Origin of the sequence: Pseudomonas sp. FP2338 (genome assembly GCF_030687515.1) — a bacterium.
Taxonomy (GTDB): Bacteria; Pseudomonadota; Gammaproteobacteria; order Pseudomonadales; family Pseudomonadaceae; genus Aquipseudomonas; species Aquipseudomonas salomonii.
Genome location: NZ_CP117436.1, coordinates 989178 through 1100151, shown reverse-complemented (window position 1 = coordinate 1100151; position 110974 = coordinate 989178). Strand labels below are relative to the sequence as shown.

At 60.3% G+C, this 110974-nt stretch carries 112 protein-coding genes, 1 other RNA gene, 1 pseudogene and 1 riboswitch (2 of these 115 only partly in view); of the genes and pseudogenes, 41 read left to right on the top strand and 73 right to left on the bottom strand.

The window, feature by feature from the left end; translation table 11 throughout:
- The 11 genes from ftsW to rsmI form a co-directional block, all read right to left on the bottom strand.
- A protein-coding gene (gene ftsW, locus PSH96_RS04870) for a putative lipid II flippase FtsW (protein ID WP_056858979.1) crosses the window boundary here: on the bottom strand, positions 1 to 787 show its 5' portion. The gene continues 431 nt to the left of window position 1, outside the view; only the first 787 of its 1218 coding nucleotides appear in the window; its start codon is at positions 785 to 787; the stop codon falls past the left edge of the window.
- On the bottom strand, positions 784 to 2130 hold the full coding sequence (gene murD, locus PSH96_RS04865; protein ID WP_305457828.1) for a UDP-N-acetylmuramoyl-L-alanine--D-glutamate ligase: 1347 nt from the start codon (positions 2128 to 2130) through the stop codon (positions 784 to 786). The genes ftsW and murD overlap by 4 nt, the downstream gene beginning before the upstream one ends.
- A gap of 6 nt (positions 2131 to 2136) precedes the next feature.
- Positions 2137 to 3219: a phospho-N-acetylmuramoyl-pentapeptide-transferase gene (mraY, locus tag PSH96_RS04860; RefSeq protein WP_017138188.1), complete on the bottom strand. Its 1083-nt coding sequence runs from the start codon at positions 3217 to 3219 to the stop codon at positions 2137 to 2139.
- On the bottom strand, positions 3219 to 4589 hold the full coding sequence (murF, locus tag PSH96_RS04855; RefSeq protein ID WP_305457826.1) for a UDP-N-acetylmuramoyl-tripeptide--D-alanyl-D-alanine ligase: 1371 nt from the start codon (positions 4587 to 4589) through the stop codon (positions 3219 to 3221). The genes mraY and murF overlap by 1 nt, the downstream gene beginning before the upstream one ends.
- A complete protein-coding gene (locus PSH96_RS04850; RefSeq protein ID WP_305457824.1) occupies positions 4582 to 6045 on the bottom strand; it encodes a UDP-N-acetylmuramoyl-L-alanyl-D-glutamate--2,6-diaminopimelate ligase in 1464 nt (487 codons plus the stop codon). Before PSH96_RS04850 ends, murF begins: the two co-directional genes overlap by 8 nt.
- A complete protein-coding gene (locus PSH96_RS04845; protein WP_164488397.1) occupies positions 6045 to 7787 on the bottom strand; it encodes a penicillin-binding protein 2 in 1743 nt (580 codons plus the stop codon). The genes PSH96_RS04850 and PSH96_RS04845 overlap by 1 nt, the downstream gene beginning before the upstream one ends.
- Positions 7787 to 8080, bottom strand: a complete 294-nt coding sequence (ftsL, locus tag PSH96_RS04840; protein WP_056858984.1) for a cell division protein FtsL — start codon at positions 8078 to 8080, stop codon at positions 7787 to 7789. Before ftsL ends, PSH96_RS04845 begins: the two co-directional genes overlap by 1 nt.
- Positions 8077 to 9024: a 16S rRNA (cytosine(1402)-N(4))-methyltransferase RsmH gene (gene rsmH / locus PSH96_RS04835; protein ID WP_017138192.1), complete on the bottom strand. Its 948-nt coding sequence runs from the start codon at positions 9022 to 9024 to the stop codon at positions 8077 to 8079. Before rsmH ends, ftsL begins: the two co-directional genes overlap by 4 nt.
- On the bottom strand, positions 9021 to 9476 hold the full coding sequence (gene mraZ / locus PSH96_RS04830) for a division/cell wall cluster transcriptional repressor MraZ (RefSeq protein WP_003171868.1): 456 nt from the start codon (positions 9474 to 9476) through the stop codon (positions 9021 to 9023). Before mraZ ends, rsmH begins: the two co-directional genes overlap by 4 nt.
- Positions 9477 to 9831: 355 nt before the next feature.
- An RNA gene (gene rnpB / locus PSH96_RS04825) (RNase P RNA component class A) lies at positions 9832 to 10185 on the bottom strand.
- Between the two features lie 96 nt (positions 10186 to 10281).
- Positions 10282 to 11187 carry a 16S rRNA (cytidine(1402)-2'-O)-methyltransferase gene (gene rsmI / locus PSH96_RS04820; RefSeq protein WP_305457821.1) on the bottom strand — a complete coding sequence of 302 codons (906 nt, stop codon included), beginning with the start codon at positions 11185 to 11187 and terminating at the stop codon, positions 10282 to 10284.
- Between the two features lie 165 nt (positions 11188 to 11352).
- Between rsmI and PSH96_RS04815 the strand changes: the two genes are divergently transcribed.
- From PSH96_RS04815 to PSH96_RS04800, 4 genes are all read left to right on the top strand, one after another.
- A complete protein-coding gene (locus PSH96_RS04815; protein ID WP_056858986.1) occupies positions 11353 to 13164 on the top strand; it encodes a penicillin-binding protein activator in 1812 nt (603 codons plus the stop codon).
- Complete coding sequence (locus tag PSH96_RS04810; RefSeq protein WP_305459986.1) at positions 13164 to 13535, top strand: YraN family protein; 372 nt, start codon at positions 13164 to 13166, stop codon at positions 13533 to 13535. Before PSH96_RS04815 ends, PSH96_RS04810 begins: the two co-directional genes overlap by 1 nt.
- A 92-nt stretch (positions 13536 to 13627) precedes the next feature.
- Complete coding sequence (locus PSH96_RS04805; RefSeq protein WP_007904374.1) at positions 13628 to 14221, top strand: phosphoheptose isomerase; 594 nt, start codon at positions 13628 to 13630, stop codon at positions 14219 to 14221.
- The gene (locus PSH96_RS04800; protein WP_017138196.1) at positions 14218 to 14799 is read left to right on the top strand and encodes a BON domain-containing protein; all 582 of its coding nucleotides are present in this window, start codon (positions 14218 to 14220) and stop codon (positions 14797 to 14799) included. Before PSH96_RS04805 ends, PSH96_RS04800 begins: the two co-directional genes overlap by 4 nt.
- A 68-nt stretch (positions 14800 to 14867) precedes the next feature.
- Here the strand turns inward: PSH96_RS04800 and PSH96_RS04795 are convergent, their stop codons facing one another.
- Both PSH96_RS04795 and PSH96_RS04790 read right to left on the bottom strand, forming a co-directional pair.
- A complete protein-coding gene (locus tag PSH96_RS04795; RefSeq protein WP_056858988.1) occupies positions 14868 to 15647 on the bottom strand; it encodes an OmpA family protein in 780 nt (259 codons plus the stop codon).
- A 243-nt stretch (positions 15648 to 15890) separates the two neighbouring features.
- Positions 15891 to 16535, bottom strand: a complete 645-nt coding sequence (locus PSH96_RS04790; protein ID WP_056858989.1) for an MBL fold metallo-hydrolase — start codon at positions 16533 to 16535, stop codon at positions 15891 to 15893.
- 136 nt (positions 16536 to 16671) lie between these two features.
- On the opposite strand from PSH96_RS04790, the gene PSH96_RS04785 reads away from it, so the two are divergent.
- Genes PSH96_RS04785 through PSH96_RS04770 form a run of 4 tightly spaced genes read left to right on the top strand, consistent with a single transcriptional unit; the run spans position 16672 to position 20108 of the window.
- Positions 16672 to 17262, top strand: coding sequence for a paraquat-inducible protein A (locus tag PSH96_RS04785; RefSeq protein ID WP_169986918.1), 591 nt, complete (start codon positions 16672 to 16674; stop codon positions 17260 to 17262).
- A complete protein-coding gene (locus tag PSH96_RS04780; RefSeq protein WP_305457817.1) occupies positions 17259 to 17903 on the top strand; it encodes a paraquat-inducible protein A in 645 nt (214 codons plus the stop codon). The genes PSH96_RS04785 and PSH96_RS04780 overlap by 4 nt, the downstream gene beginning before the upstream one ends.
- Positions 17884 to 19533 (top strand): intermembrane transport protein PqiB, encoded by a 1650-nt coding sequence (locus PSH96_RS04775; RefSeq protein WP_305457815.1) that lies wholly within the window; start codon positions 17884 to 17886, stop codon positions 19531 to 19533. The genes PSH96_RS04780 and PSH96_RS04775 overlap by 20 nt, the downstream gene beginning before the upstream one ends.
- Positions 19534 to 19547: 14 nt before the next feature.
- The gene (locus tag PSH96_RS04770; RefSeq protein WP_305457813.1) at positions 19548 to 20108 is read left to right on the top strand and encodes a membrane integrity-associated transporter subunit PqiC; all 561 of its coding nucleotides are present in this window, start codon (positions 19548 to 19550) and stop codon (positions 20106 to 20108) included.
- A 180-nt stretch (positions 20109 to 20288) separates the two neighbouring features.
- Here PSH96_RS04770 and PSH96_RS04765 read toward each other — a convergent pair whose 3' ends face one another.
- The 5 genes from PSH96_RS04765 to PSH96_RS04745 form a co-directional block, all read right to left on the bottom strand.
- Entirely contained in the window at positions 20289 to 23018 is a 2730-nt protein-coding gene (locus PSH96_RS04765) for a LuxR C-terminal-related transcriptional regulator (protein ID WP_305457812.1), read from the bottom strand.
- Positions 23019 to 23205: 187 nt separating this feature from the next.
- The gene (locus PSH96_RS04760; RefSeq protein WP_305457810.1) at positions 23206 to 24570 is read right to left on the bottom strand and encodes a DUF1329 domain-containing protein; all 1365 of its coding nucleotides are present in this window, start codon (positions 24568 to 24570) and stop codon (positions 23206 to 23208) included.
- Between the two features lie 43 nt (positions 24571 to 24613).
- A complete protein-coding gene (locus PSH96_RS04755) occupies positions 24614 to 26473 on the bottom strand; it encodes a DUF1302 domain-containing protein (RefSeq protein WP_305457808.1) in 1860 nt (619 codons plus the stop codon).
- A gap of 333 nt (positions 26474 to 26806) precedes the next feature.
- The gene (locus PSH96_RS04750) at positions 26807 to 28489 is read right to left on the bottom strand and encodes a fatty acid--CoA ligase (RefSeq protein ID WP_305457806.1); all 1683 of its coding nucleotides are present in this window, start codon (positions 28487 to 28489) and stop codon (positions 26807 to 26809) included.
- 257 nt (positions 28490 to 28746) lie between these two features.
- Positions 28747 to 29379, bottom strand: a complete 633-nt coding sequence (locus PSH96_RS04745; protein WP_065930304.1) for a LysE family translocator — start codon at positions 29377 to 29379, stop codon at positions 28747 to 28749.
- Positions 29380 to 29466: 87 nt separating this feature from the next.
- On the opposite strand from PSH96_RS04745, the gene PSH96_RS04740 reads away from it, so the two are divergent.
- From PSH96_RS04740 to PSH96_RS04730, 3 genes are all read left to right on the top strand, one after another.
- Positions 29467 to 30429 carry a 2-hydroxyacid dehydrogenase gene (locus PSH96_RS04740; RefSeq protein ID WP_305457804.1) on the top strand — a complete coding sequence of 321 codons (963 nt, stop codon included), beginning with the start codon at positions 29467 to 29469 and terminating at the stop codon, positions 30427 to 30429.
- A gap of 30 nt (positions 30430 to 30459) precedes the next feature.
- Positions 30460 to 31458 (top strand): class I SAM-dependent methyltransferase, encoded by a 999-nt coding sequence (locus PSH96_RS04735; protein WP_305457802.1) that lies wholly within the window; start codon positions 30460 to 30462, stop codon positions 31456 to 31458.
- Positions 31459 to 31509: 51 nt separating this feature from the next.
- A riboswitch (yybP-ykoY riboswitch) is annotated at positions 31510 to 31629 on the top strand.
- A gap of 89 nt (positions 31630 to 31718) precedes the next feature.
- Complete coding sequence (locus tag PSH96_RS04730) at positions 31719 to 32303, top strand: TMEM165/GDT1 family protein (RefSeq protein WP_101266603.1); 585 nt, start codon at positions 31719 to 31721, stop codon at positions 32301 to 32303.
- A gap of 146 nt (positions 32304 to 32449) precedes the next feature.
- Here PSH96_RS04730 and PSH96_RS04725 read toward each other — a convergent pair whose 3' ends face one another.
- Positions 32450 to 33268 (bottom strand): M48 family metallopeptidase, encoded by an 819-nt coding sequence (locus tag PSH96_RS04725; RefSeq protein ID WP_056859003.1) that lies wholly within the window; start codon positions 33266 to 33268, stop codon positions 32450 to 32452.
- 227 nt (positions 33269 to 33495) lie between these two features.
- On the opposite strand from PSH96_RS04725, the pseudogene PSH96_RS29510 reads away from it, so the two are divergent.
- A pseudogene (locus tag PSH96_RS29510) lies at positions 33496 to 34728 on the top strand (methyl-accepting chemotaxis protein); the annotation flags it as partial.
- 63 nt (positions 34729 to 34791) lie between these two features.
- Entirely contained in the window at positions 34792 to 35634 is an 843-nt protein-coding gene (locus PSH96_RS29505; protein ID WP_370694352.1) for a methyl-accepting chemotaxis protein, read from the top strand.
- A 117-nt stretch (positions 35635 to 35751) separates the two neighbouring features.
- Here PSH96_RS29505 and PSH96_RS04715 read toward each other — a convergent pair whose 3' ends face one another.
- From PSH96_RS04715 to PSH96_RS04705, 3 genes are read right to left on the bottom strand one after another with little or no spacing between them, the layout of a single operon-like run.
- Positions 35752 to 36372, bottom strand: coding sequence for an SOS response-associated peptidase (locus tag PSH96_RS04715; RefSeq protein WP_056859005.1), 621 nt, complete (start codon positions 36370 to 36372; stop codon positions 35752 to 35754).
- A 37-nt stretch (positions 36373 to 36409) separates the two neighbouring features.
- Complete coding sequence (locus tag PSH96_RS04710; RefSeq protein WP_017138212.1) at positions 36410 to 36670, bottom strand: putative signal transducing protein; 261 nt, start codon at positions 36668 to 36670, stop codon at positions 36410 to 36412.
- Positions 36671 to 36682: 12 nt separating this feature from the next.
- Positions 36683 to 36862 carry a CPXCG motif-containing cysteine-rich protein gene (locus PSH96_RS04705; RefSeq protein WP_056859006.1) on the bottom strand — a complete coding sequence of 60 codons (180 nt, stop codon included), beginning with the start codon at positions 36860 to 36862 and terminating at the stop codon, positions 36683 to 36685.
- A 131-nt stretch (positions 36863 to 36993) separates the two neighbouring features.
- On the opposite strand from PSH96_RS04705, the gene PSH96_RS04700 reads away from it, so the two are divergent.
- Entirely contained in the window at positions 36994 to 38157 is a 1164-nt protein-coding gene (locus PSH96_RS04700) for a 1-acyl-sn-glycerol-3-phosphate acyltransferase (protein ID WP_305457798.1), read from the top strand.
- A 120-nt stretch (positions 38158 to 38277) separates the two neighbouring features.
- On the opposite strand, the gene PSH96_RS04695 is transcribed toward PSH96_RS04700, so the two are convergent.
- Positions 38278 to 38535, bottom strand: a complete 258-nt coding sequence (locus tag PSH96_RS04695; RefSeq protein WP_305457796.1) for a hypothetical protein — start codon at positions 38533 to 38535, stop codon at positions 38278 to 38280.
- A gap of 183 nt (positions 38536 to 38718) precedes the next feature.
- Between PSH96_RS04695 and PSH96_RS04690 the strand changes: the two genes are divergently transcribed.
- Entirely contained in the window at positions 38719 to 38928 is a 210-nt protein-coding gene (locus PSH96_RS04690; RefSeq protein ID WP_305457794.1) for a hypothetical protein, read from the top strand.
- Between the two features lie 73 nt (positions 38929 to 39001).
- On the opposite strand, the gene PSH96_RS04685 is transcribed toward PSH96_RS04690, so the two are convergent.
- Positions 39002 to 39586 carry a YajG family lipoprotein gene (locus PSH96_RS04685; protein ID WP_017138217.1) on the bottom strand — a complete coding sequence of 195 codons (585 nt, stop codon included), beginning with the start codon at positions 39584 to 39586 and terminating at the stop codon, positions 39002 to 39004.
- Between the two features lie 182 nt (positions 39587 to 39768).
- Here PSH96_RS04685 and PSH96_RS04680 point away from each other — a divergent pair, with 182 nt between their 5' ends.
- Together PSH96_RS04680 and mqo are read left to right on the top strand one after the other, a co-directional pair.
- Positions 39769 to 40002, top strand: a complete 234-nt coding sequence (locus tag PSH96_RS04680) for a hypothetical protein (RefSeq protein ID WP_081321407.1) — start codon at positions 39769 to 39771, stop codon at positions 40000 to 40002.
- A gap of 722 nt (positions 40003 to 40724) precedes the next feature.
- A complete protein-coding gene (gene mqo / locus PSH96_RS04675) occupies positions 40725 to 42233 on the top strand; it encodes a malate dehydrogenase (quinone) (protein WP_305457792.1) in 1509 nt (502 codons plus the stop codon).
- Positions 42234 to 42286: 53 nt separating this feature from the next.
- Here mqo and PSH96_RS04670 read toward each other — a convergent pair whose 3' ends face one another.
- The 4 genes from PSH96_RS04670 to PSH96_RS04655 form a co-directional block, all read right to left on the bottom strand.
- On the bottom strand, positions 42287 to 42574 hold the full coding sequence (locus tag PSH96_RS04670) for a PA4642 family protein (protein ID WP_305457790.1): 288 nt from the start codon (positions 42572 to 42574) through the stop codon (positions 42287 to 42289).
- Between the two features lie 189 nt (positions 42575 to 42763).
- Complete coding sequence (locus tag PSH96_RS04665) at positions 42764 to 43249, bottom strand: hypothetical protein (protein ID WP_305457789.1); 486 nt, start codon at positions 43247 to 43249, stop codon at positions 42764 to 42766.
- 35 nt (positions 43250 to 43284) lie between these two features.
- Complete coding sequence (locus PSH96_RS04660) at positions 43285 to 43752, bottom strand: WbuC family cupin fold metalloprotein (protein ID WP_305457787.1); 468 nt, start codon at positions 43750 to 43752, stop codon at positions 43285 to 43287.
- Between the two features lie 3 nt (positions 43753 to 43755).
- Positions 43756 to 44313: a hypoxanthine-guanine phosphoribosyltransferase gene (locus PSH96_RS04655; RefSeq protein ID WP_003216150.1), complete on the bottom strand. Its 558-nt coding sequence runs from the start codon at positions 44311 to 44313 to the stop codon at positions 43756 to 43758.
- Between the two features lie 164 nt (positions 44314 to 44477).
- On the opposite strand from PSH96_RS04655, the gene upp reads away from it, so the two are divergent.
- Positions 44478 to 45116, top strand: a complete 639-nt coding sequence (gene upp, locus PSH96_RS04650; RefSeq protein ID WP_017138223.1) for a uracil phosphoribosyltransferase — start codon at positions 44478 to 44480, stop codon at positions 45114 to 45116.
- Between the two features lie 2 nt (positions 45117 to 45118).
- Positions 45119 to 46393: a uracil-xanthine permease family protein gene (locus tag PSH96_RS04645; protein ID WP_017138224.1), complete on the top strand. Its 1275-nt coding sequence runs from the start codon at positions 45119 to 45121 to the stop codon at positions 46391 to 46393.
- A gap of 131 nt (positions 46394 to 46524) precedes the next feature.
- Here PSH96_RS04645 and hisC read toward each other — a convergent pair whose 3' ends face one another.
- The 10 genes from hisC to PSH96_RS04595 form a co-directional block, all read right to left on the bottom strand.
- Positions 46525 to 47577 carry a histidinol-phosphate transaminase gene (gene hisC / locus PSH96_RS04640; RefSeq protein WP_305457785.1) on the bottom strand — a complete coding sequence of 351 codons (1053 nt, stop codon included), beginning with the start codon at positions 47575 to 47577 and terminating at the stop codon, positions 46525 to 46527.
- Positions 47578 to 47580: 3 nt separating this feature from the next.
- Positions 47581 to 48900: a histidinol dehydrogenase gene (gene hisD, locus PSH96_RS04635; protein WP_056859015.1), complete on the bottom strand. Its 1320-nt coding sequence runs from the start codon at positions 48898 to 48900 to the stop codon at positions 47581 to 47583.
- Between the two features lie 127 nt (positions 48901 to 49027).
- Complete coding sequence (hisG, locus tag PSH96_RS04630) at positions 49028 to 49663, bottom strand: ATP phosphoribosyltransferase (RefSeq protein ID WP_003188599.1); 636 nt, start codon at positions 49661 to 49663, stop codon at positions 49028 to 49030.
- A 228-nt stretch (positions 49664 to 49891) separates the two neighbouring features.
- On the bottom strand, positions 49892 to 51157 hold the full coding sequence (murA, locus tag PSH96_RS04625) for a UDP-N-acetylglucosamine 1-carboxyvinyltransferase (protein ID WP_017138227.1): 1266 nt from the start codon (positions 51155 to 51157) through the stop codon (positions 49892 to 49894).
- A gap of 23 nt (positions 51158 to 51180) precedes the next feature.
- Positions 51181 to 51420 (bottom strand): BolA family protein, encoded by a 240-nt coding sequence (locus PSH96_RS04620; protein WP_065930287.1) that lies wholly within the window; start codon positions 51418 to 51420, stop codon positions 51181 to 51183.
- A 114-nt stretch (positions 51421 to 51534) separates the two neighbouring features.
- The gene (locus PSH96_RS04615) at positions 51535 to 51840 is read right to left on the bottom strand and encodes a lipid asymmetry maintenance protein MlaB (RefSeq protein WP_056859017.1); all 306 of its coding nucleotides are present in this window, start codon (positions 51838 to 51840) and stop codon (positions 51535 to 51537) included.
- A complete protein-coding gene (locus tag PSH96_RS04610) occupies positions 51837 to 52484 on the bottom strand; it encodes a phospholipid-binding protein MlaC (RefSeq protein WP_305457781.1) in 648 nt (215 codons plus the stop codon). The genes PSH96_RS04615 and PSH96_RS04610 overlap by 4 nt, the downstream gene beginning before the upstream one ends.
- An 11-nt stretch (positions 52485 to 52495) precedes the next feature.
- Positions 52496 to 52963, bottom strand: a complete 468-nt coding sequence (gene mlaD, locus PSH96_RS04605; protein WP_005784855.1) for an outer membrane lipid asymmetry maintenance protein MlaD — start codon at positions 52961 to 52963, stop codon at positions 52496 to 52498.
- Positions 52963 to 53760: a lipid asymmetry maintenance ABC transporter permease subunit MlaE gene (gene mlaE / locus PSH96_RS04600; protein WP_056859019.1), complete on the bottom strand. Its 798-nt coding sequence runs from the start codon at positions 53758 to 53760 to the stop codon at positions 52963 to 52965. The genes mlaD and mlaE overlap by 1 nt, the downstream gene beginning before the upstream one ends.
- Complete coding sequence (locus PSH96_RS04595; RefSeq protein WP_305457778.1) at positions 53760 to 54569, bottom strand: ATP-binding cassette domain-containing protein; 810 nt, start codon at positions 54567 to 54569, stop codon at positions 53760 to 53762. The genes mlaE and PSH96_RS04595 overlap by 1 nt, the downstream gene beginning before the upstream one ends.
- A gap of 287 nt (positions 54570 to 54856) precedes the next feature.
- Between PSH96_RS04595 and PSH96_RS04590 the strand changes: the two genes are divergently transcribed.
- The 10 genes from PSH96_RS04590 to PSH96_RS04545 all read left to right on the top strand — a co-directional run bounded on the left by PSH96_RS04590 (position 54857) and on the right by PSH96_RS04545 (position 61903).
- Entirely contained in the window at positions 54857 to 55831 is a 975-nt protein-coding gene (locus PSH96_RS04590; protein WP_065930285.1) for a KpsF/GutQ family sugar-phosphate isomerase, read from the top strand.
- A complete protein-coding gene (locus PSH96_RS04585; RefSeq protein WP_305457776.1) occupies positions 55832 to 56356 on the top strand; it encodes an HAD family hydrolase in 525 nt (174 codons plus the stop codon).
- An 8-nt stretch (positions 56357 to 56364) separates the two neighbouring features.
- Positions 56365 to 56937 (top strand): LPS export ABC transporter periplasmic protein LptC, encoded by a 573-nt coding sequence (gene lptC / locus PSH96_RS04580; protein WP_056859022.1) that lies wholly within the window; start codon positions 56365 to 56367, stop codon positions 56935 to 56937.
- Positions 56924 to 57496 carry a lipopolysaccharide transport periplasmic protein LptA gene (gene lptA / locus PSH96_RS04575; protein ID WP_065930282.1) on the top strand — a complete coding sequence of 191 codons (573 nt, stop codon included), beginning with the start codon at positions 56924 to 56926 and terminating at the stop codon, positions 57494 to 57496. The genes lptC and lptA overlap by 14 nt, the downstream gene beginning before the upstream one ends.
- A complete protein-coding gene (lptB, locus tag PSH96_RS04570) occupies positions 57496 to 58221 on the top strand; it encodes an LPS export ABC transporter ATP-binding protein (protein WP_016974288.1) in 726 nt (241 codons plus the stop codon). The genes lptA and lptB overlap by 1 nt, the downstream gene beginning before the upstream one ends.
- 184 nt (positions 58222 to 58405) lie before the next feature.
- Positions 58406 to 59899, top strand: coding sequence for an RNA polymerase factor sigma-54 (locus PSH96_RS04565; protein WP_305457774.1), 1494 nt, complete (start codon positions 58406 to 58408; stop codon positions 59897 to 59899).
- Between the two features lie 75 nt (positions 59900 to 59974).
- Entirely contained in the window at positions 59975 to 60280 is a 306-nt protein-coding gene (hpf, locus tag PSH96_RS04560; protein WP_003171804.1) for a ribosome hibernation-promoting factor, HPF/YfiA family, read from the top strand.
- Positions 60281 to 60289: 9 nt separating this feature from the next.
- Entirely contained in the window at positions 60290 to 60754 is a 465-nt protein-coding gene (gene ptsN / locus PSH96_RS04555; protein WP_236373536.1) for a PTS IIA-like nitrogen regulatory protein PtsN, read from the top strand.
- Between the two features lie 2 nt (positions 60755 to 60756).
- Complete coding sequence (rapZ, locus tag PSH96_RS04550; RefSeq protein WP_056859026.1) at positions 60757 to 61614, top strand: RNase adapter RapZ; 858 nt, start codon at positions 60757 to 60759, stop codon at positions 61612 to 61614.
- A 16-nt stretch (positions 61615 to 61630) separates the two neighbouring features.
- Positions 61631 to 61903, top strand: coding sequence for an HPr family phosphocarrier protein (locus PSH96_RS04545; protein WP_017138240.1), 273 nt, complete (start codon positions 61631 to 61633; stop codon positions 61901 to 61903).
- Between the two features lie 37 nt (positions 61904 to 61940).
- Here PSH96_RS04545 and PSH96_RS04540 read toward each other — a convergent pair whose 3' ends face one another.
- The 6 genes from PSH96_RS04540 to pmbA form a co-directional block, all read right to left on the bottom strand.
- Positions 61941 to 62834: a ZIP family metal transporter gene (locus tag PSH96_RS04540; protein ID WP_065930277.1), complete on the bottom strand. Its 894-nt coding sequence runs from the start codon at positions 62832 to 62834 to the stop codon at positions 61941 to 61943.
- A gap of 32 nt (positions 62835 to 62866) precedes the next feature.
- Positions 62867 to 63478: a superoxide dismutase gene (locus PSH96_RS04535; RefSeq protein WP_058419317.1), complete on the bottom strand. Its 612-nt coding sequence runs from the start codon at positions 63476 to 63478 to the stop codon at positions 62867 to 62869.
- Between the two features lies 1 nt (position 63479).
- The gene (locus tag PSH96_RS04530) at positions 63480 to 63908 is read right to left on the bottom strand and encodes a hypothetical protein (protein WP_065930275.1); all 429 of its coding nucleotides are present in this window, start codon (positions 63906 to 63908) and stop codon (positions 63480 to 63482) included.
- A gap of 27 nt (positions 63909 to 63935) precedes the next feature.
- Positions 63936 to 65312: an aspartate ammonia-lyase gene (locus PSH96_RS04525; RefSeq protein WP_065930274.1), complete on the bottom strand. Its 1377-nt coding sequence runs from the start codon at positions 65310 to 65312 to the stop codon at positions 63936 to 63938.
- On the bottom strand, positions 65305 to 65700 hold the full coding sequence (locus tag PSH96_RS04520; RefSeq protein ID WP_058419314.1) for a hypothetical protein: 396 nt from the start codon (positions 65698 to 65700) through the stop codon (positions 65305 to 65307). Before PSH96_RS04520 ends, PSH96_RS04525 begins: the two co-directional genes overlap by 8 nt.
- A gap of 133 nt (positions 65701 to 65833) precedes the next feature.
- On the bottom strand, positions 65834 to 67180 hold the full coding sequence (gene pmbA, locus PSH96_RS04515; RefSeq protein WP_065930272.1) for a metalloprotease PmbA: 1347 nt from the start codon (positions 67178 to 67180) through the stop codon (positions 65834 to 65836).
- Between the two features lie 108 nt (positions 67181 to 67288).
- Between pmbA and yjgA the strand changes: the two genes are divergently transcribed.
- Positions 67289 to 67810, top strand: coding sequence for a ribosome biogenesis factor YjgA (gene yjgA, locus PSH96_RS04510; protein ID WP_017138246.1), 522 nt, complete (start codon positions 67289 to 67291; stop codon positions 67808 to 67810).
- 45 nt (positions 67811 to 67855) lie between these two features.
- On the opposite strand, the gene tldD is transcribed toward yjgA, so the two are convergent.
- The 8 genes from tldD to mreB form a co-directional block, all read right to left on the bottom strand.
- Entirely contained in the window at positions 67856 to 69298 is a 1443-nt protein-coding gene (gene tldD / locus PSH96_RS04505) for a metalloprotease TldD (RefSeq protein ID WP_056859033.1), read from the bottom strand.
- 16 nt (positions 69299 to 69314) lie between these two features.
- On the bottom strand, positions 69315 to 70163 hold the full coding sequence (locus PSH96_RS04500) for a carbon-nitrogen hydrolase family protein (protein WP_138816838.1): 849 nt from the start codon (positions 70161 to 70163) through the stop codon (positions 69315 to 69317).
- A 48-nt stretch (positions 70164 to 70211) separates the two neighbouring features.
- Positions 70212 to 74027 (bottom strand): YhdP family protein, encoded by a 3816-nt coding sequence (locus tag PSH96_RS04495; RefSeq protein WP_305457766.1) that lies wholly within the window; start codon positions 74025 to 74027, stop codon positions 70212 to 70214.
- 76 nt (positions 74028 to 74103) lie between these two features.
- Positions 74104 to 75561: a ribonuclease G gene (rng, locus tag PSH96_RS04490; protein WP_010213134.1), complete on the bottom strand. Its 1458-nt coding sequence runs from the start codon at positions 75559 to 75561 to the stop codon at positions 74104 to 74106.
- Between the two features lie 71 nt (positions 75562 to 75632).
- A complete protein-coding gene (locus PSH96_RS04485) occupies positions 75633 to 76229 on the bottom strand; it encodes a nucleoside triphosphate pyrophosphatase (RefSeq protein WP_305457765.1) in 597 nt (198 codons plus the stop codon).
- A gap of 51 nt (positions 76230 to 76280) precedes the next feature.
- Positions 76281 to 76769 (bottom strand): rod shape-determining protein MreD, encoded by a 489-nt coding sequence (mreD, locus tag PSH96_RS04480; RefSeq protein WP_305457764.1) that lies wholly within the window; start codon positions 76767 to 76769, stop codon positions 76281 to 76283.
- Positions 76769 to 77833, bottom strand: coding sequence for a rod shape-determining protein MreC (mreC, locus tag PSH96_RS04475; protein WP_370694351.1), 1065 nt, complete (start codon positions 77831 to 77833; stop codon positions 76769 to 76771). The genes mreD and mreC overlap by 1 nt, the downstream gene beginning before the upstream one ends.
- A 186-nt stretch (positions 77834 to 78019) precedes the next feature.
- The gene (mreB, locus tag PSH96_RS04470) at positions 78020 to 79057 is read right to left on the bottom strand and encodes a rod shape-determining protein MreB (RefSeq protein WP_002555108.1); all 1038 of its coding nucleotides are present in this window, start codon (positions 79055 to 79057) and stop codon (positions 78020 to 78022) included.
- Positions 79058 to 79267: 210 nt separating this feature from the next.
- Here mreB and gatC point away from each other — a divergent pair, with 210 nt between their 5' ends.
- The 6 genes from gatC (at position 79268) to PSH96_RS04440 (ending at position 84487) form a co-directional block, all read left to right on the top strand.
- Positions 79268 to 79555 (top strand): Asp-tRNA(Asn)/Glu-tRNA(Gln) amidotransferase subunit GatC, encoded by a 288-nt coding sequence (gatC, locus tag PSH96_RS04465; protein ID WP_003188556.1) that lies wholly within the window; start codon positions 79268 to 79270, stop codon positions 79553 to 79555.
- Between the two features lie 16 nt (positions 79556 to 79571).
- Positions 79572 to 81023: an Asp-tRNA(Asn)/Glu-tRNA(Gln) amidotransferase subunit GatA gene (gatA, locus tag PSH96_RS04460; RefSeq protein WP_065911562.1), complete on the top strand. Its 1452-nt coding sequence runs from the start codon at positions 79572 to 79574 to the stop codon at positions 81021 to 81023.
- 10 nt (positions 81024 to 81033) lie between these two features.
- Positions 81034 to 82479 carry an Asp-tRNA(Asn)/Glu-tRNA(Gln) amidotransferase subunit GatB gene (gene gatB / locus PSH96_RS04455; protein ID WP_056859039.1) on the top strand — a complete coding sequence of 482 codons (1446 nt, stop codon included), beginning with the start codon at positions 81034 to 81036 and terminating at the stop codon, positions 82477 to 82479.
- 156 nt (positions 82480 to 82635) lie between these two features.
- Positions 82636 to 83007, top strand: coding sequence for a septal ring lytic transglycosylase RlpA family protein (locus PSH96_RS04450; protein ID WP_056859040.1), 372 nt, complete (start codon positions 82636 to 82638; stop codon positions 83005 to 83007).
- A gap of 56 nt (positions 83008 to 83063) precedes the next feature.
- On the top strand, positions 83064 to 84110 hold the full coding sequence (locus PSH96_RS04445) for a calcium/sodium antiporter (RefSeq protein ID WP_305459982.1): 1047 nt from the start codon (positions 83064 to 83066) through the stop codon (positions 84108 to 84110).
- The gene (locus PSH96_RS04440) at positions 84107 to 84487 is read left to right on the top strand and encodes a carboxymuconolactone decarboxylase family protein (protein WP_056859041.1); all 381 of its coding nucleotides are present in this window, start codon (positions 84107 to 84109) and stop codon (positions 84485 to 84487) included. The genes PSH96_RS04445 and PSH96_RS04440 overlap by 4 nt, the downstream gene beginning before the upstream one ends.
- Before the next feature lie 127 nt (positions 84488 to 84614).
- On the opposite strand, the gene PSH96_RS04435 is transcribed toward PSH96_RS04440, so the two are convergent.
- The 5 genes from PSH96_RS04435 to kdgD all read right to left on the bottom strand — a co-directional run bounded on the left by PSH96_RS04435 (position 84615) and on the right by kdgD (position 91196).
- Positions 84615 to 85556 carry an AEC family transporter gene (locus PSH96_RS04435; protein ID WP_017138257.1) on the bottom strand — a complete coding sequence of 314 codons (942 nt, stop codon included), beginning with the start codon at positions 85554 to 85556 and terminating at the stop codon, positions 84615 to 84617.
- 125 nt (positions 85557 to 85681) lie between these two features.
- Positions 85682 to 87235: a galactarate dehydratase gene (garD, locus tag PSH96_RS04430; protein ID WP_305457758.1), complete on the bottom strand. Its 1554-nt coding sequence runs from the start codon at positions 87233 to 87235 to the stop codon at positions 85682 to 85684.
- An 11-nt stretch (positions 87236 to 87246) separates the two neighbouring features.
- Positions 87247 to 88611, bottom strand: a complete 1365-nt coding sequence (locus tag PSH96_RS04425) for an MFS transporter (protein WP_099548377.1) — start codon at positions 88609 to 88611, stop codon at positions 87247 to 87249.
- A 173-nt stretch (positions 88612 to 88784) separates the two neighbouring features.
- Complete coding sequence (locus PSH96_RS04420) at positions 88785 to 90230, bottom strand: aldehyde dehydrogenase family protein (protein ID WP_017138260.1); 1446 nt, start codon at positions 90228 to 90230, stop codon at positions 88785 to 88787.
- A gap of 54 nt (positions 90231 to 90284) precedes the next feature.
- Complete coding sequence (gene kdgD, locus PSH96_RS04415) at positions 90285 to 91196, bottom strand: 5-dehydro-4-deoxyglucarate dehydratase (RefSeq protein WP_138816847.1); 912 nt, start codon at positions 91194 to 91196, stop codon at positions 90285 to 90287.
- A 236-nt stretch (positions 91197 to 91432) separates the two neighbouring features.
- Between kdgD and PSH96_RS04410 the strand changes: the two genes are divergently transcribed.
- Positions 91433 to 92590, top strand: coding sequence for a phospholipase (locus PSH96_RS04410; RefSeq protein ID WP_305457753.1), 1158 nt, complete (start codon positions 91433 to 91435; stop codon positions 92588 to 92590).
- Positions 92591 to 92731: 141 nt separating this feature from the next.
- Here the strand turns inward: PSH96_RS04410 and PSH96_RS04405 are convergent, their stop codons facing one another.
- The 8 genes from PSH96_RS04405 to rplM all read right to left on the bottom strand — a co-directional run bounded on the left by PSH96_RS04405 (position 92732) and on the right by rplM (position 98531).
- The gene (locus PSH96_RS04405; protein ID WP_106578653.1) at positions 92732 to 93481 is read right to left on the bottom strand and encodes a FadR/GntR family transcriptional regulator; all 750 of its coding nucleotides are present in this window, start codon (positions 93479 to 93481) and stop codon (positions 92732 to 92734) included.
- A gap of 158 nt (positions 93482 to 93639) precedes the next feature.
- A complete protein-coding gene (locus tag PSH96_RS04400; RefSeq protein ID WP_159954235.1) occupies positions 93640 to 94059 on the bottom strand; it encodes a ClpXP protease specificity-enhancing factor in 420 nt (139 codons plus the stop codon).
- Between the two features lie 17 nt (positions 94060 to 94076).
- On the bottom strand, positions 94077 to 94694 hold the full coding sequence (locus PSH96_RS04395) for a glutathione S-transferase N-terminal domain-containing protein (protein WP_017138266.1): 618 nt from the start codon (positions 94692 to 94694) through the stop codon (positions 94077 to 94079).
- A 149-nt stretch (positions 94695 to 94843) separates the two neighbouring features.
- The gene (locus PSH96_RS04390; protein ID WP_068932034.1) at positions 94844 to 95623 is read right to left on the bottom strand and encodes a cytochrome c1; all 780 of its coding nucleotides are present in this window, start codon (positions 95621 to 95623) and stop codon (positions 94844 to 94846) included.
- Positions 95623 to 96834, bottom strand: coding sequence for a cytochrome bc complex cytochrome b subunit (locus PSH96_RS04385; protein ID WP_017138268.1), 1212 nt, complete (start codon positions 96832 to 96834; stop codon positions 95623 to 95625). Before PSH96_RS04385 ends, PSH96_RS04390 begins: the two co-directional genes overlap by 1 nt.
- Positions 96834 to 97430: a ubiquinol-cytochrome c reductase iron-sulfur subunit gene (petA, locus tag PSH96_RS04380; protein ID WP_003216040.1), complete on the bottom strand. Its 597-nt coding sequence runs from the start codon at positions 97428 to 97430 to the stop codon at positions 96834 to 96836. Before petA ends, PSH96_RS04385 begins: the two co-directional genes overlap by 1 nt.
- 265 nt (positions 97431 to 97695) lie before the next feature.
- The gene (gene rpsI / locus PSH96_RS04375; RefSeq protein ID WP_003216038.1) at positions 97696 to 98088 is read right to left on the bottom strand and encodes a 30S ribosomal protein S9; all 393 of its coding nucleotides are present in this window, start codon (positions 98086 to 98088) and stop codon (positions 97696 to 97698) included.
- Between the two features lie 14 nt (positions 98089 to 98102).
- The gene (rplM, locus tag PSH96_RS04370; RefSeq protein ID WP_003171742.1) at positions 98103 to 98531 is read right to left on the bottom strand and encodes a 50S ribosomal protein L13; all 429 of its coding nucleotides are present in this window, start codon (positions 98529 to 98531) and stop codon (positions 98103 to 98105) included.
- Between the two features lie 249 nt (positions 98532 to 98780).
- On the opposite strand from rplM, the gene PSH96_RS04365 reads away from it, so the two are divergent.
- The gene (locus tag PSH96_RS04365; protein WP_305457746.1) at positions 98781 to 99821 is read left to right on the top strand and encodes an NADP(H)-dependent aldo-keto reductase; all 1041 of its coding nucleotides are present in this window, start codon (positions 98781 to 98783) and stop codon (positions 99819 to 99821) included.
- Positions 99822 to 99934: 113 nt separating this feature from the next.
- Here the strand turns inward: PSH96_RS04365 and PSH96_RS04360 are convergent, their stop codons facing one another.
- Positions 99935 to 101071 (bottom strand): acyl-CoA dehydrogenase family protein, encoded by a 1137-nt coding sequence (locus PSH96_RS04360; protein ID WP_305457745.1) that lies wholly within the window; start codon positions 101069 to 101071, stop codon positions 99935 to 99937.
- Between the two features lie 220 nt (positions 101072 to 101291).
- On the opposite strand from PSH96_RS04360, the gene PSH96_RS04355 reads away from it, so the two are divergent.
- Positions 101292 to 102212, top strand: a complete 921-nt coding sequence (locus PSH96_RS04355; RefSeq protein WP_177336516.1) for a GlxA family transcriptional regulator — start codon at positions 101292 to 101294, stop codon at positions 102210 to 102212.
- Positions 102213 to 102279: 67 nt separating this feature from the next.
- On the opposite strand, the gene PSH96_RS04350 is transcribed toward PSH96_RS04355, so the two are convergent.
- The 4 genes from PSH96_RS04350 to PSH96_RS04335 form a co-directional block, all read right to left on the bottom strand.
- Positions 102280 to 102717, bottom strand: coding sequence for a hypothetical protein (locus tag PSH96_RS04350; protein WP_305457744.1), 438 nt, complete (start codon positions 102715 to 102717; stop codon positions 102280 to 102282).
- A gap of 33 nt (positions 102718 to 102750) precedes the next feature.
- Complete coding sequence (zapE, locus tag PSH96_RS04345; protein ID WP_305457742.1) at positions 102751 to 103845, bottom strand: cell division protein ZapE; 1095 nt, start codon at positions 103843 to 103845, stop codon at positions 102751 to 102753.
- A 79-nt stretch (positions 103846 to 103924) separates the two neighbouring features.
- The gene (locus PSH96_RS04340; RefSeq protein WP_305457741.1) at positions 103925 to 105280 is read right to left on the bottom strand and encodes a tryptophan--tRNA ligase; all 1356 of its coding nucleotides are present in this window, start codon (positions 105278 to 105280) and stop codon (positions 103925 to 103927) included.
- Positions 105281 to 105304: 24 nt separating this feature from the next.
- Complete coding sequence (locus tag PSH96_RS04335; RefSeq protein ID WP_305457739.1) at positions 105305 to 105934, bottom strand: alpha/beta hydrolase; 630 nt, start codon at positions 105932 to 105934, stop codon at positions 105305 to 105307.
- Positions 105935 to 106081: 147 nt separating this feature from the next.
- On the opposite strand from PSH96_RS04335, the gene PSH96_RS04330 reads away from it, so the two are divergent.
- Positions 106082 to 106519 (top strand): YhcB family protein, encoded by a 438-nt coding sequence (locus PSH96_RS04330; RefSeq protein WP_017138275.1) that lies wholly within the window; start codon positions 106082 to 106084, stop codon positions 106517 to 106519.
- A 195-nt stretch (positions 106520 to 106714) separates the two neighbouring features.
- Here the strand turns inward: PSH96_RS04330 and PSH96_RS04325 are convergent, their stop codons facing one another.
- The 3 genes from PSH96_RS04325 to PSH96_RS04315 form a co-directional block, all read right to left on the bottom strand.
- Positions 106715 to 108439 (bottom strand): ABC transporter ATP-binding protein/permease, encoded by a 1725-nt coding sequence (locus PSH96_RS04325; protein ID WP_305457737.1) that lies wholly within the window; start codon positions 108437 to 108439, stop codon positions 106715 to 106717.
- A 99-nt stretch (positions 108440 to 108538) separates the two neighbouring features.
- Positions 108539 to 109099, bottom strand: a complete 561-nt coding sequence (locus PSH96_RS04320; protein ID WP_003171731.1) for a response regulator transcription factor — start codon at positions 109097 to 109099, stop codon at positions 108539 to 108541.
- Positions 109092 to 110354: an ATP-binding protein gene (locus PSH96_RS04315; RefSeq protein ID WP_219266811.1), complete on the bottom strand. Its 1263-nt coding sequence runs from the start codon at positions 110352 to 110354 to the stop codon at positions 109092 to 109094. Before PSH96_RS04315 ends, PSH96_RS04320 begins: the two co-directional genes overlap by 8 nt.
- 205 nt (positions 110355 to 110559) lie before the next feature.
- Between PSH96_RS04315 and PSH96_RS04310 the strand changes: the two genes are divergently transcribed.
- On the top strand, positions 110560 to 110974 hold the 5' portion of the coding sequence (locus PSH96_RS04310; RefSeq protein WP_305457734.1) for an SIMPL domain-containing protein. Its footprint extends 302 nt past the window's final position; only the first 415 of its 717 coding nucleotides appear in the window; the start codon lies at positions 110560 to 110562; its stop codon lies off the right edge, out of view.

Genomic DNA, 110974 nt, shown 5'->3' with positions numbered 1-110974 from the left:
TGCCCAGGCCCACACCCAGCCATCCGCCGCGACCAAAGGCGATCAGCGCCTGGGTCAACTGGTAGCCGGAGCCGAACTGATCGGACCAGGGGTCGGTAAAGGTAATCAGGCGCGCCATACGGTACGGTTGTGCTTCCACCAGCAGGTAAACCGCGACTACCGCCAGCACTACCATCATGGCGAACCGGAACAAGCCCACACCGCCGAGGAACAACATCGCTGCGGCCGCGCCCATCATTACGACGGTGGCACCGAAGTCCGGCTCCATCAGCAACAGGCCAGCCATGGGCAGCAGCACGATGAACGGCTTGAAGAAGCCCATCCAGCTTTCGCGCACTTCTTTCTGGCGACGGACCAGGTAACCGGCGAGGTAGATCACCACGAACACCTTGGCGATTTCCGACGGCTGCACGTTAAACGCACCGAAGCCGATCCAGCGCATCGAACCGTTCACCTCACGGCCGATGCCGGGCAGGATCACCATGATCAACAAACCAAACGCGCCGATCAGCATCAGCCAACCCAGGCGCTGCCAGGTGGCGATGGGGATCATCATGGTGACGATGCAGGCGCCGAGGCCAATCACCAGGTACACCAGGTGACGGATCATCATGTACAGGGTGTTGCCCGACTGCACCGCGGCCACTTCCGAAGACGCCGAAGTGATCATGACCAACCCCAGGCCCAGCAGCGCCAGGCAACCGGCGAGCATCGGGAAGTCGAGGTCGATACCACGACCGGTGATGATCGGCGATGGGTACGGCTTGATGATATTTCTGAAATTCATGCCAAGGCCTCCACGGCGCGAGCGAACAGCTGGCCGCGCTCTTCGTAGTTCTTGAACATGTCGAAACTGGCGCACGCCGGCGACAGCAGCACCGCATCTCCCGATTGGGCCAGGGCCTTGCAGTGGGCAATAGCATCGTCCAGCGAGGTGGCGCGCACCTGCGGTACAGCGTCGCCCAACGCGGCGGCGATCAAGTCCGAGTCACGGCCGATCAGCACCACGGCGCGGCAATGAGCAGCCACCGGGCCTTTAAGGTCTTTGAAGTCGGCCCCCTTGCCGTCGCCACCGGCGATCAGCACAAGCTTGCCGTCGATATCAGCGCCGAGCCCTTCGATGGCAGCCAGTGCGGCCCCCACGTTGGTGGCCTTGGAATCGTTGTAGTAGCTGACGCCATTGAGGTCGCGCACCCACTGGCAGCGATGCTCGAGGCCGCCGAAGGTGCGCAGGCTCGACAGCATCGCATCAAATGGCAGGCCGACGGCGTGCCCCAACGCCAAGGCCGCCAGGGCATTGGATTGGTTGTGCGCGCCACGGATTTTCAGCTCGCGCACCGGCATCAGGTTCTCGAATTCGAAGGCCAGGTATTTCTCGCCGTTCTCTTCGCGAATGCCGAAGGCTTTGAAATCAGGTTTGCCCAGGCCAAAGGTCCAGCAAGGCATGCCTTCGCCCATCAGCGGACGGCTCAGGGCATCCTGGCGGTTGACCACAAATTGCCTGGCACCACGGAAAATCCGGTGTTTGGCCAAGTGGTACGCCGGCAGGCCGCTGTAGCGGTCCATGTGGTCTTCACTCACGTTCAACACGGTGGCGACTTCTGCCCCCAGGTCGTGGGTGGTTTCGAGCTGGAAGCTCGACAGCTCCATCACGTACAACTCGATATCGTCACTGAGCAGGTCCAGCGCCGGCGTGCCGAGGTTGCCGCCCACGGCCACGCGCTTGCCGGCCGCAGCCGCCATCTCGCCGACCAGGGTGGTCACGGTGCTTTTCGCGTTGGAGCCACTGATGGCCACGATCGGTGCCTTCGCGTGACGCGCAAACAGGTCGATGTCGCCGGACAGCTTCACGCCACGGGCTGCAGCGGCTTGCAGGGCCGGTGTCGCCAAGGCCAGGCCGGGGCTCACGTAGAGCTCGTCGGCACGGCACAGAAACTCGACATCCAGCTCGCCACAACGCACTTCCACGTGCGGGTAGTCACGGCGCAGCGTGACCAGCTCCGGTGGATTTTCCCGCGTATCGGCCACGGCAAACGACGTGCCCCGGTTCGCCAGGAAGCGAACCAGGGACATGCCGCTCTTGCCGAGGCCGACAACGATGCGGAAGTGGTCTGAAGCGATCAGGGACACTCGTTTCTACCTCAGTTTCAGGGTGGCAAGGCCGACCAGTACCAGAATCACGGTGATGATCCAGAAGCGGACAATCACACGTGGCTCGGGCCAGCCCTTGAGTTCAAAGTGGTGGTGAATCGGCGCCATGCGGAACACACGGCGCCCGGTCAATTTGAAGGAAGCCACCTGGATGACCACCGACAGGGTTTCCATCACGAACACACCGCCCATGATGAACAGCACGATTTCCTGGCGGACGATCACCGCGATGGTGCCCAAGGCTGCGCCCAGCGCCAGCGCGCCGACGTCGCCCATGAAGACTTGTGCGGGGTAGGTGTTGAACCACAGGAAGCCAAGGCCCGCGCCGATCAGCGCGCCGCAGAACACAATCAACTCACCCGCGCCCGGTACATACGGGATCAGCAGGTATTCAGCGAATTTCACGTTACCCGACAGGTAGCAGAAGATACCCAGCGCACCACCGACCATCACGGTCGGCATGATTGCCAGACCGTCGAGACCATCGGTCAGGTTCACCGCGTTGCTGGAGCCGACGATCACGAAGTAGGTCAGCACCACAAAACCAACGCCCAGTGGAATGCTGGCGTCTTTGAGCATCGGAATGATCAAGGTGGTTTCGACAGCGCTTGGCGCGGTCATGTAGAGGAAGATCGCGGCGCCAAGGCCAAACACCGACTGCCAGAAGTACTTCCAGCGGCTGGGCAACCCCTTGGAATTTTTCTCGATCACTTTGCGGTAGTCATCGACCCAGCCGATCGCACCGAACAACAGGGTAACCAGCAGCACTGTCCACACGTAGCGGTTATGCAGGTCGGCCCACAGCAAGGTGCTGATGCCGATGGAAGACAGGATCAGCGCACCGCCCATGGTCGGGGTGCCGGATTTGGACAGGTGCGACTGCGGGCCGTCATTACGAACCGATTGACCAATTTGCAGGTTCTGCAGGGTGCGGATCATCCACGGCCCCAGGAACAGCGACAAAGACAGCGCAGTCAGCACACCCAGAATCCCGCGCAGGGTCAGGTACTGAAAGACCGCGAAGCCTTTGTGGAACTGTTGCAGATACTCAGCCAGCAGCAGCAGCATTAATGTTTCTCCGTACTTGAGCCACACAAGGCCGCGACGACGTTTTCCATCACCGCGCTGCGCGATCCCTTGATCAAAATGGTTGTTTGTTTGTCGTGTTCAGCCGCCACCAGCGCCTGGATCAGCTCGGCCTGGGTAGCGAAATGCCGCGCACCGAGGCCAAAGGCGTCAACGGCGTGGGCCATGTTCGGGCCAACGGCGTACAGCGCGTCGACTTTGCCGCTCGCGTAGGCACCGACTTCGCGGTGGGACTGCTCGGCCCAGTCGCCCAGTTCAGCGATATCGCCCAGCACCAGCACCTTGCGCCCGGCGAAGCTTTTAAGCAGGTCGATAGCGGCGCAGATGGAGGACTGGTTGGCGTTGTAGGTGTCATCAATCACACGCATGCCGTTGGTCGCCAGTTGCGCCACGGTGCGGCCCTTGACCGGCTGCACCGCGCCCAGGCCGGTGGCGATACCGAACAGCGATACGCCCAGGGCGCAGGCGGCAGCGGCGGCGGCCAAGGCATTGGCGACGTTATGATTGCCCAGCAGGTTCAGTTGCACGTGCTCGCTGCCTTGCGGTGTGTGCAAGGTGAAGGACGGGCAACCACGGGCGTCGACGGTGATATCGGCTGCGTGGAAATCAGCGGCCGCGTTGAGCACGGCAAACGTCAGCACCTTGCGACCGGCGGCGCGTACACGCCAGGTCTCGAAGGCCTTGTCGTCGAGGTTCAATACAGCCGTGCCCGAGGCATCCAGGCCTTCGAGAATCTCGCCCTTGGCTTCGACGATTTTCTCCGGGCCACCGAACTCACCCACGTGGGCGGTACCGGCATTGTTGATAATCGCCACGTGAGGTTTGGTCAGCGCCACGGTGTAAGCGATTTCGCCGACGCGCGAAGCGCCCAGCTCGATTACCGCCGCCGTGTGTTCCGGGGCCAGTTCGAGCAAGGTCAGCGGTGCGCCGAAATCATTGTTCAGGTTGCCACGGGTGGCGAGTACCGGCCCGCGCGTGCGCAACACGCCGGCGAGCAGTTCCTTGACCGTGGTTTTGCCGCTGGAGCCAGTGATGGCGGCAACCGGCTTATCAAACGCGGCACGGTTCAGCGCGCCCAACTGCCCGAGGGCCAGACGGGTATCGGCAACCAGCAATTGCGGCAGCGTCGAGTCCGTCACTTCACGCTGCACCAAGGCCCCCACCGCGCCTTTGGCGGCGACTTCGTTCAGGTAGTCGTGCCCATCGAAACGCGGACCGGCCAGTGCAACAAACAGTTGCCCCGGCTTGATGTTACGACTGTCGATACTGACGCCGTCGAAGCTGCAATCGCTCGACACTACACGGGCCGACAAGGCCTGGGTCAGTTCGCTGAACTTCATCGCCTTAAGCATGGGCGACCTCCCAGGCAGTCAGGGCGTGATCAGCCTCGACCAAATCAGAGAAGGCATGGCGTTCGCCGTTGATTTCCTGATAGTCCTCGTGACCTTTACCGGCCAGCACCACCACGTCGTCAGCACTGGCACTGGCGATCAATTGGGCAATGGCGGCGCCGCGACCGGCAACGAAGGTGGCCTTGGTGGCGTCTTTAAAGCCGACACGGATGTCGTCGAAAATCTGGCTCGGGTCTTCGCTGCGCGGGTTGTCGTCGGTGACGAGCACGCCATCGGCCAGGCGCTCGACGATTTCAGCCATCAGCGGGCGCTTGCCGCGATCACGGTCACCGCCGCAGCCGAACAGGCAAAGCAATTTGCCCTTGGCGTGTGGACGCAGGGCTTCGAGGACTTTTTCCAGCGCGTCCGGGGTGTGGGCGTAATCGACCACCACCAGCGGCTGTGAGCCGCCACCCAAACGCTGCATGCGACCGGCAGGGCCTTCGAGCTTGGGCAGTACGCGCAGGATTTCGTCCAGGGCGTAGTCCAGGCCAAGCAATGCGCCAACAGCCGCCAGCACGTTGCTCAGGTTAAAACGCCCAAGCAACGTGCTGCGCAAGTGGTGTTCGCCCTGGGGCGTGACCAGCGTGGCGAGCACGCCTTCGTCATTAAATTGGGCTTCGCGGCAATACAGATACGCGCTGGAGTCTTCCAGGCTGTAAGTGATCAGGCGCGCTTCGCTGTCTTCGGCAGCCAGTTGGCGGCCGAAGGCGTCATCCAGGTTGACCACCCGGCACTTCAAGTCATTCCAGGCGAACAGCTTGGCCTTGGCGGCGGCGTACGCCTCCATGGTGCCGTGGTAGTCGAGGTGGTCGCGAGACAGGTTGGTCATCACCGCCACGTCAAACGCCAAGGCAGTCACGCGGCCCTGGTCCAGGCCGTGGGAGGAGACTTCCATGGCCACCGCCTTGGCACCGGCCTTTTTCAGGTCGGCCAGGGTCGCTTGCACGGCGATCGGGTTCGGCGTGGTGTGCAGGCCGCTTTGCAGCGATCCGTAAAAGCCAGTGCCCAGGGTGCCGACAATGCCGCAATGCTGGCCCAGCAGGTCGAGTGCCTGCGCAACCAATTGGGTCACGCTGGTCTTGCCGTTGGTGCCGGTCACACCGACCAGGTTCAACTGACGGCTCGGGTCACCATAAAAACGCCCGGCGATGTCCGACAGTTGCGCGGCCAGGCCCTTGACCGGAATCAATGGCACATCGGTGATCGGCAGCACAGTGGCGCCATCGACTTCATAAGCCACGGCGGCCGCGCCACGTTGCAGGGCATCGGCGATATGCGCACGGCCATCGAGCTTGCCACCGGGCACCGCCAGGAACAGGTCACCGGCGCGTACATTACGGCTGTCCAGGCTCAGTTCACGAATCAGCAGATCGCGTCCGGCGTGGGCAAAAATCTTGTTCAGGCTAAGAGACATCAGCCGCGCCCTCCATTGGCTTTGACAGCTGCGGCCGGTGGTCCGGCGTTCGCTTGTTGAGTCGGCGGCAGGTTGTCCGGCGTGATGTTCATCAGGCGCAGGGTGCCGGACATCACTTTGCTGAACACCGGCGCCGACACCAGGCCGCCGAAGTAGCCGGCCTTGCTGGGCTCATCAATCACTACGACGATGGCGAAGCGCGGATCGCTCATCGGGCCGAAGCCGGCGAACAGCGAGCGGTAAGAGTTTTCGGCGTAGCCCTTGGTGCCGACCGAGGTTTTACGTGCAGTACCGGACTTGCCGGCCACGTGATAAGCCGGCACCTGCGCCCGGAACACACCGCGCGGGGCTTCGATCACTTGCTGCAGCATGCCTTGCATGGTCTTGGCGACGTTTTCCGGGATCACCTGGGTGGCTTTCGGCGCTTCGTCGACGTGGATCAAGCTCAGTGGAACCATTCGGCCATTATTGGCCAATACAGAGAAAGCGTGGGCCAGCTGGATCGCGGTGACCGACAGGCCGTAACCGTAGGAGAGCGTGGCAGTCTCGGCTTTTTTCCAGTCGCGGTAGTTCGGCAGGTTGCCCACGCGTTCGCCTGGGAAATCCAGGCCGGTGGGTTGGCCCAGGCCGATTTTTTGCGCCAGGTGATAGATGGTCTCGCCGCCGATATCGAAGGCGACCTTACTCATGCCGACGTTACTGGAGTTGATCAGGATACCTGTCAGATCCAGCACCGGACCTTCGCTGCGGGACACGTCACGAATGGTGTATTTGCCCAGCTGCAAGGTGCCTGGGTAAACCTCGACCTTGTCGCTCGGCTTCCAGCGCCCGGTTTCCAGGGCGGCACTCATGGAAATGGCTTTCATGGTCGAACCCGGCTCAAACACGTCGATCATGGCGCGGTTACGCATCATCGCCGGTTGCAGGTTGCGACGGTTGTTCGGGTTGTAGGTCGGCTGGTTGACCATGGCGAGAATCTCGCCGGTCTTGACGTCCATGATCACCAGGCTACCAGCCTTGGCGCCGTTCTCGATGATCGCGTTGCGCAGTTCGCGGTTGGCCAGGTACTGCAGACGCAGGTCAATCGACAACGCCAAGGGCTTGCCGGCCTTGGCGTTTTTGGTCACCTGGACATCTTTGATCAGTCTGCCGCGTCGATCCTTGATGACCTGCCGTTTGCCGGGCACGCCGGCCAGCCATTCGTCGTAGGCCAGCTCCACACCTTCACGGCCATGGTCATCAATGTCGGTGAAGCCAACCATATGCGCGGTGGTTTCACCGGCCGGGTAGAAACGACGAAACTCCTCGATGCCATAGACACCGGGGACTTTAAGGTCGAGCACTTGCTGGCCCTGCTCAGGCGTCAGCCCACGCACCAGGTAGATGAATTCTTTGTTGGCCTGGGCTTCCAGACGCTCGCTCAAGGCTTTAGGGTCCTGGCCCAGCGCGGCAGCCAACTCAGGCCATTTGTCCTTGGCGGTTTGCAGTTCCTTGGCATTGGCCCACAGGGTGGTCACCGGCGTACTCACGGCCAGAGGCTCGCCGTTACGGTCGGTGATCAGGCCGCGGTGCGCAGGAATCGGGATATGCCGCAGGCTACGGGCGTTACCCTCGCCGATCAGGAAGTCGCGGTCGATCACTTGCAGGTCGATAATCCGCCAGGCAATCGCGCCGGCCATCAGGGCCAGGATGCCGAGCATCAGGCGGAAGCGCCACGGATAGAGTGCGCCTTCGAGTTTCATCATGGCGCCACCATCCGCACTTCAGCTGCGCCCGGAATGTGCATTTTCAACTGCTCGGTGGCGAGCGTTTCGATGCGGCTATGGGCCGTCCAGGTGCTTTGCTCAAGAATCAACCGGCCCCATTCCGCCTGCGCTTTATCACGCACGCTCAATTCCCCGTACAGGGTGTTGAGCAGTTGACGGTTGTAGTGGGCGCTGTAAGACACCGCAATCGCGGACACCAGCACGCCGACAAACAGCAGCAACATAAAGAAGCTGCCGCCCGGGAGGGGCTTGGCGAAAAGCTTGCTCACCGCAGCTTCTCCGCGACGCGCATAACGGCGCTACGGGAACGTGGGTTGGCCTTGAGTTCGGCTTCGGAGGCGAACTGCGCTTTGCCATGGATTTTGATTTTCGGCACAAAGGCTTCGAAACGCACCGGCAGGTTGCGCGGCAGGTTATCGGACTCGCCCTTGACCAGACGACGCATGAACAGTTTGACGATGCGGTCTTCCAGGGAGTGGAAGCTGATCACCACCAGGCGACCGCCCACTTCCAGGGCGTCCAGTGCGGCTTCGAGGCCGGCTTCCAGATCGCCCAATTCGTTATTGACGTGAATGCGCAGGCCCTGGAACGCACGGGTCGCCGGATTCTTGCCCTTTTCCCACGCAGGGTTCGCGACCTTGAGCACTTCAGCCAGGTCGGCGGTGCGCTCGAACGGCTGGATTTCACGGCGCTCGACCACGGCACGGGCCATGCGGCCAGCGAAGCGTTCTTCACCGTATTCCTTGAACACGCGGGTGATTTCTTCATGGGGCGCAGTGGCGATGAACTGCGCTGCGCTGATGCCACGGGTCGGGTCCATGCGCATGTCGAGCGGGCCGTCGTTCATGAAACTGAAGCCGCGCTCGGGGTCGTCAAGCTGTGGCGAAGATACGCCCAAGTCGAGCAAAACCCCGGCCACCTTGCCTGCCATGCCGCGCTCGGCGACTTCGGCACCCAGCTCGGCAAAGCTGCGCTGCACAACGACAAAGCGGCCGTCTTCGGCCGCTAGCGCTTGCCCGGTGGCAATCGCTTGAGGGTCTTTGTCAAACCCGAGGAGTTTACCGTCGGACCCGAGCTGGCTGAGTATCAACCGACTGTGCCCGCCCCTGCCGAAGGTGCCATCCACATAGCAGCCATCCGCGCGTACGGCGAGAGCCTCAACGGCTTCGTCAAGCAGTACGGTGATGTGGTTAAAGCCGCTATCAATAGTCACAGGATCAAATCACGCAGTTCATCAGGCATGGCGCCCGGTTGTTGAATAGCAGCCAGGTCTGCTGCAGAAACAGCATCCCAGGCATCTTCGTCCCACAATTGGAACTTGTTCAGTTGGCCCACCAGCATTGCGCGCTTATCCAGCTTGGCGTACTCGCGCAAGCGCGGAGGCACCAGGAAACGACCACTGCCATCGAGTTCAAGGTCGACGGCATTGCCTATCAGCAAACGCTGGAGGCGGCGGTTTTCTTCACGCAATGAAGGCAGAGCGCGCAACTTGGTTTCGATCAACTCCCACTCATCGAGGGGGTAAACACACAAACAAGGGTCAACGGCGTCAATCGTGATGATTAACTGGCCTGAACTTCGCGAAATGAGCTCGTCACGATACCGGCTCGGCATGGCGAGACGGCCTTTTGCATCGAGACTGATAGCGTTAGCTCCGCGAAACACAGATGCGTTTCTCCAAATTTTAGCGTTTTACGTTCAAAAAACCCACTTTGTGCCACTTTCCGCCACTTGCGCACACTATAGGAATGCGCCCACCACACCGTCAAGGCACGGATTCAAGGAAAAGCCTTACAGAACGGAGATTTAGGAACGTAAAAGGAGGAGAAACGCGAGTTCAGCGATGTTTTTGACTCAACAACCGCAAATAGCTCATGGAGCTATGGCTTAAAGTTAAAGTGATTTATTAAGAGTAAGATTTTTTTGGTATTACGAAGATGCATCTGCCAATGATTTGGCAGGGAGGGATTCTTGCGTTACTACCGGTTTTCTGCCCGAGACTCGGACAGAAGGAAAAAAGGTGGAGAGTCGATCTGTAAGCCGGGTTCTGTCTTGAACAGTCATTCGTCTACGATGGCCATCACTGGACATCTTTAGCAACCTACCCGGTCCCAGCGCGGGCCACGCCTTGGGACCCTATTTGGTCTTGCTCCAAGTGGGGTTTACCTAGCCACGAACTGTTGCCAGACGTGCGGTGCGCTCTTACCGCACCTTTTCACCCTTACCGGCACCGAAGTGCTTAGGCGGTTATTTTCTGTGGCACTTTCCGTAGGCTCACGCCTCCCAGGCATTACCTGGCACTTCGCCCTATGGAGCCCGGACTTTCCTCCCCCCCCTAATTTTCATAGAGGGCAGCGACTGTCCAATCGACTCTCCGCCGCGCAGGTTAACGGCACGACGGCTTCAGGACAAGTATTAAAAGTGCAGCAATGCCATCACGTTCCGACGCAATACCGGTTTAACCCCGGAACTATTCGGCCTTCTGCTTATCGAGCGCGACTTGATACAGCACATTCTTACGCAAGCCGGTAATTTCAGCCGCCAGGGCTGCCGCACGCTTAAGGGGCATCTCTTTAAGCAATAAATCGAGAACACGCATGGCCTCGCTGCCCACCGCGTCTTCATTTTCCGGTGCGGTCCAGCCGGCCACCAGCACCACACACTCACCGCGCTGCTGGTTGCTGTCGCCCTCGACGAACGCCCTGAGTTCTTCCAGTGGCAAGCCCTTGAGGGTTTCAAAGGTCTTGGTCAACTCCCGGGCCAACAACGCCAGGCGTTCGCCGCCGAACACCAACTCCATATCCTGCAAGCACTCGAGAATGCGATGCGGCGCCTCGTAAAAGATCAACGTACGCGGTTCTTCCTTTAACGCTTGCAGGCGCGCACGGCGCCCAACCGCCTTGGCGGGCAGAAAACCTTCGAAGATAAAACGGTCCGACGGCAACCCGGCAGCCGATAATGCCGCAATCAGCGCGCACGCTCCCGGAACTGGCACTACATTGATACCAGCGGCACGCGCCTGACGGACCAGGTGGTAGCCAGGGTCGGAAATCAACGGAGTGCCGGCATCCGAGATCAACGCCACATCGTCGCCCGCCAGCAAGCGCGTGATAAAACGGCTGCCTTCTTCGCGCTCGTTATGCTCATGGCACGCAGCTAATGGCGTGCTGATACCAAAATGCTGCATCAAACGCTGGGAGTGCCGCGTGTCTTCAGCCGCGATCAATTTTACGTCGCGCAACACTTTCAGCGCCCGAGCACTGATGTCGTCCAGGTTGCCAATGGGCGTCGCCACGACAAAAAGCGAGCCTGCAGTGGAATTCAAAGGACCTGGAGCAGTCAAAACGCACACCTCGATGGTAAGGAAAAGTCGCATTGTAGCGCGTAGGCGCCTCGATAATATGCCCTCGAGGTCGGCCATCGATGCCGGCTCGCAACATTTACACGACCTAAATCGATGGTTTCACGCCAGTAACATCGCGCCTGGGCCAGTGCTTGGGTACAATTCCACGCTAATTTGATCGGTATCAGGAACACTTACATGATCGCTTGCCTGCGGCTGCTCTCCGCCCTCTGCCTCGCTGCCTTACTGGCCGCGTGCGCCAGCTCGCCCTCGTCCAGCCTTGGCGACCTCCCCCGGACCCCGGATGCCAGTATCGAGCAACTGCTCGAACAGGCCACCAAAGCCAGTACGCCAGAAAAGGCCGCGATGTTGCGCCTGAGTGCGGCAGACCTGGCCTACCACCAGAACAACCCTGGCCGTTCGTCGCAGATTCTTGCGCAGGTGCCCCTGGATGTCCTGAAGCCGGCCGCCCAAGTGTTTGCCAGCACCCTGGCTGCGGAACTGGCCATGGCACGCAATCAGCCCAAAGCGGCTCTGGCCGCCCTGAACCACCCCAGCCTGCAAAGCCTGAAAGAGCTGCCGGCTGACCAGCAGGTGCGGACCGGCACCGTGCATGCCCGCGCCTATGAAGCCGATGGCCAGACCCTGGCTGCCGCGCGTGAGCGGGTCGCCATGGCGCCCTTGCTGACGGGTGATGCCGCCAAGGACAACCATGAAGCCATCTGGGCGCTGGTCGCCGCGCTGCCTGCAGAGCAACTGCAAGCCAGCGGCAACCCGACCCTCGACGGCTGGATCACCCTGGCCCAGGCAATCAAGGGCGCCGGCACCCTGGAGCAACAGCAAGCCGCCATTGATACCTGGCGCGCGCAAAACCCTGGCCACCCGGCGGCAGTCAACCTGCCGACCCCGCTGACCAAACTCAAGGAGCTGGCCAGCCAGCCGCTGACCAAAATCGCCCTGCTGCTGCCGCAGGAAGGCCCATTGGCGGCGGTCGGCAAGGCGCTGCGCGAAGGCTTCATGGCCGCACACTTCCAGGCTGAACAAGCCGGACAGAAGCCGCCGGTCATCGAGTTCTATGACAGCTCGCGCCTGACCTCCCTCGACGACTTCTATGCCAAGGCCCAGGCCGCCGGTGTGCAACTGGTAGTAGGCCCGCTGGAGAAACCACTGGTCAAGCAGCTCGCCTCCCGTGGGCAATTGCCGATCACTACCCTGGGCCTCAACTACAGCGAACTTAACGAAAACCCGCCGCAACTGTTCCAGTTCGGCCTGGCCGCTGAAGACGAAGCCCGCGAAGTCTCGCGTCGCGCCCGTGCCGACGGCCTGCACCGCGCCGCCGCCATGGTGCCCCGTGGCGAATGGGGTGAGCGTGTCTATAAAGCCTTCCGTCAGGACTGGGAAGCCAACGGCGGCACCGTGGTGGGTGTCGAGTACGTCGATCAGCCGGTGGCCCTCGCCCAGCAGATTGCCGACCTGTTCCAGCTGCGTAAAAGCGAAGGCCGCGCCAAGAGCCTGCAAAGCACCGTCGGTACCGACGTCGCCGCGCAACCTTCGCGCCGCCAGGACATCGAGTTCATTTTCCTGGCTGTGACCCCGCAACTGGCCCAGCAGATCAAACCGACCCTGAACTTCCAGTACGCCGGTGATGTGCCTGTGTATGCGACGTCCCACGTGTTCAGCGCCAGCGGCGACAAAAACCAGTACCTGGACATGACCAATGTGATGTTCTGCGAAACCCCGTGGCTGCTCAACACCACCGACCCGCTGCGCAACCAGGTTGCCGCGCAATGGCCGCAAGCCAATGGCAGCCTTGGCCGCCTGTATGCAATGGGCGTGGACGCCTACCGCCTGGCACCGCGCCTTGGCCAACTCAAGGCACTGCCGGACACCCGCATTGACGGCCTGTCGGGCAACCTGGGCATCGGCGCCTACCAGCGCGTTGACCGCCAGATGCCATGGGCGAAATTCGTCGGTGGCGAGATTCAACGCTTGCCGGACACCCCGCGCTGATGCCCGAGCGGTCCAGCGCACAAAGCGGCAAGGATGCCGAACTGCAAGCTCTGAACTATCTGCAACAACAGGGTCTGCGCCTTCTGGCGCAGAACTGGTTATGCAAACGCGGTGAGCTTGATCTGGTCATGCTTGACGGCGATACAGTAGTATTCGTCGAAGTCCGCTACAGAAAACACGCACAATGGGGTGGCGCGCTCGCCAGTATCGACGGGCGCAAGCGTCAGAAGCTGATACTCGCCGCGCAGTTTTTCCTGCAAAAAGAGCATCGCTGGGCTGACAGCCCTTGCCGTTTCGATGTGGTTGCCATGGAAAGCACACCGGCAGGCCCAGCTGATTTGAACTGGCTCAAGAATGCCTTCGACAGCTGATTGCCCGGATATCTTCACCACACACTTTTGCTCTTTGCTTTGCGGGCTGCACATTACTGTGCCAAACAGCCGCGCTACTTAAGGTCACACAGATGGACATGCAATCCCGAATTCGCCAGCTTTTCCAGGCCAGCATCGACACCAAGCAACAGGCGATGGACGTACTTGCACCGCACATCGAGCAAGCCAGTCAGGTCATGGTTAATGCCTTGCTCAACGAGGGCAAAATGCTTTCGTGCGGCAACGGCGGTTCGGCCGGTGATGCCCAGCACTTCTCCTCCGAGCTGCTCAACCGCTTCGAGCGCGAGCGCCCGAGCCTGCCGGCCATTGCCCTGACCACCGACTCGTCGACGATCACCTCGATCGCCAACGACTACAGCTACAACGAAATCTTCTCCAAGCAGATCCGCGCCCTGGGCCAACCCGGCGATGTGCTGCTGGCTATTTCCACCAGCGGCAACTCGGCGAACATTATTCAAGCGATCCAGGCCGCACATGACCGCGAAATGATTGTCGTAGCCTTGACCGGCCGCGACGGCGGCGGCATGGCCTCGCTGTTGTTGCCTGAGGACGTGGAGATCCGTGTCCCGGCCAACGTCACTGCACGCATTCAAGAAGTCCACCTGCTGGCGATCCACTGCCTGTGCGATCTGATCGACAGCCAACTGTTCGGGAGTGAAGAATGACCGTTAACCGCCTCAGCCTTTTGGCCATTACGCTGTGCCTCGCCATCAGCGGCTGCAGCACGGCAATCACTGCGACACGTGACACACCCATTCAGGATGACCGGGGCACACGCACATTCGGCAGCACCATCGATGATTCGCTGATCGAAACCAAGGTCAAGGTCAACGTCGCCAAGGCCGCTACCGACCTGGGCAACGGCGCCTCGCGCATTGTGGTCACCAGCTTCAACGGCGTGGTACTGCTGGCCGGGCAGACGCCGCGTGCCGACCTCAAGGCCCAGGCCGAACAAGCCGCTTCGACTGTTCAGCGGGTCAAGAAGGTCCACAACGAGCTGCAGGTCATGGACCCGATCACCCTGCTGGCCATCAGCAACGATGCGTTGCTGACCACCAAGATCAAGGCGCAAATGCTCACCGACAGCGGTGTACCCGGCTCGCGCATCAAGATCGTCACCGATAATGGCATCGTCTACATGATGGGCCTGCTGACCCAGGCGGAAGCCACCCGTGCGGCCAACCTGGTTCAGGGCGTGTCCGGCGTGCAGAAGATCGTGAAGGTGTTCGAATACATCGACTGATGTAATCGCCAACCACAAAAAAGGGCGCCGTGCATTGACTGCACGGCGCCCTTTTTAATGCCCAGGGTTTACTGGTATTGCTGGTACGGGTTGCCCTGGAACTGGTTGTTCTGCTGCGGCGCCTGTTGTTGTTGCTGCTGACCAGGCTGGCCGTATTGTTGGCCAGGGATCGGGCCGAGGTTAACTTCTACGCGACGGTTCTGGGCACGGCCATTGACGTCAGCGTTGCTGGCAATCGGGTTATCCGGGCCAGCACCGCGGGCGCTCAGGTTGGTCGGGCTGACGCCTTGGGAGGTCAGGTAGTTGGCCACGCTCTGGGCACGACGCTGGGACAGGTCCATGTTCAACTGGCGGCTGCCCGTGCTGTCGGTGTAGCCGACAATCTGGATGGTGTTCTGGTTGAACTGCTTCAGCGAGCCAGCCAGGTTATTGAGCGGCGTGTAGAAGCTACTGGCGATGGCATCGGAGTTGGTCGCGAAGGTGATATTACCCGGCATGATCAACTTGATCTGGTCACCCTGGCGCTGCACCTCAACACCGGTGTTGGCCATGCTTTCACGCAGTTTCTTTTCCTGCTGGTCGGCGTAGTAGCCATAACCGGCGGCGCCCAGGCCTGCAATAGCACCACCGATCAGTGCGCCCTTGCCACGGTTGTTATGGTCGATGGCAGCACCTGCCAGCGCGCCCGCCAGGGCACCCAGGCCGCCGTATTTGGCGGTTTTGCTGATGCCCCCTTCGGAACCGTTGCTGGCCTGTCCCTGGCTGCCGTCATAAGGATTAGGTGAAGCGCAGCCGGACAACAGGGCTACGGCGGTAGCGACAACAAGCAGACGACGCGGAGTAAACATGAAGGGAGCTCCTACTTTTGCATTCTGTGGTGCAGAGGACATTGGCAATCGACCTGTGCGGAGTTTGGAACGCGACAAGCGGTAAAAATTCCGTGGCCGCGTCCCGCGCCAGAACAAACTACTGGCCGCTATCACCGCCAGGGAAACCGTAGCAGACGCAGGCTGAACGCGACCTGCGTTTTTTGCTACTGCGGTGCTTGAGAGAGAACAGCGCCGGTAAACGAATTATTTCCAGGCGTACCCTCAAGCTCGCACAAACGGGTTCTCGCGCATCTCATCGCCCAAACGGGTGTCCGGCCCATGCCCTGTCACCACGGTCGCGCCCTCATCCAGGGTGTACAAACGCTGCTTGATCGAGCGCACTATTGTCGCCTGGTCGCCACCCCACAGGTCGGTACGCCCTACGCCGCGCTTGAACAAGGTGTCGCCGGCGATCAGCAACTTGGCATCGGCAAACCAGAAGCTCATCGAACCCGGTGTGTGCCCCGGCGTATGCAGCGCCACCCCACAACCACACGCCAACTCCTCGTCGTCCTCCAGCCAGCGGTCCGGCGACGGCACCGGCGTGTAGGGCACACGAAACATCTGGCATTGCATTTCCAGATTATCCCAAAGAAATTGGTCTTCTTTGTGCAAATGCAGCGTGGCACCGGTCTTCTCTTTCAACTGGCCGGACGCCAGGAAGTGATCAAGGTGAGCGTGAGTGTGGATAATGCTCACCACCTTGAGGCCCAGCGCATCGAGGCGCGCCAGGATCAGTTCGTGATTGCCGCCCGGGTCGACCACAATGGCTTTTTTGCTGATCGGGTCGCCGATGATGGTGCAGTTGCACTGCAACGGGCCGACGGGGAAGGTTTCGCGGATCAGCACGGGTTTTTCGATATTCATGGGCGTTCCTGCAAGCTCTATGGCACATTCCAGGCGCAGTATGGTGGAGCTTGCTCCGGATTCGAAGAGCCTCAACTGCTAAGCTACTCAAGCACCATGGAACCCGCACCGCAGCGTCGCATTTGGAGCAAGACGTATGGCCAATTCTCGGATCATCTGCGAACACTGCGATTGCGTGTACGAAAAGGTCACGCTCGCCAAACATCAAAAAGCCCTGTGCACCCGTTGCGCAGGCGTGCTGCAGCGTTACAACGGGCTGTCGGTGCAACAACGCCTGGCGCTGACCGTTACCGCAGCGGTGCTGTGGACCTTTGCAAATTTCTATCCGGTGATGAGCATCAGCCTCAAAGGCTTGAAAAACAGCGCGACCCTGTGGGACTCGGTGGTCGCGCTGAGCCTGGGGCCGATCACTTTTATTGCGCTGGTGGCCGCGATCTCGATCATCATCGCGCCGGTGTTTCAGTTGCTATTGCTGATGTGGGTGCTGAGTTTCGCCCTGGCCGGCAAGCGCTCGCCAGCGTTCAAACTGTGCATGCGCTGGCTGGAAGCGCTGAGGCCGTGGAGCATGCTCGAAGTCTGCCTGCTGGGCGCCATGGTTGCGGTGTTCAAGCTGGCCGGCATGCTCGACGTGATCCCCGGCACCGGCCTTTTCGCCCTCGCCGCCCTCGCCTTGCTGCTGATTCGCATCGCCGGGCGTGACGTACGCGACTTGTGGGACGCCGTATGAACTCGCCACCGACCGCCCGCGAACTCAACCTGTGCCTGTGCCACACCTGCGGCCAGCCGTGCGACATGCGCGACGAGCCCAGCGAGTGCGAGCGCTGCGGTGCGCCGCTGCATCGGCGCAAACTCCACTCGCTGACCCGCACCTGGGCCTACATGCTCACGGCACTGGCGTTTTATATCCCGGCGAATTTATTGCCGGTGATGAACACTACTATGCTCGGTTCCGGCGCCGACAGCACCATCATGAGCGGCGTGCTGGAGTTCTGGCAGCATGGCGCCTGGGACATTGCCCTGATCATTTTCATTGCCAGCATTGCGGTGCCGGGTATCAAGTTTTTCTCGCTGACCCTGCTGCTGGTCACCGTGCAACGCAACAGCCAGTGGGCGCGCAAAGAGCGCTCGAAGCTGTTTCGGTTCGTCGAATTGATCGGCTACTGGTCTATGCTCGATGTCATTGTGGTCGCGCTGGTGGCCGCGCTGGTGAGGTTCCAGGCGCTGGGCACCATCGAGCCGCGCCTGGGCATTTTGTTTTTTGGTCTGGTGGTGGTGTTCACCATGCTCGCGGCCATGAGTTTCGACCCGCGCCTGATCTGGGAAAACCCACACAACGAGGAGATCTCGGATGAGTTCACACAACACTGACACGCCTGCCGGCTCACCGGCGATCAAGACGCGGCGCTTCAGCGTTTCGCTGGTGTGGATCGTGCCGATCGTGGCAGTGCTGGTGGGCATCTCGCTGGTGGTGCACAGCGTGCTGCAACAGGGGCCGGTCATCGTCCTCAACTTCAAGACCGGCAACGGCCTGGTCGCCAATAAAACCGAGGTCAAATACCGCAACGTGGTGATCGGCCAAGTCTCGGATGTGGCCTTGAGCGATGACCAGAAAAGCGTCAACGCCACCATCAAGCTGGCCAAACAGGCGGAAAGCTTCACCCGTGAAGACTCCAAGTTCTGGGTGGTACGCCCACGCATCGGCGCCGGTGGCGTGTCCGGCATCGATACCTTGCTGTCCGGTGACTATATCGGCGCCGATATCGGCCAGTCCGATACGCGCGCCAAACAGTTCAAAGGCCTGGAAAACCCGCCGCCCATCACCTATGGCGAGCCGGGCAAGCGCTTCACGTTGCATACCCAGGGCCTGGGCTCGCTGGATATCGGCTCGCCGGTGTACTACCGCAAGATCCCGGTGGGCCAGGTAGTGGCCTACGAGCTGGATGACGATGGCAAGGGCGTGAAGATCGAGGTTTTCGTGCATGCGCCCAATGATGTGTACGTCACCGAAAACACGCGGTTCTGGAATGCCAGCGGCATTGACCTGAGCGTGGGCGCCAATGGTTTCGCGCTGAAAACCGAGTCCTTGTCATCGATGTTGGCCGGCGGCATCGCGTTCCAGGCGCCGCCCTACAGCCCCAACGACAAACCGGCCAACGAAGATCACACCTATGAACTGTTCGACGACCAGCAAAGCGCCCTCGCCCCGCCCAGCGGTCAAGGACAATACATGGCACTGCGTTTTGATCAGGCACTGCGTGGGCTCAAAGTTGGCGCACCGGTGGAATTTCTTGGGGTCGAATTCGGCAAGGTGGTGTCGATCAACCTGGACTTCGATGCCAAAAAACGCAGCTTCCCGATCAACGTCGGCATCGTGATTTACCCGCAGTTGCTCGGCGAAGCCAACACCAAGCTGCTCAAGGCCACCAACCATGACCCCAACGATGAAGCGGGCGGCGTGCGCCTGATTGGCACCTTCATCGAAAACGGCCTGCGCGCCCAGGCCCGCAGCGGCAGCCTGCTGACCGGCCAGTTATACATCGCCCTGGATTTTTTCCCGAAAGCCGACAAAGTCGCGTTTGACCCGAACCTGCGCCCGGTCAACATTCCGACCATCCCCGGCAATCTGGAACAGTTGCAGGAGAAGCTCGAAGGCATCGTCAACAAGGTCAACCAACTGCCGATCGAACGCATCGCCGGCAACCTCGACGGCAGCCTGGTGGAGTTGCGCAAAAGCCTTGCCCAGTTCAACGCCAAGACCCTGCCTGGCGTGCAGAGCACCCTGGGTGACGTGAGCAAGACCTTGCAGTCGGCCAACTCAACCCTGGCCGAAGACTCGCCGCAGCGTGAACAACTGACCCAGACCCTGGATGAACTGGCGCGCATGTCGCGCTCCTTGCGCGAACTGTCCGACTACCTGGGCCGCCATCCGGAATCGCTGATCCGCGGTCGCCCTGACAACGCCGCGCCAACAGACCTGCAAGGGCCACCGCGCAAATGACCATTGGAGCCGCCATGACCTTTCCCTTGAAACTCACCCTGGTCGCCGCGCTGGTGCTGCTCGCGGCCTGTCGCAGTGAGCCGATTGCCTTCCACACCCTGACCCCGGTGCACTGGAATAACAGCACTCAGGCACAGGCCAGCGATATCCGCATTGAAAGCATCAGCGTGCCGCCTCAGGTGGACCGCGCACAAATCGTGATTCGCCAGGGCGACAGTGGCGTGGCGATCCTTGAAACCCAATGGTGGGCCGCAACCCTGGCCGATGAGCTGAAAAGCGCGCTGGTGGACCAACTGGCCAACAGTCACTCCCGGCAGCCGCTGTCGTTGCGCCTTGAAGTGCAGCGATTCGACTCGGTGCCGGGTCAATATGCACTGCTCGACGTGCGCTGGCGCCTGCGGTCCGGCAACGGCGCAGATACCGCACCGCTGACCTGCCGCACCACCTTGCAGACACCCGCAGGCCCGAGCATTGATGACTTGGTGGCGGCGCATCAGAACAACCTCAAGCGTTTTGCCGCGCTGGTCAGCAAAACCGCCGACACGTCGCTGAAAGCGTGCCCGACTGCGACGTAGCGAGACCACTAAGGGTGTACTCGGTCAAATGTGGGAGCCGGGCTTGTGTGGGAGCTGGCTTGCCTGCGATAGCATCGCCTCCGTATGACTGAAAGACCGAGTTGTCTGCATCGCAGGCAAGCCAGCTCCCACATAAGCCAGCGTCCACACACCAGCTTCCACAGGAAAGCTCGCCCATTGTCAGGCCAGTAGCCCCATCGACTTGGCCCGCGCCACCGCCTGGGTACGGCGCTCCACCCCCAGTTTGCTGTTGATATGGCTGGCGTGGGTTTTCACGGTGTGCAGGGAGATAAACAGCTGATTGCTGATCTCCTGGTTCGAGCAGCCTTGGGCAATCAACTGCAGCACCGCCAGTTCACGTGCGCTCAAGGTTTCATGATTAGGCAAGGCCTCAACCACCGCAGCCACCGGCAACAGCGCCAACAGGCTCTGGTTCAGCACGCCATGAGCCTTGCGGCCAAGCTGTTCACGCAGCCAATCCGGGTAACTTTCCAGCAGCCGCTGAAAGGGTTGCAATGCCCCACCGGCACCCGCCTCAAGGGCGCGGGCCAATGCCAGTCGGGCCTGGTCTTGCTGCCCGCACTCCAGCAACAACTGCACTTGCTGGGTCAGGGCCATCAAGGCAATCATTTGCCGCCCACTGTTATGCGCCTGCTGCGCCAGTTCTTCGAGGCGTTGCAACGCGGCGGCCGGCTGATGACGGGTGGCGTCTAACGCAGCCTGTTGCAGCCCGATATGTTGCGGCAAATGCGGGTGAAATTCCGGCGCCGCTGCTGCGTGTTCGCCGTTGTAGGTTTGCCCCAGCCGGGCCAACCAGGCCTCTGCCAGGTCAGTGCGGCCTTGAGCCAGCCACAGCTCGCATTTGATCAGGGTGATCATCGCCAAGTAGTAGATCGGCGGCACATCCCAGATGTGCATCAAGCGCTCAGCTTCGGCAAGCTCGGCAAACGCCGTGGGGAAATCCCCCCGGCGCCCTTCAAAGTTGGCAATCACACAATGCCCGATCAGCACGCTGATATCCCGGCAGGCGCGGGCTTCGTTCAGACCCGCGCGTAAACGGACAAGGCCGGCCTCGGGCTGATAGCGCACCAGCAGCAGATAGCCCTCGTACAGCGACAACCGCGCGCGCACCGCGTACAGCCGCTGCGGCGCCAGGCCATGCAGGCGTTGCAGCCCCTGGCGCACCTCGTCCAGGGAACGCAGGATTTCGCCGCGCGCCTGCAACACCCGCGCGCGATCGTAATGGGCCAACGCTTCGAACAGCGGGTTACCGACGCGCTGCGCCAGCTCCAGGGATTCGCGATTCAGACCACGGGCACGCCACAAATCGGCATCGACGATGGCCAGGTTGGACAAGGTCGACAGGCACATCAGGCGCTGGCCATAACGTTTTTGCGGCAAGCTTTCCAACGCCTCGCTGCAATAACGCAGGGTCGACTCACGATCGCCTCGGCCCCGAGCGATAATTCCGCTCAGCGCCAACCATTGGGCCAGCATCGACTTTTGCGCAGTGGCCGACGGCGCCGGCAGGAAGCGGCTGAGGTAGCCGGACAGTTCTTCGGCCGCATCCAGTTGGCAGGCCAGCCCCAATGCCCAGCTGTAGAGCACGATCAAGCGCGGCGTGCTGATCAGCAGGCTGTCGGGCAAGTCCATCTTCCAGCGCAGCAGCATGCCGACATTCTGCTCAGCCAGCAGTTGCTCCTCCGACAGGTTCTGCACCAGGTTTGCCGCCACATCCAGGTGGCCGGCGCGCAACGCCTGTTCCACCGCTTCATCGATCAAGCCCTGGGTGTTGAACCAGCGACAGGCACGCAGGTGCAGGCTGGCAATCGGTACGGTGGCACTGCTCGCACGGCGGGTACGCAGCAGGTCGGAAAACAGATGGTGGTAGCGATACCAGTGGCCCTGCTCATCCAGCGGCACCAGAAACACTTGGTGGGCCTGCAAGTAACCGAGGATATGCGCGCTGTCGTGGGCTTCGCGCACGGCGTCGCACAGCTCGCTGCAAAAACGATCCTGTGGGGCGGTGTCATACAGAAAGGCTTGAACTTCTGCCGGCAGGCAATCGATGACTTCTTCGAGCAGATAGTCGCGGATCAGCCCTTCGCCACCGTGCAAATGTTGTGGCAACGCAGCCTCATTGCCGGCTTCGGAAAGGGCCAGCAACCAGAAGCGCAGGCCAGCCACCCAGCCCTCGCTGCGACGAATCAGGTTGTCCAGGGCTTCGCCGCGCAACGAGCTGCTGTGCCTGTCGAGTACCGCCAGCGATTCGTCGTGGGTCAAGCGCAGGTCTTGTTCATGCAGCTCCAGCAGGTGGCGCGAGAGCCGCAGCCGCGCCAGGTGCCAGTCCGGGCGCTGGCGGCTGGTGACCATCACCAGCAGCCCATCGGGTAAATGATTGAGGAAAAATTGCAGGCAGCGATCCAGCACCGGGCCCTGGGCCAGATGGTAGTCATCCAGCACCAGCAGCAATGGCGCTTGGGTGGACAGGTGCAGCGTCAGCTCGTCGAGCAAGCCGTCGAGCCATTCTTCAAAGGCAAAGGGTTGGTGACGCTGACGCATTTTCAGCAGGCCCAGGGATTGGCCACCCAGTTGCGGGAAGTATTGCTGCAAGCCGTCGAGCAGGCGCTCAAGGAAGCGGCCGGGGTCGTTATCCCGTGGGTTCAGGCCCAGCCACAGGCTTTGCCAATGCGCCGGCAGACTCTGGCAGAACTCGACTGCCAGCGAACTCTTGCCGAACCCGGCCGGGGCGCTCACCAGCAACAGTCGTCCCGCAAGGCCAGCACTCAGGCGTTCGCACAGGCGCGGGCGCAGCACATAGCCGTCAGGCAGCGGTGGCCTGTAGAAACGCGATTCCAGGGTCGGAATCACCGCGCTCGCAGGCCCTTGGATTCGGGACAGATCAGTCATCGCCGGGCTCTTGTAGAAGGCTGTTGTCGGCACTGCAGATGTCCGCAGACTAGCGGTAAAAGCGGCGGGTTTGTAGATCTTTGCAACATTTGCCTGAAAAAGAACTGCGACAAAAAATATCCCCACACAAAAAAGCCCCGAACCAGTCGGGGCTTCACGCTGAGGATGCGGCCTCAGTTAAAACAGCTTAGCGAACCCCATCCTGGCGCAAGGCTGCCGGGGAGAAGTCTGCGGTGGAGGCGGTAAAACCGAAGTCATAGGCCTGCTTCTCTTCGTTCTTCATGCCCAGGGCCAGGTAGCGGCCGGACTGCAGGTCGTAGAGGGTTTCGATGGCGTACCACGGCACTTGCTTGTCGTAGTAGTTCTCGGCATGGGCTTCGGCGACGCGCCACAGTTGGCCGCGACCGTCGTAGTGGTCGATAACCGCTGCTTGCCAGGTGTCTTCGTCGATGAAGAAGTCACGCTTGGCATAGATGTGGCGTTGGCCTTCCTTCAGGGTCGCGACCACGTGCCAGACGCGGCGCAGCTCGTAGCGTGCCAGGTCCTGGTTGATGTGGCCGGCCTTGATGATGTCGGCGTACTTGAGCTTCGGATCGTCGATCTTGTAGCTGTTGGAGGCGATGTAGATTTCTTTCTTGCCTTCAAGCTTCCAGTCGTAGCGGTCCGGTGCGCCGTTGTACATGTCGAGGTTGTCGGAGGTACGCAGGCCATCGGCGGCGGTACCCGGCCCGTCATAGGACACTTGCGGCGCCCGGCGCACACGGCGCTGGCCGGCGTTGTAGACCCACGCCGAACGCGGCTCTTTAACCTGGTCCAGGGTTTCGTGCACCAACAGTACACCACCGGCCAGACGCGCCGGCGCGGTGACTTGCTGCTTGAAGTAGAACAGCACGTTGCCCGGGTTTTTCGGGTCGTAGTCCTTCATCTTGTCGCGGAACACGAACTGATCGCGGAAGTACACCAGGCTGAACGAACCATTGGTTTGCGGCGTGGCCTGGGTCACCAGGCGAGTCACGCTGCCACCGCGATAGCGGGTTATGTGGTTCCAGATAACTTCCACGCCGCTTTTTGGGATCGGGAACGGAACCGCGGTTTCGAAGTTTTCCAGGCCGTTACCGCCGGACACCAGGTTGGTGTTGGTGGCGTTCTTCTTGATCGAGGCAAACACCTCGGCCGGCACGGTAGCGCCGCGATGGGTCGGGTAGACCGGCATCTTGAAGGTGTCCGGGTAGCGCTTGAACATCGCGTACTGCCCCGGCGCCAGCTTGTCCTTGTACTGCTCGACGTTCTGCGCGGTGATGGTGAACTGCGGCTGTTCGCTGGCATACGGGTTGGCCAGGAAGCCACGGGCATCCACGGCGCCGGCATTGGTAGGCAGCGGTGACCATTTAGGGATGGTGCCGGCCGCGTTACCGGCCATTTCGGCGCCCATCGGCGTCAGGGTCGTGCCCAACTTGGCGGCTTCATCCGCCGAGACTGCCGCCATGACGTTGCTCGCCAGGATCGACAGCCCAAGCACACCCACGTGCAACAGACTTTTAGTTATTTTCATGTTCTGGTTCTTCCTGAAAACAGACTGCTTAAAGAGGTTGTGCTTAGAAGTTCACGCCGGCGCTCAGCGCGATGAAGTCACGGTCATCCACGGTGGTGAACTTGCCACCAAAGAAGTTGGTGTAGTTGAGGCTGACGGTGTAGGTGTTCTGGTACTCGGCATCCACACCCAGGCTGACGGCCTTGCGACCTTCTTCAAAGTTGCCGCCAGGGCCTGGCGAGTAACCTTTGACGTCATGGGACCAGGCCACGTTGGGCTTGAGGTTCACACCGGCAAACACATCCGGGTATTCCCAGATGGCCCGGGCGCGATAACCCCAGGACGTGGCGGTGGTGTAGCCGTCGTTGTTGCAGTTGGTGTTCAGGCCGGACGCATTCGGCAGGCCTGCACCTTGACCCGTCGAGTTGTTAAGCGCATTGCAGAAGCCGCCGGGCAGCGTGCCAGGGCCGAAGACCGGATCGCGGCCATAACGTGCCTGGTTTTTGCTCTCCAGGCCGCCCACGTGGGTCACGCCGATTTCGCCCACGGTGGTCAGGCGAGTAGCGCCCATCACCTGATCGAAAAAGTGTGTGAAGGTGGTCTGGAACTGGGTCACTTCCTTACGGTTGTAGCCGTGCAGGTCCTGGCCCGGTTTGCCCTTGAGCACTGACGCATTGCCATAACCCGGAATCGGCGTGACGCCCGCGTACAGGATATCGGTGGTGCTCAGTTGTACCGGCGCGTTTGGCCGGTAGCTCAGCTCACCACTCCAGGCGGTGCCGGTAGGCAGCGTGGTGGAGAAGCTCAAGCCGTAGAGGCGGATATCTTCCGGGTACTCGACGAAGTACTGGGAGCTGCCTGCCACGATCAATGGCCGCAACGCCGCCAGCGGCCCCAGCGGGCGGGTGTAGGCCGAGTTTGGCGCACCGGTGGCGCTGAAGATCGGCGCACGGCTGTGGTAGTTCATGAAGTACGCGCCGAATTCCGTGTCCAGCGGCTCGAAGTTGTAGTGCATGGCCACGCCGAACTGGCCGCTGTCGCGTGCATCACGGTCACCGCCGCGACGTACCAGCACACCTTCGTTGTTCACATCCACGCCCAGGGCGTTAAGGGTGGGCAAGGCCGCGCCAGGGATGGTGGAGCGCTTGTTCAGCACCCGCAGGTTATTGCTGCAACCATCCGAGATGACGTCCGGCTGGGAGAAGAATGTGCCGCAGTTATCGGTGACGGTCTGGTCCCATTCCAGCTGGTAGAACGCTTCGGCCGAGAGGTTATCGGTCAGGGTCTGCGACACGTAGAACATGTTGACCGGAATCAAGCCTTCCTTGATCTCGGCGCCCGGACGACGGAACGCGGACACATCGATAGGGTTGATGGAGTTGATACCGCCACCGATGAAGGTGCTTTCACCCCAGCTCACCACCTGCTTACCAAACCGCACGTTACCCGGCTGATCGGCGATGGTGTAGTTGTGATAGATGAAGGCATCGAGGATCTGCCCGCCGGAGGACTTGGCGCCCTCTTTGCGGTTGTTGTTGCTGACGTTCTTGAAGTCCAGGTCTTCGTTTTGCAGCGCGAAGTCATACCAGTACTTGCCACGCACAAAGATGCCGGTGTCGCCGTATTTCAACTCAAGGTCATGGATACCCTTGAAGATCTTCGAGAAGGAATCACCCTTGTCAAAGTTCAAGTGGCCGTCATCGGAGGTCTGCGATAACCCCCTGCCACCGTTGTTGGCACCGATCAGGTCTTTATTGCGACCGGCAGTCGACCAGCTCGCCCCCACCGACAGGGATGAGTCGAAGCTACCTTCGATTTCACCGATGTTGAAACTGACGCCGAATGCGGGCCCGGCGAGCGTAGAAGCGAGACTGACGGCCAGGGGCAGTCTTGCCCGGCGCCAGAACTGGTTTACTGAGGTCATCGACGCTACTCCATGTGCATTATTGTTATGGCAGTGAGCTCTTTCGTCTGGATGCATGTAACGGCCGGAATACAACGACTCCAATGCCGAACGGCAACCGGGCCCCCATGGCCCGCAGCGCAACATCCTTGAAAAACTCTGAGTGGGACTATAGCCAGCAGGGGGTACCGCTTGATCCCTCTAAAGTGTGATTTGCATCACCAACCCGTCTGCCACAGTCCTTTCGCCACGCCGACGAAGGCCGGCGAGGCAAGGATGGCTGAAAATCCCAAAATCACAAGTGGAGCCGCGAGTTAGAGCATTGCTGCGCCCGAACGGGCGCGGCGAAGGGGGTCAGAGCGTGGACAGGAACGTGCTGTTGTTGGCCTGCCATTCGATGATGTCAACGCGGATACGTTTTTTGTCGAGTTTGCCGACACTGGTCTTGGGAATTTCGGTAACAACGGCGATCTGGCTTGGAATCGCCCACTTGCTCAAGTGGCCCAGTTCGACAAACGGCTTGAGATGCTCTTTGAGCTCGCGGGCACCTATCACATGGCCATCACGCACCACCAGCAACGCAAACGGACGCTCGCCCCACTGTGGGTCGGCGATGCCCACCACCGCTACTTCGCGTACCGCCGGGTGACGGCTGACCAAATCTTCGAGGGCCAATGACGAAATCCACTCGCCGCCGGTCTTGATCACGTCCTTGATGCGATCGCGAATATCGATCACCCCAAACGCGTCCAGCGTGGCCACGTCGCCGGTGTGCATCCAGCCGCCTTCCCACAGCTCGGCGCCCTTTTGCGGCTCGTTGAAATACCCTTCGCTGAGCCACGGCGCACGCAACACCAGCTCGCCCTGGGATTCGCCGTCGGCGGGCAAAAAGTTGCCGTTGCCGTCGATAATTGCCGCTTCCACCAACGGCCCGGGCACGCCGGCCTTGATGCGGTAGGTGGTGCGCTCGTCCTCGGTGCCCGCCATCAACTCTTCGTTGAGGTGAGCGCAGGACACCAGCGGCCCGGTCTCGGACATGCCATACGCGGCAGTCAGTTGAATGCCCCGCGCCTTGGACGCTTCATACAACGTGCGGTTGAGCGCGCTGCCGCCGATGACGATTTTCCAGCCACCAAAATCCACGCCCTGGGCGGCCTTGGCGTTGAGCACCATTTGCAGGATGGTCGGCACGCAGTGGGAGAAGGTGACCTTCTCCTTGCGCCACAGCTCCACCAGGTATTCCGGGTCGTAGCGGCCGGGGTAGACCTGTTTCAAGCCAAGCATGGTTGCCACATACGGCAGGCCCCAGGCGTGCACGTGGAACATCGGCGTGATCGGCATGTACACGTCGTTGGTGCCCAGCAGGCGCACGCTGTCGACGCTGCCCATGATGGTCGCCACACCGATGGTGTGCAGCACCAGTTGGCGGTGGGTGAAGTACACGCCTTTGGGGTTGCCGGTGGTGCCGGTGGTGTAGAAGGTGGTGGCGACGGAATTTTCGTCGAAGTCCTGGAAGTCGTACTTGGGGCTGGCGGCCGCCAGCAGGGTTTCGTACTCGCCGACCAGGTTCGGCAACTCGGCAGTCTTGGCCTCACCGTCAGTGAGCAGCAGGGTTTTGTCGACCGTGGTCAGTTGCCCGGCAATCGCCTGGTAGAGCCCCACGAACTCGCTGTTGACCAGCACAAAGCGGTCTTCGGCGTGGTTCATGGTGTAGAGAATCTGTTCCGGCGACAGACGCACGTTGATGGTGTGGATCACCGCGCCGATCATCGGGATGGCGAACATGCACTCCAGGTAACGGTGGCTGTCCCAGTCCATCACGGCAACCGTGTCACCGGCCTTGACCCCGGCTTCAGTCAGCACATTGGCCAGGCGCGCTACCCGCTCGATCAGGGTTGGGTAGGTGTAGCGCAGCTTGTCGCGGTAGATGATCTCCCGGGTCTTCTCGTAACGCGCCCCGGACATCAGCAGGCGTTTGATCAACAGCGGGTATTGGTAAGCGCCTTCGGCGGGCGGGATAACACGGGTCTGCAACATACGAATCCCTTATCTGACTGCACGGTCTTGGCTAAGACCTGCACTGTAGAGCGCTAATGTTTCAGCCAAATCAGCCAAAGGAATGATTTGCAGCGGCCAATGAATGCTAGCTTTGCGCCAGCATTGGAGCCTTACAGTGATTCCCTGTGGGAGCTGGCTTGCCTGCGATAGCGTCGCCTCGGTGCAACTGATACACCGAGGCGCCTGCATCGCGGGCAAGCCCGACTCCCACAGGTGCAGTGTGTTACTCGTGTGGTTTATTTCATGCTGGTAAACGCCAACTTCACACCAATGGCAATCAGCACCGCGCCCATGGTCCGATCAAACCAATGCCCCATCCGCGCAAACCCGGCGCGTACGCGCTGCTGGCTGAACAGCATGGCCACCAGGCAAAACCACAACGCCGTCGCCACCGCCAGGTACACACCGTAACCGGCCTGGATCGCCAGCGGCGTGTGCGGGTTGATCACCACCGTGAACAGCGACAGAAAAAACAGTGTGGCCTTGGGGTTCAGGCCATTGGTCACAAACCCTGCGGTAAACGCCCCGCGTGGGGTGCGCTCGCCGACTTCAGGGTGCAGCTCGCCTTCGGCGGGCGGCTTGGCCGGCTGCGCGCGCAGGGCCTTGAAACCGATGTACAGCAGGTACGCAGCGGCGGCCCACTTCAGCGCGTTGAACAGCACAATGGACTGCGACACGATCAAGCCGATGCCCAGCAGCGAGTACCCCACGTGCAGGAAAATCGCCGAACCCACGCCCAGCGCGGTCCAGGTGCCGGCGCGACGGCCATGGGTAACACTTTCACGCACCACCACGGCGAAATCCGGGCCGGGGCTGGCCACCGCCAACAAGTGAATCAAGGCTACGGTCAAAAACTCGGCGACGTACATGCTCACTCCATTAAGTAACTGATTATTTCATCTGATAGGCTCGGCAGATTACGCCTTCGAACCTCGCCGCAAAAGGTACAGTTGAGAATGAACAATCGCCGCGCCGTCTTCCTTGATCACCCGTCCCTGGACCTGGGCGACCTCGACCTCAGCGAGCTGCGCAACAGCTTCAGTGACTTGCAGTTGTTCACCGACACCACGCCGCAGAATGTGCTTGAACGCGTGCAAGGCGCCCAGGTGGTGATCAGTAACAAGATCCCCCTCAACGCGCAAACCCTGGCGGCCTGCCCTGAGCTCAAGCTGATCCTGGTGTCGGCCACCGGCACCAACAACGTCGACCTCGACGCCGCCCGCGCCCACGGCATTACCGTGAGTAATTGCCACGGCTACGGCACGCCGTCGGTGGCGCAGCACACGATCATGCTGCTGCTCAACCTGGCGACGCGTCTGAAGGACTATCAACAGGATGTGGCGGCAGGCAAATGGCAACAGGCCAAACAGTTCTGCCTGCTGGACTATCCGATTGTCGAGCTGGAAGGCAAAACCCTCGGCCTGCTCGGCCATGGTGAACTGGGTGGCGCGGTGGCACGCCTGGCCGAAGCCTTCGGCATGCGCGTGGTGCTCGGCGCCATTCCCGGGCGCCCTGCCCGCGCCGACCGCGTGCCGCTGGATGAACTGCTCGCACAGGTCGACGCACTGACCTTGCACTGCCCGCTCAACGAGCACACGCGCGACTTTATCGGCGCCCGCGAACTGGCGCTGCTCAAACCGGGCGCGTTGATCGTCAACACCGCGCGCGGCGGTTTGATCAACGAACAGGCGCTGGCAGATGCCTTGCGCAGCGGCCATTTGGGCGGCGCGGCCACCGATGTGCTGAGCGTGGAGCCGCCCGTGAATGGTAACCCGCTGCTGGCCGGCGACATTCCTCGCTTGATCGTTACTCCCCACAATGCCTGGGGCAGTCGCGAAGCGCGCCAGCGTATCGTCGGCCAACTGGCTGAAAACGCCCGAGGCTTTTTCAGCGGTGCCCCGCTGCGCGTCGTCAGTTGATAAACTGCGCCCCTTTTCAAGGAGCAGACTATGGATCCGCGCAGTGAAGTACTGCTTCGTCAGGCCGAACTTTTTCAAGGCAACCTGCTACTGGTAGGTTTGCCTGCCGACGACTTGCTCGGCCGCCTGCCCAATGCCCACGGTTGGAGCTGGCATGCCGGCGACCAGGCGGCACTGGATGCGCGCTTTCCCGAGCGCAGCCAGTTCGGCGTGAACGTGCCCGAACGCGGGTTTGATGCGGCGGTGATTTTCCTTCCAAAATCCAAAGACCTCACCGACTACCTGCTTAACGCCGTGGCCGCACGCTTGCCCGGCGCCGAGCTGTTTCTGGTCGGGGAGAAAAAGGGCGGCATCGAAAGCGCCGCCAAGCAGATGATCCCGTTCGGCAAGCCGCGCAAGCTCGACAATGCGCGGCACTGCCAACTGTGGCAAGTCACCGTGGCCAACGCTGCGCAGGCGGTCGAGCTGCAAAGCCTGGCGCAAGTCTTCGAGGTGCCGCTGGCCGAAGGGCCGCTCAAGGTAGTGAGCCTGCCCGGCGTGTTCAGCCATGGCCGCCTGGATCGCGGCACCGAGCTGCTGCTGGAGCATCTGGATAAGCTGCCGAGCGGGCATCTGCTCGACTTTGGTTGCGGCGCCGGCGTGCTTGGGGCGGCGGTCAAACGCCGCTACCCGCATAACAGCGTGACGATGCTCGACGTGGACGCCTTCGCCGCCGCCAGCAGTCGCCTGACCCTGGCAGCCAATGGTCTGGAAGCCGAGGTGTTGACCGGTGATGGCATCGACGCCGCGCCGATGGGGTTGAACGCGATTTTGAGCAACCCGCCGTTCCATGTCGGCGTGCACACGGATTATTTCGCCACGGAGAACTTGCTGCGAAAAGCGGCGAAACACCTAGCAAAAGGCGGCGAACTTCGCCTGGTTGCCAACAGTTTCCTCAAGTATCAACCGCTGATCGAAGAGCACTTGGGCGTGTGTGCAGTGAAGGCCGAAGGCAATGGTTTTCGCATTTATCGTGCCAAACGCGGCTGATGGCGATTTGAAAAAGAACGCTTGCCGAATGGGTTTTGCCTAGGCAGAATCCGCTCCGTCCTAGGGGAGTAGTCTCCCACGAGCGCCATGCTCGTCCGGCATACGTCAACATACTTGGTCAACAGACCATGGCGTATGCGACCCAGGAGTCCGCACAGACGGACCGGGGTTTGACAAGACCTATGACACGCACACCTTACCCGGGGCGGGAAGGCTGTACGTGTCATAGCCGTGTCGACCCGCCCCTGGAAACCTACCTGATGCTGGATTCATTACTCGTTCCTACCGCAATCGTTGCCTTGGCCGAAATCGGCGACAAGACGCAGCTGCTCGCGCTCATCCTTGCCGCACGCTTTCGCAAACCCTGGCCGATCATCGCCGGCATCGTCGCCGCGACCCTGGCCAACCATGCGGCCGCCGGCGCCGTGGGGGCCTGGTTCGGCAGCTTCTTCTCGGATGCGGTGTTGCACTGGATCCTCGCAGCGAGCTTCTGTGCCACTGCGCTGTGGACTTTGGTGCCGGACAAACTCGACGATGACGAAGCCAGTACCACGCGCAAGTTCGGGCCGTTCCTGACCACGCTGATTGCGTTCTTCCTCGCCGAAATTGGTGACAAGACCCAGATCGCCACGGTGATGCTGGCGGCGCAGTACCCGGAGTTGTGGCTGGTGATTATCGGCACCACGCTGGGCATGCTGATTGCCAACGTGCCGGTGGTATTGGCGGGTAATTTTGCGGCGGAAAAACTGCCGCTGACCTTGATTCGTCGACTGGCGGCTACGGCGTTTTTCATCCTGGCGGTGGTGGCGGTGTACAAGGCCATGCAGAGCAGCGGCTGGATCTAAGGCTGTAAATCCAAACCAATGTGGGAGCGGGCTTGCTGTGGCGAGCAAGCCTGCTTGCGTTGGGGGGCGAAGCGCCCTCAAAAAGCCGACGACCGCTACGCAGTCGAGCGGGAGCAAGCCCGGCTCCCACACTGGATTGCGTTAATTCAGGATTTTTTGGCCTGCTGGTAAAGCGGCATCACCTTCGGAATCGCCGCCTGCAACGAGGCGATTCGGCTGTCGGAAGCCGGGTGGGTGCTCATGAACTCCGGTGGCGCGCCTTCCGACGCCTTGGCCATCTTGTTCCACAAGGTGATCGCGGCATTCGGGTTGTAACCCGCGCGGGCCGATAGCTCGAGGCCGATCAGGTCGGCTTCGTTTTCATTGGCACGGCTGTTAGGCAAGGTCATACCGTAGTTGGCCACGGTATCGGCCAACGCCAGGCTGTCCTGGCCCAGGCCGAACAACGCACCGGCGCCCTGCTTGGCCATCTGGATGCCATACGCCTTGGACATGGCCTCACGCCCGTGTTCACGCAAGGCGTGGGCGATTTCATGACCCATCACGGCGGCCAGCTCGTCGTCGGTGAGCTTGAGCTTGTCGATCAACCCGCTGTACACGAAGATCTTGCCGCCAGGCCCGCAGTTGGCGTTCATCTCATCGCTTTTGATCAGGTTCACTTCCCACTTCCACTGCGCCGCATCCGGGCGGAAAGTCGGCGCCTGGGCGATCAGACGGTTGGCGATGGCCTGCACGCGCTTGGCGTTGGCACTGGTCTTGTCGAGCATGCCCTTGCCGCTCGCCTCGCCCAGCGTCTGCTGGTAGGACTGGGCATACATCTGGTCGACTTCCTGGCTCGACAGCATGCTGAACATGTACTGCTTGCGCTCCACGCCAACGGCACCGCCGCTGGTGGTGTTAACCGACTGGCAACCTGCCAGCAGCATCGCTGCGCTGAGTACGCTTACTGCCAATGACTTTTTCATGACGCTCTCCCTGAAACCTGGTGCGTATCCTAGGCGGTCATTTGTATCAACGCCAGATACACGCGACGTTTAACCACTAACTTTCAGATACATCCCACACACCCACAGCGGCGGCGAACAGCTCGTTTGCGACATCTCGCACTATTTTGCCGGCCAAGCCTTAAGCCTCCAGAGCCCATGGCCGATACATAAAAGGCAGCCCACTTGCCCCTGCGCCTGGAGCCTCCATGAAATTCAAGTCGATTCAGTTTTCTGTCGCCGCATTGACCGGGGCCATCGTACTGAGTGTGGTCGCGGTGCTGGTGCTCTATGCGGTGTTTGCCGGTGCACGCACCCAGGAGCTGGTGCAGGAGCGCACCCAGGCGCAATTTGAGCAGATCATCGAGCAGCGTCTCACCGCCCTGGCGCAAACCCAGGCCACGCTGGTCCAGCGCGAACTGGAAGCACCGCTGGTGACCGCCAAAGGCCTGGCCACCGCCAACGCCCTGCTGGCGATGAAAGACGCCAAGGGCGAACCCGCGCTGCAGGTGGGCCGTGAGCAATTGATCAACCTGCTGCATGAAACCGTGGCGCGCAACCCGAAAATCCTCGGCGCCTACATCGGCTGGGAACCCAATGCCATCGACCATAACGACGCCGCCTACGTAAACACCCCAATTGTCGGCATGGCCGCCGACGGCCGTTTCCTGCCGTGGTGGTACCGCAACGCCGATGGCAGCCTGGGCCTGGATAAGCTCGCCGACGTCAACGACCAGAAAATCCTGTCCACCGGCGTGCGCGCCAGTGAGTACTACCTGTGCTCCAAAGAGAGCAAGAAACCCTGCGCCATCGACCCGGCGCCTTACAAGGTCGGGAATGCGATGGTGATGCTGGCCTCGTTTATCGAACCGATCATGGTCGACGGCACGTTCCAGGGCATCGTCGGCGCCGACCTGTCGGTGAACTTTATCCAGGACATGCTCACCCGCGCCGACCAGAACCTCTATAACGGCGCCGGCGAACTGGCGCTGATCTCCAGCAACGGTCGCCTGGTGGCCTACACCAAGGACGCCAGCAAGCTTGGCGAAAAAGCCAGCGACCTGCTCGACAGCAACGAGCTGGCCAACCTCGGCCAGTTGAAAGTCGGCGAAGTGCGCTACGACATCGACAAGGAACACGGGCATATCGAACTGTTCCTGCCCTTCAACATCGGCCAGACCGAAGCGCGCTGGACCTTGATGCTGCAACTGCCGCTGAGCGCTGTGATGGCCGACTCGCAGAAGCTGCAAAGCGATCTGCAAGCCCAGCGCAAGACCGACACCTTCGGCATGGCCATGGTCGGCCTGTTGATCGCCGGTATCGGCTTGCTGGTGATCTGGCTGGTGGGCCATGGCATCGCCCGCCCGCTCAAACAGATGGTGGCGATGCTTAACGATATCGCCCAGGGCGAAGGCGACCTCACCCGCCGCCTCACCAGTGATCGCGCCGATGAGCTGGGCGCGATCGCCAACGGCTTCAATACCTTCCTGATCAAGTTGCAGGGCATGATCACTCAGGTGGTGAGTTCGGTGCAGAAGGTCAGCGACTCATCGGAACACACCGCCGACATCGCGATTCGCACCAATCAGGGCGTGCATAAACAAATGGTCGAGATCGACCAGGTGGCCACCGCTGTGCACGAAATGACCGCCACTGCGCAAGACGTGGCACGCAACGCCACCCAGGCCGCGCAAGCTGCCAGCCACGCCGACCAGGCCGCGAGCCAGGGCATGCGCATTGTGCGCGAGACGTCCACGTCCATCGGCGCGCTGGCTGAAGAAATCGGCAAGGCCGTGGGCGTGGTGCAAACCCTGGCCAAGGACAGCGAAAACATCAACGCGATCCTCACGGCGATTCGCGGAATTGCCGAGCAGACCAACCTGCTGGCGCTCAACGCCGCCATTGAGGCGGCCCGTGCTGGCGAGCAAGGCCGTGGTTTTGCAGTAGTGGCCGATGAGGTGCGCAACCTGGCGCAGAAAACTCAGAAGGCCACCGAAGAAATCCAGACCATGATCCAGCAGCTGCAACAAGGCACGCGGGACGTGGTGCGGGTGATGGAAGACAGCCAGAACCGTACCGACGAAAGCGTGCAGCACGCGGCGAAGGCGGCCCAAGCGCTGGAGACGATTACCCAGGCGGTGTCGGTGATCAACGACATGAACACGCAGATCGCCAGCGCAGCCGAAGAGCAGAGTGCGGTGGCCGAGGACATCAATCGCAATGTGATCAATATTGGCCAGGTGGCCAATGAAGTGGCGGGCGGTGCGGATGAGTCCAGTGCGGCGAGTGCGGATCTGACCAAGTTGGCGGAGCAGCAGCGGCGGTTGATCAATCAGTTCAAGGTTTAGCGATCTGCGGTGGCTTTGAGGCCGCCTTCGCGAGCAAGCCCGCTCCCACATTTTGATTTGTGAACACCTTCAAATGTGGGAGCGGGCTTGCTCGCGAAGAGGCCAGCAAATTCAACCTCAACCTGGCGTCAGGCACTCCGGCCCATTGAGCTTGGGATCATTGACCATATTGGCCAACACCCGCTCGCGCAACGCGGCAGGCTCGCTGGCCAACAAGCCCTGCAACACGTGCAGCGGCGTCTCAGGATTCAGCCACGCCTCTTGCCCCGCCGCATCCAGAATCAACGGCCGCCGCTGGCTCTGGGCGGCCTGGGTCACCACCGCTGTACTCAGCCACACCTGCTCCTGCACCGGATAAGCCTCCCAGATCGCCGCAAAAAACAGCGTCGAGCCTTCGCCCGGCGTCAGCCAATACGGGCGTTTACGCTGGGTGCCGCGCCATTCGTAGAAACCGTTGGCCGGCAGCAGGCAGCGGCGCTGGCGCAAGGCTTCGCGAAACATCGGTTGTTCGGCCAGGGTTTCGGCGCGCGCGTGGGCTGGCGTGCGCGAAAGGTCGGTGAGCCACGGTGGCGTGAGGCCCCAGCGCGCACGGGCCAGGGTGCGCTGGCCTTCGCTCAGGCGCTGGATCAGCACCGAATCATTCGGGGAGATGTTCCACTGGGCCTGCTGATCGGCCGGGAAGCCCGGCAAGGCAGCAAAAGAAGGGTTCCAGCGAAACAGGGCATAACGTCCACACATGGGGCAACACGACTCTTGGGGTAAACCGACCGACAGCCTAACAGACCAACACGTCGGGGAAGCTGTCGGGTTCATCGCCGGGCATGGGTTGCGCGCCGTTGTAGGCCGTAATCAATTCACGGGCGTAGGCGGCCTGGTCGTTGTCCACTTCCAGGCCCAACAGGCCGAAGATCGGCAATTCGCCGGTGCCACCGAGCAAATGGCGCCCTACCAGGTGCGCCTCGATGCCTTCACTGGCAAGCATCTGTTGCAGCAGCTCGCCTTCCATCAGGTTTTCCGGTTCGTAGATTCGCTGCATGGGGTGTACCTGTTACTCGTTTTCGCTGCGCACGCTCAGCATCCATTCGTCCTCGTGCACCTGTAGTTCGAACGTAATGGGCCGGCAGCACACCGGGCAATCCTCTATATATTGCTGATCACCTCCCGACAGGTCCAGCAACGCCGTGACCACCTCTCCACAATAAGGACATTCGTACGACTCCTCTTCCATCGCGGTCTCCCAGGTGACTTGTGCGTATAATCGCCGGTCTATTTACAGGGCTATTCACGGCAGAGCCAATATTGCGGCCGCACCCTGATATTTCCTTTACTTACCCTAGCCGTTTCTAACAAGAGAGCATGATGGGCGAATTCGATACCATCCGACCTTACAACGACAGCGAAGTCCCGGCCGTGCTGGCGCGTCTGTTCAGTGACAAGGCCTTTCTGGACATCCTGACTCACTTTCGCTTCCCGCGCTTTGCCGGCGCCCTGGGCTGGCTGCTCAAGCCGATGATCGCTCGCAAGCTGCGCCGTGAGTTTGCCGGCGTCACTACCGTGGCCACGCTGCAGGACAAAGTCGAGTATTACGTCGACCACACCATTGATCGCGCGACCGACGGCGTGACCTATACCGGCGTCGAGCAGCTCAAGTCCGGTACCGCCTATCTGTTTCTGGCCAACCACCGCGATATCGTGATGGACCCGGCCTTCGTCAACTATGCCGTGTACCACGCCGGCCTGCCGACGCCACGTATCGCCATCGGCGACAACCTGCTGCAAAAGCCGTTTGTCAGCGACCTGATGCGCCTGAACAAGAGCTTCATCGTGCACCGCTCGATCACAGGGCGAAAGGAGAAGATGGCGGCGTATAACCTGCTGTCGGCCTATATCAACCATTCGATCCGCAACGACTGCCAGTCGATCTGGATCGCCCAGGCCGAAGGCCGCGCCAAGGATGGCGACGACCGCACCGAGTCGGCAATCCTCAAGATGTTCCACGTCAGCCGCAAGGACGAGCCGTTTGCCGAGGTGATCCAGTCGCTGAACCTGACGCCGGTGTCGATCAGCTATGAATACGACCCGTGCGACAGCGCCAAGGCCCGCGAGCTGTACATCCGCGCCACCACCGGCACCTACAGCAAGGCGCCAGGCGAAGACGATGTGAGCATTGCGCTGGGCATTACCGGCTACAAGGGCCGCGTGCACGTGAACTTTGCCCCGCCGATTACCGAGCGTTTTGAAGACACCAAGCTGCTGGCCGTGGAAATGGACCGGCAGATTCTCGGCGGTTATCGCCTGTTCCCGGTGCATTACCTGGCGTACGCGCAATGGAGCGACGCCGACCCGCAATTGCAGGTGCCGGCGGCAGCCGAGGTGTTCCCGGCCGATGAGCTGGCCAAGGCCAAGGCGGAGTGGGAGCGGCGGTTGAATGAGTGCCCGGCGGAACACCGGCCGTACTTGGTGACGCAGTATGCGACGCCGGTGAGGAATCAATACCGGGTCAAGGCCGGGATTCCCCTCTAAACACCAAACCAAAATGTGGGAGCGGACTTGCCCGCGATGGCGGCGTGTCAGAACCGAATTTGTCGACTGACACACTGCTATCGCGGGCAAGCCCGCCCCCACATTGGTTTTTCGGTGGTTTTAGAGGTGGGTGCTGAACCAGGACACGGCCAGCGCCAGGGCGAGGCAGGCAAACCCGACGCGGTATGCCAGGCGATGCGACCGTTCGGTACGCACATCCAGAAACAACATCGGTTGGTCGATCGCGCGGTCTTCGCTTTGGGCGGTCAGGTCGGCCAGCGCTCGCTGCTCGCGCAGGCGGGTAATGAACAGCAGCGCTGCACCCGGGCAGGCCACCAATAAAGCCACAGCATTGATCAGCAGTGCGGACAGCGCCATCGCAAACCTCGGTAGACGAGTGTCTTGGTATCAATTCAGATACAAACCCGAATGATATTGGCCTCCTGCCGCTGAAACGTTCCGTCCCCCATGTACGGTTAATGTATCCAGTAATTTACAGCGTCACCTGAACGTCACCTTAACAAGCCACTCTGTTGCCCTTCGAACGCTTGGGAGCTTGTCATGCTGCACGCACAAAACCAGGATCGGCTGTACCTGATGGCCCAGAACGATGAGCAGGAAGCGCTGGTCGGCAGCCTTGCATTCAACGTCCAGGACCGCCACTGGCTGGTGTATTGCGCCCTCGGCGGGCACCAGCATGCCGACCTGCCGGAGCTGGACTTGCTCACAGGCGTGAGTGTGCTGGACTTTTATGTCGAAACGGCTGCATGAAGGCTACAGGCATAAAAAAACCGGACTCATTGATGAGCCCGGTGATCGGGGGCGTTGCGCGCCCGCCTGACGGTTACTGCGCGTTGAGAAGCGAACCGATGCTCGGGTCTTTGAACAAGCGCGTCAGGGCGTCGCTCAACACGTCGCTGACCAGCTTGGTGTTGGTTTCCTGGTTCGGCGACATACCGAAACGCTGGTTCAGGGACGCGCCGTAGCGGCCACTGTAGCGGCGTGTACCGGCGCTGACGTCGGACTTGAAGGTCGCGCCGATGGACGCTTCCGTCACATACAGGCCTTCTTTGGGCGACTGGTACTTGAGCTCAGCCAGGGTGATGGTCAACTGCGGCGCGCCCGGCGAGTTGGCCGGGGTAAAGCCCAGCAGGCGCACGGCGGCTTCAGCCTGGGCTTGCAGCTTGGGCAGCACGTCCTGACCTTGGACCGAAATCAGCGCAGTCTCAGGGTACAGGCCACCACGGGAGCCCAGGGTGGGCGAAGGACGACCATCTACCACGCGCACCGACACCGGTTGGCCATGGCCGACAGGCGCCAGTTGCGCCGTGACTTTAGGTTGCGGGCTGAGTTGTTGCGGGCTGTTGGCGCAGCCAACCAGGGTCAAACTGGTCACAGTGATCAAACCGAACAACAGGCGTTGCAACATACTCATTTCTCCAGGACTGGGTGCAAACAGGCCGCCAGTATAACGGCGCATGTGGGCCACTCACCAGCCATCCTGAACGTCAGCTGAAGGCGGGCTGAAATTACAATTTCGCATAATTTCGTCACTCCATTGTCATGGCACACTGGCAACCTTCGAGCATGTAACGTAACAGGTACAAAGCCATGCGCCTTCTTAAATCATTGTTCATGTCACACCCCCGCCATCGCCACTACGCACGGCTCGATGCCAACGGCCATTGCGTGGCGTTCAAGCAGTGCAGCCTGCCACCCGTGGGCGATGGCTGGGTGGAAGTCTCGGAGACTCACCTGGGCTGGATGCACCGTCCACTGCCGATGAGTGCCCGAATCAGCCCGCAGGTTGCTCACAGGCATTCGCGGCACGCACTGGCTTCCTGAACAGCCCTAATAAAAGTCACAAAACACGCCCATTTCCCCGACGTTCTTCGCTACAATCTCCCCCCGATTATAAGGACGTCTCCTGATCGGGCCTCGCAGCACCGTTAATGCCTCGGTATTAACCCCCCAATCGCCCACAGAGAGCCGCCCACACAGATCGAGTGAAGCTGGCGCGCTTGCTGATTTCTTTGCAAACCACCCCTCTTTGCCGAATCTGCCAGAGCTGCCATTGCGCTCGGCCACTTGAGTTGTTTGCCCGTCTTGCCGCGTGTCGGCAGGGGTTTACGGGCCAGGTGCCAGGCTGGGGCAGCCCTTTTTTGAGGTTCACGTCTTCAAAAGAGCGTGAAAAAACGGGTTTTCACAACTTCACAAGAGTGTGGCGAGCAAATGAATAGTTTGGCGTTTGTACAAGCACCATCAGCGTCTGGAACAGCCCAACCACACAGGACCGAGTACTCCTCAAACACCGGAGCTTGAGCCTGTCCGCTACGGATTGGTTGCACGAATCGCACGCTTTGACCATAAGTCGAATTGCCACAGGCGCCCATGAATGCGTTCATAGGCAGATTAGCCGGCAGGAAGCGTGTGCTGAAGTTGCAAAGAATTGCGAAACGGACATGGCGATCCTGGCCATGGGTAACTTGGGGCAACACGTGAACCGCCCCGTCACTCCTGGCAGCCATGCCGTCAATTTGGTGCTGCAGATTTTGGAGACGCGTTAAATGGCGCATAACGAAGCAGTCGACGTAGTACTGGTAGGGGCCGGCATCATGAGTGCCACCCTGGCCGTATTGCTCAAAGAGCTCGACCCCGGCCTCAAGCTGGAAGTCGTTGAGCTGATGGATTCGGGTGCCGCGGAGAGTTCCAACCCGTGGAACAACGCCGGCACCGGCCACGCCGGGCTGTGTGAGCTGAACTACACGCCGCAGGCCGGCGACGGCTCCATCGACATCAAGAAAGCTGTGCACATCAACACCCAGTTCGAGGTGTCGAAGCAGTTCTGGGCGTACCTGACCAAAAAGGGCACCTTTGGCTCGTCCAAGTCCTTTATCAGCCCGGTGCCGCACCTGAGCTTCGTGCAAGGCGACAAAGGCGTGTCGTTCCTCAAGAAGCGCTTTGAAACCCTCAGCCAGCACCATGCGTTCTCGGACATGCATTACACCGAAGACCGCAATGAGATGGCCGAGTGGATGCCACTGATGATGCCGGGCCGCCCGCTCGACGAAAAAATCGCGGCCACCCGCGTGATGAACGGCACCGACGTCAATTTCGGCGCCCTGACCAACCAACTGCTGTCGCACCTGACCAGCGCACCCGATGCCCAGGTCAAGTACAGCAAACGCGTCACCGGCCTCAAGCGCAATGGCGCGGGCTGGACCGTTAGCATCAAGGACGTCAACAGCGGCAACAGCCGCGAAGTCGACGCCAAGTTCGTCTTCCTCGGCGCCGGTGGCGCGGCCCTGCCGCTGCTGCAAGCTTCGGGCATCGAAGAGAGCAAAGGCTTCGGTGGCTTCCCGGTCAGTGGCCAGTGGCTGCGTTGCGACAACCCGGAAGTGGTCAAGCACCACCAGGCCAAGGTTTACAGCCAGGCCGCCGTGGGCTCGCCGCCGATGTCGGTGCCGCACCTTGACACCCGCGTGGTCGACGGCAAGAAATCCCTGCTGTTCGGGCCATACGCCGGCTTTACCACCAAGTTCCTCAAGCACGGCTCGTTCCTCGACCTGCCGCTGTCGGTTCGCGCCGGCAACATCGGCCCGATGCTGGCAGTCGCTCGCGACAACATGGACCTGACCAAGTACCTGGTCAGCGAAGTGATGCAATCCATGGAGCAGCGCCTGGAATCCCTGCGCCGCTTCTACCCGCAAGCCAAAGCCGAAGACTGGCGCCTGGAAGTGGCCGGCCAACGGGTGCAGATCATCAAGAAAGACCCGAAAAAAGGCGGCGTGCTGCAATTCGGCACCGAGCTGGTCGCGGCCAAAGACGGCTCGCTGGCAGCCCTGCTGGGCGCGTCCCCAGGTGCTTCGGTGACGGTTTCGATCATGCTGGAACTGATCGAGCGCTGCTTCCCGGCCAAGGCTGCCGGAGAGTGGGCGGCCAAGCTGCACGAGATCTTCCCGGCGCGGGAAAAAGTGCTGGAGACGGATGCTGAGCTGTATCGCAAGATCAATGCGCAGAACAACATCAGCCTGGAGCTGGTTGAGCAAAGCAACGAGGCTGAGAGCTACGCTTAAGACCTGGCTGCAAAAAAAACGCCCTTCGGGGCGTTTTTTTGTGGCCGGGATAATCAGCCGCGAGCTTTTACGATCAGCTCGATGTACTCGGGTGCGTTGCGCTGGTCCTTGATAATCTCGACGAAGGTCTGGCCATGCTCGTCCTTGCCGTCCAGGTCCAGGCCTGCTTCCTTGAAAAAACCCAGGAAGCGCTCGAAATCGTCGATACGCAGGCCACGGTAGGCCTTGATCAGCTTGTGCAGGGACGGTGAAGTCGAGTCGACTGGCTCAAAATTCAGGAACAACTTGATCTGGTCGTCGCCGATCTCGTCACCAATCACCTGTTTCTTATCTTTACGCATTACCGACTCCAGCCTGCAGACATTACACGGGAGAGGAAGTCTACCTGCCAGACACCACCTTCGAAAACAACCAAACACTCATGTGGGAGCTGGCTTGCCTGCGATGGCGGTGCATCAGTGACAGTCGGGCCAGCTGACCCGCCGCCATCGCAGGCAAGCCAGCTCCCACATTGACTGCATTCGGCTTAATTACTTTGCGCGAACCGCGCCGGTGTGCAGGTCCGCCCAGATATGCCCGTTGGCATAACTGAGGAACTGTACATACACCGTGTCATTACGCAGCAGGTCGACAATCACTCGATATTGCGCCATCGGGTAAGAAAGGGTCAGGGTTTTGCTGGCGCCATCAAACAGCGGCTTCTTCAGGCTTTTGCTTTCGGCGTCGAAATTGAGCACCACCTGGGCGATGGTCGCGCCTTTGTTCAAGGATTTGCCCTTGAGGCGGATCATCAACGGCGAGGTCACCGGAATCGGCTGTTGCGTTGATTGCCGCTGGTTACCCACCACCACCGCATATTCGGTAACTTGCAGCAGTTGCTGCTGGTCGGGCGTTTGCGCGCGCAGGGTGAGGTCATCCGGCGGCAGGAACTGGCTGTGCATCGGCGCGGGCGCGGCAGCCAGTGGCAAACTGAGAGTCAACGCCAGGGCGGCGCAGGTGCGTGTCGACAGGCTCATGGGCCGCTCCGTAGAAGATGGCCGAGCACTGTAGCTCAATCGAACTGGGCGAGCATCCAGCGTTGGTACTCGGCCACACCGGCATCGCCTTCGCGGGGCGCCCAGTCGGGTGACTCGCCCTCGCCTATCGGTCGATACGGCCCGGCCTTGCATTCAAACATCACGCTGTCGGGTTCCAGCACCACCAGGCCATGAAACACGCCTGGCGGCAAGTCGACGCCTGCGCACTCGCCGCCCGCCTGCAAAATGCGCTTGGCAATCACCTCGCCGGTGTCGCTGAACACCAGTATGCCGAGGCTGCCCTTGAGCACCAGCAAGGTTTCCGCCTTGTCGGCACTCAGGTGCCGATGCGGCGGCACATAGGTGTCGGGTTGCAGGCCAACGGCCAGGCGATGGCAGGGTTCTTCCATCTGATGCAAGTTGTGATGGTGCCGGCCGCGAGGGCTGGCGGCCGCTTTCTCGGCCAACTCAGCGAACAGCGTCTGGTCAAGAAAGCGCGCCATGGTTTACATCCCTTTAACCGCGTAGATGCCATTGGCGTTACGCCAGTAGCCTTTGTAGTCCATACCGTAGCCGAAAATGTAACGGTCGATGCACGGCAGACCGACGTAATCGGCTTTGAGGTCCGGGCGGGCCTTGCGGTCGTGGTCTTTGTCGATCAATACGGCGGTGTGCACTTTGCGCGCACCGGCGTGTTTGCAGAAGTCGATGATCGCGCCCAGGGTGTGACCTTCGTCGAGGATGTCGTCGATGATCAGCACGTCGCGGTCGATGAACGAGACTTCCGGCTTGGCTTTCCAGAACAGGTCGCCGCCGCTGGTCTCGTTGCGATAACGGGTGGCATGCAGGTACGAGGCTTCCAGCGGGAATTGCAGATGGGTCAGCAATTTGCCGGCGAAAATCAGGCCGCCGTTCATCACGCAGAAGACCACCGGGTTGGTGTCGGCCATTTCGCGGCTGATGTGTGCGCCGACCTTGGCGATCGCTTCTTCGACTTGCGCTTCGGTGTACAGGCAGTCAGCCTCGCGCATGATTTGACGGATATGCTCGAGATCAGCGGACATGGCGCTCTCCAAGGGGGTGCTGTGGCAAGAAAAGCGGGCAAAGGTACGCATGTGAGGCGCAACGATCAAGCCTTAATGGACTAACGTACTAGATGTCTATAGGACAACACCCTCGGATAGATTAATCTAGGCCGGTTTTTTTGCCCGCCGCCGGAGCCTTTCCCATGCCCACTCGCGAGATCCGCCACCCGCTGATCCGACACAAACTCGGCCTTATGCGCCGTGCCGACATTAGCACGAAGAACTTCCGTGAGCTTGCTCAGGAAGTCGGAGCGCTGCTGACCTATGAAGCGACCAAGGATTTGCCGCTTGAAACCTACGAGATCCCCGGTTGGGCCGGTCCCGTACAAGTAGAGAAAATCGCCGGTAAGAAAATCACCGTAGTGCCTATCCTGCGCGCCGGTATCGGCATGCTCGAAGGCGTGCTCAGCCTGATCCCGGGCGCCAAAGTCAGCGCTGTGGGCGTGGCCCGCAATGAAGAAACCTTGCAGGCGCACACCTACCTGGAAAAACTCGTCCCGGAAATCAACGAACGCCTGGCAATGATCATCGACCCGATGCTCGCCACCGGCAGTTCCATGGTTGCCACCATCGACCTGCTGAAAAAGGCCGGCTGCAAGGACATCCGCGCCATGGTGCTGGTAGCTGCCCCCGAAGGCATCGCCGCTGTCGAAAAGGCCCACCCGGATGTGCAGATCTACACCGCCTCCATCGACGAGCGCTTGAACGAACACGGCTACATCATCCCAGGCCTGGGCGATGCCGGTGACAAGATCTTCGGCACCAAGCAGAAGGACGCGTGAGCATGCAGGATGAATTCAACGACCCGCTTTGGCGCCAGATCCTGTCTGGCGCACAAATGCTGTTTGTAGCATTTGGCGCGCTGGTGTTGATGCCACTGATCACAGGTCTTGATCCAAACGTCGCACTGTTTACCGCAGGCCTGGGCACGTTGCTGTTCCAGGTGGTGACAGGGCGGCAGGTGCCGGTATTCCTGGCATCGAGCTTTGCGTTTATCACGCCGATCATTCTCGCCAAGGGCCAGTTCGGCCTCGCGGCGACCATGGGCGGCGTGATGGCGGCCGGTTTCGTTTACACCTTCCTGGGCCTGGCCGTGAAGGTCAAAGGCACCGGGTTCATCGACCGCCTGCTGCCGCCGGTGGTGATTGGCCCGGTGATCATCTCGATTGGCCTGGCCATGGCGCCGATTGCCGCCAACATGGCGATGGGCAAAGCCGGTGATGGCAGCGAGCTGATCCATTACCAGACGGCGATGCTGATTTCGATGCCGGCACTGCTGACCACCCTGATCGTTGCGGTATTCGGCAAAGGCATTTTCCGCCTGGTGCCGATTATCTCCGGCGTGCTGGTCGGCTTTGCCATGTCGTTCTACTTTGGTGTGGTCGACACGGCGAAGATCGCCGCCGCGCCGTGGTTCGCCCTGCCCCACTTCACCGCGCCGGAGTTCAACTGGCAGGCGATTCTGTTTATCGTCCCGGTGGCCCTGGCCCCGGCGATCGAACATATCGGCGGTGTGATTGCGGTGGGCAGCGTGACCGGTCGCGATTACCTGAAAAAGCCCGGCCTGCACCGCACCTTGCTGGGTGACGGGATTGCCACCACCGCTGCCGGCCTGTTCGGCGGCCCGCCAAACACTACCTACGCCGAAGTGACTGGCGCAGTGATGCTGACCAAGAACTACAACCCGAAAATCATGACCTGGGCGGCAGTGTTTGCCATCAGCCTGGCGTTTATCGGCAAGTTCGGCGCGTTGCTGCAAAGCATCCCGGTACCGGTGATGGGCGGGATTCTGTGCCTGCTGTTCGGCTCGATTGCGGCGGTGGGTATGAACACGCTGATTCGCCACAAGATCGACCTGGGCGAAGCGCGCAATCTGGTGATTGTGTCGGTGACACTGGTGTTCGGGATTGGCGGTGTGCTGGTCGGCACCGGCACTGGCCCGGATGACTTCGGCCTCAAGGGCATCGCCCTGTGTGCGGTGGTAGCGATTGGTTTGAACCTGCTGCTGCCGGGCAATGATGGCTGGAAGAACAAGAAGCCGGATGAGCCGTTGATCTAACTGGCTCAACGCAAAACAAGTGTGGGAGCTGGCTTGCCTGCGATAGCGGTGTATCAAACGACGGATATGTAGACTGTTACACCGCTATCGCAGGCAAGCCCGCTCCCACATTTTTTTATTTTCAGTGTGGCTTAGAGCTCACCGAGGCCATCGATCAGCGCCTGGTTCTGCTCCGGCGTACCGATGCTGATCCGCAGGAACTGGGCAATCCTCTCCTGCTTGAAGTGCCGCACAATCACCCCTTGCTCACGCAGCTTTGCGGCCAAACCCGCCGCGTCGTGCCGTGGGTGACGGGCAAAGATGAAGTTGGCCGCAGAAGGCAACACTTCAAAACCTTTGCCCTCCAATTGCGCGACCACCGTGTTGCGGCTGTCGATCACCTGCTTGCAGGTCTTCTCGAAATACTCACGGTCCTCAAACGCCGCCGCCGCCCCGACAATCGCCAGGCGATCCAACGGGTAGGAGTTGAAGCTGTTCTTGACCCGCTCCAGCGCTTCGATCAGGTCTGGGTGGCCCACGGCCAGGCCTACACGCAAACCGGCCAGTGAGCGCGATTTGGACAGGGTCTGCGTCACCAGCAGGTTCGGGTAGCGATCCACCAGGCTGATGGCGGTTTCGCCGCCGAAGTCGATATAGGCCTCATCCACCACCACCACCGAATCCGGGCTGGCCTTGAGAATCTGCTCCACCGCGTCCAGCGCCAGTACGCAGCCAGTCGGCGCGTTCGGGTTGGGGAAGATGATCCCGCCGTTGGGCTTGGCGTAGTCGGCCACGCGGATTTGGAATTGCTCGTCCAGCGGCACCGGAGCGGACTTGATGCCGTAAAGGCCGCAGTACACCGGGTAGAAGCTGTAGCTGATGTCCGGGAACAGCAGCGGCAAGTCGTGCTGGAACAAACCGTGAAAGATGTGCGCCAGCACTTCGTCGGAGCCGTTGCCGAGGAACACGTTGCCGGCGTCAACGCCGTAATACTTGGCCACGGCCTGCTTGAGCAGGTCGCTGTTGGGGTCGGGGTACAAACGCAGGTTGTCGTTCAACTCGGCCTGCATCGCCGCCAGTGCCTTGGGCGATGGGCCGTAGGGGTTTTCATTGGTGTTGAGCTTGACCAGTTTGGTCAGCTTCGGTTGTTCGCCGGGTACGTAAGGCACGAGGTCCTTGACGAAGGGGCTCCAGAATTTGCTCATGCCTCATTTCCCCTCTTCAAGGATGCGATATTCGGCGCTACGCGCGTGGGCGCTCAGCGATTCACCACGGGCCAGCACCGAGGCAGTTTTGCCCAGTTCGGAGGCGCCTTGTGGCGAGCAGAAGATAATCGACGAACGCTTCTGGAAGTCATACACCCCCAGCGGCGATGAGAACCGCGCGGTACCGGACGTCGGCAGCACGTGGTTGGGGCCGGCGCAGTAGTCGCCCAGAGCTTCGCTGGTGTGGCGGCCCATGAAGATCGCACCGGCGTGGCGGATCGACGGCAGCCAGGCCTGCGGGTCGGCTACAGATAATTCCAAGTGCTCCGGCGCAATGCGGTTGGCCACTTCGATGGCCTGTTCCATGTCACGCACCAGAATCAGCGCACCACGGCCATTGATCGACTTCTCGATGATCTCGGCGCGGTCCATGGTCGGCAGCAGCGTGTTGATGCTGGCGGCGACCTTGTCGAGGAACTCGGCGTCCGGGCTGACCAGAATCGCCTGGGCGTCTTCGTCGTGCTCGGCCTGGGAAAACAGGTCCATGGCGATCCAGTCCGGGTCGGTCTGGCCGTCGCACACCACGAGGATTTCCGAAGGGCCGGCGATCATGTCGATACCGACCTGGCCAAACACGTGGCGCTTGGCGGTGGCGACATAGATGTTGCCTGGGCCAACCACCTTGTCGACCTTCGGCACGCTTTCGGTGCCGTAGGCCAGGGCCGCAACGGCTTGCGCACCACCAATGGTGAACACGCGATCGACGCCGGCGATGCAGGCAGCGGCCAGCACCAGCTCGTTGATTTCACCACGCGGGGTCGGCACCACCATGACCACTTCGGTTACGCCCGCCACTTTGGCCGGGATCGCGTTCATCAGCACCGATGACGGGTACGAGGCCTTGCCGCCGGGCACGTACAGACCGGCGCGGTCCAGCGGCGTGACTTTTTGGCCCAGCACAGTGCCGTCGGCTTCGGTGTAGCTCCAGGAATCCTGTTTCTGTTTTTCGTGGTAGCTGCGCACCCGCGCCGCCGCCACTTCCAGGGCTTGACGCTGGGGTGCTGTGATGCGTGTCAGCGCCAGCTCCAGGCGTTCACGGGGCAGGATCAGGTCAGCCATGGACTTCACGTCCAGGCCGTCGAACTGACGGGTGAAATCCACCAGCGCCGCATCACCGCGCTCACGCACAGCCTTGATAATGTCGAGCACTCGCTGGTTGACCGAGTCGTCAGACACGCTTTCCCAGCTCAGCAGATGATCCAGATGATGGGCGAAATCCGGGTCGGCAGCGTTGAGTCGGGCAATTGCAGTGGACGTGGTCATAGCGAGGGCCTCATAGGAATGGCAAAAATACTCAAGCGCCGAAAGTTAGCAGTCGATCCGCTTGGGCACCTGAGAATTCTGGCTATGAGGCGGATAGACGGGCGCGGCCTAAGGCCGCGCGGGTGAGTCAACCGCGGTGTCGAGACTCCACTGCCTTGCGCAGGGTGTCGATCAACGCCTGGATACGGGCGTGCTGCATTTTCATGGAAGCTTTGTTGACGATCAGGCGGGAGCTGATGTCAGCAATGAAATCCTGGGGTTCGAGGCCGTTTGCACGCAGGGTGTTGCCGGTGTCGACCACGTCGATGATCTTGTCGGCCAGGCCGATCAGCGGCGCCAGCTCCATCGAGCCGTAAAGCTTGATGATGTCGACCTGACGGCCTTGCTCGGCGTAGTAGCGTTTGGCGACGTTGACGAACTTGGTGGCCACGCGCAGGCGGCCTTTGGGCTCAACATCACCGACACGGCCGGCGGTCATCAGCTTGCACAGCGCAATACGCAGGTCCAACGGCTCGTACAGGCCCTGACCACCGTATTCCATCAACACGTCTTTACCGGCCACACCGAGGTCGGCGGCGCCATGTTCAACGTAGGTCGGCACGTCGGTAGCCCGTACGATCAGCAGGCGTACATCGTCCTGGGTCGTGGGGATGATCAGCTTGCGGCTCTTGTCCGGATTCTCGGTCGGCACGATGCCCGCTTCAGCCAGAAGCGGCAAAGTGTCGTCAAGGATGCGGCCCTTGGACAGTGCGATGGTCAACATGGGAAACGTCAGTCCTTCATCAGGCTATTGCTGTCCGGTCGCAAACGGCGCCAGACACAGATCGAGGCCATTACAGCCTCGATTTGAAACAAATTCAGCAGGATCAACAGCAAACACAGCCCTGTGGCGAGGGAGCTTGCTCCCGCTGGACTGCGCAGCAGTCCAGCTCTTGGGGGCCGCTTCGCGACCCAGCGGGAGCAAGCTCCCTCGCCACAGGTGACGGTGTTACTAGCCCGGTACGCGGCGGATTTTAGCGCCGAGCATCTGCAGTTTTTCTTCGATGCACTCGTAACCACGGTCGATGTGGTAAATGCGGTCGATCAGGGTGTCGCCGTCCGCGCACAGCGCCGAAATCACCAGGCTGGCCGAGGCACGCAGGTCGGTCGCCATCACTGGCGCGCCCTTGAGCTTGTCGATACCGGTAACGATGGCGGTGTTGCCTTCGACCTGAATCTTGGCGCCCATGCGGTGTAGTTCATACACGTGCATGAAGCGGTTTTCGAAGATGGTCTCGATTACGGCGCCTGTGCCTTCGGCAATCGCGTTCAAGGAAATGAACTGCGCCTGCATGTCGGTCGGGAACGCCGGATAAGGAGCCGTACGCACGTTTACGGCTTTTGGCCGCTTGCCGTGCATGTTCAGCTCGATCCAGTCCTCACCGGTAGTGATTTCAGCACCGGCTTCCTTGAGTTTTTCCAGCACGGCTTCCAGGATGGTCGGATCGGTGTCCTTGACCTTGACGCGGCCACCGGTAACGGCGGCGGCAACCAGGTAGGTGCCGGTCTCGATACGGTCCGGCATCACTTTGTAGGTGGCCGAGTGCAGACGCTTCACACCGTCGATAGTGATGGTGTCGGTGCCGGCGCCGGTGATGTTGGCACCCATGGCGATGAGGAAGTTGGCCAGGTCGACCACTTCAGGCTCGCGCGCAGCGTTTTGCAGCACGCTGCGACCGTTCGCCAGGGCGGCGGCCATCATGATGTTCTCGGTACCGGTGACGCTGACGGTATCAAAGAAGAAGTTGGCACCGCGCAAACCCCCTTCCGGCGCCTTGGCCTTGATATAGCCACCTTCTACGTCGATGACCGCGCCCATGGCTTCAAGGCCACGGATGTGCAGGTCGACAGGGCGCGAGCCAATCGCGCAACCGCCAGGCAGTGCGACTTCAGCTTCGCCGAAACGGGCAACCATCGGGCCCAGTACCAGGATCGAGGCACGCATGGTTTTCACCAGTTCGTACGGAGCAATCAGGGTCTTGATGGTGCGCGGGTCGATTTCGACAGACAGCTTCTCGTCGATCACCGGCTCAATACCCATGCGACCGAACAGCTCGATCATGGTGGTGATGTCGTGCAGGTGCGGCAGGTTGGCCACGGTTACCGGGCCATCGCACAGCAGGGTCGCTGCCAGGATCGGCAAGGCGGAGTTTTTTGCACCGGAAATGCGGATCTCGCCATCAAGGCGGGCACCACCGGTAATAATCAATTTATCCATAAGAATCTCGACGCCTTGGGGGCTCAGGTGCGCTCGGCCCAGGCCGCGCGGCTGAAAAATTTCATAGTGACCGCATGGATGCTGCCATTGGTGATCCACGGGTTCAAATGGGCATAGATCTGCTGTTGACGCTTGACCGGGCTCAATGCCGCCAGTTCATCGCTAATCACGTTCAGCTGGAAATTGCAGCCTTCGCCTTCAACTTCGACGTTCGTTTCGGGCAGCTTTCCTTCAAGGAAGCTTTTAACTTCTAGGGCCTGCATGCTCAACCTCTATCGGCGCCCAGTGCGCACGGGTCGCACATCATACAAAAAAGCCCCGCGCCTGCGAACCCCGCATAGCAGGACTCTGACGGGGGGCTTCTTTAATAATGCGTATTAAGGATGCGCCAACAGCTCGGTAATACCGGAAACTTCAGCGATTTCACGCATGTCTTCGGGCATTGAGCGGATGCTGACCGGTTTCTTGGCCGCTTGCGCATCACGCATAAAGCACAGCAACAACGACAAGCCGACGCTGCTGGACTTGGTCACCGCCGAGCAATCAAGCACCAGCGCTGGTGCATTACTGCTGTTGATCAGCGCCTGGCCCTGCTTGCGCAGGTCAGGCCCGGTGCGGTAATCCAGCACGCCACTGAGGAACAACTCGCCAGCGTCACCAAGACGAACAGCCGACTCGGTCATTGCGCAGGCTTCCCGGCTTGCTTGTCGGTTTCTTCCTTGGCCTTGGCGACTTCACCGGCCCAACCATTGATGGTTTTGTCCAGGTTATTGCCATTACGCTGCATCGCATCAGCGAACTGATCGCGGAACAGCTTGCCGATGTTGATGCCGTTGATGATCACGTTGCGCAGTTTCCACTCGCCGTTGACCTTCTCCAGCGTGTACTGAACCGGGTAAATCGCGCCGTTGTTGCCTTTGACGGTCATGTTGACGCTGGTGCGGTCACCCGACTCATCCCCGGCTGGAGCGACGGTAATACCTTGGTTGTTGTACTCAAGCAGGGCATTGCCATAGAACTGGAACAGGCCCTTCTTGAAGTTTTCCTGGAAGGTTTGCATCTGCGCAGGCGTGGCCTTGCGCGAATACTTGACCGTCATGATGCTGCGGGAAATGCCCTCGGCATCGACCACAGGACCCACAATGGTGTTGAGCGCTTCGTAGAACTTGGTGGGGTCTTGCTTGTACTGCTCTTTGTTGGCAGTCAGGTCAGCCAGCATCTTGTTGGTCGTGTCCTGCACCAGATCGTGCGCAGAACCCGCCGCGTTGGCCATCAACGGCAGCGCTGCCAGCAGCACCAGCAGGCCACGTCGCAAGGTAGAGATCATGAACAGGTTCCTCATTTGGCGTCTTTATTGACCGTATTGAGCAGGAATTTACCGATCAAGTCTTCAAGCACCAACGACGACTGTGTGTCGTGGATTGTCGAACCATCCTTGAGCAGGGCTGTTTCCCCACCCACGCTGACGCCGATGTACTTCTCGCCCAGCAGCCCAGCAGTGAGGATAGATGCAGTGGAGTCAGTCGGCAGATTATCTACCTTCTTGTCGACTTGCATGGTCACCCGGCCAGTGAAGCTGTCGCGATCCAGATCGATTGCCGTGACCTTGCCGATGGTTACACCAGCCATGGTCACTTTAGCTCTGACCGTCAAACCGGCGATATTGTCGAAGTACGCGTAAAGTTTATAAGTATCGGCGGTAGGGCTGGCCGAAAGGCCGCTGACTCGCAGGGCGAGCAACAGTAAAGCCAGGATGCCAGCCAGCAAGAAAAGGCCGACACCGATTTCCACAGTGCGGTTTTGCATCAGAAATCTCCAAACATCAAGGCGGTCAAAATGAAGTCAAGGCCCAGTACCGCCAGCGAGGCGTACACAACGGTCTTGGTGGTGGCGCGACTGATCCCTTCTGAAGTGGGCTCACAGTCATAGCCTTGGAATACGGCGATCCAGGTCACTACAAAGGCGAAAACGATGCTTTTGATGATGCCATTGAGCACGTCGCCGCTGAAGGTCACGCTGTTTTGCATGTTGCCCCAGTACGAGCCGTCATAAACGCCCAACCAGTCAACCGCCACCCACGAACCACCCCAGATGCCCACCACGCTGAAAATCATCGCCAGCAGCGGCAGGGATATGAAGCCGGCCCACAGGCGCGGGGCAACAATATATTTGAGCGGGTCCACGCCGATCATTTCCAGGCTGGACAACTGTTCGGTGGACTTCATGTTGCCGATTTCGGCGGTCAATGCAGACCCCGCACGCCCGGCAAACAGCAAGGCGGTGACCACCGGCCCCAGCTCACGCAGCAGCGTCAGGGCAACCATCTGCCCGACTGCCTGCTCCGAACCGTAGCTGGAGAGGATATTGAACCCCTGCAACGCCAGCACCATGCCGATGAATATCCCGGACACCACGATGATGACCAGGGACATCACCCCCACCGAATGCAGCTGCTTGATCAGCAGGCCGAAACCGCCGCCAATGCCGCCACGCCCGAGCAGCGCGTGAAACAGGAAAATCGTCGAACGCCCCAGAACCTCGATCAAGTCGATGCCGGAGCGGCCGAAAAGGCGAACCTTCTCGATTAAAGATGTCTTGCGCATCAGCGCTTCCCCAGAAGATCTGAGCGGTAGTCCGCTGCCGGAAAATGAAAAGGCACCGGGCCATCGGGATCGCCGGTCATGAATTGGCGAATGCGCGGGTTGTCAGCGTTCATCAGCTCTTCGGGCGTGCCCTGCCCCAGCACCTGGCCATCGCCGACGACATAAAGGTAGTCAGCAATGCTCGCGGTTTCGGCCAGGTCGTGGGAAACCACGATACTGGTGATCCCCAACGCATCGTTGAGCAGACGGATCAGGCGCACCAGCACGCCCATGGCGATCGGGTCCTGGCCTACGAACGGCTCGTCATACATGAGAATCTGCGGATCGAGGGCAATTGCTCGCGCCAGCGCAACACGGCGCTTCATGCCACCGGACAACTCGTCGGGCATCAGGTCGATAGCACCGCGCAGGCCCACGGCCTGCAATTTGAGCAGCACAATGTCACGAATCATTTCATCGGACAGCTGGGTATGCACCCGCAGCGGAAACGCTACGTTTTCGAAAACGTCGAGGTCGGTAAACAGGGCACCGCTCTGGAACAGCACGCCCATATGCTTGCGCGCATCGAACAGATCGCTGCGCGACAGGGTCGGCAGGTTCTGGCCGTTGACCCACACTTCGCCGTCGCTGGGCCGCAATTGCATGCCCATCAGGCGCAACAGAGTGGTCTTGCCGCAACCGGAAGGCCCCATGATGCCCGTGACTTTGCCGCGGGGAATGCGAATATCGACGTTATTGAAGATGCTGCGCGAACCGCGCTTGAAGGTAAGGCCCTTCAGCTCGACCGCGTAGGCGTTATCGGCACTCATCTAATCTCCTTGGGATGCAGCCTTTCACTCAGACACCATGCTTGCGACTTTCGTTTGCAACAGATGCACAAAAGTTAGCGGCATGGCTTGGGCCGACCGAACTGGCGGCGAACTATATCACTGCTGGTACAGAGCCCCCAAGGCCGGAACAGCGCTTGTTCAGATTCGGGACAGGGAAAACACCTGACCGTGCATCAATAGCAGGCACCTGCTGAATAACTAGCGTGAGGGATTTGATCATTACCGCTATAATCGCCGACTTTTCGTCAGGCTATACGATTTCAGACATGAGCCAATCCAGCGACCTTATTCAATCCGCACAACGCACCATCCGCCTCGAGCTTGAAGCCGTAGAAGGTTTACTGGCCCATATCGACGCAGATTTCGTACGCGCCTGCGAGATGATTCTGGCCAGCAAGGGCCGCGTGGTGGTGGTCGGCATGGGCAAATCCGGCCACGTCGGCAACAAGATCGCCGCCACCCTGGCCAGCACCGGGACCACGGCGTTTTTCGTGCACCCGGCTGAAGCCAGCCACGGTGACATGGGCATGATCACCAAGGATGACATTATCCTGGCGCTGTCGAACTCCGGCACCACCAACGAAATCGTGACCTTGCTGCCCTTGATCAAGCGCCTGGGCATCAAGATGATCAGCCTCACCGGCAACCCGGAATCCACGCTGGCCAAGGCTGCCGAAGTCAATTTGAACGTGCATGTGGCCCACGAAGCCTGCCCGCTTAACCTGGCACCGACCTCCTCCACCACCGCCGCCCTGGTGATGGGCGACGCCCTGGCCGTGGCGTTGCTGGAAGCCCGTGGTTTTACCGCTGAAGACTTCGCGTTTTCGCACCCCGGCGGCGCGCTGGGTCGTCGCCTGCTGCTCAAAGTGGAAAATGTCATGCATTCGGGCGATGAACTGCCCCACGTACAACGCGGCACCCTGCTCAAAGACGCACTGATGGAAATGACCCGCAAGGGCCTGGGCATGACCGTGATCCTGGAAGCCGACGGGCGCCTGGCCGGGGTCTTCACCGACGGCGACCTGCGCCGCACCCTGGACCGCACCATCGATATCCACACCGCGACTATCGATGCGGTGATGACGCCCCACGGCAAGACCGCCCGCCCCGAGATGCTTGCAGCCGAAGCGCTGAAGATCATGGAAGACCATAAGATTGGCGCGCTGGTGGTGGTCAATAGTGACGACCGCCCGATCGGCGCCCTGAACATGCACGACTTGCTGCGTGCGGGAGTGATGTAAATGACCAGCGACCTGCTGCAACGCGGCAAAAACATCAAACTGGCGATTTTCGACGTGGACGGCGTGCTGACCGATGGCCGCCTGTACTTCCTCGAAGATGGCAGCGAATTCAAGACCTTTAACACCCTCGACGGCCAGGGCATCAAAATGTTGATGGCCGCCGGTGTGCAAACGGCGATTATCAGTGGTCGAAAGACACCGGTTGTGGAACGCCGCGCACAAAACCTGGGGATTCCTCACCTGTATCAAGGCCGTGAGGATAAACTGGTGGTTCTGGACGCGCTTCTTGGCCAACTCAACCTAAGCTATGAGCAGGTTGCGTACCTGGGTGATGATCTGCCTGACCTGCCGGTCATTCGCCGAGTGGGCCTGGGTATGGCCGTCGCCAATGCGGCGGCATTTGTGCGTGAACACGCCCATGGCATTACTGTCGCACGTGGCGGCGAAGGCGCGGCCCGCGAGTTCTGCGAATTGATCCTGCGTGCCCAGGGCAGTCTTGAAGCGGCCCACGCCGCCTACTTATAGAGCGTTTTATGCTGAGCAAAAAGATTCGCAACTTCCTGTTATTCGGAGTCATCGCCGCGCTGTTCCTGGCGGTGGGCTACTGGAATATCAGCCCGGAGCGCTTTCTCGACAAGCCTGTAGCACAGGTTGACGAGGGGCTGATCGACAATTTCGCCACCAATGCCTATACGGTGCAGTTCATGCCCGACGGCAAGGTCCAATACGAGATGACCTCCGATAAGGTGGAGCACGTCAAAGCCTCCGACGTCAGCCTGCTGACCAACCCGGACCTGAACCTGTTCCGCGGCACCGACTTTCCGTGGCACGTCACCAGCAAACGGGGCGAGGTCAATGCGGACGGCACCCAGGTTGAGTTGATCGACTCGGTGCGCGTCGCGCGCACCGATGAACAGAAGCGTGACACCATCATCACCAGCAGTCGCATGACCGTTTTCCCACAACAGCAATATGCGCAGACCGAGCAAGACGTTAGAATTGACGGCGCTGGCGGTGTATCGACTGGCAAGGGAATGAAAGCGTATTTGAAAGAAAGCAGGATACACCTGCTATCGAACGTAAGAGGACAGTATGAGGCTCGTTAAAACCCTCCCTATTTTGCTCGGTCTGGGCGCAGCACTGGGAAGCGTGAGCGCCTGGGCTCTGCCGAACGATAGCCAGCAACCGATCCGCATTCAGGCTGACGATGCGCAGCTGGATGACAAGCAAGGTGTCGCCACCTATTCCGGTGGCGTGGTCATTATCCAGGGCTCGATGAAGATTACCGGCAACACGGTAACGCTGACTCGTACCCCGGCTGGTGACATCGACGTGGTGACTTCGGTAGGCAACCTGGCTTACTTCGAACAGATGCAGTCGGTTACCGACAAGAAGCCGATGCAGGGCTACGGTAAGACCATCCAGTATCACGCCCAGCAGAACCGCATTGTCCTGATCGACCAGGCACGGGTTGTCAGCACTGACGGCAACACCACCGAAGGTGAAAAAATCACCTACGACACCGTCAAACAGATCGCCACCGCCGGTCGCGCCAATGGCAGCAAGGTCACGCAACCCCGTCCTCGCATCGACATGGTGATCCAGCCGAAACAGAAAGACGCTGCCGCCCCTGCGCCTAAACCCGCTGCGAAGAAGACGAACTAATGGCAACCCTGAAAGCCCAGCATCTGGCCAAAGCTTATAAAAGCCGTCAGGTCGTACGCGACGTCAGCCTGTCGATCGACAGCGGCCAGATCGTCGGCTTGCTCGGCCCTAACGGCGCCGGCAAGACCACCTGCTTCTATATGATTGTTGGCCTGGTCCAGGCGGATCAGGGCCGTGTATTGATTGACGATCTGGACGTAAGCCACCAGCCGATGCACGGTCGTGCGCGCGCGGGAATCGGCTATCTTCCCCAGGAGGCGTCGATCTTCCGCAAACTGTCGGTGTCCGACAACATCATGGCGATCCTCGAGACCCGCAAGGAGCTCGACCGTGACGGCCGTCGCAAAGAGCTGGAAAGCCTGCTGCAGGAGTTCCACATCAACCACATCCGCGACAACCTCGGCATGAGCTTGTCCGGTGGTGAGCGTCGCCGAGTGGAAATCGCCCGTGCACTGGCTACCGCGCCGAAGTTCATCCTGCTGGACGAACCTTTTGCCGGTGTCGACCCGATCTCGGTTGGCGATATCAAGCAGATCATCCATCACCTCAAGGCCAAGGGCATCGGTGTATTAATCACCGACCACAACGTGCGTGAGACGCTCGATATCTGCGAAACCGCCTATATCGTCAACGATGGGCAACTGATTGCAGAAGGTGATTCCGCCACTATCCTGGCCAATGAACTGGTGAAGGAAGTGTACCTGGGTCACGAGTTCCGCCTGTAAACACGGTGGTATCAGGCCAGTGCCAGGGGCGCGTGCAAGTCAATAAAAACCTCAGTTTTTTTATTGTTACCGCGCTCTAGGCAAAGCCCCTGATATCAGGCATATAATTTGCTTATGTTTGGCGCTCACGCGCCCTGTCGTGGATGGCGCATTGCGCCGGCGAATAAGGTGTTAAGCCCCTGCCATGAAACCATCGCTAGTCCTGAGAATGGGCCAGCAGCTGACGATGACACCGCAGCTGCAACAGGCCATCCGCCTGCTCCAATTGTCGACACTGGACCTGCAACAGGAAATCCAGGAGGCCCTGGAGTCCAATCCGATGCTCGAACGCCAGGAAGAAGGCGACGACTTCGATAATGCAGACCCGCTGGCCGACAACATCGAGCAAAAACCCAACCCCGATGTGCAGGAACCGTCCTATCAGGAAACCGCCCCTACAGTGGATAACCTTGAGGAAGGCGAATGGAACGAACGCATTCCCAACGAGCTTCCCGTCGACACCGCCTGGGAAGACGTCTACCAGACCAGCGCCAGCAGCCTGCCCAGCAATGACGACGACGAGTGGGACTTCACTACCCGCACGTCCGCCGGTGAGAGCCTGCAAAGCCATTTGCTGTGGCAACTGAACCTGGCGCCGATGTCCGACACCGATCGCCTGATCGCCGTAACCCTGATCGACTGCATCAACAATCAGGGCTACCTGGACGAGACGCTCGACGAGATTCTGGAAGCCTTCGACCCGGAACTGGACATCGAGCTGGACGAAATCGAAGCCGTCCTGCATCGCATCCAACAGTTCGAGCCTGCCGGCATTGGCGCTCGCACCTTGAGCGAATGCCTGTTGCTGCAACTGCGCCAACTGCCGGCCAAGACCCCTTGGCTCGTCGAGGCCCAGCGCCTGGTCACCGACTACATCGACCTGCTGGGCAGCCGCGACTACAGCCAGTTGATGCGCCGCATGAAGCTCAAGGAAGATGACCTGCGCCAGGTCATCGAACTGGTGCAGAGCCTCAACCCGCGCCCCGGCTCGCAGATCGAGTCCAGCGAAGCCGAATATGTCGTGCCTGACGTGATCGTGCGCAAAGACAACGAACGCTGGCTGGTGGAGCTGAACCAGGAGTCGGTGCCACGCCTGCGGGTCAACCCGCAGTACGCAGGCTTTGTGCGCCGCGCCGACACCAGCGCCGACAACACCTTCATGCGCAACCAATTGCAGGAAGCGCGCTGGTTCATCAAGAGCCTGCAAAGCCGCAACGAAACCCTGATGAAAGTGGCCACCCAGATCGTCGAGCACCAGCGCGGCTTCCTGGAATATGGCGACGAGGCGATGAAGCCGCTGGTCCTGCATGACATTGCCGAGGCTGTGGGCATGCATGAATCGACGATTTCCCGCGTGACCACACAGAAATTCATGCATACCCCACGGGGTATTTATGAGCTGAAATACTTTTTCTCCAGCCACGTCAGCACCTCCGAAGGCGGTGAATGCTCGTCCACAGCGATCCGCGCGATCATCAAAAAACTGGTTGCGGCGGAAAATCAGAAAAAGCCATTGAGTGACAGTAAGATCGCTGGTTTACTGGAGGCACAAGGCATTCAGGTCGCCCGTCGAACCGTCGCCAAGTACCGCGAGTCCCTCGGGATCGCGCCTTCCAGCGAGCGTAAGCGTTTGATGTGACGGGCGGGCCATAGCGTTCCAGTGGTGGGTATTCCTACCCACCGCTTTATGCACTGGCAACGAAGGAGAAGCTGTATGCAAGTCAACATCAGTGGACACCAACTGGAAGTCACCAAGCCCCTGCGTGAGTACACCGAAAGTAAGCTGAACAAGCTTGCGGGGCATTTTGACAAGATCACCAACGTGCAGGTCATCATGGAGGTCGATAAGCTCAAGCAGAAAATCGAGGCCACCCTGCATGTACCGAATGCGAAGCTCGTCGCCAATGCCGAGCATGAAGACATGTATGCGGCGATTGACTCGCTCTACGACAAGCTGGACCGCCAACTCATAAAGCATAAGGAAAAGAATCTGCACCTGATGCAAGGTACAGGTCGTTAACTCTCCCCCATGATCCAACTTGAAACCATCCTGACCCCCGGCCGTTCCCTCGTGAACGCGCCGGGCGGCAGTAAGAAAAAAGCCCTCGAACACATCGCCAACCTGATCAGCCGTGAAGTGCCTGAGCTGGATGAGCAAGTCGTGTTCAAGGCCCTGATCGACCGTGAAAAACTGGGCTCCACCGGTTTTGGCAACGGCATCGCCATTCCTCACTGCCGCCTTGAAGGCTGCACGTCTCCCGTCAGTGCGCTATTGCACCTGCAGGAGAAAATCGATTTCGACGCCATCGACGGCGCCCCGGTTGACCTGCTGTTCGTTCTGCTGGTCCCGCAAGCCGCCACCGATGCGCACCTGGAACTGCTTCGGCAGATAGCCAGCATGCTCGACCGCAAGGAAGTACGCGACAGACTGCGCAGTGCCAGCAGCAACGAGGCGCTATATCAGGTTGTACTCGATGAGCAAAACAGGCAGTAATCATGCGTTTGATCATCGTCAGCGGCCGTTCCGGCTCGGGTAAAAGCACCGCCCTCAACGTCCTTGAGGACAATGGTTTCTATTGCATCGACAACCTGCCGGCGGGCCTGCTGCCGGAGTTGGCCGAACGCGCCCTGATCCACACTGAACTGGCGCAGCCACTGGTGGCCGTCTCGATTGACGCCCGCAACCTGCCCAGCCACCTTGAGCGCTTCCCGCAACTGCTCGAGGAAGTACGCGCCAAGCATATTCATTGCGATGTGCTGTACCTGGATGCCGACGAGGAGACGCTGCTCAAGCGTTTCTCCGAAACCCGTCGACGTCACCCCCTCAGCAGCCCGCATCGCTCCCTGGCCGAAGCCATCGAGGACGAAACCTCGCTGTTAGGGCCGATCATTGACCTCGCTGATCTCAAGATCAACACCACGGACCTCAACCTGTATCAGTTGCGCGATGCGATCAAGCTGCGCCTGCTGAACCAGCCGGAGCCAGGCACGGCCTTTCTGGTTGAGTCGTTCGGGTTCAAGCGCGGGATGCCGGTGGATGCCGATCTGGTGTTCGACGTGCGCTGCCTGCCCAACCCTTACTGGAAGCCGGAGCTGCGTGACCAGTCCGGTTTGGACCAGCCGGTGGCCGAGTACCTGGCGGCGCAACCGGATGTCGAGGAGATGTTCCAGGATATCTCCAGCTACCTGCTCAAATGGTTACCGCGCTTTGCCGCAAGTAATCGGGCTTATGTCACCATTGCCATCGGCTGCACCGGCGGCCACCATCGCTCCGTCTACCTGACCGAACGCCTGGGCCAGGTGCTGCAACAAACCCTCAAGAACGTCCAGGTTCGCCACCGCGACCTTAGCTGAAAGGAACACCCCCGCGATGCCCGCTCTGGAAATTGAAATCATCAACAAGCTGGGCCTGCACGCCCGCGCCTCGGCTAAATTCGTCGGCGTTGCCGGGCAGTTCCCTTGCCAGATCCGCGCCGGGCGCACGCCAGAGTCGATGGTCGATGGCAAAAGCATCATGGCCATGATGATGCTGGCCGCGGGCAAGGGCACCAAGATTCACTTGAAGACCGAAGGCGAACAAGAGCAGGAAGCGATGGACGCCCTGGTTAAGCTGATCAATAACTACTTTGACGAAGGTGAATAAACCCACCCTTTGAGACAGGTGTGAGGCTGCAATGGCCTCACCCTAATGCGGTGTCCATCACCATCATCAGACAAAACCCGATGCACAACCCCAGGCTGGCAAGCTTTTCGTGACCGTTGCGGCGCGATTCCGGGATCACTTCGTGAGTCACCACCAGCAACATAGCCCCCGCCGCCAGCGCAAGCCCCAATGGCAACAGAACCTCTGCCAGACTCACCAGCCATGCACACAGCACGGCAAACACTGGCTCGACCAATCCTGACGCAGCGCCGATCAGGAACGCTTTGACCCGCGACATGCCCGCCCCTGCCAGCACCAGTGCGATCACCAACCCTTCCGGCACATCCTGCAGGGCAATGCCCATGGCCAGGCTGTCGGCATCCGGCATGCCGCCACCGGCAGAAACCCCCACCGCCATGCCTTCCGGAATGTTATGGGCAATGATGGCGAACACAAACAGCCAGATGCGCGGCGGAATAACCGGTTTATCCGGCGTGCCCACCAGCATTTCCGGGCTCGCGCCGGAGACCTTGCGGTCCACCAGATACAACCCGAACGCGCCGAGCATAATGCCGAAGCTGATCAACCCACTGGCGCCCCAAGGTGAGAGCCCTAGGCCTTCAGCGGCTGCAATACCGGGCACGATCAGCGAAAACGCAGTTGCCGCCAACATTACCCCGGCACCAAAGCCCAGCAAGGTATCGCTCAGCGCTACCGGCATGCGGCGTATTACCAGCACGGGCACCGCGCCCAGCGCAGTGCCGAGCGCGCAGATCGCCCCACCCTGCAAAGCGCGCAGGATACGGGGTTCAAGGTTCAGCCAGGCCAGCCCGTGGGCCACCAGCAATGCAGTCCCTGCCAACAGCAACAGCGAGCCAAACGCATAACGAAACATTCGCCCGCTGCTGATCGCCAGTGTTTCAGTGCCCATAGTCGGCCTTAGATCTTGTTATAGAGTGAAAATCAGGCCAAAGCGGCCTGGTAGCGTGCGGCGACTTCCGGCCAGTTGATGACGCTGTAGAAGGCGTTGATGTATTCCGGGCGACGGTTCTGATACAGCAGGTAATAGGCGTGCTCCCACACGTCCAGACCGAGGATCGGCGTGTTGCCGCTCATCAACGGGCTGTCCTGATTGCCACTGCTTTCCACCACCAGCGTCTTCTGCGGGGTGACGCTCAGCCAGGCCCAGCCGCTGCCGAAACGGGTCAAGGCGGCCTTGGTGAAGGCCTCTTTGAAACTGTCGAAGCCGCCCAATTGCTCGTCGATGGCTTTGCCCAGTGCACCTTCGGGTTTGCCGCCGCCCTTTGGCGACATCACCGCCCAGAACAACGAGTGGTTCGCATGACCACCGCCTTGGTTGATCACGGCAGCACGCAGTTTTTCCGGCAGTTGCTGCACGCTGGACACCAACTTCTCTACCGGCCAGCCCGCAAACTCCGTACCTTCGACCGCAGCATTCAGGTTGTTGATGTAGGTCTGGTGATGCTTGGTGTAGTGGATCTCCATGGTTTGCGCATCGATATGCGGTTCCAGGGCATCGTAGGCGTAAGGCAGGGCAGGCAAGGTGTAGGTCATATCAATGTGCTCCGTAGTGTGGAGTGATCGGTTGCGCCGCAGCACCACCCAGCAGGCGATGGGTACGCGGGTATTCGCCGTGATCGCTGATGAAATTCAACAGTTCGACATAGGTCTTGCTGCTCTGGCGCAGCGCCGCCTCGCGCAGTTGCGGGCTCAGACGCGGGTCCTGCATGGTCTGCAACAGCCGCTGGTGAATGGCGCAGAGGTATTCCGCACTTTCCTCCGGCTGGTTGAGGCGCAGGTGCAGGTCCGCCAGGTTGTGATGGGAAATGACGCAGGCCGCCACTGCTTCGTCGGCATCCGCCCAACGCTCGAACAACACTTGAGCCAGGGCCAGGGCTTGCAGATAGGCTTCGCGAGCGTCGACCAGCTCGCCCGCCATAAAACAGCGATTAGCCCGTTCGATCGTGCGTTTCCAGTGCTCCATGGTGAGCCTCCAAAGCAGGGTCGGTGATTACACGCCGCCGGCCGTGAGCTTTTCCGGGTCCAGCAGGATCTCCAGTTGGCTACGTGGCAAGTCGGTGTGCTCGAGGGCGACATCGATCACCGGGCGGCCTTGCTGATAGGCCTTCTTGGCGATTTCAGCGGCCTTTTGGTAACCAATGATCGGGTTGAGTGCGGTGACCAGGATCGGGTTGCGCGACAGCGCCTCCTTCAGCTTGGCTTCGTTGACCTTGAAGCTGGCAATGGCCTTGTCGGCCAGCAGGCGGCTGGAATTGGCCAGCAGTTCGAGGCTGCTGAGCAGGTTCTGGGCGATGATCGGCAGCATCACGTTCAGCTCGAAGTTGCCGGACTGCCCCGCCACAGTGATCACCGTGTCATTGCCAATGACCTGCGCCGCGACCATGGCGGTGGCTTCCGGGATCACCGGGTTGACCTTGCCCGGCATGATCGAGGAGCCTGGCTGCAAGCCTTCCAGCTCGATCTCACCCAAGCCCGCGAGCGGGCCGGAGTTCATCCAGCGCAGGTCGTTGGCGATTTTCATCAGCGACACCGCGGTGGCTTTCAACTGGCCGGACACGGCGACGGCAGTGTCCTGGGAGCCGATCAGCGCAAACAGGTTTTTGCCCGGTGTGAATTTCACCCCGGTCAGGCTGCTTAATTGCTGACTGAAACGCGCCGCAAATTCCGGGTGTGCATTGATCCCGGTGCCAACCGCTGTGCCACCCTGTGCCAAGGCCTGCAAGCTCGGCAGCAAATCCTGCAAGTGGCCGATATTGGCCTTGAGCTGTTGCGCCCAACCATTAAGCACCTGGCTCATGCGCACCGGCATGGCGTCCATCAGGTGCGTGCGGCCGGTCTTGATGAACGGGTGGACTTCTTCGGCCTTTTGCTCGATGACCTGTACCAAATGCAGCAAGGCCGGCAGCGTTTGCTCATGCAGCACCAAGGCTGCGCTGACGTGGATGGTGGTTGGGATAATGTCGTTGCTGCTCTGGCCACAGTTCACGTGGTCATTGGGGTTGACCGGCTCGCCCAGCAAGCGGCTGGCCAGGGTCGCAATCACCTCGTTGGCGTTCATGTTGGAACTGGTGCCGGAGCCGGTCTGGAAGATATCCACCGGGAAGTGCGGCATGAAGTTGCCTTCGAGCAGGCCCTGGGCCGCGTCAACGATGGCCTTGCCCTGCCCTTCGCTGATTTGCTTGAGGTCGACGTTGACCTTGGCGGCGGCGGCCTTGGCCAGGATCAGGGCGCGAATGAATTGCGCCGGCATGCGTTGATGGCTGATCGGAAAGTTGTTCACCGCGCGCTGGGTTTGCGCGCCATACAGGGCCTCGGCGGGTACTTGCAGCTCGCCCATGCTGTCGCGTTCGATACGGGTGTTACTCATCGTTTGATCCTTGCACCAGGTCGGAGTGAGAAATAGACGGCAGCAATTCGCAGGTCGCCAATTGCCAGGCAAAGGTCTGCCAGCGCTTGAGGCGGCAGGCACAGTGGGAAAGTTTTTCCAGGTCGCGCAGTGGGCGCCAGGCCTGGTCCAGGCACATGGATCGCCAGTGCCAGGGCAAGGCGATGTCGCTGGCGGTGTCGATCAAAAGGCGGAATGACGTTTCGGCGATCGTCCACGGATGGGTCGCGGTGCAGCACGCCAGGTATCGACCCTCGTTGAGGTAATGTTCGATCAGGCGCGGCTCATTGGGATCGAGACCGCAGCGAATCTGACGACTCATCCAACGCCAACTTTCCAGGTACGGATCCTCATGCAGGACAGAACTCATGATCCACGCTCATTCGGTAATGATATTTATTATTAAATGATATTGAGAATCAAAACAAGCATGGCAAATCGCAGCCATAAAAAAAGGCACGCCATCTCGAGGATGGCGTGCCTTTTCATGAAGCGTCGCGCCGTTAACTGCCGGCGACGGTCATCCGCTCAATCAGCACCGAACCGGTGCGAATGTTACTGCGCAGCTCCAGGTCATTCCCCACTGCGACGATCTGCTTGAACATATCGCGCATGTTGCCGGCAATAGTCACTTCCTGGACAGCGAACTGAATCTCGCCATTTTCTACCCAGAATCCCGCTGCGCCGCGCGAGTAATCACCGGTCACCATATTCAGGCCACTGCCCATCAGCTCGGTGACCAGCAGACCGCGCCCCATACGACGCAACAGCGCTGCCTGGTCTTCGTCGCCATGGGTGACGAACAGGTTGTGCACGCCACCGGCATTCGCCGTGCTTGGCAGGCCCAGCTTGCGACCGGCGTAAGTGCCCAGTACGTAGGACACCAACTCGCCGTTCTCGACGAACGGTTTGGCATAGGTGGCCAGGCCATCACCGTCGAATGCCGAACTGCCCATGGCACGCATCAAATGCGGGCGCTCATCGAGGGTCAGCCATTCAGGAAACAGCTTCTGGCCAATCGCACCTTCAAGGAACGAGGATTTTCGGTACAGGTTGCCGCCGGAAATCGCGCCCAGGAAACTGCCGAACAAACCACCGGCCAGCTCAGCCGAAAACAGCACCGGCACTTCACAGGTTGGTACCGGGCGCGCGCCCAGGCGGCTGGCTGCACGTTGCGCCGCGCGCTGGCCGATGCTGACCGGATCGGCCAGCAATTCGCCCTGACGGCTCACGTCGTACCAGTAATCGCGCTGCATCTGGCCATTGGCTTCGGCGATCATCACGCAGCTCAAGCTATGCCGAGTGGAGGCATAACCGCCGATAAAACCATGGCTGTTACCGTAGACACGGCAGCCTTGATGAGTGCTCAACGTGGTGCCATCGGCGTTCTTGATGCGGGCATCGGCATCAAACGCGGCGGCTTCGCAGATCAGAGCCTTTTCGATCGCTTGCTCGGGCGTGATGTCCCAGGCGTGAAACAGATCGAAGTCCTTCAAGTCCTTGGCCATCAGCGCTTTGTCGGCCAGGCCCGAGCTTTCATCTTCGGAAGTGTGCTTGGCAATCGCCAGCGCCGCCGCGACGGTTTCACGAATCGCTTCCGGCCCACTGGCGGAGGTACTGGCCGAGCCTTTGCGCTGCCCGGCATACAACGTGATGCCGAAACCCTGGTCGCGATTGAATTCGACGGTTTCCACCTCACGCTGGCGCACCGACGTCGACAGCCCCTGCTCCAGCGAAACGGCTACTTCACAGGCACTGGCCCCCTGGCGCTTGGCCTCGGCAAGGATCTGCTCGACTTGTTCCTGCAGTGCCGGTAACGCTTGCGGACCGACGCTTTGGGCTGCACTCATGGTTTTCTCCACTCAAATTCTGCTTTCGGTTAAGGCCATCGAGCGACCGGGCCGGACAAGCGGCCCCCGACTGGTTATCATGGCGGCGTTTCTTTGCGGACTGCCACCATGGTTGATTCTTACGACGACTCCCTCGATGGGGAGAAAAGCAAAACCCAGGTCAAACGCGAGCTGCATGCGCTGGTTGACCTCGGCGAGCGCCTTACAACGCTCAAGAAAGACTTGATTGCCAAATTGCCATTGACCGACGAAATGCGCCGGGCGCTTGCGGATGCTCCCAAGCACACCGCGAATATCGCGCGTAAACGGCACATCATGTTTATCGGCAAGCTGATGCGCGATCAGGACACTGACGCGATTCTGGCGTTGCTTGATCAAACCGATGCCTCCACTCGCCAATACAACGAACGCTTCCATAACCTGGAGCGCTGGCGTGACCGCCTGATTTCGGGCGATGACGCGGTGCTGGAGAAATTCGTGCTGGACTACCCGGATGCAGACCGCCAGCAACTGCGCTCCCTGATCCGTCAGGCCCAGCACGAGCAGGCGCATAACAAGGCGCCGGCCACCAGCCGTAAAATCTTCAAGTACATCCGTGAGCTGGACGAGACTCAACGCGGCCTGCGTTGATCCTCTGCCCCGGGTGGTGTTCTTCGCCACCCGAAGCTCCGGCCATTACGACCCCGTGCCACCCACGGTGATCGCATCGATTTTCAAGGTTGGCTGACCGACGCCGACCGGCACCGACTGCCCATCCTTGCCGCACGTGCCCACGCCGCTGTCCAGCGACAGGTCGTTACCGACCATCGACACCTTGCTCATCGCTTCCGGCCCATTGCCAATCAACGTCGCCCCTTTGACCGGCGCGGTAATCTTGCCGTCTTCGATCAGGTACGCTTCGCTGGTGGAGAACACGAACTTGCCGCTGGTGATATCCACCTGGCCGCCGCCGAGGTTGGCGCAGTAGATCCCGCGTTTTACCGAGGCGATGATTTCTGCGGGGTCGCTTTCGCCACCGAGCATGTAGGTGTTGGTCATGCGCGGCATCGGCAGGTGCGCGTACGATTCGCGACGGCCGTTGCCGGTGCGTGCCACACCCATGAGGCGAGCGTTGAGCTTGTCTTGCATGTAGCCCTTGAGTACGCCGTTTTCAATCAGCGTGGTGCATTCGGTCGGCGTGCCTTCGTCGTCGACACTCAGCGAGCCACGCCGGCCGGCCAGGGTGCCGTCATCGACGATGGTGCAGAGCTTGGACGCAACCATTTCACCCATGCGCCCGCTGTAGGCCGAACTGCCTTTGCGGTTGAAGTCACCTTCCAGGCCATGGCCAACGGCTTCGTGCAGCAGCACGCCGGACCAGCCCGAGCCCAACACCACCGGCAAAGTACCGGCCGGCGCTGGAATGGCTTCCAGGTTGACCAGCGCCTGACGCAGCGCTTCACGGGCATAACCCATGGCGCGGTCGTCAGTGAGGAAATAACGGTAGTCGGTACGCCCGCCACCGCCATGGCCACCGCGCTCGCGGCGACCATTCTGCTCGACAATGACACTCACGTTGAAACGCACCAGCGGCCGCACGTCCGCCGCCAGCCCGCCGTCCGTGGATGCCACCAGAATGCGTTCCCACACGCCGGCCATGCTCACGGTCACTTGCTGAATACGTGGGTCGAGGGCGCGGGTGGCGGCGTCGATACGCTTGAGCAAATCAACCTTTTCCGCGCGGCTGATCACTTCCAGCGGGTTATCCGGTGCGTACAGCTGGGCCACGTCCTGAGTGCTGAAAGCCTGCACGGTGCCATTCTGACCAGCGCGGGAAATCGAGCGCGCCGCACGCGCCGCCAGGCCCAGGGCTTCAAGGGTGATGGCGTTGCTGTAGGCAAAACCAGTCTTTTCACCGGATTGCGCGCGCACGCCTACGCCTTGGTCAAGATTGAAACTGCCTTCCTTGACGATGCCATCTTCAAGGGCCCACGACTCGGAAATCTGGCCCTGGAAATACAGGTCGGCCGCGTCGATGCCTGGCCCGGCCAGATCACCGAGCACGGTTTGCAAACTTTCGATGGTCACGCCACCGGGTGCCAGGAGGTGTTCACTGACTGAGGACAACAACTCGCTCATAGGTTTGGCCTTAAATTCATCGTTCTGAAGCAGGCCGCTGCGCGCCCTGCGAGAAAAAGCGCCGATGATTGACCACCGGCATGCGCGCCCTTATCGACGCCTGTTCACTGCTATCGCGTTCGGCCAACAACACCGCTTCGCCTTGATCCTGTTGTGTCAGCACACGCCCCCAGGGGTCGACGATGGCTGCATGGCCAAAGGTTTCCCGTGGCCCCGGGTGGATACCGCCTTGAGCGGCGGCCAATAAATAGCACTGGGTTTCGATGGCTCGCGCCCGAATCAGTACATCCCAATGTGCCGCGCCGGTCACCGCCGTAAAGGCCGAAGGTGCGGTAATCAACTCCGCCCCCGCTGCACGCAGTTCGCTGTACAGCTCGGGGAACCGCAGGTCGTAGCACACCGTCAGGCCCAAACGCCCCACCGGCGTGTCCGCCACCACCACATTACTGCCGAAAGCATAGTCGTCGGATTCGCGATAACGGCCTCTGGCATCTGCAACATCGACATCGAACAGGTGCAATTTGTCGTACCGGGCAACGATTTCGCCCTGATCATCGATCAATAGCGAGCAAGCGTTGGACTTGGCGTGCGGTTGGTCCTGGGGCGGCAACGGCAAAGTGCCGGCCACTATCCATAAGGTGAGGTCGCGGGCGGTCTGTTTCAACCAGGGCAGTATCGGGCCTTCGCCCAAGGCTTCGGCGCGACCGATATCGGCCACGTCGCGGCGGCCCATGGCGGCGAAGTTTTCCGGCAGTACCGCAAGCTTCGCACCGCCCGCAGCCGCTTGCTCCAGCAAGCGCCGGGCCTGGGCCAGGTTGGCCAGCACATCGCTCTGGCTGACCATTTGAATTACCGCAAAGGACATGGGCCGACACTCCGTAATAGGCATGCGGCCATGCTACTCCACAGGCTCTCAGTTTGGCTTTTCAAATGGCTTGTCGAAGGTGATTTTTGGATCCTTCCACGGGCCTTGCACCTTGTATTGCACGCTGGCGAAGCGCGAAACACGGTCACCGATCAGCTTGTCGATCAGGAACAACGCGCCGCCAATGGCGGGCGCGCCGACAATCAGCGCAGCAATCGGCAGGTTATTGGTCACCGGCAACGTGACCAGCAGCTTGGCGTCGACACGGTCAGCCACCAGGTCCAGGGTGCCATTGAGCTCCAGGTTGGTGGAAGGGCCGGTCATGGTGATGGGTTCACGGGTGACGAACACCCCATCACTGGCGGCCAGCAAGCCTTTGACCCGGTCATAACTCAAGCCTTTGCCGAGCAGGTCCGAGAAGTCCAGGCGCAGCCGGCGACCGATAGAATTGAAGTTGAGCAAACCAAACACCCGCAGGGCCTGGGCGCCACCTTCAACTTCGACAAACTGGCCTTTACGGAATGACGCATCCAGGCTACCGGAGAAACGCTTGGGGCCCACCCACGCCGGCGAACCCGGCCAACGGCCATCCACATCCAGATGGAAGTCTTCGCTGGTCACGGTCGGTGCAAAGCCCCAGCCCTTGAGCACATCGGCAATGTTCTTGCCGTCCAGGCGGCCCTTGTACCAACTGCTGCTGGCCCCCGGCGCGCCTTCCCAACCGCCGGCACCGTTAAGCTGCATGCCCTTGAGGCCGAGGTTGAGGTTGTTGAAAGCCAGGCCTTTGGCAGTCGGGCGGATCTTCAGCGACCAGGCGCCCACCAGGTCGGGCCCCTGGAACAGCTGGTTGATCGCGATATCCAGCGCAGGGATGTCCTTGGGGTCGATATCCGCCAACGGGTCCGGTGCGTTTTCGTCGGCCTGCACGGTAGGGTCCACCGCCGGCAGTTTCACGTATTGCAGGTTGATTGCAATCGGCGCGCCTTTGGCGTCCGGCAGGTTGACCGTGCCCTTGGCCTGCTGGCTGTCGAGCTGCAAGCCCCAGGCGGCAGGCTTGCGGTCGAGCTGAAGATTGGCCTGATCCAGCTGGGTGCCAAAACCGGTCAGTTTGCCGACTTTGAAGTCAGCACCACTGAGCAATTGCTTGGCGCTGCCGCCCGGGTCGTTACCGGCGTAACGGTTGGCCAGTTGTTTCCACGGGTCGATGTCCAGTTCCGACAGCACACCGCGAATACGCAAGCCTTTGGCTGCAGGCAATACGGCATTGCCGGAGCCAAGGAACAACTCCCCGCGCCCGTCATTGAATTTGTCCGGCGGCGAAGCAAAGGTAAAGCTCGCCAATTCGCCGTAGTCGAACCAGTAACGACGCTCGGCACCTTGCAACGTCATGCGCAACACACTGTCACGGCCTTGGCTGGCAGGCATGCCGAAGGGCGCCGGCAGGTCTACCGCCACACCCTTCATACTGGAACTGACCATCAGTTGGCTGTCGGCACCGTCCAGTGTGAGCTGCAACTGGTACGGAATATCACCGGACACCGGCAACGGCTGGCTGATTTTTAACCAATCGGTCAGGCGCTTGACCGTGACCTGGCCTTTGGCGGTGACGCGGGTACTGATGTTGCCCGACTTGCCATCGGCAGCAATTTGCGCAGTGATCGGCCGATCGAATGCCTGGGCCGAGATGTTCTGGCCACTCAAGCCCTTGCTGCTGTCGAAGCGGAAGTCGCCCTTGAGCTGTGTCAGGTCCAAGGTCGGCTCCGCCAATTGCAGACGGGCTTTGTCGGTCTTGAAGTCCACCACGATCTTGGGCTCGGTGCCTTTGACCAGCGGAATGTCCAGGTCCAGGTTGCCTTGCAGGTCGCCGTCGCCCTTCCAGCCGGCAAAGGTTGACCCTGTACCTATCGGCGCGTCCTGCAGGATCTTCAAACCATCCCCCAGGCCGCCCGCAAACCCGCCGGTGATCAGCAAGTGGCTGTCTTTACCGGCCGGTGCGTGGGGAATATTGACGTAGACGTCCTTGACCTTGGTATCGAGCAATTGGCCCTTGCTGGCCAGGATGCGCACGCCGCTTTCCTCGACGAACACTTCGCCATTGACCTTGCTCACATGCGGCCAACCCGGCTGGAAGGCCAGTTCGGCGTCATGCACCTTGAAGAACAAACTGATGTTGCGCGCAGCGGGCAGCGCGTCATGGTTGAGCGAGCCCTGGTACTGGAAGAACCCTTCGTCCACCGCACCTTTGAGAATTGCGGTGCGCAGCCATTCATCCAGGGACGGGCTCAACACGGCCGGCAAATACTTGGGCGTGAAACGGCCATCGCCATCGACCATACCGACCCGCAGGTCCATGTAATCTTCCTGGGCATGGTCAAAATGCAGGCGAATCAAGAAGTCGGCAGCCACTTTGCCCTCTTCGCCCAGCACCTTGATGTACGGGGCAATCAGGGTGAAGCCTTCTTTATCCAGCTTCCATGTCAGGCGCGCGTTGGCCTGGATGTACTGCCAGGGCTTGGCGAAAATCGGGTACAGGTGCAGGGAAAAATCCTTGCTGTCCATACGCAACTCACCCTGGCCCAAATCGCCACTGATGCTCCCGGATACGTTCCGTGCGGCTGGCGCACCGAAGTACGCGTCAAAACCGATGCGCTCAAGGTTGGCGGCGAAGCTGACTTTTTTATCGGTGGTGTCCTGCGGGCGGAAATCCACCAACACATTGCGCAACACGCCCGTGGCCTTCAGGTGCTCAACGGTCTTGGCAAAGCCTTCCGGCAATGGCGCCAGGGCATTCAACAGCGGGGTAATCGGGGTCAGGTCAAGACGGTCAGCCTGAAGCTTCCAGGTTTCCAGGTCTTTGTCGGTCGCCAAGCTTTGTTGCAGTTGCAGGTGTGATTCCCAACGGGTGTCGCCGATGTTCATCGCCAGCGAATCGAGCAACACCTTAAGGCCACTGTCACTGCGTTGCAGGTAGGCGGTCAGGGCGAGGTTTTCGATATGCACAGGTTTGCGGTCGGCGTAACTGCCCTTTACTTGCGCTGAGTTGAGGCGCACCACGGCACTTTGGACGGTGCCCTTGCCCCAATTGAGCCAGAACTCGCCGCCAGCTTTGAACTGGGTGAGTTTCCATTGCTGGGTCAGCCTGGCGGGAACCCATTTGGCCCAGTCACTTTGGGGCAGGCTCAGGTAGGCTTCGACTTCACCCTCTTTCCATGCGCTGGCGCGAATACGGCTGCGCAGGCTCAGGGCCAGCGGTTGGCCGTCCGGCAGGGTGAGGCGCGCATCCAGGCGTTGGCGGGTGTTGCCGGTATGCAGGCTCAGGCCCACATAGGTCAGGGTCAAGGGCGCCTGGTCGAACGGCTGCAATGTCACCTGGCTGTCGAGCACCGACACACGCTTGACCATCTGCATGCGCGTGAGCAACTGCTGTGGGTCCAGCGGCTGGTCGTCCTGTACCGGCAAACCTTGCAGCGCCCAGTGGCCGTCCTGGTCTTCCTTGACACTCAACTGCAGGCCGCTGACTTCGAGGTGGGCGATACGCACTTCGCGCGCCATCAGGCTCGCCCAGATATCCGGCACCACCTCAACCTGATCCAGGCGCAAGGCGCTGCTGCCTTCGCCGACCATCACGTCGTGGGCCATCAATATCGGCGCGAAACCACTCCAGCGCCCTTCGAGGCTGCCGATGTGCAGGGGCATTTCCACCGCAGCCTGCGCCTTGGCTTCAACTTCGGCGCGGTACTCCGCCACCAGTGGGACCAACTCACGACCCAGGCTCACGTACACTGCCGCCAATACCAGCAGCAAGGCGCACAGGCCCAGGCCCCAACGGGTCAAGGCGGCAAAAAAGCGTGTCAGACGCTCCATGTCAGGCGACCCTCAAGGCAGTTAGCGGACGGCAGATCAATGCCTGCCGGTCTCGAATAAAGAAAGCGATTGGGGATCAGAGCAGCACCACGTCGTATTGTTCCTGGGAATACATGGTTTCAACCTGGAAACGAATAGTGCGCCCGATAAAACCCTCCAACTCAGCGACGTTACCGGACTCTTCATCCAGCAATCGGTCGACCACTTTCTGGTTGGCAAGCACTCTATAGCCTTCGGCCTGGTAGGCACGTGCCTCCCGTAAGATTTCGCGGAAAATCTCGTAGCAAACCGTTTCCGGGGTCTTCAATTTGCCACGCCCCTGGCAACTGCTGCACGGCTCGCACAGCACTTGCTCAAGGCTTTCGCGGGTGCGCTTGCGGGTCATCTGCACCAGGCCAAGCTCGGTGATGCCGATGATATTGGTCTTGGCGTGGTCGCGCTCCAGTTGCTTCTCCAGGGTACGCAGCACTTGGCGCTGGTGCTCTTCGTCTTCCATGTCGATGAAGTCGATGATGATGATGCCGCCCAGGTTGCGCAGGCGCAGCTGACGGGCAATCGCAGTGGCCGCTTCGAGGTTGGTCTTGAAGATGGTTTCTTCGAGGTTGCGATGGCCCACGAACGCGCCAGTGTTGACGTCGATGGTGGTCATGGCCTCGGCCGGGTCCACCACCAGATAGCCGCCGGACTTGAGCGGCACTTTGCGCTCCAGGGCTTTCTGGATTTCATCTTCGACGCCATACAGGTCGAAGATCGGTCGCTCGCCAGGGTAATGCTCCAGGCGGTCGGCAATTTCCGGCATCAGCTCGGCGACAAATTGCGTGGTGCGCTGGAAGGTTTCCCGCGAGTCGATGCGAATTTTCTCGATCTTGGGGCTGACCAGATCACGCAAGGTACGCAACGCCAGACCGAGGTCTTCATAGATAACGCTCGGCGCACCAATGGTTTTGATCTGTGCGCCGATCTGGTCCCACAGCCTGCGCAGGTAGCGGATGTCCATGAGGATTTCGTCGGCGCCGGCGCCTTCAGCGGCGGTGCGCAGGATAAACCCGCCGGCTTCCTTGATGCCTTCGGCCGCTACGCAGTCACTGACCACCTTTTTCAGGCGCTCGCGCTCGGCTTCGTCTTCGATCTTGAGGGAAATACCCACATGCGCGGTACGCGGCATGTACACCAGATAACGCGAAGGAATCGACAGCTGCGTAGTGAGCCGCGCGCCTTTGGAGCCGATGGGGTCCTTGGTGACCTGCACCACCAGGCTCTGCCCTTCGTGCACCAGGGCGCTGATGCTTTCCACTGCGGGGCCTTCACGCAGGGAGATTTCCGAGGCGTGGATAAACGCAGCACGGTCCAGGCCTATGTCGACGAAAGCCGCCTGCATGCCCGGCAATACGCGCACCACCTTGCCTTTATAGATATTGCCGACGATCCCGCGCTTCTGGGTGCGCTCGACGTGCACTTCTTGCAGAACACCGTTTTCTACCACCGCCACGCGCGATTCCATCGGCGTGATATTGATCAGAATCTCTTCACTCATGGCTGGGTCTCGTTCAGGCGTTTTCACAATAGTGACCGATCGCTTAAGGCTTGGCGCGCAAATAAAGGCGTTCAGCGCGCGGTAAGGTTTTGCCAACAGGGTATGCCGAATTGGTCAAGCAGTTGCGCGGTTTCGCACACCGGCAGGCCGACCACAGCGGAATAGCTGCCATTGAGCCCGGCAACAAACACCGAACCCAGCCCCTGGATAGCATAGCCGCCCGCCTTGTCCGCAGGTTCGCCACTGTGCCAGTAGGTTGTAGCTTCCTCGACAGAAATACCGCGAAAACGAACACGGCTGCTTACACAGCGGGTTTCGCAGCGCTGGCCGTCGGTGAGGGCAATGGCGGTGAGCACTTCATGCTCACGGCCGGAAAGCGCCATCAGCATCGCCAAGGCATCGGCCTGGTCGACGGGCTTGCCAAGGATCTGGCCATCCACGATCACCGCCGTATCGGCACCCAGCACACAGGCGCCCGAGGCGTGTTCAAGCGCAGCAAAACCCGCCGCAGCCTTGCCGCGCGCAAGGCGCTCGACGTAGGCAACGGCGGGTTCATTGGTAAAAGGGGTTTCATCAATGGCGGCACTGACCACGGTGAAAGGCACACCGATCTGGGTCAACAGTTCACGCCGCCTAGGTGAGCCCGAGGCCAGGTAAAGCGAATTCATTGCAGACTCTCCCTGTAGGGTTCGATAACCAGGCAGAGCCTCGCAATCCATTCAATTGATTTTATAGCGACGACGTAACCCACGCAGGCCGAAACTGACCCAAGGCCACAACAGCGCACTGACCAACGCCGGCAACACCAGCGCCAAGGTCGGTTGGCGGTTGCCGGTCAAGGCGCTGAGCCACAGTTGCACCAACTGCGCGAGGCCAAAGATCACCAGAATCACCAGGCACTGTTGCCACATTGGGAACATGCGCAAACGCTGCTGCAACGACAGCACCAGGAACGTAATCAGCGTGAGGATCAATGCGTTCTGACCCAGCAAGGTGCCATAGAGGACGTCTTGCGCCAAGCCCAGGCACATTGCCGTAACCATCCCGACTTTGTGCGGCAGGGTCAGCGACCAGAAGGCCAGCAGCAACGCCAGCCAGAGCGGTCGCAGGATCTCCATGAATTGCGGCAGCGGCGAAACGCTGAGCAACAAACCGATGGCGAAAGTCAGCCAGACGATCCAGCCATTTCGCGAATGAGTACCGGCCATTATTCCTCCCTCTGCCGCGTGGTTGCCGGGGCTGCGGCCGCTGGCCGAGCGGCGGGTGTGGCGGCAGGCGTTGTCGCAGGCGGTTTGGCTGCGGCGGGCTTAGCCGGGCGGGCGTTGTGGGCGGCAGGTTTGACGGGCGTCGCCACCGGCGCTGCCGGAGTTGCCACCGGTGCAGGCGGCCCGACAAAGGCTGGCTTGGGCACCGTTGCGGGAACGATCGGCGTTGTACCGTTCTGCTTGTCTTCCGCTTCCTGGGCTTGAGCGGCGTCGTTGGCGCGCTCTTCAGGGGTGCGGTTGTCGCTGAACACCAGCAGCAGGTAGCGGCTGCGGTTCAAGGCAGCGGTCGGGACTGCACGCACAATGGCAAACGGCTGGCCGGAATCGTGGATCACTTCCTTGACCGTCGCCACCGGGTAACCCGCCGGGAAGCGCTGGCCCAAACCGGAGCTGACCAGCAGGTCGCCTTCCTTGATGTCGGCGGTGTCGGCCACATGCCGCAATTCCAGGCGTTCCGGGTTACCGGTGCCGCTGGCAATGGCGCGCAGGCCGTTACGGTTGACCTGTACCGGAATGCTGTGGGTGGTGTCCGTCAGCAACAATACCCGTGAGGTGTAGGGCATAAGCTCCACTACCTGGCCCATCAGGCCTCGGGCATCGAGCACCGGCTGGCCCAGCACGACACCGTCGCGCTCACCCTTGTTGATGATGATGCGGTGGGTAAAGGGGTTGGGGTCCATGCCGATCAACTCGGCCACTTCGACCTTCTCGTTGACCAGTGCCGAAGAGTTGAGCAACTCGCGCAGCCGAACGTTCTGCTCGGTGAGGGCCGCGAGCTTTTGCATGCGCCCCTGCAACAGCAGGTTTTCAGTCTTGAGTTTTTCGTTCTCGGCGACCAGTTCGGTACGGCTGCCGAATTGGCTGGCCACGCCCTGGTAGAGACGTTGCGGCAGGTCGGTGATCCAGTAAGTCTGCATCAACACCAGCGACATCTGGCTGCGCACGGGCTTGAGCAGCGCAAAGCGGGCATCGACCACCATCAGCGCGACCGAAAGCACGACCAGCACCAATAAGCGCACGCCCAATGAGGGGCCTTTGGCGAAAAGCGGTTTAATAAGCCGCTCCTCCCAGGCAAATGTTCTCTTTATTCATACGGCATCAAACCGGCCTGGATGCAGATTGAAGAAGATAAACGCCAACAGGCAGCACTGCAAAGTGCTGCCTGCGGGCGAAGCATGGTGCAACCAACGATCTTATTCGCTGGAGAGCAGGTCCATGGTGTGTTTATCCATCATTTCCAGTGCACGACCACCGCCACGGGCAACGCAGGTCAGCGGGTCTTCGGCGACGATCACCGGCAGGCCGGTTTCCTGGGCCAGCAGCTTGTCGAGGTCGCGCAGCAAGGCGCCACCACCGGTCAGCACCAGGCCACGCTCGGCGATATCGGAAGCCAATTCCGGCGGCGATTGCTCCAGGGCGCTTTTCACAGCCTGAACGATGGTGGCCAGGGACTCTTGCAGAGCTTCCAGCACTTCATTGGAGTTCAGGGTGAAGGCACGTGGAACGCCTTCGGCCAGGTTGCGACCGCGAACATCCACTTCGCGAACTTCGCCGCCCGGGTAAGCGGTGCCGATTTCCTGCTTGATGCGCTCAGCGGTAGATTCGCCGATCAAGCTGCCGTAGTTACGACGCACATAAGTGATGATCGCTTCGTCGAAACGGTCGCCGCCTACACGCACGGATTCGGCATACACCACACCGTTCAGGGAAATCAGGGCGATCTCGGTAGTACCACCACCGATATCCACCACCATCGAACCGCGCGCTTCCTCAACCGGAAGGCCGGCGCCGATTGCGGCAGCCATAGGCTCTTCGATCAGGAACACTTCGCGGGCACCGGCGCCAAGGGCCGATTCACGGATGGCACGACGCTCCACCTGGGTGGACTTGCACGGAACGCAGATCAGCACGCGAGGGCTGGGCTGCAGAAAACTGTTTTCGTGAACTTTGTTGATGAAGTACTGCAGCATCTTTTCGCAGACGCTGAAGTCGGCGATCACGCCGTCTTTCATCGGACGAATGGCAGCAATATTGCCTGGTGTACGGCCGAGCATGCGCTTGGCCTCGGTGCCTACGGCAACGACACTTTTCTGATTACCATGGGTCCGAATGGCCACAACCGATGGCTCATTCAGAACGATACCGCGCTCGCGCACGTAAATAAGGGTGTTGGCAGTGCCCAGGTCAATGGAAAGATCGCTGGAAAACATGCCACGCAGTTTCTTGAACATGGGGAAAGGACCCTAGGCAACGCGTGGGTAAAAAAGTGCGACAAACTCTAACAACGACAGGGATTTTGGGCAAGGCGCCAATGTGCTAAATTGGCCGACTTTCTGTGCACCAACCCCCACAATCGCGGCCTTATGACCGTAGAAATGCGGTAGTGTTCCGACAATCTAACACACGGATGCCCTCCGTTCTGTTTTCCACTGGAGAAACCCATGGCGCTTGAACGCTCCGACGTGGAAAAAATCGCGCATCTGGCCTCGCTTGGCCTGAATGACGCCGATCTTCCACAGACCACCGCAGCCCTGAACAGCATTCTCGGGCTGGTCGACCAAATGCAGGCCGTGAATACTGACGGCATCGAGCCCCTGGCTCACCCGCTGGAAGCCAGCCAGCGCCTGCGCGCAGACGTTGTGACCGAGCGAAATAATCGCGAGGCCTACCAGTCCATCGCGCCAGCGGTCGAAAACGGCCTGTACCTGGTTCCGAAAGTCATCGACTAAAGGGAAAGAGCCTTTCATGCATCACATGACTCTGGCCGAGATCGCCCGCGGTCTCGCCGACAAAAAGTTTTCTTCCGAAGAGCTGACCCAGACCCTGCTGGCGCGTATTGCCGCGCTGGACCCCAAGGTCAACAGCTTTATCAGCCTCACCGAGGAGCTGGCCCTGAGCCAGGCCAAGGCCGCCGACGCACGTCGCGCCAACGGTGAAAACGGCGCACTGCTGGGCGCCCCGATCGCCCACAAAGATCTGTTCTGCACCCAGGGCATTCGCACCAGCTGCGGCTCGAAGATGCTCGACAACTTCAAGGCGCCCTACGACGCCACCGTGGTGTCCAAACTGGCTGCCGCCGGGGCCGTGACCCTGGGCAAGACCAACATGGACGAATTCGCCATGGGTTCGGCCAACGAGTCGAGCTACTACGGCGCGGTGAAAAACCCGTGGAACCTGGAACACGTACCCGGCGGTTCATCGGGCGGTTCGGCTGCCGCCGTTGCTGCGCGCTTCCTGCCGGCCGCGACCGCCACCGACACCGGCGGCTCTATCCGCCAGCCCGCCGCCTTCACCAACCTCACCGGTTTGAAGCCGACCTACGGTCGCGTTTCCCGCTGGGGCATGATTGCCTACGCCTCCAGCCTTGATCAGGGCGGCCCGCTGGCACGCACAGCAGAAGACTGCGCAATATTGTTACAAGGTATGGCCGGGTTCGATAAACAGGACTCCACCAGCATCGATGAGCCGGTGCCGGACTACAGCGCCAGCCTTAATACCTCGCTTAAAGGCCTGCGTATCGGCGTGCCGAAAGAGTATTTCAGTGCCGGTCTCGACCCGCGTATCGCTGAATTGGTGCACAACAGCATCAAAGAGCTGGAAAAGCTCGGCGCCGTGATCAAGGAAATCAGCCTGCCGAACAACCAGCACGCGATTCCTGCGTACTACGTGATCGCGCCGGCAGAAGCCTCCTCGAACCTGTCGCGTTTCGACGGCGTACGTTTCGGCTACCGCTGCGAAAACCCGAAAGACCTCACCGACCTGTACAAGCGCTCCCGTGGCGAAGGCTTCGGCGCCGAAGTACAACGCCGGATCATGGTCGGTGCCTACGCACTGTCCGCCGGTTACTACGACGCGTACTACCTCAAGGCGCAAAAGATCCGTCGCCTGATCAAGAACGACTTCATGGCTGCCTTTGAAGAAGTCGACGTGATCCTCGGCCCGACCACGCCGAACCCGGCCTGGAAGATCGGCGCCAAGACCGGCGACCCGATCGCCGAGTACCTGGAAGACCTCTACACCATCACCGCCAACCTCGCGGGCTTGCCGGGCTTGTCCATGCCCGCAGGTTTCGTCGATGGCCTGCCGGTCGGCGTGCAATTGCTCGCCCCGTATTTCCAGGAAGGCCGCCTGCTCAATGTGGCGCACCAGTACCAGTTGAACACCGACTGGCACACTCGCACCCCTACCGGCTTCTGAGGAGAACACTATGCAATGGGAAGTTGTGATCGGGCTGGAGATTCATACCCAGCTCGCCACCCAATCGAAGATTTTCTCCGGTAGCGCCACCACGTTCGGCGCAGAACCCAACACCCAGGCCAGCCTGGTCGACCTGGGCATGCCTGGCGTACTGCCGGTGCTGAACGAGGAAGCGGTGCGCATGGCGGTGATGTTCGGCCTGGCGATTGACGCCGAGATCGGCCAGCACAACGTGTTCGCGCGCAAGAACTACTTCTACCCGGACCTGCCCAAGGGCTACCAGATCAGCCAGATGGAATTGCCGATCGTCGGCAAGGGCTACCTGGATATCCCCCTGGAAGACGGCACCATCAAGCGTGTCGGCGTGACCCGTGCGCACCTGGAAGAAGATGCCGGCAAGAGCCTGCATGAAGAATTCAACGGCGCCACCGGCATCGACCTGAACCGTGCCGGCACGCCGCTGCTGGAGATCGTCTCCGAGCCGGACATGCGCAGCGCCAAGGAAGCCGTGGCTTACGTCAAGACCATCCATGCGCTGGTGCGTTACCTGGGCATCTGCGACGGCAACATGGCCGAAGGCTCGCTGCGTTGCGACTGCAACGTGTCGGTGCGGCCGAAAGGCCAGGCCGAGTACGGCACACGCTGCGAGATCAAGAACGTCAACTCGTTCCGTTTCATCGAGAAGGCGATCAACACCGAAGTGCGTCGCCAGATCGAGCTGATCGAAGACGGCGGCAAGGTGATCCAGCAAACGCGCCTGTACGACCCGAACAAAGACGAAACCCGCGCCATGCGCAGCAAAGAGGAAGCCAACGACTACCGTTACTTCCCCGACCCGGACCTGCTGCCGGTGATCATCGAGGACTCGTTCCTTAATGACGTGCGTGCCACCCTGCCGGAATTGCCGCCGCAAAAACGCGAGCGTTTCCAGGAACAGTTCGGCCTGTCGGTCTACGATGCCAGCGTATTGGCCTCCAGCCGTGAGCAAGCCAACTACTTCGAAAAAGTCGTGAGCATTGCCGGCGACGCCAAGCTGGCGGCCAACTGGGTGATGGTTGAGCTGGGCAGCCTGTTGAACAAACAGGGCCTGGAGATCGACGAAGCCCCAGTGACCGCCGAGCAGTTGGGCGGCATGCTGCTGCGCATCAAGGACAACACTATCTCCGGCAAAATCGCCAAGACCGTGTTTGAAGCGATGGCCGCAGGCGAAGGCAGCGCCGACGACATCATCGAGAAGCGCGGCCTCAAGCAAGTCACCGACAGCGGCGCTATTTCGGCCGTGCTCGATGAGATGCTCGCCGCCAATGCCGAGCAAGTTGAACAATACCGTGGGGCAGACGAAGCCAAACGCGGCAAAATGTTCGGCTTCTTTGTCGGCCAGGCGATGAAAGCCTCCAAAGGCAAAGCCAACCCGCAACAGGTGAACGAACTGCTCAAAAGCAAGCTCGAAGGCTGACAGCGGTGAATGGTCGGAGTGGGATTCCATAAACACTTCGGCCTCATGTGGGAGCTGGCTTGCCTGCGATAGCATCACCTCGGTGCAACTGAAATACCGAGGTGCCTGCATCGCAGGCAAGCCAGCTCCCACATTCAAATTGGGGGTTTGTTGAACATGAAGCGTCTACTCGGCCTCCTGGCCCTGTTCTCTCTGCTGGCCGGTTGCGCCAGCGGCCTCATCGACCCCAACGGCTACGACGAAACCGGCACCGCCTCCTATTACGGCGCCAAGCACCATGGCAATAGAACCGCCAGCGGTGAACCCTTCAACCAAAACGCCCTGACCGCCGCCCATCGGCGCTTGCCCTTCGGCACGCGGGTCAAGGTGACCAATCTCGACAACAACAGATCCGTGGTGCTGCGTGTGAATGATCGCGGCCCGCACACCCGTGGTCGCCTGATCGATGTTTCCCGCAAGGCGGCTGAGCAGCTCGGTATGCTGGGCCGTGGCACCGCGCGGGTTCGCGTGCAAGCGCTGAGCAACTGACAGGAGCCTTGGCCATTTCCGCACTCACCGCCCTCTCGCCCTTCAGCCTGCTCGAATTGGTCAGCGGCCTGCTGCTGCTGATCCTCGGCGCCGAAATCCTGGTGCGCGCCGCCGTGCGCCTGGCGGCCAGCCTCAAGGTGCGGCCGCTGATCATCGGTTTGAGCATCGTCGCCTTCGGCAGCAGCGCGCCGCAGATGACCGTCAGCCTGCAAGCCACCCTGGCCGGCAATACCGATATCGCCGTGGGCAGCGTGATCGGCAGCAGCATTTTCAACATCCTCGTCACCCTGGGCCTGTCTGCATTGATCATCCCGCTGCGGGTATCGCGGCAACTGGTGCGCCTGGACATCCCGGTGATGATTTGCGCCGCGCTGCTGGTGTTTACCCTGTCGGCCAATGAAGAGCTGACGCCCGCAGACGGGCTGGTACTGCTCGCGGCGCTGGTGGCCTACCTGGGTGTGCTCCATTACCAGACCCGCCATTCCCGGCGCCCGCGCACGCTGAACACCGTGGCCAGGGCGCCGTGGTTGAGCAGCGTGTTACTGATGCTCGGCGGGCTATTGATTCTGGTGCTGGCCGGGCACTTGCTGCTGGGCGCGGCGGTGGACGTGGCGAGCGACCTGGGCCTGTCGGAACGCATCGTTGGCCTGACCTTGATCGGCGTCGGCACTTCGTTGCCGTGCCTGGCCACCTCATTGATTGCCGCCGTGCGCGGCGAGCGCGAGATTGCCGTGGGCAATGTGATCGGCAGCAGCCTGTTCAACCTGCTCGGTGTGTTGGGGTTTACCGCATTGGTAGCGCCGTCACCGCTGTCGGTATCGCCCAACGCCCTCGATTTCGACTTGCCGGTAATGCTCGCCGTGGTGACGCTGTGCCTGCCGGTGTTCTACACCGGTTACCGGGTCACCCGCGCCGAAGGCCTGGTATTGCTGAGCCTGTACCTGGTGTACGCGTTGCATGTGGTCTCGTTCACGTTCGGCATGCCCTTGGCTACCCGGCTTGAAAAACTGATGCTGTATTACGTCCTGCCGGCGCTGGTGGCGTTTCTGCTACTCAGCACGCTGCGAGCCTGGCGCCGCCAACACAAGAGGGAAGCGCAATGACCGATCAGAAAAAGCCCGGAGTTGAGATGCGTCGCCAGGTAATGGGCGACGTGTTCGTCGATCGCGCCCTGGGCAACGCCACCGAGTTCACCCAGCCGCTGCAGGATTTTGTCAACGAACATGCCTGGGGCAGCGTGTGGAATCGCGAAGGCTTGCCCTTGAAGACCCGCAGCCTGATCACCCTCGCGGCCCTGACCGCACTCAAGTGCCCACAGGAACTCAAGGGCCACGTGCGCGGCGCACTGAACAATGGCTGCACGGTGGAAGAGATTCGCGAAGCGCTGCTGCATTGCGCGGTGTACGCGGGCGTGCCGGCGGCGATTGATGCGTTTCGGGCGGCGCAGGAAGTGATAGAGGCGTATCAGGCAGACCGGTAGTGACTGTTAGATAGCCATCGCAGCGATGCGGCGATCCGACAAGCCAGCTCCCACATTCTGAATGTATTCACAGTTCAAGTGTGGGAGCTGGCTTGCCTGCGATTGGCCCTAAGACACACCACAAACCTTAGATCCACCCACCCGCCTGCAACACAAAAATCCCGATATTGGTGGTCACCGCCGCCATCAACGTAGTGATCACAATAATCGCCGCCGCCAATTCGTGGTTGCCCTCGGCGGCCCTGGCCATGACAAAACTCGCGGCCGCCGTCGGCGCGCCGAAATACAGAAACAAGATCCCCAACTCCGGCCCGCGAAAGCCCAGCAGCCACGCGCCCAGCGTCGCGAATAGCGGCAGGCCGATCATCTTCACCAGGCTCGCACTCAAGGCCATGCTGCCGCTTTTGCGCAAGGCTGCCAACGACAAGGTGCCGCCAATGCAGATCAGTGCCAGCGGCAAAGTCATGTCCGCCAGGTACTGCCCGGACGACTCCAACCACCCCGGCAGGCCGATCTTGAAGATCGCGAACGGCGCGGCGACGATCACGCTGATGATCAGCGGGTTGGCTATCACGCTTTTGAAGATGCTCCACGGGTCGGACTTGATCACCGGGCTGTACACCGCCAGCACGATGGTCGACAGCGTGTTGTAAAACAGAATCACCAGCGCCGCGAGAATCGCGCCAAGGGAGATGCCGTAGTCGCCGTACATGCTGGCCGCCAGCGCCAGGCCGATCACGCCGTTATTGCCGCGAAACGCGCCCTGGGCATAAATGCCACGGTCTTCACGCGGGCAGCGAAAGATCGCCCAGCCCCAGGCCAGGGCAAAGCTCAGCAGCGTGGCGACGGCAAAGTAGATCAGCAAACCGGGCTTGAGCGCCGAATGCAGGTCGGCGTGGAGGATGCCGAGAAACAGCAGCGCCGGCATGGTGACATTGAACACCAGCGACGATGCAACGTGGATGAAGTTGTCGTTGATCCAGTTGATGCGCTTGAGCAGCACCCCCAGAAACAGCATGGCAAACACCGGCGCGGTGATGGTCAGGGTGGTGAGGAAGATAGCCAGCATGCCGGGGAGAACCTTGGTGGGTGTCGTCAGGTGGCTAATGATAAGGCATACAGCCCGGTTCGTCTGGGCAACCCCGAGCAAATGTGGGAGCTGGCTTGCCTGCTCCCACAGAGTCCGTGCCGGTCTCAGGTAATGGGTGCAGGGTTGAACAGGGTGATGTCGTTATGCAGCTTATGCCGCTCCGCCCACGTCTGTTTCTTGCCGCTGGCCACATCCAGGTAAAAGTGGAACAACTCCCAGCCCAATTCCTCGATGGTCGCACGCCCGGTGGCGATGCGACCGGCGTCGATATCGATCAAGTCCGGCCAGCGCTGCGCCAGTTCCGTGCGCGTCGACACCTTCACCACCGGCGCCATCGCTAGCCCATACGGCGTACCACGCCCGGTGGTGAACACATGCAGGTTCATCCCGGCCGCCAGTTGCAGGGTGCCACACACAAAGTCGCTGGCCGGCGTGGCGCAAAAGATCAGGCCCTTGCCCTTGAACCGCTCACCCGGGCCCAGCACGCCATTGATCGCGCTGCTGCCGGATTTGACGATGGAGCCCAGGGACTTCTCGACAATGTTCGACAACCCGCCCTTCTTGTTACCCGGCGTGGTGTTGGCGCTGCGATCCGCCTCACCCTTGGCCAGGTAACGGTCATACCAGTCCATTTCCCTGACAAGTTCCTCGGCAACTGCCTTGCTCTCGGCGCGCGATGTCAGCAGGTAGATGGCATCGCGCACTTCGGTGACTTCGGAAAACATCACCGTCGCCCCGGCGCGCAACAGCAAATCCGAGGCATAGCCCAACGCCGGGTTCGCGGTGATGCCCGAAAACGCATCACTGCCGCCGCATTGCATACCCAGGATCAGCTCGGACGCCGGCACGGTTTCCCGGCGACGCTGGTCGAGTTTCTTCAAGCGGGTTTCGGCCAGCGCCATGATCTGCTCGATCATTTCGGCAAACCCGTGGCTGGAGTCCTGCAAGCGGTACAGCCAAGGCTCACTGAGGTCGACGGAACTGTCGTTGTCGTGCATCACCTGCCCGGCCTGCAACTTCTCGCAGCCCAGGCTGATCACCAGCGCTTCGCCGCCCAGGTTGGGGTTGCGCGCCAGGTTGCGCACGGTGCGGATAGGGATGTAGGCATCGGTCGCAGTGATGGCCACGCCACAGCCATAGCTGTGGGTCAGCGCCACCACGTCATCAACGTGCGGGTACTTGGGCAGCAACTCGTCCTTGATGCGCTTGACCGCATGGTCCAGCACACCGGTGACGCACTGCACCGTGGTGGTAATGCCAAGGATATTGCGCGTGCCGACGGTGCCGTCGGCGTTGCGGTAACCCTCAAACGTGAAGCCATCCAACGGCGCCTGGGTGGCAGGCACCTCGGTCGACAGCGGCAAGCTGTCCAGCGGCGGCGCAGTGGGCATGCGCAACTGGTCTTCCTGCACCCAACTGCCGCGCGGAATCGGCGCCAGCGCGTAGCCGATGGTCTGGCCGTAGCGAATAATCTCACCGCCTTCGGGGATGTCTTCCAGGGTGACCTTATGGCTCTGCGGGATGAAATCCACGGTGACCAGGCCGTCCGGGAACTCGGTGCCGGCCGGCACGCCCTGGTCGTTCACCACGATCACCACGTTATCGCGCGCGTGCAAACGGATCGAGCGCGGCGAGTCGGCATGTTCAATCAACTGCATTACATCGCCCCTCAGGAGTGCGCTTGGGTAAGGTTAGTCAGTTCCGGCCCTTTGCTCGGCGGCTCTTTGAGCACCACGCGCTTGATCGGGCCAACGATCACCAAATAGCTGAACACCGCCAGCAGCGCGTTGGCGCCGACGAACACCAAGGCCCATTTGAACGAGCCGGTGGTGGCAATGATGTAACCAATCACAATCGGCGTGCTGATGGACGCCAGGTTGCCGAACATATTGAACAAGCCGCCACTGAGCCCGGCGATTTGTTTCGGCGAGGTGTCGGACACCACCGCCCAACCCAGTGCGCCAACGCCTTTGCCGAAGAAGGCCAAAGCCATGAAGCCCACCACCATCCATTCAACGTCAACGTAGTTACACGCGATGATGCTGCTGGAGACCAACAAGCCGGCAATGATCGGCGCCTTGCGCGCGAAAGTCAGCGAATGGCCTTTGCGCAGCAGGTAGTCGGAAATCACGCCGCCGAGTACGCCGCCGATAAAGCCGCAGATCGCTGGCAACGAGGCAATGAAGCCCGCCTTGAGGATGGTCATGCCGCGCTCTTGAACCAGGTACACCGGGAACCAGGTCAGGAAGAAATAGGTGATGCCATTGATGCAGTACTGGCCCAGGTACACGCCGAGCATCATGCGGTTGGTGAGCAATTGGCGGATGTAATCCCACTTCGGCCCGTCGGTTTTCTGGCCTTTGGTTTTGTCCTGGTCCATGTCGACCATCGCACCGTTGGCCGCGATGTGGTTGAACTCGGCCTCGTTGATCATCGGATGCTGGCGCGGGCTGTGGATAAGTTTGAGCCAGATCAGCGAGAACAGGATGCCGATGCCGCCCATCACAATAAACACGTGCTGCCAGCCGAAGCTGTAGACGATCCAGCCCATCAGCGGTGCAAACAGCACCGTGGCGAAGTACTGCGCCGAGTTGAAAATTGCCGACGCTGTGCCGCGTTCTGCCGTAGGAAACCACGCCGCCACAATACGGGCGTTTCCGGGAAACGAAGGCGCCTCAGCCAGGCCCACCAAAAAGCGCAGCATGAACAGCGCCACAATCGCGGTGGAGACCCCAAATTCACCCACATAGCCTTGCAGCACGGTGAACAGCGACCAGGTGAAAATGCTCAGCGCATAGATTTTTTTCGAGCCGAACCGGTCCAGCAGCCAGCCACCGGGAATTTGCCCGGCCACGTAGGCCCAACCGAATGCAGAGAAGATGTAACCGAGGGTGACCGCGTCAATGCCGAGGTCTTTTTGCAGGCTGGAGCCGGCGATGGCGATAGTGGCTCGGTCGGCGTAGTTGATCGTGGTCACCAGGAACAGCATGAGCAGGATCAAATAGCGGACGTGAGTCGGCTTGGTCGCTTGCATGAAGAAGTACTCCCACTAATTATTTTTTTTGCGGGTAATGGTCTTGTTGTGTGCGAGACCGGCTTTGTGTGGGAGCTGGCTTGCCTGCGATACAGGCACCGCGGTGTTTCAGGTACACCGCGGTGATGCTATCGCAGGCAAGCCAGCTCCCACACAAGCAGGGCTCGCAGGTGTTAAGAACCGATGTAGCTGGTTTTCACCACTGTGTAGAACTCTTGCGCATAGCGGCCTTGCTCACGCGAACCATAGGACGAACCCTTACGGCCACCGAACGGCACGTGATAATCCACGCCAGCGGTCGGCAGGTTGACCATCACCATCCCGGCCTGGGAGTGGCGTTTGAAGTGGTTGGCGTACTTGAGCGAGGTGGTGGCGATGCCCGCCGACAAGCCGAACTCGGTGTCATTGGCCATGGCCAGCGCCGCCTCGTAATCGGCGACACGCACCACGTTGGCCACCGGGCCGAAGATTTCTTCGCGGCTGATACGCATGGCGGCTTCGCTGTCGGCAAACAGCGTCGGCGCCAGGTAGTAGCCTTCGGTGTCACAGGTCACCAGGCCGCCACCGCTGACCAGCCGCGCGCCTTCGCTTTGGCCGATGTCGATGTACTTCATGTCCTGGTCCAACTGGGCCTGGGAGACCACTGGGCCAATGTCAGTGCCGCTTTTGAGCGCGTGGCCGACTTTGATCGACTTCATGCGCTCGGCCATGGCCGCGACGAACTGGTCGTGGATACCAGCGGTGACGATCAAGCGGCTGGAGGCCGTGCAACGTTGGCCCGTGGAGTAGAACGCGCTCTGTACCGACAGCTCGACGGCCTGCTTGAGGTCGGCGTCATCGAGGATGATCTGCGGGTTCTTACCGCCCATTTCCAACTGTACTTTGGCCTGGCGCGATACGCAGCTGACGGCGATCTGGCGACCGACGCCAACCGAACCGGTAAAGCTGATGCCGTCGACTTTCGGGCTGTTGACCAACACATCGCCGACCACACGGCCGCTGCCCATCACCAGGTTGAACACACCGGCCGGGAAACCGGCGCGGGAGATGATCTCGGCCAAGGCCCAGGCGCAACCCGGCACCAGTTCGGCCGGTTTGATCACCACACAGTTGCCGTAGGCCAGGGCCGGGGCGATTTTCCACGCGGGGATGGCAATCGGGAAGTTCCACGGCGTGATCAAGCCGACCACACCGAGGGCTTCGCGGGTGACTTCCACATTCACGCCTGGGCGCACCGAAGGCACGTAATCGCCAGACAAGCGCAGGCACTCGCCGGCGAAGAATTTGAAGATGTTACCGGCGCGGGTCACTTCGCCGATGGCTTCGGGCAGGGTCTTGCCCTCTTCACGGGCCAGCAAGGTGCCGAGCTCTTCGCGGCGGGCGAGGATTTCGCTGCCGACTTTGTCCAGTGCATCGTGGCGCGCCTGGATGCCGGACGTCGACCAGGCCGGGAACGCGGCGCGGGCGGCATCGATAGCAGCGTTGACTTGGGCTACGTCAGCCTTGGCGTATTCGCCAATGACATCGGACAACTCCGACGGGTTGATGTTGTTGCAGTAGTCGGCACCGGCCACCCACTCGCCGTTGATGTAGTTTTCAAAACGTTTGGCTTGGGACACACATTCTCTCCTGACGCAAAAGGCCGCTGATTGCTCAGCGGCCTTGTGGATAAGTTACTGCGGACCTTGCTTGTCGATCAGCGCGGCCAGGGCTTCGTACTCTTCCGGCAGCAGGTCGGTCAGCGGCGTGCGCACCGGGCCTGCGTCGTAACCGACGATTTTGGCGCCGGCCTTGACGATGCTCACCGCGTAACCGGCTTTACGGTTGCGGATATCGAGGTAAGGCAGGAAGAAGTTGTCGATGATCTTGGCAACAGTGGCGTGATCGTCCTGGGCAATCGCGTGGTAGAAGTCCATCGCGGTTTTCGGGATGAAGTTGAACACCGCCGAGGAGTACACCGGCACACCCAGGGCCTTGTAGGCAGCGGCGTAAACCTCTGCAGTCGGTAGGCCGCCGAGGTAGCTGAAACGATCGCCAAGACGGCGGCGGATCGACACCATCAGCTCGATATCGCCCAGGCCGTCTTTATAGCCGATCAGGTTCGGGCAGCGCTCGGCCAGGCGTTCGAGCAAGGGCGCGGTCAGGCGGCAAACGTTGCGGTTGTAGACCACTACGCCGATTTTGACCGACTTGCACACGGCCTCAACGTGGGCGGCGACGCCGTCCTGGCTGGCTTCGGTCAGGTAGTGCGGCAACAGCAGCAAGCCTTTGGCGCCAAGGCGTTCGGCTTCCTGCGCATATTCGATGGCCTGGCGGGTCGAACCGCCGACACCGGCCAGAATCGGCACGCTGGTGGCGCAGGTATCAACAGCAGTCTTCACCACTTGGGAATATTCGCTGGCGGCCAGGGAGAAAAACTCACCGGTGCCGCCGGCGGCGAACAAGGCGGTGGCGCCGTAAGGGGCCAGCCATTCCAGACGCTTGATGTAGCCCGCCTGGTGGAAGTCACCCTGGGCATTGAAATCGGTTACCGGAAAAGACAGCAAACCGTGAGAGAGGATGGACTTCAGTTCTTGTGGATTCATTATTCGAACACCCTGGATGAAGACTTTCTGTCGAAAGGTTGTTGTTGGTTTTGGTGACGTCGTACGTCATCGTACAACTATAAAAAGATTCGTCAACTGCAATTCATCGGGCCTCATTCATAGGCACGTGTTTAAACGCAGTTTCTTGACGTAGGAAATTATTCCTCTATGCTCCCAAAGACTGTATATACATACAGTTATTACGGAAGATTCCTACGACATAGCAAGGAGCTAACATGTCAGGTCTTGAACTCGCAGCACCCGAAAAAACACCGCCCACCCTACGTTTTGAAGGCGGTGAACACACTGCCATCGGCGATGACACGCTGCTGCGTTTCGTCAAGGACGCCCCGGCGATTCCTGCGCGGCAAGTTGAACTGCACCTGCCCAACGGCCTGGCGCTGACCTACGGCCAAGTGATTGCCCTGGGCGGCGACTTCTACGGCATTCCGGGCCAGGCCATCAGCGATGGCGCCTCCCCGGCCGAGCGTGTGCAACGTTTTACCGCCGCCTTCAACTCGCTGGCGGTGCTACCGGCCTCGCGTGAAGAAGCCGGGAAAATCCTCGCGGTCATGCAAAAGGAGATCAACGCGGTCAGCCAGGCAATCCGCGACGGCAAACAACCCCATGAAGCCTATGATGCGCTGGGTGATACGTTGTCCGAGGAATGGAACCGCATCACCGGCGGCGGCAGTGCGGTTTCGGCGCTGATTCCACTGGGGCGCTACTTGAAGCTGGCCGCAGACAACGCCGACCACTTTGGCGAATGGGCGCTGTCGGCGTACCTGGCCGGGCATACGGCGGCGCTGCAACAGGCGGTCATCGCGCACCAGACCGGCACCGACCAGGCGCTGGAACTGGCGTATGCGATGAACAGCTTTGCCGATCACTTTTTGACCGATCTGTTTTCTGCCGGCCACCTGCGCGTGCCGCGCAAGCAATTGGCGGCGGTGGTCACACCCGGAGAATTGGGCTCGCTGATCAGCCGCTTCATGCACGACGAAGACAGCAAGTTCGGGCTCAAGGTACGCAATGCCAAAGGTGATCAATGGCAAGCGTATGGGGACAAGCGCTACTTCGATGCGATCGACGCGGACAATCGGGCCATGGTCAAACGTGCGGTGCAGGCCTCGGCCGATGAGATCTTCGAGACCTTCATCAGCGGTATCGCGCCCTCCCCAGCCAGCTTCAAGGCGCCGTTGTATGTGCCGGACCTGAATGCGGCGCAGAACCCGGCGAACAACTTTTCGCCGCTGTTCAAGATGGAGGGTGACAAGGTGCTGCGCCGCAAGGACGTGAATGACCTGAACGACAAGCACTGGACCAATGATTGGTGGGGCTGGAGCACTTACCTGTTGCTCAAGGACTACAAGCCCAACCAACCGGCCAAGTAAGTAAACAGGCTACTCCCAGACACTGGGGATCAAATGTGGGAGCTGGCTTGCCTGCGATAGCGGTACTTGCACACAGCATCAGTTGCCTGACACTCAGCCATCGCAGGCAAGCCAGCTCCCACATTAGAGCGTGTTTGGCGGTTAACCGCGCTGCGCCTCCGCCTCTTCATGGGCATGGCGCAGCCGCTCACGGCTGTTGGTCAAATGCAGGCGCATGGCTGCGCGTGCCGCGTCCGAATCCTGGCGGGCAATCGCCTCATAAATCTCTTCGTGTTCGCGGCTCAGGCGGCCCATGTAGTGCTGCTGGTCGTCATGGGCCAGGCGCGCCGAATTCAGGCGGGTACGCGGAATGATGCTGGTGCCCAGGTGGGTCATGATGTCGGTGAAGTAGCGATTGCCGGTGGACAGCGCGATTTCCAGATGGAACGCGAAATCTGACGCCACCGCGTCCCCTGCATGGGCCGCGCTTTCATTCAGCGCATCGAGGGCTGCGCGCATGGCCGCCAGTTGTTCGTCGCTGCGGCGCAACGCGGCAAGGCCAGCCGACTCCACTTCCAGGCTGATACGCAATTCCAGAATCGCCAGCACATCACGCAGCGTTACCACCGTGGCCGGGTCGATCCGGAAACCGCTCGGGCTGGGCGTGTCCAACACAAAGGTGCCGATACCGTGGCGAGTTTCCACCTGACCCGCCGCCTGCAAGCGTGAGATGGCCTCACGCACCACCGTGCGGCTGACCCCATGGGCTTCCATGATGGCCGACTCGGTGGGCAACTTGTCGCCACGTTTGAGCTGGCCGTCGCGGATCTGCTCGGACAACACCGTGACCAATTCCTGGGCAAGGCTGCGGCGCTTGCGGGGAAGACGAGGGGCGGTGTTGGCGTTTTCCATGACGAATGATCTTTCTCGGCGAACTTGAGCCCGCATCATAGCCCATGGCGGTTGTACGATCACCGTTCTGACACGACTTTCATCCATATCCTTTACGCAAAAAAATGCCCCGGCACAGGCCGAGGCATTTTTAAGGCTCACACGAAGGTGAACGCCGCTTACTTCACCACTTTCAGGCTCGGCCGACCGCTTGGACGCGGCGGTTCGGAGTCCGGTGGCGGTACATCATCACCGTCTTCGCCTTCAATCGATTCGTCATCCTCGAAAGGCGACTCCAGATCAAACACCATGCCCTGGCCATTTTCCCGGGCATAGATCCCGAGGATGGCGCCAATCGGCACGAACAGCGTATGCGGCACGCCGCCAAAACGCCCTTCGAAGCTGACGGCTTCATTGTCCATGTGCAGGTGGCGCACAGCACTTGGCGAAACGTTCAGTACGATCTGCCCGTCACTGGCAAAACCCTGCGGCACGTCAACCTTGGGAAATTCAGAGTTGACCAGCATGTGCGGGGTGCAATCGTTGTCCACAATCCACTCATAGAGCGCGCGGACCAAATAGGGTCGACTGGAGTTCATCAGCGGCTCCTTAAGCCTTAGCGCATATCGCGTTCGACACCAGACAGACTTGCCTGGAAAGCCTCACGCGCGAACTGGCGCTCCATGTAATCAAGCAACGGCTTGGCCGGCCGTGGCAGTTCAATGCCCAGGATCGGCAAGCGCCAGAGTATGGGTAATAGGCAGCAATCCACCAAGCTTTGTTCCTCACTGAGGAAAAAAGGCTTGTCGGCGAACAGCGGCGAAACGCCGGTCAGGCTCTCGCGCAATTCCTTGCGCGCTTGCACACGAACGGCTTCTTTACTGCGTGTATCCAGGATCACATCCACCAGCCCGCACCAGTCACGCTGGATCCGATGGATCAGCAGGCGGCTGTTGGCACGCGCCACCGGATACACCGGCAGCAAAGGTGGATGCGGGTAACGCTCATCCAGGTATTCCATCACCACGGTTGACTCCCACAACGCCAGGTCACGATCGACCAGGGTGGGCAAGCTGCCGTAAGGGTTCACTTCGATCAGTTTCGGCGGATGACGACCTGCCTCCACACTGATGATCTCGGCGCTGACACCCTTCTCTGCGAGCACGATGCGTACTCGGTGGGAATAGTGGTCGGCGGGGTCGGAGTAACAGGCCAACCGATTGGTCACGCCCATGGCGGTCCTCCTCGCTTGTTGAAATTATGGAAAGCTCAAAAACGAGCGCGCCCAGAGAGCATCCCTGTAGTGCCTGGTTCAACCAGACCGCTACGTATTCAGAGATGCCGCTGGGCGCGCAAGATTAACAGCAATTGCTTACGGTTGGATCAATGCACATCCTTCCAGTATTCGCGTTTGAGCAGATAAGCGAACACGAAGAAGAAGGCCAGGTACAGCAACACATACGTACCGATGCGCTGATGCTGCAATTTGACCGGGTTGGCCGAGTAGGCCAGGAAGGTCACCAGATTCTTGACCTTCTCGTCGAACTGCTCTTCGTTCAGCGTACCGGTCTTGGGCACGATGGTCAGTTGATCGCACGCCTCGTGTGTCAGAGGCGTGCCGGTCAGCGGATCATATTGCTTCTTGCCGTCTTCAACGACCTGAACCTGCTTGCATCCTACCACTTGGCGACCCTGCAGGCCGACCAGAACGTTAGGCATGCCGACGTTCGGGAAGACTTTGTTGTTCACGCCGTAAGGGCGCGCCGGGTCTTCGTAGAAGGATTTGAGGTAGCCATACAGCCAATCGGTACCGCGCACGCGCGCCACCAGGGTCAGGTCGGGCGGCGCAGCGCCGAACCAGGCCTTGGCATCCGCCGGCTGCATGCCGATGTTCATGTGGTCACCGATCTTGGCGCCCGTGAACACGGCGTGGCTGAGCATCACCTCATGGGGAATGCCCAAGTCATCGGCAACCCGCTCGTAACGCTGGAACTTGGCGCTGTGGCAGCCCATGCAGTAGTTGGTGAACGTACGCAGGCCATCTTGCATGGCGGCCTTGTCGGACACGTCGATATCGACTTTTTCCAGCTCCGCGCCGTGCTCGGCCGCGAAGGACAGTAGCGGCAGCGCCGCAAGGATCAAAGCAACGAATAACTTTTTCATCAGCCAGTCACCCTTTCCGGAACCGGTTTGGTCTTCTCGAGCCGGGTGTAGAACGGCATCAGAATGAAGTAGGCGAAGTACAGGAAGGTGCAGACCTGCGACAGCAGCGTGCGCTCAGGGGTCGGCGCCAATACGCCCAATACGCCCAGGATCACGAATGCAATGCAGAACACCCACAGCCAGATCTTGCTCAGCCAGCCTTTGTAGCGCATCGACTTGACCGGGCTGCGGTCGAGCCACGGCAGTACGAACAGCAGCGCAATCGACGCGCCCATGGCCATTACGCCCATGAGCTTGTCGGGGATCGCCCGCAAGATCGCGTAGAACGGCGTGAAGTACCAGACCGGGGCAATGTGCTCAGGCGTCTTGAAGGCGTTGGCCTGTTCGAAGTTAGGCTTCTCGAGGAAATAACCGCCCATCTCCGGGAAAAAGAACACGATCGAGCAGAAGATGAACAGGAAGACCACCACGCCGACAATGTCTTTGACGGTGTAGTACGGGTGGAACGGAATGCCATCCAGCGGGATGCCGTTTTCGTCTTTGTGCTTCTTGATGTCCACGCCATCGGGGTTGTTGGAACCCACTTCGTGCAGCGCCAGGATATGCAGCACCACCAGGCCCAGAATCACGATGGGCAATGCCACCACGTGCAGGGCGAAGAAGCGGTTCAGGGTGATGCCGGAGATCAGGTAATCACCACGAATCCACTGGGTCAGGTCGTTGCCGATCACCGGGATAGCACCAAACAGCGAGATGATCACCTGGGCGCCCCAGTACGACATCTGGCCCCACGGCAGCAGGTAGCCCATGAAGGCCTCGGCCATCAGCGCCAGGTAGATCAGCATGCCAAATACCCACACCAGCTCGCGTGGCTTCTGGTACGAACCGTAGAGCAGGCCACGGAACATGTGCATATAGACGACGATGAAGAACGCCGATGCGCCGGTGGAGTGCAGCAGACGCAGGATCGAGCCGTACTCGACGTCACGCATGATGTACTCGACGGAGGCGAACGCCTCTTCCGCCGACGGCGTGTAGCTCATCGTCAGCCACACACCGGTGACGATCTGGTTGACCAGCACCAGCAAGGCCAACGAGCCGAAGAAGTAGAAGAAGTTGAAGTTTTTTGGTGCGTAATATTTGCTGAGATGGTCTTCCCACATTTTAGTGGCGGGGAAACGCGCATCCACCCAATCCATGAACTTGCTCATCAGGCTTTCTCCCCCTCGTCGACGCCAATGACAATGACACTGTCAGTCTCGTAGTGATGTGGCGGCACTGGCAGGTTCAGTGGTGCGGGTTGTGACTTGTAGACGCGACCGGCGAGGTCGTAGTGGGAGCCGTGGCAAGGGCAGAAGTAGCCACCGACCCAATCCTTGCCAAGGTCGGCAGGAGCAACTTCCGGGCGGAAGGTAGGCGAGCAACCCAAGTGGGTGCAGATACCGATCAGCAGCAGGATCTCTGGCTTGATCGAACGGATTTCCTTATCGACGTAGGCGGGCTGGTCGGAGTTCTTAGAGTCGGGGTCAGACAGCTGACCTTCGATTTTCTTCAGATTCCCCAGGATCTCCTCAGTACGACGAACGATGAAGACCGGCTGACCGCGCCACTCAGCAATCATCTGCTGGCCTGGGTCGATCTTGCTGACATTCACCTTCACCGGTGCACCTGCGGCTTTCGCCTTGGCACTGGGAAACCATGACCCCACGAACGGGACCGCAGCCCCCACCGCTCCTGCAGCACCCACCACGGATGTGGCTGCTACCAAGAAGCGACGCCGGCCTGCATTCACGCCGTCATTGCTCATTCAGTCCTCTCCCATCAGCTTTTTGGCCTGTTAAATCAGGCGTCTACTAAGTGTTGAATCTTTACTTATAAAAATTTTGTCGGATGGTAATGAAAAGCCCCACGTATGACAAGGGAATTGCCCTGGGCTCAGCCTCCAGGCCTTGTAGTATAGGGGGTCTACGGATGTGGCAAGTTGTCACGGCGAAATTTATGCATAAATCGCAGGCAATAAAAAACGCCCAGCTCCGTGAGGAGTTGGGCGTTTTTGTGGAACGTAAAGCGAATTAACGCTTCGAGTACTGCGGACGCTTACGCGCTTTACGCAGACCGACTTTCTTACGTTCAACTTCACGAGCATCGCGAGTTACGAAGCCAGCTTTGCGCAGAGCGCCACGCAGGGTTTCGTCGTACTGCATCAGAGCGCGAGTGATACCGTGGCGGATTGCGCCAGCTTGACCACTTACACCGCCACCGATAACGGTGACGTAGATGTCGAACTTTTCAACAGTCTCGGTCAGTTCCAGCGGCTGACGAACTACCATGCGGGCAGTTTCGCGACCGAAGAAATTTTCCAGAGTGCGGTTGTTGATCGAGATGTTACCAGTACCCGGACGCAGGAAAACGCGAGCGGTAGCGGTTTTGCGACGGCCAGTGCCGTAATTTTGAGTCGCCGACATAATGAACTATTCCGTTAAAACTTCAGTTCTTGGGGCTGCTGAGCAGCATGAGGGTGTACAGCGCCCGCATAGACTTTCAGCTTGCGAAACATATCGCGACCCAGTGGGCCCTTAGGCAGCATACCTTTGACCGCGATTTCGATCGGGGCTTCAGGCTTCTTGGAGATCAGGCCTTCGAAGTTCGAAGACTTGATACCGCCTGGGAAACCGGAGTGACGGTAGTACATTTTGTCTTGCGCTTTGTTGCCGGTAACACGTACCTGCTCGGCGTTGATGATGACAATGTAGTCACCGGTGTCAACGTGAGGGGTGTACTCAGGCTTGTGCTTGCCACGCAGACGGCTGGCGACTTCAGTGGCCAGACGACCCAGGGTCTGACCAGCGGCGTCGACGACAAACCAGTCGCGCTGAACTGTTTCCGGTTTTGCAGTAAAAGTTGTCATTCTTTAATAGCCTCAGGGGCCGCCCTGTAAATTAGACGGCGGATCTTACTGAATAGTGCGTACTTTGACAAGTCAAAGGCAGCCGGATACAGACGCTATCGGGGGCTCGGGTCGGCGCGTCCGTTCAACGGCAAGATTCTTCGGCAGGCGGCGCATCACTTCCACTGCAGAAAGAGGTGGGCAATTATGCAGATTGCGAAAAAAAATTCAACCTGCTTTTATGATTGTTTTCCCCCGAAGGAGTACCCGATGGATTATCGACAGCTGGGCCGCACCGATCTGAACGTAAGCGCGATCGCCTTGGGCACCATGACCTGGGGTGAGCAGAACAGCGAGGCAGAGGCCTTCGCACAGATCGAACGGGCCAAGGCCGCAGGGATCAACTTCCTCGACACCGCCGAAATGTACCCGGTGCCGCCTAAAGCCGACACCTATGCCACCACCGAGCGTTATATCGGTAATTACTTCAAGAGCCGCGGCGACCGTGCCGACTGGATCCTCGCCAGCAAGATCGCCGGCCCCGGCAATACCATCGACTACATCCGCGACGGCCACCTGCGCCACAACCGCAAGCACATCGTCGAAGCCCTGGATGCCAGCCTCAAGCGCTTGCAAACCGATTGGATCGACCTCTACCAGCTGCACTGGCCGGAGCGCAGCACCAACTTCTTTGGCCAACTGAGCTACAAGCACAAGGACGAAGACGACCTGACCCCGCTGGAAGAAACCCTCGAAGCGCTGGACGAACAGGTCAAGGCCGGCAAGATCCGCCACATCGGCCTGTCCAACGAAACCCCGTGGGGCACCATGAAGTTCCTGGCCCTGGCCGAAGCCCGTGGCTGGACCCGCGCCGTGTCGATCCAGAACCCCTACAACCTGCTCAACCGCAGCTTTGAGGTGGGTTTGGCGGAAGTGGCGATTCGCGAGCAATGCGGCTTGCTGGCCTATTCACCGCTGGCTTTCGGCATGCTCAGCGGCAAATACGAAAATGGCGCACGCCCGGCCAAGGCGCGCCTGACCGAGTACAGCCGTTTCAGCCGCTACTTCAACCCGCAGTCGCAAGCTGCGTGCAGCCGTTATGTGGCCCTGGCGCGGGAACATGGCCTGGACCCGGCGCAGATGGCCCTGGCGTTTGTGACGCAACAGCCGTTTGTGACCAGCAATATTATTGGCGCCACGAGCCTGGAGCAATTGGACAGCAACATTGCCAGTGCTGATTTGAAGCTGTCCAAGGAAGTGCTGGAAGGGATTGAGGCGATTCAGAAGGATCATCCGAACCCTGCGCCTTGATTGACCGTTAGATCGCTATCGCAGGCAAGCCAGCTCCCACATTTTGATTTGTGAACACCGTCAAATGTGGGAGCTGGCTTGCCTGCGATGGCGCCCTCAAAAGCACCACAAGATCAAAGCGCCCGCGCAATAATCTCCTTCATGATCTCATTGGTCCCCGCATAAATGCGCTGCACCCGCGCATCCGCCCAGGCCCGCGCAATCGGGTATTCCCACATGAAGCCGTAACCACCGTGCAACTGCACGCACTCGTCGAGCACCTTGCATTGCAGGTCGGTGGCCCAGTACTTGGCCATCGCAGCGGTGGGCACGTCGAGCTTGCCTTCCAGGTGCAGCGCCATGCATTTATCGACAAACACGCGGCCGATCTGAATCTCGGTGGCCATCTCCGCCAGCTTGAAGCGAGTATTCTGAAAGTCGGCAATCGCTTTTCCGAACGCCTTGCGCTCGCGGGTGTAGTCCAGGGTCCACTGCAGCGCAGCTTCGGCGGATGACAACGCGCCAATCGCCACGGTCAGGCGCTCCTGAGGCAGCTCCTGCATCAAGTAGGCGAAGCCCATGCCTGCCTGGCCCAGCAGGTTTTCCTTGGGCACGCGTACATCCTGAAAGAACAGCTCCGAAGTATCCTGGGCCTTCATGCCCACTTTCTCCAGGCGCTTGCCCTTGTCGAAGCCCGGTGTATCGGCTTCCACCAGAAACAGGCTGGTGCCCTTGGCGCCAGCCTTGGGGTCGGTCTTGGCCACCACCACTACCAACTCGGCGAGATAGCCATTGGTGATAAAGGTTTTGGAGCCGTTGATCACATACTCATCGCCATCCAGCACGGCGGTGGTCTTGACACCCTGCAAGTCAGAACCGGCACCCGGCTCGGTCATGGCGATGGCCGTGACCATCTCGCCGGAGATCAGTTTAGGCAGGTACTTGTGCTTCAGCGCCTCACTGCCGTAATGCAGGATGTAAGGCGCGACGATGTCCGAATGCAGGGAAAAGCCGATGCCGGTAAGGCCCAAGCGACTGATCTCTTCGATCACTACCGCGCTGTACAAAAAGTCCGCGCCCAGCCCGCCGTATTCTTCCGGCAGGTGGGAACACAGCATCCCCGCCTCCCCCGCTTTGCTCCACAGATTACGGTCGATGTAACCCTGCTTTTCCCACTGCCCGTGGAACGGCGCAGCGTGTTTTTCGAGGAAGGTGCGCACGCTTTCGCGCAAGAGTTCGTGCTCCGAGCTGAACAAGGTTCTGGGGATCATGGGTCACCTGCGTGGATTGTCGGACAAAGACCAGACCACAGAGCCTATGCCGCGAAGGCGTCACAGGACACTGGACACATGCGACAAAAAATAAGACGATCCAGCCGTCTGGTGACCACTTTCCCCTATAAGAATAAATGAAATTATGTCTAACCAAATCTCCACGCCCTTGCGGCGCGTCAGCATTTTGGCCATTGATCGGGTATTCGCTTCCACCCTCATGCAAGCCAAGGATTTCTTCCACCTCGCCAGCCTGCGTTACGGCAAGCAGCAAGGCCTGGGCCTGACCCCGGCATTCGAAACGCGCCTGGTAAGCCCCGACGGGCAGTCGGTACGCAGCTTCAGCGATGTGATCATGCCGGTGGACGGCGGCCTGGAAAACGCCGACATCATTGTGTTGCCGGCCTTCTGGGATGACTTCGAAGCCCTGTGCAGCCGCTACCCGCAAGTGCTGCCGTGGTTGCGCGAACAACATGCGCGTGGCGCGGTGCTGTGCGGCGAAGCCACCGGAGTGTTCTGGCTGGCCGAAGCCGGGCTGCTCGATGGTAAAGAGGCGACCACTTACTGGCGCTTCTTCAACGCCTTCAGCGAGCGTTTCCCCAAGGTGCAACTCAACCAGGACAAGCACCTCACCGACGCCGACAACCTGTACTGCGCCGGCGGCACCACCTCGGCGTGCGACCTTTACATCTACCTGATCGAGCGCTTCTGCGGCGCCAACATCGCCCAGGCGGTAGCCCGCGACATCCTTTACGAAGTGCAGCGCAACTACGCGCCAGGGCGCATCGGTTTTGGCGGGCAGAAGCTGCACCAGGACGTGATCATCCTGCAAATCCAGCACTGGCTGGAAGAGCACTTTGCCGACAAGTTCCGCTTCGAAGACGTCGCCCGGGAGCACGGCATGAGCATTCGCAACTTCATGCGCCGCTTCCAGACGGCCACGGGTGACAAGCCACTGCATTACCTGCAAAGGCTACGCATCGAGACGGCCAAAGGCCTGCTCTCGGGCAGTCGCAAGAGCATCAAGACCATCAGCTATGAAGTGGGTTACGACGATGCAAGCTTCTTTGCGCGGCTGTTCAGGCAGCACACCGAGCTGTCGCCGAACCAGTATCGCCAACAGTTCCAGCAAGCCGCCTGACTCAAAGTAAACACAAACCAAGGTGGGAGCTGGCTTGCCTGCGATGGCGGTGTATCAGTGAGTACATTTATTCCTGACCCACCGCCATCGCGGGCAAGCCCGGCTCCCACAGGTGATCTCCATTGTTCTGGAGAACATCCATAAAAAAGGCCTGTATCACTGCAAGCCGCATAACCCCTGGCGAACACAAACCAAGGTGGGAGCTGGCTTGCCTGCGATGGCGGTGTATCAGTGCATGTATCGGCTGATGACCCACCGCCATCGCGGGCAAGCCCGGCTCCCACAGGTGATCTCCATTGTTCTGGAGAACATCCATAAAAAAGGCCTGCATCACTGCAATCCGCATAACCCCTGGCGAACACAAACCAAGGTGGGAGCTGGCTTGCCTGCGATAGCGGTGTATCAGTGAGTACATTTGTTCCTGACCCACCGCCATCGCGGGCAAGCCCGGCTCCCACAGGTGATCTTCATTGTTCTGGAGAACATCCATAAAAAAGGCCTGCATCACTGCAGGCCTTGGTCATTTCATGCACATCGCTTACGGCTTGTGCCCACGCGACAGGAACTCGTGGGATTGCATTTCCAGCAAGCGGCTCAGGGTGCGCTGGAATTCGAAGTTCAAGCGACCGCCCGTGTAGAGGTCCTTGAGCTCGACTTCCGCCGAGATGATCAGCTTCACGTTACGGTCGTAGAACTCGTCGACCATGTTGATGAACCGCCGCGCGATGTCATCGGTAGTAACGCTCATCTGCTCCACGCCGCTCAAGATCACCGCGTGGAAAATCTTGCCCAACTCGATGTAGTCGTTCTGGCTACGCGGGCCGTCGCACAGCTGGCGGAACTCGAACCAGGCCACGTCATCGCAGGTACGCAGGGCGATGATTTCACGGTTCTCGATCATCAGCTTGTCGTTTTCCACCGCCTGGGTGCATTCCGGCGTCAGCGCGCGGAAGCTCTTTTTCAGGCTTTCATGCGCCGCTTCGTTCAGCGGGAAGTGGAACAGTTCAGCCTGCTCAAGGTGACGCAAACGGTAGTCGACACCGCTGTCGACGTTGACGATCTCGGTGTTCTGCTTGATCAGCGCGATGGCCGGCAGGAAGCGCGCACGTTGCAGGCCGTCCTTGTACAAGCCGTCGGGCACGATGTTCGAGGTGGCGACCAGGGTCACGCCGTTCTTGAACAGTTCTTCCATCAAGGTGCCGAGGATCATGGCGTCGGTGATGTCGGAGACGAAGAACTCATCGAAACAAATGACCCGCGCTTCGTCGGAGAAGCGCTTGGCGATGAGCGTCAGCGGGTTCTTCTCGCCCGGCAGCGTCTTCATCTCTTCGTGCACACGCTTCATGAAGCGGTGGAAGTGCGTACGCACCTTTTCCTTGAACGGCAGTGCTTCGAAGAAGGTGTCGACCAGGTAGGTCTTGCCGCGGCCCACGCCACCCCAGAAGTACAGGCCTTTGACCGGCGTGTGGTCTTTCTTGCCAAACAGCTTGCTGAACATCCCTGGCTTGTTGTGCGAGGCCGCGACCAGGTCGTCGTACAGGCGCTGCAAATGACGCACCGCATTTTCCTGGGCCGCGTCATGGAAGAACTCAGGGCGTTTCAGATCAGCTTGATATCGTTCTAGGGGCGTCATAATTTCGTTAGCAAGGCAACAAAAACGGGCCGTCACTGTAACGACGGCCCTGAATAATGGCAATCAACCCTTGGTCGGGTTAATCCTCGATGGGGGTCAACGCAACGCGCAAGGCGGCGATGGCTGCATCGCGCGACGTTTCGTCGGCAAAGTCAGCGCTGTCGGCCACGGCAGCACCGTCCAGCCATACGCTGAAGCCTGTGGCCTCAGTGCGTACATCCAGCGCGTCGCCGTTTTGCAGTTGCTTGGTCACTGCGCCCGCTGTTTTGCCGTCGGCAAAATTGCGCGACAACAGCAATTGCTCGCCCTCGGCCGACAGCAGGCGGAAGCGGAAGCTGCCGTCGTCTTCACGAAAGCTCACGAAGCGCGCAGCTTTGGCGGCTTTCTTCTTGGCCGCCACTGGCGCGGCGGCCTGGTTGACGAACGAGCGCAGGCCCACGGCTTCACGCAGCTCGGCAAGGAACGGTGCGGCCACGGCGCGGGCTTTCTTGGCGCCGATCAGCAGCAGGTCTTCCATGTCCGAGGGGCGCGACATCAACTGGTGGTAACGCTCGCGCGGCTCGCTCAGTTGGCTGTCGAGCAGTTGGAACAAGCGATTCTTCGCCTCGCCCCAGCCCAGGCCTTGCAGCAGCTCGGCGCGGAACTCTTGTTCCTGAGCCTTGCTGGCAAATGCCTGGAACAAGGTGAACAGGTGCGAGTTGTCCGGGTCCTTGGCTTCGCCGGGCGCACGCGAATCGGTGACGATCCGCGAGATGGCGTCCTTCATGTCCTTGGCGCTGGTGAACAACGGGATGGTGTTGTCGTAGCTCTTGGACATCTTGCGGCCGTCCAGGCCCGGCAAGGTGGCGACGCTTTCTTCGATCAACGCCTCGGGCATGGTGAAGAATTCTTTACCGTTGCCGAACAGGTGGTTGAAACGCTGGCCGATGTCGCGGGCCATTTCCACATGCTGGATCTGGTCACGGCCGACCGGCACCTTGTGCGCGTTGAACATCAGGATGTCCGCCGCCATCAGCACCGGGTAGCTGTACAGGCCCATGCTGATGCCCGCGTCCGGGTCTTCACCGCTTTCGACGTTCTTGTCCACCGAGGCCTTGTAGGCGTGGGCGCGGTTGAGCAGGCCCTTGGCGGCAACGCAGGTCAGCAGCCAGGTCAGCTCGGGGATTTCCGGGATGTCGGACTGGCGATAGAAGGTCACCCGGTTCACATCCAGGCCACCGGCCAGCCAGGTCGCGGCGATTTCCATGCGCGAGCGCTGGATGCGCTGCGGGTCATCGCACTTGATCAGGGCGTGGTAGTCGGCCAGGAAGTAGAAGGAATCGGCATTCGCGTCCTGGCTGGCGAGGATCGCCGGGCGGATCGCACCGGCGTAGTTGCCCAGGTGCGGCGTGCCGGTGGTGGTGATGCCGGTGAGGATACGGGTACGAGTCGTCATGGGTAATCGCTTATCAGACTGCTATCAATTCGAGAGGCGCGGCAGCACCAGATCCTTGAGATCGGTGAGCTTGCCATGAAAAAAGTGTCCGCATTCTGCCACTTTCAGCAGCTCATGGGGGCGTTTGAGGTCGGCGGACCAATCGTAGACCAGCTGCGGGTCGACCACTTCATCGGTTTCCGGCTGGATCAGGGTCAATGGGCAGCCTTGGGGCAGCACATCGCTATCGCGCAGGCGCATCACCGCAGCGGCGACCATGAACAGGTGCGCAAGCTTTTCGCCCTTGGCTTCCAGGCGGCCGCCGAGGCTGGCCGCGACATAGCCGCCGAAGGAAAAGCCGAGCAGGGTAATCGGCAGTTCAGGGTGTTTTTCCCGCAGCCAGGTGGCCGCCGCTTCGGCATCGTCCACTTCACCGGTGGCCATGTCGTGAGTACCGGCGCTCGCGCCGACCCCACGGTAATTGAAACGTAAAGTAATCAAACCAGCATCGCGGGCAGTGCGCTGCAGGGTCGAAACGACTTTATTGAGCATGGTCCCGCCTTGCACCGGGTTAGGGTGGCAGATCAGCGCCAGGCCACGTGGCTCGGGGTGATCCAGGTACAAGGCTTCCAATTGGCCCACCGGGCCAGCGATCAAAACGGGGGTTTCACGCATGAGCAAGGAATGAACTCCGTGACCTCTCAAAGGGTCGACTCGTCTAGCTAAAAGTCTGTGCATGGCATCATTGCGAGCTTAATCGCGGTATACAGCGCAGGTTTGAGCCGTTAACGTAAAGCAAAGCCGTTTATAGAGGAAGGACTCGTGGAACACTCGCTCTTAGTTTGGTTGTTGCCGACTCTTGCCCTGGTTGCCGGTGTCGCCATTGGATTCCTGGTTGCCCGCTTGCTGCCGAATGCCGCGCCTAACCGCACGCAGCGTCAGCTGGATGACATTCAGGAACGTTTTGACAGTTATCAGAACGAGGTTGTTACCCACTTCAACAGCACCGCGACCCTGGTCAAGAAGCTCACTCAGAGCTACCAGGAAGTACAGGATCATCTCGCCGATGGCGCCAACCGCCTCGCCCTCGACGACATCACCCGCCAGCGCCTGCTGGCCGCGCTGCATTCCGATGCACCGCAAGCCCCACGGGAGCGCCTGACGCCACCGCGGGAAAACCAGGAGCCACCACGGGACTACGCGCCAAAAACGCCGAACGCCCCAGGCATGCTGGATGAGCATTACGGCTTGAAGAAGTAAGTTATTTTCAAGCACTAAAAAGCCCGGCTGATCGATGATCAGCCGGGCTTTTTTATGGGTGCTCAATCAAGCAGGCGACACTAATCCAATGTGGGAGCTGGCTTGCCTGCGATAGCGGTGTACCAGCAAAGTATCTGTTGCCTGACCCACCGCCATCGCGGGCAAGCCCGGCTCCCACACTCAACGAGCGTGCCCTTAAGCCGGTTGTTGCTCCTGCAACAACCCACCCTCAATTCGCACATGTCGCCCATGGAAGCGCTTGAGGCTGCTGCGATGGCCGACACTGACGATACTCAGCCCCGGCAGTTCATCGATCAACGCTTGATACAAGCTCGCCTCATCCTCTTCATCCATGGCGGAGGTGGCTTCGTCCATATACAGCCATTGCGGCGCGAACAACAAGGCGCGGGCAAAGGCCAGGCGCTGCTGCTCACCGGGTGAGAGCATGCGCTGCCAGTGGTTGGCCTCATCCAGACGGCTGACCAGATGGGGCAAGCGGCAGGTTTCCAGGACCTGTGCATAACGTTCGGCCGGGTAGGTGCTGTCGTCTTGTGGATAACTCAACACGGCCTTCAGGCTGCCAATCGGCAAGTAAGGCTTTTGCGGCAGGAACAGATAACGCGCCGCCGGCAGGCGAATGCTGCCGTGGCCCGCCGGCCACAAGCTGCCCATGGCGCGCAGCAACGTACTTTTACCGCTACCGGAACGCCCACTGAGCATCACGCGCTGGCCAGGCTCTACCGTCATGTCGGCGTCAGTGAGCAGGTGGCGGCCGTCGGCCAGGTCCATGCCCAGGTCTTTGACCACCAGTTGCTCGCCGTGCGGGCGCACATCGATGGCCGGAGCACGTTGCTCGTTGCGGCTCATGGCCTCATGGAAACTCAGCAGACGGTCACTGCTGGCACGCCAGCTGGCGAGGTCGGAGTAAGCGGTGATAAACCAGCTGAAATTGCCCTGCACATTGCCGAATGCCGAGTTGATTTGCATCAGCTCGCCCAGCTCGATCTTGCCGGCAAAATAGCGCGGTGCCGCCACGATAAATGCAAAGACAATCGCGATCTGCTCATAGCCTGCGGTGAAGAATGTCAGGCGCTTGGACACTTTCATGATGTCCCAGTAGTTGTGCCAGACCTTACCGAACCGCGCACTCAAACGTTGATTTTCGTTTGACTCGCCATTGTACAAAGCAATGCTTTCGGCATTTTCCCGCACGCGCACCATGGAGAAACGCAAGTCTGCTTCGAACCGTTGCTGCTGGTTGCTCAAGCCGATCAAACGACGGCCGATCAGGTGCGTCAGCCAACTGCCGACGGCGGCATACAGCAATGCGCACCAGAACATGTAGCCGGGGATGGTGATACCGAACACTTCGATGCTGCCCGACACGCCCCACAAGATAATCGAGAACGACACCAGACTGACCACATTGCGTAACAGGCCCAAACCCAGCGTTAACGTGTTCAAGGTAAAGCTATTGAGGTCTTCGGAAATCCGCTGGTCCGGGTTATCGGTGTAGCCGCCCTGCTCCAACTGGTAGTAGTTCTTGTTGTTAAGCCAGCGTGCAAAGTGCTTTTCGGTGAGCCACGCGCGCCAGCGAATGGTCAACATCTGGGTCAGATAAAGGCGGTAGACCGCGCCGAGAATAGCCACTGCAGCGATGCCGCAGAAATAGATGATCTGCTGCCAAAAAGCCGCAGTGTCCTTTTTTTCCAGGGCGTTATAGAAATCCTTGTACCAGTGGTTGAGCCACACGGAAATCGCCACACTGAACAGCGTCAGACCAACCACCACAGCCAGCAACAACCAGGCCTTGCCCTTCTCTTCACTGCGCCAATAGGGTTTGATCATCGCCCACGTTCGGCGCAGGAAGTGCCCATGCACCGCGTCGTTGACCGCGGAATACTCAGCGTTCTGATTCATCGTTCAGGCTCTGTAAGAAAATGTGACAGGCGTTTGAACCGATCATAGACGATCGGTTCAGGGCTCCGTGCGGCCTGAAGCGGATTGTTCAGACTTTGTTCAGCGCCGTACCGGGCGTTTCTGCAACTTGCGTTGCAGGGTACGTCGGTGCATGCCCAACGCACGGGCAGTAGCGGAGATATTGCCTTCGTGCTCGGTGAGCACACGCTGGATGTGTTCCCACTGCAGGCGGTCCACCGACATAGGGTTTTCCGGCACCAGGGTGTCGAGGTCGGCGTGCTCGGAGAGCAAGGCAGCCAGCACGTCGTCGGCATCCGCCGGCTTGCACAGGTAATTGCAGGCGCCGCGCTTGATGGCCTCGACGGCAGTGGCGATGCTGGAGTAACCGGTGAGGATCACCACGCGCATTTCCGGGTCCAGCTCCAGCAGCTTGGGCAGCAGCACCAGGCCAGAATCGCCGTCCATTTTCAGGTCGAGCGCGGCGTAGTCCGGCAGGTCGGCCTGGGCGATGGTCAGGCCTTCTTCAGCCGAACCTGCGGTGCTCACGCGAAAGCCACGACGGCTCATGGCGCGCGCCATTACGCGGGTAAAGGTGGCGTCGTCATCTACCAGCAACAGGTGCGGCAGTTCTTCGCCTTCGACTTGGATCTCGTCACTCATCGATATCTCCTCGTGCGACACGGGGCAGGCGCAGCTCGGTGAGCGTGCCACCTTCCTCATGACTATAGAGCTTCACTGAGCCGCCCGCGCGGGTCACGCTGGCCTTGCTCAAAAACAGGCCGAGGCCGAAGCCTTTGCCCTTGGTGGTAAAGAAGGGTTTGCCGATTTGCTCGGCAATCGCCAGCGGCACGCCCGCGCCGTGGTCACGAATGCTGATGGTCACGTTTTCCGCGTCCCAGTCCAACTGCACGCCCAAGCCTTCGGGGCAGGCATCGGCGGCGTTGTTCAGCAGGTTGAGCAAGGCCTGGGTCAGGTCCGGCGGCGGCGCCATGCGCGGCACCGTGCCCTGGCCCAGCAGGTTGAAGCGATAGCTGGCCTCGGGGCGCATCAGGTGCCAGCGGTTCAGGGCTTCGTCGAGCCACTGGGTCACGTCCTGCATCTCTACCGCCAGGCGGCGATTGGCTTCGGCGGCGCGCACCAGTTGCTGCAAGGTCTGCTTGCACTGCTTGACCTGTTCGCGCAACACACCGAGGTCTTCTTGCAGCACCGGGTCGTGATGGTCCTGGGTCATTTCATTAAGCAGTACGCTCATGGTCGCCAGCGGCGTGCCCAATTCGTGGGCGGCGCCGGCGGCCTGGGTGGCGACGGCCAGTAATTGCTGGTCGCGCAGGCCTTCTTCGCGGCGAATAGCGCGCAATTCTTCCTGACGGCGCAGCTCTTCGGCCATGCGTGCAGCGAAGAACGTAATCACCGCCGCAGACAGCGCAAAGCTCAGCCACATCCCGTAGATCTGCAGATTTTCCCTAGCGATGGGGAACGTCTGCAACGGGTAGAACTGTGCCAACAGCAAGGTGTACAGGGTCAGCGCGATACCCGACAGCACCACCGAATAGCGCCAGGGCAACGTCACGGCAGCGATGGTCAATGGCACCAGGTAATACGAAACGAACGGGTTGGTGGAACCACCGGAGAAATACAGCAAAACACTGTGGATAAACAGGTCGCAGGCCAACTGGAGCGCATATTCCAACTCGGTCACCGGCCACGTAGTGCGCAAACGGATGGCGGTGAACGCGCACAGCACGGTGGAAAACGCCAGGGTCACACCCAGTTGCAGCCACGGCAGCGGCAGCAGGTCGAACCAATAGGCAAGCCCGACGGAGCCGGCCTGTGCGGCCAGTACCAGGGTACGGATGAACGTCAGGCGCCAGAGGTTCTGGCGTGTGGCGGAAGTCAGTTTTACGGCGGCGAGCATGAGCTCTCCCGGTGAGCGCTGCAGGCGGATCGGCACGAGTATAAACGAAGCAGACCCGCTGGCACGGCGCGTGTGGCTCTTTGACGCAGGCCGGCCAAATGACCGTTCGTCGGCACCACCACCACTTGTAGCGAATGTGTAAACCCGAAGAACCCGAAGCCACCGTCTACAGTCTTAACCAACACGACTACCTCAAGGAGCTTCCATGTCTCGTTTCACTCGCAGTGCAGCTGTTATCACCCTCGGCGTCGCCACCCTTGCCAGTCTCCCCGCATTGGCAGCCGAAGGGCTGAACTACAATCAGATTTCCCTGCGCGCCGAGGTCAGCCAGGAGGTTGCCCGCGACAAGATGATCGTCACCCTTTACACCGAGTCGCAAAACGCCGACCCGGCTAAACTCGCGGCCGAAATCACTAACACCATGAACAAGGCCTTGGGCGAGGCGCGCGAAGTCAAAGCGGTGACCCTGCGCCAAGGCAGCCGCAACAGCTACCCGATCTACGACAGCAAGAACCAGAAGATCACCGGCTGGCGCGAGCGTGCCGAACTGCGCCTGGAAAGCGCCGACTTCCCGGCACTGTCCAAGCTCACCGGCGAACTGCTGAACACCCTGAAAATGG

Excerpts from the sequence above, each read along its gene's own strand:
- mreB (WP_002555108.1), bottom strand. The coding sequence starts at position 79,057 with ATGTTCAAGAAACTGCGTGGCATGTTTTCCAGCGATCTTTCCATTGAC.
- PSH96_RS04365 (WP_305457746.1), top strand. The coding sequence starts at position 98,781 with ATGGATTATCGACAGCTGGGCCGCACCGATCTGAACGTAAGCGCGATC.
- PSH96_RS04730 (WP_101266603.1), top strand. The coding sequence starts at position 31,719 with ATGCTGGATTCATTACTCGTTCCTACCGCAATCGTTGCCTTGGCCGAA.
- PSH96_RS04805 (WP_007904374.1), top strand. The coding sequence starts at position 13,628 with ATGGACATGCAATCCCGAATTCGCCAGCTTTTCCAGGCCAGCATCGAC.
- PSH96_RS04790 (WP_056858989.1), bottom strand. The coding sequence starts at position 16,535 with ATGAATATCGAAAAACCCGTGCTGATCCGCGAAACCTTCCCCGTCGGC.
- PSH96_RS04540 (WP_065930277.1), bottom strand. The coding sequence starts at position 62,834 with ATGGGCACTGAAACACTGGCGATCAGCAGCGGGCGAATGTTTCGTTAT.
- kdgD (WP_138816847.1), bottom strand. The coding sequence starts at position 91,196 with ATGAATCCACAAGAACTGAAGTCCATCCTCTCTCACGGTTTGCTGTCT.
- PSH96_RS04340 (WP_305457741.1), bottom strand. The coding sequence starts at position 105,280 with ATGACGACTCGTACCCGTATCCTCACCGGCATCACCACCACCGGCACG.
- PSH96_RS04685 (WP_017138217.1), bottom strand. The coding sequence starts at position 39,586 with ATGTTGCAACGCCTGTTGTTCGGTTTGATCACTGTGACCAGTTTGACC.
- PSH96_RS04615 (WP_056859017.1), bottom strand. The coding sequence starts at position 51,840 with ATGACCGAGTCGGCTGTTCGTCTTGGTGACGCTGGCGAGTTGTTCCTC.
- PSH96_RS04535 (WP_058419317.1), bottom strand. The coding sequence starts at position 63,478 with ATGACCTACACCTTGCCTGCCCTGCCTTACGCCTACGATGCCCTGGAA.
- PSH96_RS04350 (WP_305457744.1), bottom strand. The coding sequence starts at position 102,717 with ATGCAGGCCTTTTTTATGGATGTTCTCCAGAACAATGAAGATCACCTG.
- hisD (WP_056859015.1), bottom strand. The coding sequence starts at position 48,900 with ATGACCACGTCCACTGCAATTGCCCGACTCAACGCTGCCGACCCGGAT.
- PSH96_RS04850 (WP_305457824.1), bottom strand. The coding sequence starts at position 6,045 with ATGTCTCTTAGCCTGAACAAGATTTTTGCCCACGCCGGACGCGATCTG.
- PSH96_RS04590 (WP_065930285.1), top strand. The coding sequence starts at position 54,857 with ATGAGCCAATCCAGCGACCTTATTCAATCCGCACAACGCACCATCCGC.
- PSH96_RS04645 (WP_017138224.1), top strand. The coding sequence starts at position 45,119 with ATGCAGGATGAATTCAACGACCCGCTTTGGCGCCAGATCCTGTCTGGC.
- PSH96_RS04710 (WP_017138212.1), bottom strand. The coding sequence starts at position 36,670 with ATGCAGCGAATCTACGAACCGGAAAACCTGATGGAAGGCGAGCTGCTG.
- PSH96_RS04325 (WP_305457737.1), bottom strand. The coding sequence starts at position 108,439 with ATGAATCAGAACGCTGAGTATTCCGCGGTCAACGACGCGGTGCATGGG.
- PSH96_RS04315 (WP_219266811.1), bottom strand. The coding sequence starts at position 110,354 with ATGCTCGCCGCCGTAAAACTGACTTCCGCCACACGCCAGAACCTCTGG.
- PSH96_RS04360 (WP_305457745.1), bottom strand. The coding sequence starts at position 101,071 with ATGATCCCCAGAACCTTGTTCAGCTCGGAGCACGAACTCTTGCGCGAA.
- murA (WP_017138227.1), bottom strand. The coding sequence starts at position 51,157 with ATGGATAAATTGATTATTACCGGTGGTGCCCGCCTTGATGGCGAGATC.
- PSH96_RS04745 (WP_065930304.1), bottom strand. The coding sequence starts at position 29,379 with ATGTACGTCGCCGAGTTTTTGACCGTAGCCTTGATTCACTTGTTGGCG.
- PSH96_RS04695 (WP_305457796.1), bottom strand. The coding sequence starts at position 38,535 with ATGGCGCTGTCCGCACTGCTGATCAATGCTGTGGCTTTATTGGTGGCC.
- PSH96_RS04700 (WP_305457798.1), top strand. The coding sequence starts at position 36,994 with ATGGGCGAATTCGATACCATCCGACCTTACAACGACAGCGAAGTCCCG.
- murF (WP_305457826.1), bottom strand. The coding sequence starts at position 4,589 with ATGCTTAAGGCGATGAAGTTCAGCGAACTGACCCAGGCCTTGTCGGCC.
- PSH96_RS04690 (WP_305457794.1), top strand. The coding sequence starts at position 38,719 with ATGCTGCACGCACAAAACCAGGATCGGCTGTACCTGATGGCCCAGAAC.
- PSH96_RS04585 (WP_305457776.1), top strand. The coding sequence starts at position 55,832 with ATGACCAGCGACCTGCTGCAACGCGGCAAAAACATCAAACTGGCGATT.
- PSH96_RS04385 (WP_017138268.1), bottom strand. The coding sequence starts at position 96,834 with ATGAGCAAGTTCATGGATTGGGTGGATGCGCGTTTCCCCGCCACTAAA.
- hisG (WP_003188599.1), bottom strand. The coding sequence starts at position 49,663 with ATGTTGACCATCGCACTGTCCAAGGGCCGCATCCTTGACGACACTTTG.
- PSH96_RS04725 (WP_056859003.1), bottom strand. The coding sequence starts at position 33,268 with ATGAAAAAGTCATTGGCAGTAAGCGTACTCAGCGCAGCGATGCTGCTG.
- PSH96_RS04545 (WP_017138240.1), top strand. The coding sequence starts at position 61,631 with ATGCCCGCTCTGGAAATTGAAATCATCAACAAGCTGGGCCTGCACGCC.
- upp (WP_017138223.1), top strand. The coding sequence starts at position 44,478 with ATGCCCACTCGCGAGATCCGCCACCCGCTGATCCGACACAAACTCGGC.
- pmbA (WP_065930272.1), bottom strand. The coding sequence starts at position 67,180 with ATGAGTGCAGCCCAAAGCGTCGGTCCGCAAGCGTTACCGGCACTGCAG.
- PSH96_RS04705 (WP_056859006.1), bottom strand. The coding sequence starts at position 36,862 with ATGGAAGAGGAGTCGTACGAATGTCCTTATTGTGGAGAGGTGGTCACG.
- PSH96_RS04390 (WP_068932034.1), bottom strand. The coding sequence starts at position 95,623 with ATGAAAAAGTTATTCGTTGCTTTGATCCTTGCGGCGCTGCCGCTACTG.
- PSH96_RS04595 (WP_305457778.1), bottom strand. The coding sequence starts at position 54,569 with ATGAGTGCCGATAACGCCTACGCGGTCGAGCTGAAGGGCCTTACCTTC.
- gatC (WP_003188556.1), top strand. The coding sequence starts at position 79,268 with ATGGCGCTTGAACGCTCCGACGTGGAAAAAATCGCGCATCTGGCCTCG.
- hisC (WP_305457785.1), bottom strand. The coding sequence starts at position 47,577 with ATGAGCAAATTCTGGAGCCCCTTCGTCAAGGACCTCGTGCCTTACGTA.
- PSH96_RS04425 (WP_099548377.1), bottom strand. The coding sequence starts at position 88,611 with ATGCAAGCGACCAAGCCGACTCACGTCCGCTATTTGATCCTGCTCATG.
- lptC (WP_056859022.1), top strand. The coding sequence starts at position 56,365 with ATGCTGAGCAAAAAGATTCGCAACTTCCTGTTATTCGGAGTCATCGCC.
- PSH96_RS04785 (WP_169986918.1), top strand. The coding sequence starts at position 16,672 with ATGGCCAATTCTCGGATCATCTGCGAACACTGCGATTGCGTGTACGAA.
- PSH96_RS04760 (WP_305457810.1), bottom strand. The coding sequence starts at position 24,570 with ATGAAAATAACTAAAAGTCTGTTGCACGTGGGTGTGCTTGGGCTGTCG.
- rsmI (WP_305457821.1), bottom strand. The coding sequence starts at position 11,187 with ATGCGACTTTTCCTTACCATCGAGGTGTGCGTTTTGACTGCTCCAGGT.
- rpsI (WP_003216038.1), bottom strand. The coding sequence starts at position 98,088 with ATGTCGGCGACTCAAAATTACGGCACTGGCCGTCGCAAAACCGCTACC.
- PSH96_RS04395 (WP_017138266.1), bottom strand. The coding sequence starts at position 94,694 with ATGGGCGTGACCAATCGGTTGGCCTGTTACTCCGACCCCGCCGACCAC.
- yjgA (WP_017138246.1), top strand. The coding sequence starts at position 67,289 with ATGGTTGATTCTTACGACGACTCCCTCGATGGGGAGAAAAGCAAAACC.
- PSH96_RS04485 (WP_305457765.1), bottom strand. The coding sequence starts at position 76,229 with ATGAATTCGCTTTACCTGGCCTCGGGCTCACCTAGGCGGCGTGAACTG.
- PSH96_RS04775 (WP_305457815.1), top strand. The coding sequence starts at position 17,884 with ATGAGTTCACACAACACTGACACGCCTGCCGGCTCACCGGCGATCAAG.
- PSH96_RS04740 (WP_305457804.1), top strand. The coding sequence starts at position 29,467 with ATGAACAATCGCCGCGCCGTCTTCCTTGATCACCCGTCCCTGGACCTG.
- tldD (WP_056859033.1), bottom strand. The coding sequence starts at position 69,298 with ATGAGCGAGTTGTTGTCCTCAGTCAGTGAACACCTCCTGGCACCCGGT.
- PSH96_RS04680 (WP_081321407.1), top strand. The coding sequence starts at position 39,769 with ATGCGCCTTCTTAAATCATTGTTCATGTCACACCCCCGCCATCGCCAC.
- PSH96_RS04495 (WP_305457766.1), bottom strand. The coding sequence starts at position 74,027 with ATGGAGCGTCTGACACGCTTTTTTGCCGCCTTGACCCGTTGGGGCCTG.
- mreD (WP_305457764.1), bottom strand. The coding sequence starts at position 76,769 with ATGGCCGGTACTCATTCGCGAAATGGCTGGATCGTCTGGCTGACTTTC.
- PSH96_RS04655 (WP_003216150.1), bottom strand. The coding sequence starts at position 44,313 with ATGTCCGCTGATCTCGAGCATATCCGTCAAATCATGCGCGAGGCTGAC.
- hpf (WP_003171804.1), top strand. The coding sequence starts at position 59,975 with ATGCAAGTCAACATCAGTGGACACCAACTGGAAGTCACCAAGCCCCTG.
- PSH96_RS04525 (WP_065930274.1), bottom strand. The coding sequence starts at position 65,312 with ATGAGTAACACCCGTATCGAACGCGACAGCATGGGCGAGCTGCAAGTA.
- PSH96_RS04400 (WP_159954235.1), bottom strand. The coding sequence starts at position 94,059 with ATGAACTCCAGTCGACCCTATTTGGTCCGCGCGCTCTATGAGTGGATT.
- mlaD (WP_005784855.1), bottom strand. The coding sequence starts at position 52,963 with ATGCAAAACCGCACTGTGGAAATCGGTGTCGGCCTTTTCTTGCTGGCT.
- PSH96_RS04320 (WP_003171731.1), bottom strand. The coding sequence starts at position 109,099 with ATGAGTGACGAGATCCAAGTCGAAGGCGAAGAACTGCCGCACCTGTTG.
- mqo (WP_305457792.1), top strand. The coding sequence starts at position 40,725 with ATGGCGCATAACGAAGCAGTCGACGTAGTACTGGTAGGGGCCGGCATC.
- PSH96_RS04610 (WP_305457781.1), bottom strand. The coding sequence starts at position 52,484 with ATGATCTCTACCTTGCGACGTGGCCTGCTGGTGCTGCTGGCAGCGCTG.
- PSH96_RS04565 (WP_305457774.1), top strand. The coding sequence starts at position 58,406 with ATGAAACCATCGCTAGTCCTGAGAATGGGCCAGCAGCTGACGATGACA.
- PSH96_RS04815 (WP_056858986.1), top strand. The coding sequence starts at position 11,353 with ATGATCGCTTGCCTGCGGCTGCTCTCCGCCCTCTGCCTCGCTGCCTTA.
- petA (WP_003216040.1), bottom strand. The coding sequence starts at position 97,430 with ATGAGCAATGACGGCGTGAATGCAGGCCGGCGTCGCTTCTTGGTAGCA.
- PSH96_RS04520 (WP_058419314.1), bottom strand. The coding sequence starts at position 65,700 with ATGAGTTCTGTCCTGCATGAGGATCCGTACCTGGAAAGTTGGCGTTGG.
- gatA (WP_065911562.1), top strand. The coding sequence starts at position 79,572 with ATGCATCACATGACTCTGGCCGAGATCGCCCGCGGTCTCGCCGACAAA.
- PSH96_RS04765 (WP_305457812.1), bottom strand. The coding sequence starts at position 23,018 with ATGACTGATCTGTCCCGAATCCAAGGGCCTGCGAGCGCGGTGATTCCG.
- PSH96_RS04770 (WP_305457813.1), top strand. The coding sequence starts at position 19,548 with ATGACCTTTCCCTTGAAACTCACCCTGGTCGCCGCGCTGGTGCTGCTC.
- rng (WP_010213134.1), bottom strand. The coding sequence starts at position 75,561 with ATGAGTGAAGAGATTCTGATCAATATCACGCCGATGGAATCGCGCGTG.
- rapZ (WP_056859026.1), top strand. The coding sequence starts at position 60,757 with ATGCGTTTGATCATCGTCAGCGGCCGTTCCGGCTCGGGTAAAAGCACC.
- PSH96_RS04435 (WP_017138257.1), bottom strand. The coding sequence starts at position 85,556 with ATGCTGGCTATCTTCCTCACCACCCTGACCATCACCGCGCCGGTGTTT.
- mraY (WP_017138188.1), bottom strand. The coding sequence starts at position 3,219 with ATGCTGCTGCTGCTGGCTGAGTATCTGCAACAGTTCCACAAAGGCTTC.
- mlaE (WP_056859019.1), bottom strand. The coding sequence starts at position 53,760 with ATGCGCAAGACATCTTTAATCGAGAAGGTTCGCCTTTTCGGCCGCTCC.
- PSH96_RS04530 (WP_065930275.1), bottom strand. The coding sequence starts at position 63,908 with ATGGAGCACTGGAAACGCACGATCGAACGGGCTAATCGCTGTTTTATG.
- PSH96_RS04335 (WP_305457739.1), bottom strand. The coding sequence starts at position 105,934 with ATGCGTGAAACCCCCGTTTTGATCGCTGGCCCGGTGGGCCAATTGGAA.
- rplM (WP_003171742.1), bottom strand. The coding sequence starts at position 98,531 with ATGACAACTTTTACTGCAAAACCGGAAACAGTTCAGCGCGACTGGTTT.
- PSH96_RS04405 (WP_106578653.1), bottom strand. The coding sequence starts at position 93,481 with ATGGAAAACGCCAACACCGCCCCTCGTCTTCCCCGCAAGCGCCGCAGC.
- PSH96_RS29505 (WP_370694352.1), top strand. The coding sequence starts at position 34,792 with ATGATCACTCAGGTGGTGAGTTCGGTGCAGAAGGTCAGCGACTCATCG.
- lptA (WP_065930282.1), top strand. The coding sequence starts at position 56,924 with ATGAGGCTCGTTAAAACCCTCCCTATTTTGCTCGGTCTGGGCGCAGCA.
- PSH96_RS04845 (WP_164488397.1), bottom strand. The coding sequence starts at position 7,787 with ATGAAACTCGAAGGCGCACTCTATCCGTGGCGCTTCCGCCTGATGCTC.
- PSH96_RS04755 (WP_305457808.1), bottom strand. The coding sequence starts at position 26,473 with ATGACCTCAGTAAACCAGTTCTGGCGCCGGGCAAGACTGCCCCTGGCC.
- ptsN (WP_236373536.1), top strand. The coding sequence starts at position 60,290 with ATGATCCAACTTGAAACCATCCTGACCCCCGGCCGTTCCCTCGTGAAC.
- PSH96_RS04620 (WP_065930287.1), bottom strand. The coding sequence starts at position 51,420 with ATGCAGGCCCTAGAAGTTAAAAGCTTCCTTGAAGGAAAGCTGCCCGAA.
- PSH96_RS04665 (WP_305457789.1), bottom strand. The coding sequence starts at position 43,249 with ATGAGCCTGTCGACACGCACCTGCGCCGCCCTGGCGTTGACTCTCAGT.
- gatB (WP_056859039.1), top strand. The coding sequence starts at position 81,034 with ATGCAATGGGAAGTTGTGATCGGGCTGGAGATTCATACCCAGCTCGCC.
- PSH96_RS04800 (WP_017138196.1), top strand. The coding sequence starts at position 14,218 with ATGACCGTTAACCGCCTCAGCCTTTTGGCCATTACGCTGTGCCTCGCC.
- PSH96_RS04660 (WP_305457787.1), bottom strand. The coding sequence starts at position 43,752 with ATGGCGCGCTTTCTTGACCAGACGCTGTTCGCTGAGTTGGCCGAGAAA.
- PSH96_RS04670 (WP_305457790.1), bottom strand. The coding sequence starts at position 42,574 with ATGCGTAAAGATAAGAAACAGGTGATTGGTGACGAGATCGGCGACGAC.
- PSH96_RS04500 (WP_138816838.1), bottom strand. The coding sequence starts at position 70,163 with ATGTCCTTTGCGGTAATTCAAATGGTCAGCCAGAGCGATGTGCTGGCC.
- PSH96_RS04750 (WP_305457806.1), bottom strand. The coding sequence starts at position 28,489 with ATGTTGCAGACCCGTGTTATCCCGCCCGCCGAAGGCGCTTACCAATAC.
- PSH96_RS04735 (WP_305457802.1), top strand. The coding sequence starts at position 30,460 with ATGGATCCGCGCAGTGAAGTACTGCTTCGTCAGGCCGAACTTTTTCAA.
- lptB (WP_016974288.1), top strand. The coding sequence starts at position 57,496 with ATGGCAACCCTGAAAGCCCAGCATCTGGCCAAAGCTTATAAAAGCCGT.
- PSH96_RS04450 (WP_056859040.1), top strand. The coding sequence starts at position 82,636 with ATGAAGCGTCTACTCGGCCTCCTGGCCCTGTTCTCTCTGCTGGCCGGT.
- PSH96_RS04410 (WP_305457753.1), top strand. The coding sequence starts at position 91,433 with ATGTCAGGTCTTGAACTCGCAGCACCCGAAAAAACACCGCCCACCCTA.
- PSH96_RS04440 (WP_056859041.1), top strand. The coding sequence starts at position 84,107 with ATGACCGATCAGAAAAAGCCCGGAGTTGAGATGCGTCGCCAGGTAATG.
- garD (WP_305457758.1), bottom strand. The coding sequence starts at position 87,235 with ATGCAGTTGATTGAACATGCCGACTCGCCGCGCTCGATCCGTTTGCAC.
- PSH96_RS04810 (WP_305459986.1), top strand. The coding sequence starts at position 13,164 with ATGCCCGAGCGGTCCAGCGCACAAAGCGGCAAGGATGCCGAACTGCAA.
- PSH96_RS04780 (WP_305457817.1), top strand. The coding sequence starts at position 17,259 with ATGAACTCGCCACCGACCGCCCGCGAACTCAACCTGTGCCTGTGCCAC.
- PSH96_RS04715 (WP_056859005.1), bottom strand. The coding sequence starts at position 36,372 with ATGTGTGGACGTTATGCCCTGTTTCGCTGGAACCCTTCTTTTGCTGCC.
- PSH96_RS04355 (WP_177336516.1), top strand. The coding sequence starts at position 101,292 with ATGCAAGCCAAGGATTTCTTCCACCTCGCCAGCCTGCGTTACGGCAAG.
- zapE (WP_305457742.1), bottom strand. The coding sequence starts at position 103,845 with ATGACGCCCCTAGAACGATATCAAGCTGATCTGAAACGCCCTGAGTTC.
- PSH96_RS04795 (WP_056858988.1), bottom strand. The coding sequence starts at position 15,647 with ATGTTTACTCCGCGTCGTCTGCTTGTTGTCGCTACCGCCGTAGCCCTG.